This window comes from Kitasatospora sp. MMS16-BH015 (assembly GCF_002943525.1).
Classification (GTDB): Bacteria; Actinomycetota; Actinomycetes; order Streptomycetales; family Streptomycetaceae; genus Kitasatospora.
In genome coordinates, this window is record NZ_CP025394.1 from 2467946 (window position 1) to 2580459 (window position 112514).

Consider the following 112514-nt stretch of genomic DNA (forward strand, 5'->3'; position numbering starts at 1 on the left):
TACGGCGCGTTCCTGGCCCTGCTCACCGCAGCCCACGCCCCGGCCGGGCTGGTCAGCCGGTGCGCGGTGGTCGCCCCGTTCCTGTCCGGTGCCCGTCTGCTGGCCGAGGCGGCGCCCCCGGTCCGGGCCCTGACCACCCGCCTCGGCGGCGCCCAGCCGATCGAGGACGCGCTCGGCCCCCGGGACGTGCTCGGGCTGGCGCACCGGCTCACCACGCCGCTGCTGGTGGTGCACGGCGACCGGGACGAGGTGGTGCCGGTCAGCCAATCCCGCGCCCTGCGGCACGAGTTGCTGCGGCAGGGCCGGGTGGAGGGCAGCGACTTCCGCTACGTGGAGGCGGCCGGGGCCGGGCACGAGGTGCTCGCCGAGGAGGGCGCGGCCGTGCTCCACGAACTGCTGGCGGCCTTCCTGGCCACCGGCCGACCGACCTGACCTCCAGGTCACCCACAGATTTCCCCGTCCCGGTGGTGGCACTCACCGGGTCCGGGGAGCCAGACCTGCGGCGGGGAGGAAATCTGCCGCAGCCGCCACTGAGGTGGCACCCGTCGACCGCACCGTGCGGCCGGCGAACGACAAGGGGAGGACCCACCATGCAGAACTTCACCGACTTCGAGACCGACCTCGCCGCGCTCCAGGAGCTGCCGGAGACCGAGTCCGTCGAGCTGACCGGCCAGGGCGGCGGGTGCCAGTACACCTGTCTGATCCTGACCTGCCTGCTCTTCACCATCGCCTAGTCGACAGGTGTCGGATGGCCGTGCCGCCCCTCTCCCGAGGAGGGGCGGCACGGCCGCACTGTACGCAGCACCGGTCAGTTGCACCACCGGGGGCGTGGGGTACTGCGCGACCGGCCATCTACGTACCGTGGTCTCCCGCTTCGCGCAGTACCCCACGCCCCCGGTGGTTCCGTCCGTTGAAAGGAGTGCCGTGCTCGGGTGGCGAGTGGCCCTCGTGCTGAGCGTGCCGGTGGAGGCCGGGGCGACTCTGCTGCTGCCCGGACTGGTCGGCGAGGTGGTGGACGGCGGGCGCGGGGTGTGGGCGCTGGCGGCCGTCCTGCTGCTGGGGGCGGTGACCGGTGCCGTGGCCGCCGCGGCCGGGCCGGCCTGCGGGGCCGAGGTGACGGTGGCGCTGCGCGGTCGGCTGCTGCGGCACGTCCTGGCCTTGGGGCCCGCGCAGCCGTTGGCCCCCGGTGACCTCACCGCCCGACTGGTCGGGGCCGCCGCCGACGCGGGGGGCGGGTTCGCCGCGCGGCTGGGCGCCGTCGCCGCACTGGTCACCTCGGTCGGGGCCGTGATCGGCCTCGGGGTGCTCTCGCCCTGGCTGGCCCTGGCCTTCCTCGGCGGGCTGGTGCCCGGCATCCTGCTGATCCGGCTGTTCCTGAGCCGGGCCGGGGCGGTCTTCCAGCGGTACCAAGAGGTGCAGTCCACCCTCGCGGCCGGGCTCACCCAGGCCCTCGGCGGGCTCCGCAGCATCCACGCCGCCGGCGCCGAACAGCGCGAGACGAGCCGGGTGCTCAGTCCGCTGCCCGAACTCTCCGCCACCGGCCACGCGTTGTGGTCCACCCAGCGCCGTACGGTCTGGCAGGCCACGGCCCTGGTGGCCGTCGTCGAGCTCGCCGTACTGACCACCGCCGGACTCCAGGTCGCCCAAGGGGCGCTGCCCCCGGGTGCGTTGGCGGCGGCGGCCGGCTGGACGGCCCTCGGGGTGGGCTTCTTCGAACAGGTGGAGGCGCTGGCCGGCGTGGCCCACGCCCGGGCCGGGCTGCACCGGGTGACCGAGGTGCTCGACACCCCCGCACCCGCCGTCGGCACCCGTCGACTTCCGGGCGGCAACGGCGAGTTGGTCTTCGAGGAGGTGCTGGTCCGGGACGGCGGACAGGTGCTGCTCGGCCCGCTCAGCCTGACCGTGCCCGGCGGGCGGACGGTGGCCCTGGTCGGGCGGTCCGGGGCCGGCAAGTCGGTGCTCACCAGCCTGGCCGGGCGGCTGCGGGAGCCGGACGAGGGGCGGGTGCTGATCGACGGCGTCCCGGTGGCGGAGCTCGCCACCGCCGAGCTGCGCCGGGCCGTCGGCTACGCCTTCGAGCGGCCCGTGCTGGTCGGGCCGACCCTGGGCGAGGCGCTGGAAGGCGCCGAGGCCCGGCACACCGAGGCGGCCCGGGCCGACGGCTTCCTCGCCCGACTGCCCGCCGGGCGCCGCACCCCGCCGCACGAACTCAGGCTCTCCGGCGGCGAGTTGCAGCGCCTCGGGCTGGCCCGACTGCTCGCCGTCGACCCCCGGGTGATGGTGCTGGACGACGCCACCTCCAGCCTCGACCTCGCCACCGAGCACCAGATCAGCCAGGCCCTGGCCGAGGCCACCGCCGGCCGCACCCGCCTGGTCGTCGCCCACCGCGCCCGCGTCGCCGCCGAGGCCGACCTGGTCGCCTGGCTGGACGGCGGCCGCCTGCGCGCTCTGGCCCCGCACAGCACTCTGCTCGCCGACCCGGCATACCGGGCCACCCTCGCGGGCACCCATCTCGACCAGGAACTCACCCGTTGACCCCGCGCCCCTTCCTCCCCCGACCACCCACCCCGTCTCCAGGAGCCAGCCCCATGAGCAGACTGCGCCACGCCCCGGCCTGGGCCCTGCTGGGCAGCCACCTCGCCACCGTCCGTCCGGCGGCGGTCCGGGTGCTGGCCTGGTCGGGTGTCGAGGCGCTGCCCGCACTGCTCTCCGGGCTGCTGCTCTCGCACGCCGTCGACCAGGGCTTCCTCGCCGGGCGGCCGGGGGTGGGCTGCGCCTGGCTGGCCGGGCTCGGGCTGGCCTACGGGATCCGGGCGCACGCCACCCGGGCCGCCTTCCCGTACGTGGCGGCGGTGGTCGAGCCGCTGCGGGATTCGCTGGTGACCCGGGTGGTGCGCAGCGCCCTGGCCGCGCCGGAGCCGGACCCGTCGGCCGTCGCCCGGATCACCGAACAGGTTGAGTCGGTACGGCAGTTGACCGCCACCCTGCTCCGCACGCTGCGCGGGGTCGGGGTCACCCTGGTCGCCGCCCTGCTGGGCCTGGCGGTGCTGGCACCGGTCGTGCTGCCGCTGGTGCTGCCGCCCCTGCTGATCGGCGGGGTGCTCTTCGCCCGGCTGCTCCGGCCGCTGCTGGCACGGCGGCGCGCGGTGGTGATGGCGGACGAACGGGTGGCCGCCGAGACCACCCGGGCCTTCGAGGGCTTGCGGGACATCACCGCCTGCGGCTCGCAGCAGCGCGTCTGCGCCGCGCTGACGGCGGCCGTCCGGGAGCAGGGCGCCGCCGTCCGGGCGCTGGGCCGGGCCACCGCGCTGCGGACCCTGGCCGTGGCGCTGGCCGGCCGGGCGCCGGTGCTGGCCGTGGCGCTGGCCTCGCCTTGGCTGGTGGGCGACCGCTGGTTGACCACCGGGCAGGTGCTGGGCGTGGCCGCCTACCTGCTCCAGCAACTGGAGCCCGCGGTAAGGACCTTGGCGGGCATGCTGGGCGGCTGGGTGCTCGAACTGGCCGTCACCCTGGACCGCCTGGCCACCCTGCCCGTTCCCGCCCCGACCGCCGGGCCCGTGGTCGACGCCGTCACCCCGCCGCTGGTGGGCGTACGGGTGCGCGGGCTCGGCCACGCCTACGGGCCGACTGCGCAGCCCGTACTGGACGGGTTCGACCTGGTGCTGAACCCGGGTGACCACCTCGCGGTGGTCGGCCCCAGCGGCACCGGCAAGTCCACCCTCGCCGCCCTGCTGGCCGGGCTGCTGGTGCCGCTGCGCGGGGAGGTGCTGATCGGCGGGGTGCGGCCGCACGAGGTGACCGGGCCGGAGCGGGCACGGCTGCTGGCCCTGATGCCGCAGGAGGCGTACCTGTTCGACGGCACGGTGGCCGAGAATCTCTGCTGGCTCGCCCCCGACACCCCGCCGCACCGGCTCGCCGAGGCGGTCGGCCTGCTCGGCGCGGCCGAACTCGTGGACCGGCTGGGCGGGTTGGACGGAATGGTGGGCGAGGGGTTGTCGGCCGGGGAGCGGCAGCTGCTGGCCCTGGTCCGCACCTATCTCTCCCCCGCGCCGCTGGTGGTGCTGGACGAGGCCACCTCGCACCTGGACGCGGCGGCCGAGGCTCGGGTGGAGACGGCCTTCGCCGCACGCCCCGGCATCCTGGTGGTGATCGCCCACCGGCTCGGCTCCGCGCTGCGCGCCGACCGGGTGCTGCTGCTCGACGCCGGACGCGGCGTCACCGCCCGGCACGGCGACCTCCAGGTGATCTCGCCGCTCTACCGCGAGCTGGTCGGCCACTGGCGCGGGCAGGCTGCCGTGCCCTCCCGGCTCGCCGCCCGGGACGGCACGGCAGCCTGAGCGCGTGAGCCCGGCAGCCCCCCGGCTCCGGCACCGGGCCGCACGTCCGGCCGGGGGATCACCTCAGCGGGCGACCGAGCCGGGCCGCTATGGTGGCCCAGTACCACGACCCCTGCACGGAGAAGAACCACGATGTCCGAGACCCTCACCGACACCCCCGAGCACGAGACCACGGCTCCCGGCGCCGACGAGACCACGTCGGACGCCGCGCACGGCCGCCACCGCGGCTCCACCGCCGCCGACGACACGGCCGACGCCGACCCGCACGGCCGCCACCGCCGGTAACTCCGGGCCACCCGGCGGCTCCGCACCGCCGGGCCACCCGGTCGGCCCCTGCCGACAGCCGACAGCCGCCCGCCGACGCCCTACGAGCGGAACGGGAGCGCCGCAGCCGCCCTGCTGCGTACACAGAGGATGCCCTCCCCCGTACCCGGGTACGGCCGGCACCCCGCACGGGCCGCCGGCCCCACCCGCCTCAAGTCGGCCGCACCGAAAGCCGTTTCGGAAGCCGTTTCGGACAGAGTACCCACTGTGCAACCCCGGTACTGCTGTTCGGCTGACCGTTTGGCCCGATCGGCCTCATCTTTCGATCCTCCCAGGCGATTTGCGCGAACCGATGACGCGCGGAGCGGTTCTCCAGGCGCCGGGGGCGCCACCGCAGACACCTGCCCCGGGCCTCCCTCAGGAGAGACCCCAGGAGCGAGACATGAGACATCCGTCCGTCGTGACCGACGCCGCCCCCGCCGTCCCCCGACCGGTGGAGCGGCAGCCCTCCACCACCGGCGCGCGGGTGCCGGCCAGCCGGAGCCACGCCACGGTGCCGCCCGAGCAGACCGCGCGGGGGCTCCGGTTCAGGTCCGTCCGGGCTCTCCACGGTGCCCGGACGGCGTGGGCACTGGGCGCGCTCGCCTACGCGGTGGCACAGCTCAACCGCACCTCGCTGGCCGTAGCGGCCCCGCTCGCCCAACAGCGCTTCCACCTCGGCGCCACCGGGCTCGGGGTACTGACCGCCCTCCAACTGCTCTGCTACGCCTGCGCGCAGTTGCCCGCCGGGCTGGTCGCCGACCGCTACGGCCCCCGCGCCGCCCTGACCGGGGCACTCCTGTGCATGGGAGCGGGGCAGGCCGTGCTCGCCTTCGTGCCCGGCTTCACGCCGGCGATGGTGTCACGCGTCCTGGTCGGGGCCGGTGACGGCTTCGTCTACCTGGCCACGCTCCGGCTCTGCGCGTCATGGTTCCCGCAGAATCGATTCGCTGCCGTCAACAACCTGACCGGCGCGATCGGAGCGATCGGCCAACTGTGCGCGGCACTGCCGTTGGCCCAGGCGCTGCACCTGCTCGGGTGGCAGGTGTCCTTCGGGGCCGTCTCGACCGCCAGCGCCCTGCTCGCACTGGTCGTCGCGCTCCTGCTGCGGGACCGGCCCCGGTCCGCCCCGGTCCCGGCGCCGGCCCCGGTCGGCGCCGCAGTCCTCGGCGCCGCCCTGCGCAGCCGAGGTGTGCACCTGGCCGTGGCCGCCCACCTGGCGCTGATGGGACCGTTCGTCGTGTTCAACGCGCTCTGGGGCTACACCTTCCTGACCCAGTGCCACGGGCTCGCGCCGACCACCGCGCAGCTGCTTCTGACGGCGGGCGTGGGCGTCACGGCGAGCGTGTCCTGGATCACCGGCCGGGCGGCGGCCCGGGCGCCGGAGATCAGGGTGCCGCTGGTGATCGGAGTCACCGGCGCCCATCTGGCGGGGTGGCTGCTGCTGTGGACCGGCGGCCCGGTCTCCACGGTGGCCCTCTTCCTGCTGCCGCTGCTGGTCGGGGGCAGCGGAGGGGTCGCGCTGCTCTCGTTCTCCTTCGCCAAGGAGGACTGCCCGCCGCAGTCGGCGGCGACCTACTGCGGGGTGGTCAACGTGATCGGCTTCGCCACGGCCCTGCTCTCGGCCCTGGCCGTGGGCGTCCTGCGCGACCACCTGCCCGGCAGCCCCCAGACCGCGCTGGGTTGGGCCGTGCTGCCGATCCCGGCCCTCGCCCTGGCCGGGCTGCTGGCCCTGCTGCGACTCCGGCGGCCCGCACTGCGCCGGCCACGCGGCTAGCGTCGGCGGCCGGGCGGCCGGGTAGTCGGGTGGCCGGGTAGCGTCGGGGCCGTCCGAAGGACGAGAGTCCGCCGCACCGCCAGTTGGGAGCCCGGGTGTGACCGAGCGCCGCGCACCGTTCCTCTACGTCCTCGTCTGCGCCTCCGGGATCGCGCCCCGGGTCAGCGAGTTGATCGCCGCCGCCCAGGCCGAGGGGTGGCGGGTCGGGGTGGTCGCCACCCCCACCGCGCTCGGGTTCATCGACCCGGCGGCGATCGAGGCGCAGACCGGCTACCCGATCCGTTCGGCCTGGCGCACCCCCGGCGAGCCCAAGCCGCTGCCCCCGGCCGACGCGATCGCGGTCGCGCCCGCCACCTTCAACACCGTCAACAAGTGGGCCGCCGGCATCTCCGACACCCTGGCCCTCGGCATTCTCTGCGAGGCGTACGGCCTCGGCACCCCGGTCGCCGTCCAGCCCTACCTCAACGCGGCCCAGGCCGCCCACCCCGCGTACGCCCGCAGCCTGGCCGGGCTCCGGGAGATGGGCGTCCTGGTGGACGAACAGGAGCCGTTCGGCCCGGGCACCGACCCCGCCGCATACCGCTGGACCGGCGTGCTCGACCTGCTCCGACCGGTGCTGACCGGGACGGCCCCGGAGGCCGGGCTCTAGGGCCTTCGTCCCGTGGCGGTCACGACTTTGGCCTCTGCCCGGGGCCTGTGCTTTCGACGAACGTGGTGGGGTCGAGAGCTGTCATGAGAGATTCGGAGACCGAGCCATGTCCACCACCACCCAGCCCAGGGTGGAGGTGATCGCAGAGAACCGTGCCCCCAAGGGGCTGCTGCCGCTCTGTCTGAGCGAGGCGGCAGAGCGGTTCTCCTAGCGGTCCTTCTACGGAATGCGGGCCGTGCTCGCGCTCTTCCTCGTGGACACCGCCCACGGGTTGGGGATGTCGACCGCCACCGCGACGGCCCTGGTCGGGGCCTACCTCTCGGCCTGCTACTTCACCGCGTTGCCCGGCGGCTGGGTGGCCGACCGGCTGCTCGGGGCCCGGCGGGCCGCGCTGTTGGGTGGGGTGGTGATCCTGCTCGGGCACGTCTCGCTCGCGCTCGACCTCGGTGCGGGCACGGTCTACACCGGCCTGGTGCTGGTGGCGCTCGGCACCGGGCTGCAGAAGCCCAACATGACGGCGCTGGTCGGCAAGGTCTACGCGGCCCGGTCGGACCGTGAACGGGACTCCGCCTACAGCAAGTTCTACGCGAGCGTGAACCTGGGCGGGCTGCTGGCCACCCTGCTGGTCGGCTGGCTCGGGGTGCGCTTCGGCTGGGCGATCGCCTTCGGTTCGGCCGCCGTCGGGATGGCGCTCAGCCTGGTCGTCTTCGTGCTCTCCGACGGGCTGCGCGAGACCCCGGACGCTCCGGAGCGTCCGCTCACCCCGGCCGAGGGCCGCCGGATCCTCCGCCGGGTGGGTCAAGTGGCCGCCGCCGTGGTGCTCCTGGGCCTGATCACCCGGGCCACCGGCACGCTGACCCTGCCGCACTTCCTGACCGCCTTCGCGGTGCTGGCCGTGCTGGTGCCGATCGGCTACTTCCGCAAGCTGCTGCGCCGTCCGGACCTGGACGAGCGCGGGCGGGCCGGGGTGCGCGCGTACGTCTGGCTGTTCGGCGCGGCCGTGGTGTTCTTCTGCATCTTCGACCTGGCCGCCTCCAACGTGCAGCTGTTCGCGGCCGACCACGTGGACATGATGGGCATCCCGGTGACCTGGCAGTCCGCGATGAACCCGATCATGACGGTCTCCTTCGCCGGGGTGCTGGCGTACGTCTGGCGGCGGGTGAGCGTCTCCTCGCCGGCCAAGTTCTCCACCGGCCTGGTGCTCTGCGGGCTCTCCTTCCTGCTGCTGGCGCTGGCCGCCACCCAGGCCACCGGCGACACCCGGATCTCGCTGCTCTGGCTGGTCGGCCTCTACCTGCTGCAGAGTTTCGGCGAGCTCTTCCTCGGCCCCACCGGCCTGTCCATCAGCCACAAGCTCGCGCCGCCCGGCATGGGTTCGCAGCTGGCCGGCCTGTTCTTCCTGGCCGCCTCCACCGGCGACGCGATCGGCAGCCAACTGGCCACCCACCTCACCGGCGCCGCGCTCTACCTGACCCTCGGCGGCCTGGCCACCGTCGTCGGCCTGGTGCTGGCCGCCGCCACCCCGCGACTGCGCCTGCTCACCGGCGAGTAGCCACCCGCCGAGCGAGGCCACCGGGGCCGCCGGGGCCACCTCGGCCGACCGCCACACCCGACCGCCACACCCGACCGCCACAGCCGACCGGCTCAGCCAGCGGCCTCGGCGGCGGCGGTGAAGCGCCGGCCCCAGTCGGCCATCCTGGCCACCAGCTCGGGTGGGCCCGAGAGCCGGAACTCGGCGTCCAGGACGCCCAAGGCGAGCAGCGCCCAGTCCAGCGAGTCGGCGGTGAGGTCGACCCGGCAGTGGGTGGCGTCCACCGGTTCGACGGTGCACCAGCGGCCGATCCGCTCGCGGACCTGCTCGGCGGGGGCGTCCACCCGGACCTCGACCCGGTGCGGGCGGGGGCGGTTGGCCAGCCCGGCGCGGACGAACTCGGCGGCGTCCGCGGCGGGGAGTTCGCGCGGGCGGAACCGGAGCCCGGTGGTCTGCGGCGCGCTGAGCCGGTCGAGCCGGAAGGTGCGCCAGTCGTGCCGGCCGAGGTCGTACGCGACCAGGTACCAGCGCCGCTCCAGGCAGACCAGCCGCAGCGGCTCGACCTGCCGCTCGGTGCGCCGGTCGTCGGCGGCGGTGTAGCCGAAGCGCAGCTGCTCGCCGTCCCGGCAGGCCAGCGCCACCACCGTCAGCTCCACCGGATCGACCCGGGCCCGGTCCGCCCCGCCGCCCGGGCCCTCCCATCCGGCGGGCACCGTCATCGCCCGCAGCGCCTCCACCCGCCGCCGCAGCCGGGCCGGCATCACCTGCACCACCTTGGCCAGCACCCGCACCGAGGCCTCGGCGATCCCCTCCACCGCGCCCTCAGCGGCCGTCTGCAGGCCGACCGCCAGCGCCACCGCCTCCTCGTCGTCGATCACCAGCGGCGGCAGCGCGGCCCCGGCCGCCAACTGGTACCCGCCCTCGGCCCCGCGCTGCGCCTCGACCGGGTAACCCAACTCACGCAGCCGGTCCACATCCCGGCGCAGCGTGCGGACGGAGACGCCGAGGCGGTCCGCCAACTCCTCGCCGGGCCAGTGCCGGTGGGTCTGGAGCAGGGAGAGCAGCCGCAGGGTCCTGGTGCTGGTGTTCGCCATGACTCCGATTCTGCCCGGGATTCAGGACAGAAACTGACCGCTGTGCTCCGTAATGTCTTTCTCAGCAGCCGATCCACCGGACGCACCCACCACCGAACGAAGGCGGACACCATGACCGAGACCCTCACCTCCAAGGCCACCGTCACCGGCGAGCGCGCCGACCTGCTGGTGGCTCTGGCCAAGCAGCGCACCTTCCTGCGGCTCACCACCAAGGACCTCACCGACGAGCAGGCCCGGCTGCGCACCACGGTCAGCGAGCTCTGCCTGGGCGGGCTGGTCAAGCACGTCGCCCGGGTCGAGAAGCTCTGGGCCGAGTTCATCCTGGTCGGCCCGTCGGCGATGCCCGACTTCACCACCTGGACGGAGGAGGACCTCGCCCGCCGGGCCGAGGAGTTCCGCCTTCTGCCCGGCGAGACGCTCGCCGGGGTGCTCGCCGAGTACGAGGAAATCGCCCGCCGCACCGACGAGTTGGTCACCACCCTGCCGAGCCTGGACGCCACCCAGCCACTGCCCGTCGCCCCCTGGTTCGAGGCGGGCGCCGCATGGTCCGCCCGCCGGGTGCTGATGCACATCGTCGCCGAGACCGCCCAGCACGCGGGCCACGCGGACATCCTCCGCGAGGCCCTGGACGGCACCAAGAGCATGGGCTGAGCAGAGGGCACCACGGCGCCTGGCAGGCATCGAGCGATCCACTCCGCAACAGATGTACACCTGATACATTTGCTACATGAGTGAGCCTGTGATCGCTTCGATGGCCGAGGTCCGCAGCCATCTCGCCGACGTCCTCGACCGGGCCCGCCGCGAGGACACCCCGACGATCATCACGCGGCGCGGCAAGCAGGAAGCCGTCGTGATCGACATTCGCGAGTACCAGCGCCTGAGCCTGCTGGCGGAGCAGGCCGAGGAGGACTGGCTCAACAGGCTTGCGGACGAAGCCGAGTCCGAAGGCTCCGAGGGCTCGGTCTCCCTGGAGGAGATGGCCGCCATCCTCCGCGCGCAGGGCACCTGACCCATGGGCTACGCGACCCGCTTCACCCCGCACGCCCAGCGCGACCTCCTCAAGATCCCCCGCCCGGACGCCCTACGCATCCTGCGCCACCTCGCCGAGCTGCAGCAGGGATTGAGCAGCGGCGATACGACGCACCTCGACATCAAGACGCTCCAAGGCCACAGTGCGCGCTGGCGCCTCAGGGTCGGGGACTACCGAGTCGTCTACACCGTCGAGAACGGTCAACTCCTGGTGTGGGTACTGGCGGTCGGCAACAGGCGGGACGTCTACCGACAGCTGTGACCGCCCCCACCACCCGCAGCCGAGCTCAGTCGAGGGTGAGCACGGTGCGCAGGGCCTCGCCGCTGCGCATCTGGGCGATCGCCTCGTTGACCTCGGCGAGCGGGAGGCGGTGACTGATCATCCCGGCCAGGTCGAGCCGGCCGGCCCGCCAGAGGTCGATGGCGAGGGCGGCGGTGCGGCGGACGTCGCCGCCGCCGTAGAAGGAGGGCAGGATGCGCTTCTCGTTGAAGAACAACTCGCCCATGCTGAAGGAGACTTGGTCTTCCCGGGCACCGGCGCCGATCACCACCACGGCGCCGCCCCGGCGGGCCGCGTCGTAGCCGGCCCGGACGGTCGCGGAGCGGCCGACGGCCTCGAAGACGTAGTCGTAGCCGCCCGCCGACTGGCTCTTGGCCGCGCTCTTGAGCTCCTCGGGGGCGATCGCCTCGGTGGCGCCGAAGGCCAGCGCCCGCTCCCGCCGGGAGGCGACCGGGTCGACCACGGTGATCCGGCCCGCACCGCAGATCCGGGCGCCCTGGACGGCGGCGATGCCCACCCCGCCCGCGCCGATCACCGCGACGGCGGAGCCCGGCTCGACCCGGGCCGTGGTGACGGCGGCACCGAGCCCCGTGGTGACCCCGCAGCCGATCAACGCGGCCTGGTCGTAGGGGAGTTCGGCAGGCACCGGGATCACGCTGTCGGCCGTGACCACCACCTCCTCGGCGAAGGTACCGGTGCCGTAGAAGCCCGAGGCCGTCCGCCCGTCGAAGGCGAAGCCCGGCGCACCGAGCCGCCGCAGGCTGGCCACGCAGAGGTGGCTGTCGCCCCGGCGGCAGAGCGCGCAGCCGCCGCAGGGCGGCATCCAGCAGAGCACCACCCGGTCACCCACCGCGACCCCGGTCACCCCCTCGCCGACCTCGACCACGTCGCCCGCCCCCTCATGCCCCGGCACGAACGGCGCGGGCTGGGGCAGCACCCCGCTCATCGCCGAGAGGTCGGAGTGGCAGAGACTGGTGGCCCGCAGCCGCACCCGGACCCGCCCGGGCCCGAAGCCCACCGTCTCGACGTCCTCCCGGACCTCCAGCTTCTCCTGGCCGGTCTCGTACAGGATCGCTGCGCGCATGGTCACTCCCGGGTCCACTGGAACAGGTGCAGAACAGGTGTAGAACACGTTTCAGAAAGCCGACCATACCCACCGGACCACCCGCCGCGCCATGCCCCCTCGCGCAAGCGGGCGACGCCCGGCGTGGGCCCTCCTCCCCCGCCCGGAACGGGCGGAACCACCACCACGCCGGGCATTCGCCGCACTGCTCCGCAAACCCCGCCCGGCCCTTCACCGGACGGGCAGGGTCTGGCAGGATCCCCGCCCGTGCCCGATCCCGTGCTCCACGACGCCCGCCCCTGCCCCGAGTGTGCCGAGGCCCTCCCCGACTCCGGCCACCACACCTCCTGGTGCCCCGCCTGCGAGTGGAACCTCTCCCCCGCCGCCGCCCAGCCCTACCGCCCGCCGCGCGAACAGCGCCGCCAGGCCCGCGCCGAGCGCAAGGAGCAGTCCCGCCGCACGGCCGTCCGCAGCCGAGTCGAGAAGCTGTACGGGGCCTTGGCCACCGATCCCGGCGCCCGCGGCGGCGGCGCGGCCTTCGGCACCCTCCTGCTCGCCACACTGGTGCACCTGAGCACGCTGAGCCTGTTCGCCGGTTCCCTCACCGCGCTGGCACTGGGCCCCTTGCCGCTGCGGGTGCTCGGCCTGATCGGGGCCGCCCTGGTCACCATCGCGCTGCGCCCGCGCCTCGGGCGACTGGTGAAGGACAACTCCCTGCTCTCCCGGGCGGACGCCCCCGCGCTGCACGGCCTGGCCGACCGGGTGGCCGCCGCGCTGGGCACCCGACCGGTGCACGCGATCCGGGTCACCGGTGCGTTCAACGCGAGCTACGGCCGGGTCGGCCTGCGCCGCCGGTCGGTGCTCAGCATCGGTCTGCCGCTCTGGCACGTGCTCACCCCGCAGCAGCGGGTCGCACTGCTCGCGCACGAGCTCGGCCATGCCGTGAACGGCGACGCCCGCCGCGGCCTCTGGCTCGGCGCCGCGCTCGACACCCTGGGCGCCTGGATCGGCCTGCTGCGGCCCGACCACAGCCGGGCCCGCCGGTTCGGCCGTCGGCGGGCCTGGGGCCCCGAACAGGGCATCGCCCACATCGCCGAGCTGGCCACCAAGCTGATCTTCGGCCTGTTCGCCGAACTGGCCCGGCTGGTGCTCGCCCTGCTGGACCGCCTCACCACCCGCTCCGGCCAGGCCGCCGAGTACCGCGCGGACGCCTCGGCGGCCACCACCGCCTCCACCGAGGCCGCGCTCGGCATGCTGGAGACGCTGCTGCTGGACACCAGCGCCCGCACGGTGATCACCCGCTTCCGGAACACCCCCGCCAAGGCCCACCGGGCCGGCACCCACCCCCAGCAGCAGAGCGCCGACCTCTGGACGGCCCTCGCCGACCAGCTGGCCGCCGTACCGCCACTGGAGCGCGAGCGGCTGCTCCGGGTCTCGGCCCGCGAGCTCGGCGCGGTAGATGTCAGCCACCCGCCGACCTACCTGCGGATGCGGATGCTGGCCCTGCGCCCGGTCGCGGCGGCGGAGGCCACCGTGGTGCTCGGCACCGCCGAGAGCGCCCGGGTCGAGGAGGAACTCGCCCCGGCCCGCCGCCGCTTCGCGAACAGCGTGGCCGGCTGAGCGACCGCACCACGGCCGTCGAGCGGTACCGGTCGGCACCGCGCCGAGCGGCCCGCGCTACCGTCCAGTAGGGTCCTGGGCAGCCGGGCCCACCGGCGCCGTCGGCCGTCCGGCCACCAGCCCAGCAGCAGGGAGCAGCCCGCCATGACCGAGCTCCGGGAGAGCCTCCGCCCCACGTCCGAGGTGCTCGCGGCCTTCGAGGCGGCCACCGGCTTCATGCCGGTCGACGAGGGGCTGGCGCTGTACGCGGCAGCGGCCGAGGCGGCCGCGCGGACGGGGCTGCCGGTGCTGGAGATCGGCACGTACTGCGGGCGTTCGGCGATCCTGCTCGCCGATGCCGCGCGGGCCGCCGGGCAGGTGGCGCTCACCGTGGACCACCACCGGGGCTCCGAGGAGCAGCAGCCGGGTTGGGAGTACCACGACCCGGGCCTGGTCGACCCGGAGGTGGGCCTTATGGACACCCTCCCCTCCTTCCGCCGCACCCTGCACCGGGCCGGCCTGGAGGAGCACGTGATCGCCCTGGTCGGGCGTTCGCCGCAGATCGCCGCCGTCTGGGGCGGCCGGCTGGCGCTGGTCTTCATCGACGGAGGCCACACCGACGAGCACGCCACCGGCGACTACGAGAGCTGGGTGCCGCACCTCGACCCGGCGGGCCTGCTGGTCATCCACGACGTCTTCCCCGACCCGGCCGACGGCGGCCAGGCCCCCTACCGGGTCTACCTGCGCGCCCTCGCCGAGGGCTTCGAGGAGGTCTCGGTGACGGGCTCCCTCCGCGTGCTGCGGCACACCACCGCCTGAGCCGGACTCGCCCGGTTCAGCCGACCGTCGGGACGAGCGCGCCCTGCCAGCTGCGCCGGTACCCGGCCGAGAGCGGGCCGCCGACCAGGTCGAGCACCCGGCCCGCCGCCGCCCCGAGGGCGGCGGGCTCGCCGTGTTCGGCGAGCCGCAGGTGGCCGTCCAGCAGGGCCGCGCCGAGCACGGCGTCGGCCGCGAGCAGGCGGCGCGGGAACCACTTGCCGGTGCCGGTCCAGGCCCGGTGGTGGTCGCAGAGCAGCTCGGCGGCCGCCGCCAGCACCGCTCCACCGACCGCCAGCGCCTCCCGCCGGTCGGCGGCGTCCGCGAGGTCGTCCAGCAGGTCGGTGAGCCCGTACCGCCGGGCCTCGACCGCCGCCGCGCCGAGCGGGGCCGGGCCCGCCGCGAGTTCGGCCACCGCCCGGGCCCGGGCCTCGGCGGCGAGGCCGTCCGGGTCGTGCAGCACCAGCGCGTCGGCGTACATGCTCTGCATCACGCCCCGGCGGGAGGCGGTGTCGGCGGCGAACAACTCGCCGAGCCCGGCCCGGGTGTGGACGAACAGCTCGGCGAGCCGCCCCTCGTACCGGACCGTCTCCCGGTAGGTCTCCCAGCCGTCCGGGACGAGCACCGCGAGGTCGAGGTCACTGCTCGGGGTGGCCCGCCCGGCGGCGACCGAGCCGGCCAGCAGCACGGCCAGCGCCTCCGGGAAGCGCTCGGCGAGTCGGCGGGCCTGGGCGATCGGATCCGAAGTCATGGCGAGCACGTTCGCACACCGCCGCACGGTCTGTCAGCTGCATGAACGCCCGACCGCCACCGGCTCGCGGGGGCGGCCGGACGCGCCCGGGCGGACACCCCGGGTGACCGTTCGGGCACGGGGAGGTCCGAGGCGCCGAGGTGCGCGCCCCGGCGGATTGGCTGCGCCGGTGATCGCGGATGCCCTACCTTCGTCCGGGTGCCGCCGTACCGTGCACCGGCTCCGGCCGGTACGGTGTCGGCGAACAACCCGGACCGGTACGGCCGTGAGCGGCGCGAGACGACAGCGGGGGCGAGCCAGGCATGAGCGACCAGGACAGCACCGCCCCGGCGGTCTGGGACCCGACCGCGCGCGGCGGAGCGGGCGGCTGGGTCCGTCGCGGCCCCGGCCAGGCCCCGCCGCCACCGGGTGCCGAGCAGCCGCCGGGCCCGGGCGGCCCGCCGATCGCCCGCCCGTACGTCCAGGCTGCCGCGCCGGCCCCGCCCGCGGGCCCGCCGACCGCCGCCCCCGGCTTCCCGCCCCCCGCCGCAGCGGACGACTCCTTCCCGCTCGCCGCCCCGGCCCCGGCCGGTCAGCCGCCGTTCCCGCCCGCCCCCGCGGGCGGCGCGCCGTACCCGGGCCCACCGACTCCCCCGCCCCCGCCGACCGGCACGGGCTACGGCTTCCCCCCGACCGGAGCGCCCACCGGAGCACCCGGCGGAGCACCCGGCGGAGCACCCGGCGGAGCGCCTGCCGCCCCCGGCTACGCCTTCCCGCCCCCCGCCGCGCCCGGCGCGCCCGCCGCCCCGGGCTACGGCTTCCCGCCGCCCGGCTACCCGCAGCCGACGCCACCCGGCGGCTTCCCCCAGCCCACACCACCCGGCGGCGGACCGTTCGGGCAGCCGCCGGGCCCGAACGCCACGGGCGCCCAGTTCCAGCTCTTCGGGCCGCCCGGGCAGGCCGGCCAACCAGCCCAGTACGCCCAGTACGGCCAGTACGAGGAGCTGGGCGCCGCCCAGCAGAGCTCGCGCGGCAACCGGAAGGTGCTGCTGGTGACGCTGGCCGCCGTCCTGGTGCTGCTGGCCGGGACGGGTGTGGTCTGGGCCCTGCAGGGTGGCGACCCGCCGAAGCCCAAGCCGAGCGCCGCGCCGGTCGCCCCCAGCAGCGCCACCAACGCCGCCCCGCCGAGCAGCAGCGACCAGGCCACCGACCAGCCGAGCGGCAGCGCGAGCCCGAGCGCGGCCACCGTGCCGGGCATGGGCCCGGCCGCCGCCGCGCAGGGCAAGGCGCTGGACGACCTGCTCGCGCAGGACGAGGGCGCGAAAGCCCCGATCGGCAGCGCCGTCTCCCAGGTGGGCTCCTGCACCGGCGGCTCGGCGGCCTCCGCCGTGCCGGTGTTCGAGGGCGCCGCGCGCCAGCGCGAGCAGCTGACGGCCGCGCTGGACAAGCTCACCCTGACCGACCTGCCGGGCGGCGCCGACCTCGCCCAGCTGCTCAAGACCGCCTGGCAGCGCTCGGCCGACATCGACCGTGCGTATGCTGCCTGGGCACGCACCGTCCAGGCGCAGGGCTGCACCAACGGCAAGGCCCCCGCCACCGCCGACCTCCAGCGGGCGAACGACCTGAACCCGCAGGCCACCCAGGCCAAGCAGGCGTTCGTGGCCCGGTGGAACCCGGTGGCCACCGGCCTGGGCCTGACCGCACGCACCGAAGACAGGATCTGAGCCACCCCGTGAACGGCACCAACGGCAACGCACGCACCGGACGATCGACCACCTTCCGGCTGACCGTCCTGGTCTGCGCCGCGCTGCCGCTGAGCTACGCCGGGGTGCTGAGCTGGCAGGCCCTGGCCGGCAGCGACCACCACCCCGCGCCGACCGCCGCGCACGCCCCGCCGGCCAGCCAGGACGAGCTGGTGCCCACCATCCCGACCGGCACCGCAGCCCCGGGCGCCGCGGCCCCGACCGGCACCCCGCCCCAGGGCACCCCGGCCGCCCCGCCCGCACCGGGCAGCGGCTCCCCCGCCGCCCCGGACCCGAACCGGGGCCCGCTGACCGGCCGGACGGTGCTGCTCGACGCCGGCCACAACACCGGCAACGGCAAGCACACCACCGAGATCAACCGCCAGGTGGACATCGGCAACGAGCAGAAGGAGTGCGACACCACCGGCACCGAGACCAACGCCGGCTACTCCGAGGCCGAGTACACCCTGGACGTCTCCCGCCGGGCCCGGGCCATCCTCCAGACCCGCGGCGCCACCGTGGTCTTCACCCAGGACGGCGACCGCCCCTGGGGCCCCTGCATCGACGAACGGGCGAAGATCGGCAACGACGCCCACGCCGACGCCGCGATCTCCGTGCACGGCGACGGCGCCCCCGCCTCCGGCAGCGGCTTCCACGTGATCCTGCCCGCCAAGGTGGTCGCGGGCCGGGCCGACACCTCCGCGATCGTCGACCCCTCCCGCCGGCTCGGCCTGCTGCTGCGTCAGGACTTCAAGGCCGCCACCGGCGAGCCCTACGCCGACTACATCGCCCAGCAGGGCCTCGACACCCGCGCCGATCTGGGCGGGCTCAACCTGTCGAAGGTGCCGAAGGTGTTCATCGAGTGCGGCAACATGCGAAACTCGGGCGATGCCCAGCGGATGACGGACCCCCAGTGGCGTCAGCAGGCCGCCCAGGGGATCGCCGATGCCCTGACGGCCTTCCTGACCACCACCGACACCCCCGGCGGGACGGGCTGACCGAGCCCCGCCGCAGGGGCCGGGGACCGTGATCGCGGAGGGCGCTGTGCGGGGCCAAATGCCGTACCTCTAGGCTTTTGCCCCGTATGCCTCCGGCAGCCAGCCGGCGGCACCGCCGTCCAGGACCGACCGAAGACAGACCAACGAGGGGAACGTACGTGAATCTGCGCGCTCTCACCAGGGGAGACGCCGCCGTCGCAGGTGCGGCGCTCCTGCTGCTCATCGCCTCCTTCCTGCCGTACCGTTCCTTCAGCTTCTGCGTCCTGAAGACGTGCAGGACCAACTCGACCAGCGCGTGGTCGACGGACCTCTTCCCCGTACTGCCCTCGGTCTTCCTGCTCGGGATCGCCGCCGCCGTGCTGGTGCTGCTGCACCGCTCGCAGGGCGAGGCGGCCACCGGCCGCCAGATCCTCGGCCTGCGGCTCGACCAGTGGGGCACCGCGCTCTCGCTGGCCGCGCTCTGGTCCGGCCTGACCTCGCTGGCCGGCGGCGGCTCCGCCGTCAGCAACGGCTTCGGCGCCTGGCTCGCGGTGCTGGCCCTGCTGGTGCTCGCCGGTGCGGCCGCGGCCGGCCCGCTGGTGCCCGCCCTGAAGGCCCCGCTGCTCTCCGACAAGCCCGCCCCGGCCCCGCAGGGCTTCCAGGGCGCCCCGCTCGGCTACCAGGGCCCCGGCACCACCCAGCCCGGTCAGCCCGGTCAGTACGACTACGGCTTCCAGGGCGGCGCCCAGCAGCAGCCCCCGGCCTTCGGCGGCCAGCCCCAGCCCCAGGCCGGCGGCTACGGCTACCCGGCCCCCGGCCAGGCGGCCCACGACCCGGCCCCGCCGACCCAGGCCCTCCCCCCGCAGCAGCCCGCCGCCCCGGAGCCCACCCCGGCCCCGGCCGCCCCCGCCGTGGACTTCGCCCCGTTCTGGTTCGCCGTCCCGGTCCCCCGCCAGCTCGCCCCCAAGGACAACCCGGCCGGCGCACCGGTCGGCGAACTCCTCCCCGGCACCTGGTACCTGGCGGTCGAGCAGCGCGGCACCGCACTGGTCGCCCAGCTCCCCGACGGCAGCCACGGCCTGCTGGTGGACGTCTCAGGTATCCAGCGAGGCTGAACCATCCTCCCCAGGGGACGTTGCACTACATAGGGGCGCGGGGAACTGCGCGAGTCCGGAAGGCTCAGACCTTGAGTCTTAGGACCGCGTAGTTCCCCGCGCCGCTTTGATGGTGCAACTGGCTCTCAGCGGAAGCGATTCGCACCGCTTCTTCCGTACTCGCGCAGTTCCCCGCGCCCCTGATAGTGCAACTACCGGCCCGATGAAGAGTCAGCAGCAGTCGTTGACGACGAGCCCCGCCGGCAACTGCTCGCCGCCGAAGACCGCCACCGTCGCCGGGTCTCCCCCGAGCGCCGCCACGGCGAGCAGCAGTGCTCCCGCCGTCCAAGTGGTGCGCTCCTCGGGCCAGATGGCCTCGTCCTCGAAGACGTACCCGGTCCAGTACGACCCGTCGGTGTGCCGCAGGTGCTGGATCCAGCGGAGGATCTCCACGGCGCGGTCGGACTGCCCCACCGCCCAGAGGGCGAGCGCGAGTTCGGCGCTCTCACCGCCCGTCACCCACGGCCGGTCACTGACGCACCGCACGCCCAACTCCGGCACCACGAACCGCTCCCACTCGCCCGAGATCCGCGCGGCGGCCTCGGCCCCGCGCAAGGCGGTGCCCAGGACGGGGTAGTACCAGTCCATCGAGTAGCGGTCCTTGTCGAGGAACCGCTCGGGGTGGTGGGCGATCGCGTGCCGCAGGCGGCCGGCCGCCAACTCCCAGTCGGGCTGGGGCTCTTCGAGGTAGTCGGCGATGGCCAGACCACAGCGCAGCGCGTGCAGGATGCTGCACGAGCCGGTCAGCAGTGCCTCCGGCACCGCCGTCCCGTCCTCGTCCAGGCGCCAGGCGATCGGCCCGCCGGGCAGCCGCAGGCCCACGGTGAAGTCCAGCGCCCGCCGGACGGCCGGCCAGAGCAGCTCCAGGAAGGCGTCGTCCCCGGTGCTGAGGTGGTGGTGCCAGGCGCCGACCGCTATGTACGCGCAGAAGTTGGTCTCCTTGGACGCGTTGCTGACCTCGCCCTCGGTGTAGCCGGCGTACCAGGAGCCGTCGGCGTTCTGGGAGGCGATCAGCCAGCGGTAGGCGGCCTCGGCGGCGGCGTGTTCGCCGGCCGTGTCGAGGGCCATCGCGGCCTCGGTGTGGTCCCAGGGGTCGAGGTGACCGCCCCGGAACCACGGGATGGCGCCGTCGGGCTGCTGGTCGGCGAGGATGCTCCGCACGGTCGCGGCGGCCTGCTCGGCGTCCAGCACGCCGTCGAGCAGCAGCACCTCCGGGACGGCGGCGGTCACGCGCCGGGCCGGTTCGGCTTGGTGGCGTACGCGACGAAGCTCTTGCCGATCGCCGGGTTGAGCGCCTTCTCGGCAGCCCGGGTGAGCTTGCCGATCACCGGGGTGCCGACGATGTCCCAGACCAGCAGCTGGTGGTACGCGCGGACCGGCAGTGCCTTGTCGTTGTCGACGCCCACCGCGCACTTGATCCACCAGTACGGCGAGTGCAGCGCGTGCGCGTGGTGGGTGCCGTACGGGTCGAGCCCGGCCTCGCGGAGCTTGTCGAGCAGCTCGTCGCCCCGGTAGATCCGGATGTGGCCGCCCTCGTTGGCGTGGTACTCGTCGGAGAGCGCCCAGCAGATCTTCTCGGGCAGCCAGCGCGGCACCGTGACGGCCAGCACGCCGCCCGGCTTGAGCACCCGGACCATCTCGGCGAGCACGCCCTTGTCGTCCGGGATGTGCTCCATCACCTCGGAGATGATGATCTTGTCGAAGCTCTCGTCCTCGAACGGGAGCTCCAGCGCGTTGCCCTCCATCGCCACGGCCGAGGCGCCGGCCGGGGCCTCACCGGCCTGCTCCATGGCCGCGAACCACTTGCGGACCTCGGCGATCTCCTCGGCGTTCTGGTCCAGCGCCACCACATTGGCCCCGCGCCGGTAACACTCGAAGGCGTGCCTGCCGCCACCGCAGCCGAGGTCGAGCACCCGGTCGCCGGGGGCGAGCGGGAAGCGGGAGAAATCGACGGTCAGCACTGGTGTGCTCCCATTCTCAGTAGCGGTGGGGCAGTTGACGATGCGTCAGATGAAACAGAGGGTCAGGCGACGTAGCGCCAGCCGGCCCCGGATCGGGCCCGCTGCCCGACCCCGGTGGCGATGGCCGCGCGGTAGCGCTCGACGGTCAGCTCGGCGGCCCGCTCCCAGGTGAAGCCGGCCAGCACCCGCTCGCGGCCGGCCGCGCCGAGGGCGGCCCGCAGCTCGGGGTCGTCCAGCAGGCGGCCGAGGGCGGCGGCCAGCGCGCCCGCGTCGCCCGGCGGCACCGCCAGGCAGGTCTCGCCGTCCGGGCCGGCCACCTCGGGGATCGCCCCGCCGGTGGTGGCGACCAGCGGCGTGCCGGTGGCCATCGCCTCGGCGGCGGGCAGCGAGAAGCCCTCGTACAGGGAGGGCACGCAGGCCACCTCGGCCGAGCGGTAGAGGTCCACCAGCTCCTGGTCGGTCAGCCCGCTGCGGAACTCGATCGCCGACTCCAGGCCGAACCGGCGCACCGCCTCGGCCACCGGCCCGTCGGCCTTCTGCTTGCAGACCACGACCAGGTGCGCGTCCCGCTCGGTGCGGACCTTGGCGAGCGCCTCGACCAGGTGGACCAGGCCCTTGAGCGGGACGTCCGCGCTGGAGGTGGCCACGATCCGGCCCGGCACCACGGCGACCTCCTCGCTGGGCGACCAGAGCCGGGTGTCGGCGCCGATCGGCACCACCGAGATCGCGCCCGGCGCCGCGCCGAGGTGCTCGGCGATCTCGGCCTTCGAGCTGCCCGAGACGGTGATGATGTGCGCCAGCCGCCGGGCCACCCGCTGCTGCATCCGGGTGAAGCCGTACCAGCGGCGCAGGCTAAGCCGCTTGAGCTTGGTGGGCGCCGCGTCCAGCTCCAGCTGCCGGTCCACGGTGACCGGGTGGTGCACCGTGGTGACCAGCGGGAAGCCGTGCCGGGCCAGGCCGAGCAGGCCGTAGCCGAGGGTCTGGTTGTCGTGCACCACGTCGTAGCGGCCCTTGTGCGCCGCCAGGTACTGGCGGGCCCGCAGCGAGAAGGTGAGCGGCTCGGGGAAGCCGCCGGTACGCATCGTGGCGACCTCCAGCACGTCCACCAGACCCCGGTACTCGGCCAGGGCGGGGGTGCGGAACGGGTCGTCGGCGCGGTACAGGTCGAGGCTGGGCAGCTCCACCAGCCGGACCGAGCCGGGGCCCTCGACCTCGTCGAGCACCGGGAAGGGCTGGGAGCCGATCACGTCCACGTGGTGACCGAGGCGGGCCAGCTCGCGGGAGAGGTGGCGCACGTACACACCCTGCCCACCGCAGAACGGGTCACCCCGGTAGGAGAGCAGGGCGATCCGCAGCGGTGGCGGCAGCGCGGTCATCCTGGGCCCCTATTCCCTACCTCACAGCGCCCGATGCGCAGCGGTAAAGTAGATCACGTTTCAAGTGGTGGTGCGGAGAGGTCGCCGTCGGGCTGGTGAACGACGAGAGACCTCGAAGATACCGGCCCGTAGCTTCGTGTTCGGAGCCAGGGCTGGTGATTCACGCCACGCTGACCGCCTCCACGGCACCCCCGGCCCGCACCGACTGGAGCTCCCTTGACCACCGTCACCCCGCCCGGGCCCCAGCTCACCCCGCGCCAGGTCGAGCGCCGCCGCCGCATCCTGCGGGCCTCCACCGCACTGGCCGCCCGGGGCGGGTACGAGGCGGTGCAGATGCGGGAGGTCGCCGAGGGTGCCGAGGTGGCCCTCGGCACCCTCTACCGGTACTTCCCCTCCAAGGTGCACCTGCTGGTGGCCGTCATGCAGGAGCAGCTCCAACAGCTGCTCGACCAGGTCCGCCGCCACCCGCCCACCGGCGACACCCCCGCCGCCAGGGTCGCCGAGACCCTCACCCTCGCCTTCCAGGCCCTCCAGCGCGAGCCCCGCCTCGCCGAGGCGATGGTCCGCGCCCTCTCCTTCGCCGACCGCTCGGTCTCCACCGAGGTCGACCGGGTCAGCCACCTGACCGCGGCCATCGTCCTGGACGCAGCCCGCCTCGGCGGCGTCCCCGACGCCGACCAGCAGGCCGCGCTCCGCGTGATCGCTCACACCTGGCACGCGACTCTGCTGGCGTGGCTCTCGGGCCGTTCCTCACTGACCGAGGTCCGGGCCGATCTCCATACGGCGGCGAAACTTCTGATGCTTCGGTAACCACCAGGGGCGCGGGGAACGGCGCGGCCCACCCTGCACTCTGATCCCGTCTTACGCAGATGCCCACTTGCACTATCCGTTGACAGTGCAACCGGGCATCTCTGCGATCTTCAGGCGAGCTCACTGGCCGGGCGCGCAGTTCCCCGCGCCCCTGGTGGTTACCGTGGGAGCGAAATGGTCTTCGACTCGAGGTACTCGTCCAGGCCCTCCGGGCCGAACTCCCGCCCCAGTCCCGACTGCTTGTAGCCGCCGAACGGGCCGAGGTAGTCGATCGAGAAGGTGTTGACGGAGAAGGTGCCGGTGCGGACCCGGCGGGCCAGGTCGAGGCCGCGGTCCGGGTCGGCCGTCCAGACGCTGCCGGAGAGGCCGTACACCGAGTCGTTGGCCAGCCGGACGGCTTCCGCCTCCCCCTCGTAGGGGATCAGGCAGACCACCGGGCCGAAGATCTCCTCCTGGGCGATCCGCATGCCGTTGTCCACCTCCCCGAACAGCGTCGGCTCCACGTACCAGCCGGTGGCCTGCCCGGCCGGGCGTCCGCCGCCGGTGAGCAGCTTGGCGCCCTCCCGCTCACCGAGGGCGATGTAGTCGAGGCTGCGCTGCTGCTGGCGCCGCGTCACCAGCGGGCCGATCTCCGTCGCCGGGTCCAGCGGGTCGCCGACCTTGAACGCCGCGACCTCGCTGGTGAGGCGGTCGGCGATCTCCTCGTAGCGTTCGCGCGGCAGCAGCACGCGGGTCTGCGCGACGCAGGCCTGACCGTTGTTCATGAACGCCGAGGCCAGCAGGCCCTTCACCGCGGTGTCCAGGTCGGCGTCCGGCAGGACGATCGCCGCGGACTTGCCGCCGAGCTCCAGGGTGACGCGCTTGAGGGTGCGGGCGGCGGAGGCCATGATCTGCTGCCCGGCGGCGACCGAACCGGTGAAGGAGACCTTGTCCACGCCGGGGTGGGCGACCAGGTGAGCGCTCACATCGCGGTCGGCGGGCAGGATGCTGAGCACGCCCTCGGGCAGGCCGGCCTCGCGGACCACCTCGGCCAGCAGGTAGGAGTCCAGCGGGGTCTCCGGGGAGGGCTTGAGCACCACCGTGCAGCCGGCCAGCAGCGCCGGGGCGAGCTTCGCCGCGGCCACGAACTGCGGCACGTTCCACGGCGCCACGGCCGCCACCACCCCGACCGGTTCGCGCCGCACCACCAGCAGGCCGAACTGGCCCTGGCGCCGCTCCTCGAAGGGGTGCCCCTCGGCCGTCCTCAGATACGCGGTCCAGATCGCGGCGGCGCCCAGCGCCTGGGCCCGGATGCCCCAGGAGTACGGCGAACCGTTCTGCGCGCCGATCAGCCGGGCGAACTCCTCGGCGCGGGCCTTGATCCCGTCCCGGATCCGCCCCACCAACGCCGCCCGCTCGGCCAGGCTCAGCCGGGGCCAGGGGCCCTCGTCGAAGGCCCGCCGGGCGGCCGTCACCGCGCGGTCCACGTCCTCGCGGGAGGCGTGCGGCACCCGGCCGATCACCCGCTCGGTGTGCGGCGAGACCACCTCGATGGTCTCCGACCCGGCGGGGGCGGTGTACACCCCACCGATGAACAGCTCGTCGTACTCCAGCACCCCGCCACCCGGCTGCCCCACCCCGCCGCCCGGCTGCTGCCCCTCGCCCGACCCCTGGCCGCCACCCATCGCCGTTCCTCCTACTCGCACCGGTGTTACTCGGGAGTCCGAAAAACTGGTACCAGTTCTAGTGCGTCGGCGGCCCGCCGCGCCAGTGCCCCCGACGGCCGGTCGCCGGGTCGGCGGCGGTCGGCCGGATAGAGTCGTCAGCACCGTCGAGCTCTACGGAGGGCCCGCCCCCAGGCCCGCTGTACCGAGAGGCAGTACCCCACCGCCATGCGCCGCCCCACCCAGCACCCCGCCCGTCACCTCTCGCGCGGCTCCGCCCTCCTAGCCGCCCTGCTCACCCTGGCCGCCACCCCCGCCGCCGCGGCTGCCACCCCCACTGCCCTCTACGGCAAGGGCGACCCGGCCCAGGACGGCGTCTGGCGCCAGTCCCTCACCCTCACCGCCCTCGCCACCGGGCAGGTCACCCCGGCCGACTCGGCCGTCGACTGGCTGACCGGGCAGCAGTGCGCCGACGGCGGCTGGACGGCCTACCGCGCCGACCCTGGCGCCCCCTGCGAGCCCAAGGCCGAGGACAGCAACGCCACCGCCGCGGCCCTCCAGGCCCTGGCCAAGCTCGGCGGCCACCAGGAGGCCGTCGCCAAGGGCACCGACTGGCTCAAGTCCGTCCAGCGCCCGGACGGCAGCTGGGCCCGCACCCCGGGCCTCCCCGGCGACGCCACCTCCACCGCCCTCGCGATCAACGCCCTCCTCGCCACCGGCCTCGACCCCGCCACCACCACCGCCTCTGGCGGCAGGAGCGCCTACGACGGCCTGGCCGGCTTCCAACTCGGCTGCGCGGCCCCCGCCGACCAGCGCGGCGCCTTCACCCAGTCCACCGCCACCGCTGCTTCCACCCCGGCAACCCCGGCCATCCCGGCCACTCAGGCCACCGCCCAGGCAGCCCTCGCGGCGGCGGGCGGCAGGCTCCCGGTCACCAACACCAACCGGGTGGACGCCGCCCCCAAGCCCCTCGCCTGCCCCACCGCCACCGACCCGGCCGTCCCCCACGCCGACTCCGGGGAATCCGCCGCCGCCTGGCTCAACACCCAACTCGCCGCCAACGGGCAGCACTTGGTGCACAGCGCAGCCGACCCCACCCCGGACTACGCGGCCACCGCCTGGGCCGTCCTGGCCCTGATCCAGTCCGGCCACCCGCACCAGGCGGCCTCCGCCGCCGACTGGCTCGGGGGCAACTCCTACTCCTGGTACGCCAAGGGCCCGGCCGGCACCGACGTCGCCAACACCGCACTGGTGCTGCTCACCGCCGAGGCGAGCCGGCTGGACCCGTACAACTTCGGCGGCACAAACGTCCTCCAACTGCTGATCGACGCCGGGCCCAAGCCCAAGTCCGTTCCCGGCAGCGCCGCTTCGGCCCTCGCCGAGAACCCCGACGGCACCGGCGCCCCGGGCTCCGGCATCACCGAGGCCGACGACAACGGCGGCTTCTCCCCGATCTGGCTGATCGGCATCGGCCTGGTGGTCGGCATCGGCGGCGGCCTGCTGCTCAGCCTCAACCGACGCCGCAAGTCCGCCACTCCACCGCCCCCCACCGACTCCGACTCCACTCCCCCGCAGTGAACGCCGGAGGCGGGGCACCCACCCGGGCACCCCGCCTCAGCTTCCAACTACTTCAGCCCTTCGGACCGGCCGACTGCACGACCTCGAACGACCAGAGCGTCGACCCGCTCGCGGCCGGCCGCTGCGGAGCCTGGCCACCGCTCTCGCCATCGGTGCCGCCACCCTGGTGGGCCTGCTTCATCGGGCCCTCCATCCAGGCCTGGAACGAAGCCTCGTCCCGCCAGCGGGTGTAGACCAGGTACTGGTCTGTGCCCTCCACCGGCCGCAGCAGCTCGAACCACTCGAATCCGTCCGAGCCCTCGACCGACCCGGCCCGCGAAGCGAACCGCTTCTCCAGCATCTCCCGCTGCTCCGCCGGCACCGTCAGCACGTTGATCTTCACCACACTGGCCACCACGCCCACCTCTCCCTACGCTCTCGTCCCAGGCCCCCACGGACCCGGCCACCCCGCCAGCCTACGGACTCCGCTACTACCACCTGTCAAGAAATCCCGGCAAGCGCGCCTTCCAGTCGCGATGCCGGCAGCGAAGCGGGACGCCCCGAGGACCACCAGCCGCTGCAAAACTGGCTCGGCGGTCGAGCACTGGGGGGCGCCCCACCACACACGCTCACCCGTCAAACCCGTCGGGGTGGTTCCCAAGCCAGCAAAGGCTCGGGAACCACCCCGACGGAGTTCCGCCCATCTTCGACAGTCGGTCGTCAGATGGGTTTAATAACTTCCAAATGGAACCGTTTCACCATTTTCAGAGTACAGTGAAATCGAATACCCCGATCCCTGCTCGCCACTGTATCCAAAGACGTAAAATTTAGCATTCGGAAATCCGTAGCCAGCCGGGAATTTTTTTGCGCGGGAGACCTTCTTACCCATGGAGTCTGAACTCACAGCATGATCCACATCCAGAGGGGCAGGCCCGCAAGCGAAATTCGAATCCCTTCCCGGGCCAGTGCCGCAGCCCCACATCGACATATTCTTCATATCCCTCTCGAATCCGCACGAGGAGGAATATATCGGACCATCTCCACCGGAAGCTCCAGCAATGGCCAGACACAGGTGCTCATCCTGCATCCATCCCACGAGTGTCCATGGACTTCCCTCGACCACACCAGACTCGAGCACTACTGACGTAGCAACCGAATGGGCCCGGGGGCCATCAGCTCGCCCCAATCCCATCCACAAGGCCGCCAGGATCAATACGAGAGAGGCTCCACCGGCAAAGTATTTCCAGCGCTTCGCTTTCAGCATCCCTGCGCACCGACTCCACAGGGCCATGGAACAACATGGATGATATGGATTATCTGAGATCCATTTGCACTGGTGAACAACGGCTCTCGCTCCTTGAGAGATGCGTTACTCTGAAGCCCACTGTGTTGCGAATATCGAATATCGCCGTCATTGAGCCCGGTTATGACAGCAGCATGGTGCACCTGCCCTGCCGTTGCACCGTTCGCATAGGACCAGAACATCAGATCACCCGGGGCGGCCCTGGATACCGGATCCTCATAACTTCCGGTATTTTCAAGAAAGGAGTAAAGCCCACCTGCGGTTGTCCAGGAGCGCGATCGCGTGTGCGCTCGATACTCCTCGCTTATCGTATTCACTGGAGAATTTGGCGTATCATAGTAACCATTCCACCACTGATCGACTTGATCGCTCGCACCGTTGCGAAATGGCGATTTTCCATCCCATTTCATCGGCACGCCCGCAGCAAGGAGGGCATCCGAGACAAAGTTTGTGCAATTGTCGCCGGCGGTCCAATCATTTTCCTCCGTACCATACCTTGTCGCCCAGGAGACAAGAGAAGGAAAGTTGATATACTTGTTCGACAATTGACCGTTGGAATTGGCCGGGTTCACGTCGCCAAGGTTCCCACCACGGGAGAACGAAGTGCCAGGAATGTCTCCGGCTCCGGCCCCCGCATCACGTTCCGCATCCTCTACGCTGACAGCAGCGTCCGAGTCGCTGTAGCCATTGCCGGAGCGAGTCTTGTTCACGGTCTCCTGAAGCTGATGAGTCGTCCCCGCCGCGTCTCCCGTGATCGGATCGTAAGCCATCAGGCCGGTCGGGTCACTAGAGGACACTGGATTACTACCAGCGTAAGTGTAGCCACCAGCCTAACCAGGGTCACCTGGCTCATAGACCGGGTCAACGGAGATGAAGCGACCGAGTGCCGGGTCGTAGTTGCGGGCGCCGAGGATGGTGCGGGCTTTGCCCTATTTCGTAGACACTTGCCTGTTATGCGACCAAGTCCAGGTTAGTAACAGGCCTGGCGTGCTGCCGTTCGTAGTCGACGGGGCTTCGGTAGCCGAGGGCGGAGTGCCGTCGGCGATGGTTGTACCAGGCCATCCAGGCGAAGACCGCCATGCGTGCCTGGGGCCGGGTCAACCATCGGGAACCATAGAGCAGTTCGCGCTTGAGCGTGGCGAAGAACGACTCCGCCATCGCATTGTCGTAACTCGAGCCGACCCGGCCCATCGAGCGCCGTATCCCGTACGCCCGACAGACCTCGGCGAAGGCCGCCGACGTATATTGCGCCCCGCGATCGGAGTGAAACAGCACACCGCGCACATCGCCGCCCCGGGCGGCGACCGCTGACCGGACGGCGTCGACGACCAGGCCGGCACGCATGTGCTCCGCGAGCGACCAGCCCACGACCCGCCGCGAGTGCATGTCGATCACCGTCGCCAGGTACATCCACGACCCACCGACCGGCAGGTACGTGATGTCGCCGCACCAGCGCACGTCCGGTGCCGGGGCGGCGAACACCCGCCCGACCAGGTCCGGCGCCGGGGGCACGGTCCGGTCAGCGATCGTCGTGCGGACCGTGCGCCGCAGGCGCCGCCCGGCCAGGCCGCGCTCGCGCATCAGCCGGGCAACCCGCTTGTGGTTCACCGCGCCGTGCCGCTCGCGCAGCTCGCGGGTGATTCTGGGGACGCCGTAGGCGCCGTTCGACTCGCCGTGGATCTCCTCGATCCGCCCGGCCAGCACCTCGTCGGCCGCCTTGCGGGCCACACGGACAGGGGTGGCGCGTATCCACCGGTAGAAACCGGACGCCGAGACGCTCAGCACCCGGCACAGCCGCTGTACTCCGTACAGGTCACGATGGTCGGAGATGAACCGCCAGCGGCCGGTCATCGGCCCATCTCCTTGGCAAAATACTGAGCCGCCTTCCGCAGGATCTCCTTCTCCAGCTCCAACTCACGGACCTGCCTGCGCAGCCGGCGCAGTTCCTCGCGCTCGGCGGGGGTCAACGGGCCCTCACCGCCCGCACCAGAAGGCGCTTGTGCGCGTGAGCGTGCAACCCACTGGCGCAGCGACTCCGGGTTGACACCCAGCTCCCGCGCCACCGCCGAGACCCGGCGCCCGCTGGACTCCACCAAAGCAACCGCGTCCCGCTTGAACTCCCCCGAGTACCTCGCAGTACCCATGAGGACATCCTCTCCACGGACCCGAAGATCCGCTTCTCAGAAGTGTCCACAACCTGAGGTAAAGCCCAGTCTCACCAACAGCTGGAATGCGGCCAACATCATGATCCCGATGAACTGACCGTTTTCCCTCTGCAGTCCGCCCGGGTGCCTCGAAGGTGCCCGGGCGGACTGCGTCCACCTGGTGGCGGCGCGGGTGAGGGCCACCACCTACCGCCCACTCCCGGCGGGCCGACCCCTCGCCTACGATGCCACGACCACCACGACCGGCAGGGGAGCCGGCGGCACGAAGGGGACACCCGATGGACATCACCGCACTACGCCCGGCCCCGCATCTCGTGGAGCGCTACCGTGCCGCCGGAGTCTGGCGGGCCGAGGGGCCGATCAGCGACCTGTGGCGGTGGCGGGACGAGACGCCCGAGGCGGTGGCGGTGACGGCCCGGCACGACCGTGGCACCGAGACCCTGACCTACCGCCAACTAGCTGGCCGGGTCGAGGCCTTCGGCGAGGCCCTGGTGGAGCTCGGCGTCGAGCCGGGCCAGGTGGTGGTGGTCCAGCTGCCGAACCTCTGGCAGGTGGGGGCGCTGATGCTGGCCTGCGCGCGGGTCGGCGCGGTGGTCGCGCCGCTGATGATGACGCTCGGCCCACGCGAGGTGGAGCGGGTGCTGGCCCGGCTGGAGGCCGGGGTCGTCGTCACGGTGGGCGAGTGGGCCGGGGTCCGGTACGCCGAGGGCGTGGCCGAGATGGCGCCTCGGCTGCCGAAGCTGCGGCACCGGGTGGTACTGGACCCGGCGGGCGGGCCGGCGCCCGAAGGGGCCGTCGACTTCGCCGCGCACTTCGAGCGGCCCGGCCGCACCGAGCTGCTGGCCGACGCCCCCGCCGAGGACCCCGACCGGGTCAGCGTGGTGCTCTTCACCTCCGGCACCTCGGGCGAGCCCAAGGGCGTGCTGCACACCGCCAACACGCTCTACGCGGGCTCCGCCGCCCTGATCGAGGCGGAGGGCTTCGGCCCGGCCGACCGCTGGTTCGTCACCCAGGCCGTGACGCACATCTTCGGCATGCAGTGCTGTGTCTTCAACCCGGTGCTCTCCGGTGGCAGTTCGGTGCTGCTCGACCGCTTCGAGCCGGCCGCCGCGCTCGACCTGATCGCGGAGGCTGGGGTCACCATGCTCGCCGGGGCGCCGCCGTTCGTCGCCGCGGTGCTCGCCGAGTCGGAGCGGGTCGGCACCGAACTGCCCTCCCTGCGCATGGTGTTGACCGGCGCCACCACCGTGCCCGGCCCGCTGATCGCCGGGGTGCTCCGGGTCTGGGGCCAGCCGCTGCGCACCTCCTGGGCCATGACCGAGGTGCCCGGTCACACCTGGACCAGGCACGACGACCCGCCGCTCTGGGGCTCGCAGAGCGACGGCCGCCCGGGCGCGGCCCTGGAGTTGGAGTTCCGCACCGAGGACGGCGCCGCCCCCACCGCCGAGCAGCCCGGCCGGCTCTTCGTCCGGGGCGGCGGCCTCTGCCTGGCCACCTTCGGCCGCGACACCGGCGCACTCCGCGTCCTCGCCGAGCACGACGGCGGCTGGTACGACACCGGCGACCTCGCCGCCCCGGACGGCCGTGGCGGCATGCGGCTGTTCGGCCGCGCTGCGGACCGGATCGGCGGCTCCTTCATGATCCCGGTCGCCGACGTGGAGACCGAACTCCTCGCCCACCCCGGCGTCCACGACGTGGCCCTGGTCGGCTACCGCCCCCGCGAGGACGAGGAACTCGCCTGCGCGGTGGTCGTCCCGACCGCCGCGGCCCCCACCCTCGCCGAGCTCCGCGCCTTCCTCACCGCCCGCGGCATGACCGACTGGTACCAGCCCAGCCGCCTCGAACTGGTCACCGCACTCCCCCGCAACGCCATGGGCAAGGTCCGCAAGGACCTGCTCCGCACCCAACTCGCCGCCGACGCCATCGAGAACCGGGCGACCGGCTGACCGACCTCAGGCCGGCTGCGGCGCCCCGGTCAGGACGGCGCAGCGGTCGGGACGGCGCAGCGGCGGCGGTCGCCCAGGGTGTCCGGGTGGTCGACGAGTCGGGGCATGGCGCCACCATGCCCCGAAATCGCTGGACACCACCGGGCATTGCCGGTGGATGATCAAGGGATGCGCTCACACTTCGTCGGCATCCCGGCACTCCAGCAGTCGACCACCGCCCCCGAGGCCGCCGTCGTGATCGACGTGCTGCGGGCCTTCACCGCCGCCGCCTGGGCCTTCGCCCGGGGTGCCGAGCGGATCGTGCTGACCGACTCCACCCCCGAGGCGCTCGCCCTCAAGGCGGCCAACCCCGGCTGGCTGGCGGTCAAGGACGGCGCTCCGACCGAGGGTTTCGATACCGTCAACTCCCCTGCGATGATCCGGGAGTTGGACCTGACCGGTCGAACCCTGGTGCAGCGCACCACCTTCGGCACGGTCGGCGCCCAAGCCGCCCGCGAGGCAGGGCTGTTGCTCTGCGCGAGCTTCGTGGTGGCGGGCGCGACGGCCCGACTGCTGAGCGAGCGCGGGCCGGCCGAGGTCACCTACGTGGTGACCGGCGACGAGGGGCGGGCCGAGGAGGACCGCGCCTGCGCCGAGTACTTGACCCAGCTCACGGCGGGCGGCCCCGCCGACCCGGCCGAACACCTGCGCCGCGCCGCCGCCTCCCAGCACGCCGCCCACCTCGCCGAGGGCGTCCGCAAGGGCTACCCGGGCATCCACCCCGAGGACGTCTCGCTCTGCCTGACCCCGGACACCTTCGACTTCGCGATGCTCGCCACCGTGGAGCCGGACGGCCTCACGCTCCGCGCCCTGCCCTGCTGAGCACCGTCAAGGAAGCGCCGCCAAGAGAGCACCGCCAGGAAAGCACCGTCGGGGCCCGAACGGCCTACGACCTATTGCCGATGACGGCGGGGCGGCCGCCGATTACCGTGACCGCGTGACTGATTTTACGATCATCGACGACCGGTCCGAGTGGCAGCGCGGGTACGAGGAGCGGCTGCGGGCCCGCCTCGCGGCGGGCGGGCTCGGAGCGGCTGCGGTCGAGAAGTGGCTGGCCCTGGCGCAGGAGCGGCTGGCGGAGGCCACCGTGGCGGAGATCGGGCAGGCGGGCGAGGCGGTCGGGTACGTGGCCGTGGCGCTGGAGCCACAGCCGTTCGGGACACCCACCGGGCGGCTGCTGGAGATCCGGGTCCGCCCCGGGGCCGAGCGGCACCGGCTCGCCGCCCGGCAGTGGGCGGAGGGCTGGTGCGCCGAGCACGGTGCGCGGCAGATCCGGATCCGGGCCCTCGAACCGGACGAGCTGTACGCCGACTGGGCCGTCGGCGGCCAGACCCGGATCCGCCCAGCCGAGCCGGCCCGCGATGCTGAGCGGCTCACCTACCGGCCGATGACCGAGGCCGAGTACGAGATCTGGCTGGCGGAGGAGAAGGAGGCGTACGTCGGCGGGATGCTCGGCGCCGGCACCTGGACGGAGGCCGAAGCCCGCACAAAGAGCGACAAGGACTTCGCCGAGCTGCTCCCGCAGGGCCTGCACACCCCCGAGAACTCCGTACTACTGCTCCTCGACAAGGGAGTCGGGGGCACCGACGGCGCCGAGGGCGAGCCGGTCGGTACGGCGTGGCTGAAGCACGGCTACCTGCCGGGCGTCAGCTACGGCTACTCGCTGCGCGTCCACCCCGAGCACCGGGGCAAGGGCTACGGCCGGGACGCGATGGCCGTCGGCGAGCAGGCCACCCTGGCCGGCGGCGACCAGGCCCTGATGTTCAACGTGTTCGGCGGCAATGCCGTGGCCATCAACCTCTACACCACCGCCGGTTACGCGGTGCTGGAGGAGGTCCGCGCCTTCGACCTCTGACGCACCGTCAACTCGGTTGAAAGCAGGGCCAGTCCGCCGCCGACCAGCAGGGCGGCGGCGGGCCCGGCCAGGTTGAGCAGCTGCCGCACCCCGGCCGGATCGGCCAACGCGTCAACCGGCAGCCCGAGGCCGCCGAGCAGGTAGAGCGAGTCGTAGGTGGCGGCGAGGTACGCGAGGAAGGCGAAGCCCAGGGCGAAGGGCGTCCAGGCCGCGCTGCGTTCGGTGAGCGCGAGGACGAGCAGGGTCAGGGCCGAAACGACCAGCGGGGTGGCCCCGTTGAAGCGCAGCAGGTACACGGTCTCGACCACGGCACTGGTGGTGCGGATGCCGTGCCAGTCGGCGGCGGTCAGCGCCGTGGTGAGCGCGGCGAGCGCGACGGCGGTGGCCAGGGCCGGTACGGCGCGGCCGAGTCGGCCGTGCCGGCGGTACCACCAGGCCACCGCCACGGTCTGGAGCACGAGCAGCAGCACCCAGTACACCTGGAGCAGGCCCGGGCGTTCGAGGTCGTAGGCCCCGAGGATCCCCTCGGGCGACTCGATCGGCACCCCGCACTCGCTGCCGGGCAGGCACTGGTACCCCGGCCGCAGGTAGAGCGGCAGCGCGAAGGCCAGCGCCAACCCGTGCACCAGCAGGACGAATCCGTACCGGCGTGAGACCGTGCCCACCGCCATCGTGCACCCCCGTCCGGCCGGGCGCAGTGCCCAGGCCGAACGGCAGCTTAGAACGAACGGCGGCCCCGGACGAGCGGAGGGTCGGAACGAGCCGAGGATCAGAACGAGCGGCCCTCGGAGTGCGGGTGGGGCTGCTCCACCGTGCGGTCGGGCTGGTCGTGGCCGAGCGAGGCGGAGAGGCGGGTGAGCAGCACGGCCAGGTCGTCGAACTGCTTCTCGTCGTAGTCGCCGAGGAGTCGGGAGAGTTGGGTGCGGCGGGCGGCGACCAGCTGCTGGGCGGCCTCGGCGCCGGATTCGGTCAGCCGGAGCGGGAGGCCGTTGCGGACGGCCAGGCCGCGGCTCTCCACCTCGCGGGCGGCCTCCTCGATCACCTTCATCGGGACGACCCGCTTCTCGGCGAGCTCGGCGGGCTCCGCGTAACCGTGCTGGTGCATCTGGAGGATGAGCCAGCTGGAGGCGGGGTGCAGGTCGAGCCCGGCCTCGGCGGTGATCCGGCGGAACAGGTCGCGGCGGGCGCTGCGGCTGCTGAGCACGGACATCGCCCGGGCGATCTCGTCCAGCGAGGAGCGCTCGACCGGGTTGAGGCCGATCGACTCGCTGAGGTCGGGGGCGGTGACGGTGGAGCGCAGCTTCTGCTCCCGGATGAAGAGGGAGAGCACGAAGGCGACCACCGCCACCGGCACCGCGTAGAGGAAGACCTCGGTGATCGACTTGGCGTAGGCGTGGTAGATGCCGGCCTGCAGGGCCGCCGGAAGGGAGGAGATCACCCGGGGGTCCGAGGAGACGGCCTCGGGGCTGAAACCGGGCGGCAGCGGCTGGCCGGCCAGGGCGTCGGCCAGCTTGTCCTTGAGGCCGCCGGCGAAGATGGTGCCGAAGATCGAGACGCCGAAGGAGGCCCCGATCGAGCGGAAGAAGGTGGCCCCGGCGGTGGCCACGCCCAGGTCCTCGTAGCCGACCGAGTTCTGCACGATCAGCACCAGCACCTGCATGACCAGGCCGAGACCGAGGCCGAAGACCAGGAAGTAGAGGCTCATCTCGGTGGTGCCGGTGTGCTCGGTGAGCCGGGAGAGCAGCAGCAGGCCGACGGTGGTGATCGCGGTGCCCAGGATCGGGAAGATCCGGTAGTGGCCGGTGCGGGCCACGATCTGGCCGGAGCCGATCGAGGTGAGCAGCATGCCGAGCACCATCGGCAGCATGTGGATGCCGGACATGGTCGGCGAGACCTGCATGACGACCTGGAGGAAGGTCGGCAGGTAGGTGAGCGCGCCGAACATCGCGAAGCCGATGACGAAGGAGACCACCGAGACCAGGCTGAAGGTGGTGGAGCGGAACAGCCGCAGCGGCAGCACCGGCTCGGCGGCCGTCCGCTCGACCGCGACGAAGGCGACCAGCAGCACGACGCCCAGCACGCCGAGGCCGATCACCTGCCAGGAGCCCCAGGCCCAGGTGGTGCCGCCGAGCGAGGTCATCAGCACCAGGCAGGTGGCCACCGAGGCGATCAGGAAGGTACCCAGGTAGTCGATCTTGTGCCGGCGCTTGACCTCGGCGGTGTGCAGCACGGCGGCGATCACCACCAGGGCCACCGCGCCGATCGGCAGGTTGATGTAGAAGACCCAGCGCCAGCTCAGGTGGTCGACGAAGAGCCCGCCGAGCAGCGGGCCGAGCACGCTGGTGACGCCGAACACCGCGCCGAACAGGCCCTGGTACTTGCCGCGGTCCCGGGGCGAGACCAGGTCGCCGACGATGGCCTGGGAGAGCACCATCAGGCCGCCGCCGCCCAGGCCCTGGAGAGCGCGGAAGGCGATCAGCTCGCCCATGTTCTGGGCGATGCCGCAGAGCGCCGAGCCGACCAGGAAGATCACGATGGAGGCCTGGAAGAAGCGCTTGCGGCCATACATGTCGCCGAGCTTGCCCCAGAGCGGGGTGGCGGCGGTGGAAGCGAGCATGTAGGCCGTGACCACCCAGGAGAGGTGGTCGAGGCCGCCGAGGTCGCTGACGATGGTGGGCAGCGCGGTGGAGACGATGGTCTGGTCGAGCGCGGCCAGCAGCATGGCCAGCAGCAGCGCACCGATGGGCACCCAGAGCCGGTGCACCGTCACTTCGGGCGGGCCGCCCGGGGGGCCGCCCTCGGGGGTCGCCGTGCGCTCGGCCGCCGCGTCCGCCATCGCCGCTCCTCCGTGCTGTCCGCCGTGCGGGTCGCCGCACTGTCCGTCGCACTGTCCGCCCGCACCGTTCGCCGTGCGAGCTGATGATCATTCAGTCCGACGACCATCATGGCGCGGTTTGCCCGGGTTCAGGAGGTTTCGTTAGCCCGAGCGGGCAGGCGGGACGGGCCGGGTACCCGGTCGGTGCACGACCTTCGCTGTCCCGGGCTCGGGCACCTGCTGCATAATCAGGCGCGTCCGCCACCCCGACCGAGGAGGACCGGCCCATGCCGGAACAGCATCCGGCACCCCAGGAGCACCCGGGCAACCCGGACTTCGAGGACACCGCCATCCTCCCGTTCACCGAGGGCCCGCCGCTGGTCCGCCCGTACGTCGCGGGCGGCGCCGCCTCGGTGCCGGACCAGGACCCGGGCACCGCGCTGCTGCCTCCCGCCCCCTCGGCCCCGCCGCAGCCCCACCACCCGCCGGCCCGACCGACCGGCGCCGCGTACACCTATCAAGGCGGCACCCACCAGGGCGGTGCCCACCAGGGCGGGCGGGCCGAGCGCAGACAGCAGCAGCGCAGCCGCACCGGACGCAGACGCGCCGTCATCCTGGCCGCCGGCGCCGGGATAGCCGCGGTGGGTGCCGGGCTGGCCTTCGTGCTGCCCTCCTCGGACCAGGGCCGCACCACCGTCGGGGCGCCCGACTACCAGCCGGACGCGGGCGTGCCCTACCCCAGCTTCTCGCCCAAGCCGGTCGCGCAGAGCGCCAGCCCCTCGGCCACCAAGGCCACCCCGAGCCGCAAGCCCTCCCCCAGCGCCTCGCCCAGCCGCTCGGCCACCCCCACGCCGACCCCGAGCGCCACCCCGAGCCACTCGGCCGTCCCGACGCCGACGCCGACCCCGACCCCGACCCCGAGCGCCACCCCGACGCCGACGCCGACCCCCACCCCCACGCCCACCAGCGAGGGCCCGCGCTCCCTCTCGTACGGGATGTCCGGCTCGGACGTGAGCTCGATGCAGCAGCAGCTAGCCGACGTGCTGTTCTGGAAGTACGACGACTCGCTGGTCACCGGCACCTTCGACGCCGACACCCAGCGGGCCGTCAAGTACTTCCAGCGGATGGCCGCCGTCACCGGCGACCCCTCCGGGGTGTACGGCCCGTACACCCGCGCCTCGCTGGCCAACTACGCGGGCTGACCACGCAGGCTGACCCTCAGGGGCCGCCCCGGCCTCAGCCCTTGATCGCCTCGAAGATGCTGAAGGCCGCCATGGCCAGCATGATCGCGGCGGCCACCCTGACGATCACCTTCATCGGCACGTACTGCAGCAGCTTCTGCCCGCCGACGATGGCGATGCCGCCCACCGCGCACAGGGCCAGCCAGGCGCCCAGACCCACCGCGAGCGGGTCGGCGTACTTGGCTGCCAGGTTGGCGGTCATGATCTGGGTCAGGTCACCGAACTCGGCCACCGCCACCACCATGAAGCTGGCCCCGGCGACCCGCCAGAAGCTCGGCGAGGCGGGCTCCTTGGCCTCGTGGCCGTCCTCCTCCTCGTCCTCCTTGTGCCAGAGCAGCATCAGCGCGCCGAGCAGGAAGAGCACGCCGGTGACGCCCTCCACCCAGCGCTGCGGGAGCATCGAGAGCAGGCTGCCGGCCACCAGCGCGAGGCCCACCTGCAGGGCGAAGGCGGCGGCGATGCCGGCGAAGACGAAGCTCGCGCGGTAGCGGGTGCCGAGCACCAGGCTGGCCAGCGCGGTCTTGTCGGGCAGTTCGGCCAGGAAGATGATGCCGAAGGTCAGGACGGCTACGGTCAGGCTCATCGGTCGCTTGAATCCCTCAGGTCAAGGGCTGGCGAACCGGTGCTCCGTCAGGGGACGCCTCGGCCCGCCAGCACTGGTCATGGTCACAGCACTGCGGCCGAAGGTCTCGCCAACACCCCGGTGGAGCGGGATGTCCCGGGCGCCGGGCCCACGGATGGGCCAGTATGTCGACGAGCCGGTGGAGGGCTACTCCCCTTCAACGCGGGCAAGCCTACCCGACCACGTACCCGCGCCCGACCAGTTCCAGCACCACCACGATCGCCACCGACTCCACCGCGAGCAGCGCCACCAAGACGAACAGCTGCACCGCGCCCGCCTGGACGGGACTCGCCCCGCCCAGCAGCATGCCGACGAAGGCCCCCGGCAGCGTGACCAGGCCCACGGTGCGGGTCTGGTCCAGGGCCGGCACCAGCGAGGTGGCGGCGGCCGTGCGGCAGATCTCCAGCCGGGCGTCCCGCTCCTCGAAGCCGAGCGCGAGCGCCGCCTCCACCTCGCCGCGCCGCTGGCGCAGCTCGTCCAGCGCCCGGCGGCCGGCCAGCGAGGTGGCGGTGAGCCCGCCGCCGATCAGGATGCCCGCCACCGGGATGACCGACAGCCCCTGCCGGGGCAGCAGGCCGGTGCCGAGCAACAGCGCCAGTACCGGCAGCACCCCGAGCCCGATCGGGGCCGCCGCCCACCACCACTCGGGCCCGGCGGTCATCCGCCGCCCGGCCGTGCGCACCGCCACGGTGAACATCAGCAGCACGAAGAGCGCCGAGGTCCAGAGCGAGCCCACCACCCAGGCGATCACCAGCGCCACGGCGGCGAGCTGCACCACCGCGCGGACACCCGCCCGCAGCACGTCCCGCCCGTGCCCGAGCAGCCCCCAGCCGGCCGCCGCCACGGCGCCGAGCAGCAGCAGGCCGGTGAGCACCCCGAGCAGCGGGGTCACCGGCAGCAGCTGGCCGGCCGGGGCAGCCAGGCCGACGGGCGGGCGCGCGGCCACTCGGGTCAGATCCAGCTGGTGAACCACATCCGGGCCTGCCAGTCCGTCATCGGGATCACCTCCGCCGTGTACAGCGGGTAGAAGAAGAGGAAGCAGGCCATGATCGACAGCACCACGGCCCCCGCCGCCAGCGCGCCGTACTGCCGCCGCCGGGCCGAGCAGCCGGGCGGGCCCAGCACCGCGCCGAGCAGCTGCGCCACCGCCAGGCAGAGGAAGGGCACCAGCACCACCATGTAGAACGAGAAGATCGTCCGGTGCTGGTACTGGAACCAAGGCAGGTAGGTGGCCGCCACCCCGGCCAGCACCGCGCCCGAGCGCCAGTCGCGGCGCAGCGCCCAGCGCCAGAGCAGGTAGACCAGCGCCGCGCAGGCCGTCCACCAGAGCAGCGGGGTGCCGAGCGCGAGGATCTGGCTGGCGCAGCCGCCGGAGGAGTGACAGCCCTGCTGCCCGGCCGGCACCTGCTGCCAGTACATGCTGACCGGGCGGCCCTGGACCAGCCAGCTCCACGGGTTGGACTGGTAGGTGTGCGGGGTGCTCAGGCCGGTGTTGAAGTCGTACATCTGAGCCTGATAGTGCCACCAGCTGCGCAGCGACTCGGGCACCCAGCTCATCGGCAGCTGCGGCAGCGGGAGGTCGAGGACGGGCGTGCGCGGCGGGGAGAGCCCGGCCCGGCCCTCGGCCCACCGCCGGTCGTAGCCGCCCGAGCTCGCGAACCAGCCGGTCCAGGAGAGCAGGTACACCAGCGCCGCCACCCCGACCAGCGAGCCGAAGGCGGGCAGCGCGTCGCGCCGCAGCATCGACCGCAGCGGCCGGCGGGCCCCGTACCGGCGGCGGCCGCCCCAGTCCCAGACCACGGTGAGCAGCCCGAAGACGGCCAGCACCTGGGCGCCGTTCCACTTCACCGAGCAGGCCGCCCCGAGCAGCAGCCCGGCGGTCAGCCGCCAGGGGCGCGGCCCCAGCCGGACGGCCCCCGGATCCGCAGCGGCTGCCAGCCGGGCGCGGGCCTGGTCGCGGTCGACCAGCAGGCTGCCGAAGGCGCCGAGCACGAAGAACATCAGCACGCCGTCGAGCAGCCCGACCCGGCTCATCACGAACTGGAGGCCGTCCACCGCCATCAGCAGCCCGGCCAGGCAGCCGAGCAGCGTGGAGGAGAACAGCCGCCGCCCGATCCGGCAGAGCATCAGCACCGTGACGGTGCCCAGCAGCGCGACCATCACCCGCCAGCCGAGGGGGTGCAGCCCGAAGACCCACTCCCCCAGCGAGATCACCCACTTGCCGAGCGGCGGGTGCGCGATGAACTCCGGCGCGGAGGTCAGCGGGATCTGCTGCGGCACCCCGAGGATCTGCCCGTTGGCGTTCTCCGGCCAGACCCCCTCGTACCCCTGCTGGAGCAGCGACCAGGCGTCCTTCGGGTAGTACGTCTCGTCGAAGACGAAGGCGTTCGGGTGCCCCAGGTCCCAGAACCGCAGCAGCCCGGCGAACAGCGCCACCGCGACCGGCCCGGTCCAGCCGGCGTGCCGCAGCGCCCAGGCCACCGGCGGCCAGCCGAACGGCGCCCGGGCCCGCAGGGCCGCCAGGGCCGAGCCCGGGGCCGGGCCACCGGCCGTGTCCGGTCTGTCGGTGACTGCGTACGCCATGACCTCGCCGATCCGTCCGTGCTGCTGGTGCCGGCCATGCTGCCGTGCCGGCCGTGCTCTTGGTGCGGGGCGGGCCGGAGCGCTTGCTGACGGTGCGGCAACCCCCGTCGACCCTATGCGCTGCGAGTCGAACCGGGGGAACTGACACCCCGTTTCCCCTGGACGGTATATGCCGGTGAACGGTATATCTAATCGACATGACGGAACGTCCGATGCAGGAGCCCACGCTGCTCCTGCTCACCGCCCTGGCCGACGCGCCACGGCACGGCTACGCGCTGCTCCAGGAGGTCTCCGCGATCTCGGGCGGCCGGGTGAAGATGCGGACCGGCACGCTCTACGGCGCGCTCGACCGCCTGCTCGGCCAGGGCCTGATCGAGGTGGTCGGCGAGGAGATCGTGGACGGCCGGGCCCGCCGCACCTACGCGCTCACCCGGCCCGGCCGGGAGACCCTGACCGCCGAGGCCGAGCGGCTGCGCACCGTCGCGGCCGAGGCCGAACGCCGACTGTCCATGCCCAGGCTGAGGGGGGCCTACTCCACATGAACGGCAACGCCACGAACGGCAGCGCCATGACCGGCAGCGCGTTAAGGATCACCCTGCGACTGCATCCGACCGCCTACCGGCGGGAGATGGGCGCGGAGCTCAGCGCGGTGTTCGCCGACGCCACCGCCGGGGCCGGCCGCTGGGCCACCGGCCGGGAACTGCTCGACCTGGCCGCCCACGGGCTGCGGCTGCGCCTCGGGCTCGGCTCCTCCGGTGCGCCGGCCCACGCGGCGGGCCTGGCCGCGCCGTTCGCGGCGGGGGCGCTGGCGGCCGAGGTGGCCTCCCTGGTGAGTGGCTGGCGCTGGGGCTGGGAGGGCATGGACTTCGCGCTCACCCACCCCATGTCCTCGGGCGGACAGGAGCAGTACAGCGGCTTGCTCGGCCTGCTCGCCCTGCTGGCGGCCCTGTCTGGTCGGTGGACGGCGGCCCGGCTGCTGGCCCCGGTCGCCGTGCTCGCCCTGCTGTGGAACTTCGTGTTCAACGACTTCCGCGACTGGACACCCCACGGGCTCGTCTTCGTCGCCAGCAACTACGGGCCACGCCTGCTCTGGCTGCTGATCCTGCTCGCCGCCCCGCGCGACCTGCTGAGGCGTTCCTGGCGCAGTGCGCTCACCGTGCTCGCCGGAGCGGCGACCGGCAGCCTGCTGTTCTGGCAGACCAGCGGCTTCTGGCCCTTCCTGAGTCTGCGCCCGGTGCTCGACGGCCCGGCGTTCGCCTTGGTGCTATGCACCGTGGAGCTGGCCCTGCTCCTCGCCGCCCCGGCCGCCCTCCGGCAGGGCCGGTACGGCCCGGCGGGGGCCGCGCTCGCGGGTGCGCCGGTGCTGTCGCTGGTGCTCGCGCTGGCGGCCAACCAGCTCTGGAAGGACTTCCTCCCGACCGCCCTGGTGCTGCTCGCCGTGGTCGCCGCCGCCGTGCCGGCCGCGAACCGGCTGCGCAGGGCGGTCGGCGCGGGTGACCGCCTCCCGCCGACGGCGGGCTGAGCCCGGAGCCCCGGCAAGGCCCGGCGCTCCGGGCCGCCCGGGCCCGGACGTGCGTCCGGCTCCCTCCCACGGGGGTGGGGGGAGCCGGACGCCGGTGCGGGGTGGGCCGTCAGGCCGCGATCTGCAGGCCGCGGGCCGGGGCCGCCAGCGGGGCGTGCTCCTCGGCCGGGGCGGCGGCCGGAGCCTGCCCGGCCGGGGCGTTGTCCTGGGCCGGGGTGAGGTACGGGCGCAGGCGCAGGGCCATCACCACGACCAGCACGGTGCAGCCGGCCATCGCGGCCAGGTAGAGCGGCCAGGTGCCCGAGCCGACCAGCAGCACGCCCACCGCCGGGCCCACCGCGATGGCGATCTGCTTCACCATCGCGTAGCCGGAGTTGTAGGTGCCCAGCAGCCGGGCCGGAGCCAGCTCCGCCACGATCGGGCCCATGGTCGGCGCGAGCAGCGACTCGCCGACGCCGAACAGCGCGTAGACCGAGACGATCGCGACGGTGGCGAGCATCGCCTCGCCGCGCACCAGGCCGGCGACCAGCGCCATGGCCCAGGCACCCAGCCAGACCACGCCGGCCGCGGCCATCGCGGTGGTGCGGCGGCGGCGCTCGGTGATCTTCACGACGAACATCTGCAGCACCACGATGGTCAGGCCGTTCACGCCGATGGCCAGGCCGAGCACGGAGGGCGCGGTGCCCACGGTGTCGGTGGCGAAGGCCGCGACGCCGGACTCGAACTGCCCGTAGCAGGTGAAGAAGATCAGCCCGGCGAGCAGGCAGAGCCGCAGCATCGCCCTGTCGGCCACCAGCGCGCGCAGCCCCTTGGCCTCGCGGCCGGCGGCAGCGACGGGCTCGGCGACCAGCACCGGCGCGGCGGCCGGGATGCGGGCCAGGCCGGTGACGGCGGCCAGGCCGAGGAAGGTGAGCGCCTCGATGGTGAAGAGCCGGGTCATGCTGGCCGGGTCGGCCACGTCGACGATCTGGCCGCCGACCAGCGCGCCGATGCTCATGCCCAGGTTGACCAGGGTGAACTGGAGCGCGAAGGCCCGCGAGCGGGTCGCCTTGGTGGAGCAGCGGACGATCATCGTGGCCAGCGCCGGCTGGCAGGTGGTGACACCGCCGCCGAAGAGGAAGGCGGAGACCAGCAGCAGCGGTGTGCTGGTGGCGTGACCGAAGGCGAACGCACCGGTGGCGGCGAGCCCCGCCCCCGCGAGCAGCACCGGTCGCGGGCCGTACCGGTCTATCCCGCGGCCGGTGAAGGGGAGCACGGCCAGCGCCGCGAGCGCGAAGACGGTGAACACCATCCCGGCCGCGAACGAGCCCAGGCCCCGCACCTGGTCCACGTAGACGAACATGTACGGCATCGTGAACCCGCTGCCGAACGCGCTGAGCGCATTGCCGATCTGGACGCGGCGCAGCGGGCCGCCCGCCCCGTGCCGCTGCTGCCTCTGCTGCTTCACCGTGCCGGTCACCGTGCACATCCCTTCGATTCGATCTTCCACTGCATACTCTTCGACCAGACACTCTTCGATCTGGAAGATTTAAGACCTAAAGTCTTAGCTCATGAAGGTTAAGGGTTCGTAGCTTCAGAAGTCAAAGGCTTAACCTCTGCAGGTCCACATGGGACAATGGCCCCATGAGCGCACGCAGACCTGCCCCGACCGCCGAGCCGGCCACCTGCGGCGAGCTCGGCGTCGCCGAGCAGGTGGCCGTCTACCAGCGGGAATTCCCCGATGTCGACCCCCAGGTGGAGACGATCGTCTCCACCCTGTCCCGGGTCGCCCGGCGGATGAGCGTGGCCTACGGCCGGCAGCTGACTGTGCTGGGGATCACCCCGGCCGAGTGGGAGGTGCTCAAGGCCCTGGTCATCGCGGGCAGCCCCTACCAGCTCGGCCCCGGCGACCTGGCCAAGCGGCTCGGCCTCACCCCGGCCGCGATGACCCACCGGATCGACCGGATGGTCACCGAGGGCCTGGTCACCCGGGAGCGCGACGAGGCCAACCGGGTCCGGGTGATCATCGAGCTCACCGAGACCGGCCGCGACAAGTGGCTGGAGTCCATGCGGATGGCCGCCGTCTTCGAGGAGGAGCTCCTCCAGGACGTCTCCCCCGAGGAGCGCCCCGGCCTCTCCACCCTGCTCGGCCGGATGCTCCGCCGGATCGAGCAGTCCCAGCCCGACGCCCTCGGCCGCACCGACGACCTGGCCTGAGCCCAGGCGATTTCCCCCTCTCCCCCACCCGGCGCGACCGGGGCGCGGCGTGCCGGCCCCGGTGGTCTGCTGGACGGTGACAGACCGTCCGCCCCCGTCCGAGAGGGACACCGCCGTGCCCAAGCCCCTGATCGTCATCACCGGCGCCAGCTCCGGGATCGGCGCCGCCACCGCCCGCCTGCTCTCCGCCGAGGGCCACCCGCTTCTGCTGCTGGCCCGGCGGCTCGACCGACTGGAGGCCCTCGGCCTGCCGCAGGCCCTCTGTCGCAAGGTCGACGTGACCGACCGGGCGGCGGTGGAGGCCGCCGTCCGCGAGGCCGAGGAGCTGTACGGCCCGGCTGACGCGATCGTCAACAACGCGGGGGTGATGCTGCTCGGCCGACTCGCGGACCAGCCCGTGGACGAGTGGGAGCGGATGATCGACCTGAACGTGAAGGGCGTGCTGTACGGCGTCCGGGCGGTGCTCCCCGGCATGGTCGAGCGGGGTCGCGGCACCATCCTCAATGTCAGCTCGGTGGCCGGCCGCAAGACCTTCCCGAACCACGCCGCCTACGTGGGCACCAAGTTCGCCGTCCACGCGATGTCGGAGAACCTGCGCGAGGAGGTGGCCGCCCAGGGGGTCCGGGTGGTCACCATCGCCCCCGGGGCGGTGGAGACCGAGCTGCTCTCGCACACCAGCGACGAGCAGATCAAGCAGGGCTACCAGGCCTGGAAGGAGGCCGCCGGCGGCGCCCTGGCCCCGGAGGCCGTGGCCGAGGCCATCGCCTACGCCTACCGCCAGCCGCCGAACGTCTGCGTCCGCGAGATCGTGCTGGCCGCCACCGGCCAGGAGGGCTGAGGGGAGTCGGGAGGCCGACCGGGCCGGAACAGTGACCGGGCCGGAACGCCGACCGGACAGCTCCCGAGAATTCGTTTGAAACATCCCGGTGCCCTCGGGCCGTCATAGGGCGGACAACGACGAGGGGACGGGAGGGGCCAGTGGTCACAGCTCGACGGCGGGCTGCCGCCGAGGAGGAGTTCGCCGCGTTCGCGGCGGCCCGCTCCGGGCAGCTTTACCGATCGGCGTACTTCCTGACCGGGGGTGACGCGCACCTGGCCGAGGATCTGGTGCAGGACACCCTGGCGAGGATGTACGCGCAGTGGCACCGCCTCCACCGGCCGGGTTGGGCGGGCGGGATCGAGAACGCGGCCGGCTACGCGCAGACCGTCCTGGTCCGGGCCTTCCTGACCCACCAGCGCCGACGCAGCTCCACCGAGCGGCCGAGCCAGGTACTGCCGGAGCCGCCGCCGCGGGAACAGGACCAGACGCTGCGGCTCGTCCTGGTCGATGCGCTGGCCGAACTGCCGCCCCGGGACCGGGCGGTGGTGGTGCTCCGGTACTGGGAGGACCGCAGCGTCGAGGAGACCGCGGCGATCGTCAAGGACAGCTCGGCGGCCGTCCGCTCCAGGTGCACCCGGGCACTGGCCCGACTGCGTGCGCAACTCGGCTCCGAGCTGGCGGAGTTGGTGCGGTCATGAGCGGGGCCGACGAAATCGGTGACCAGGGGCGGCAATTCGGCGAGCGGAGTGGTGAAGTGACCGGTGAGGAAGATGAGTTCGAGGATCGACTGACCGCAGCGTTCGGGCGGGCCGCCGTCGGCCTCACCCCGGACGGGCCGGTCCGGCTGGTGGACGGCGCGATCGCGGCCGGGCGCCGGCGCAGGCGCGGCCGGCGGCGCGCCGTGCTGCTGGCCGGGGCGCTGACCCTGCTGGTCGCGGCGGGGGCGAGCGCACTGAGCCTGCCCGCCGGGGTGCCGGGGCGAACCTCGGAGGCCCTGGTCGGCGCCTCCAGCGGGGCACCGGCGCCGCTGGACCACGGGGTGACCGTCCTGCTGATCGGCCTGGACTCGACCACGGACACCCACGGCCGTCCGGCCCCCGACGAGCTGCGCCGCGGGGCGCTGCACGCGGGAGTACGGGCCGAGGGAGACGTGGCGGACACCCTGATGCTGGTGCACATCCCGGCAGGCGGCGGAACGGTCCGCCAACTCTCCATCCCCCGCGATGTACTGGTGGATGCCGGTGGCGGCGAGCAGGTGCGCATCGGCCAGGTGTACCTGCGGGCCGAGACGGCGGAGGCGGCACGGCTGCGCAGCCAGGGGGTCACCGGGGCGGATCTGGTCTGGCGCGGCCGGGAGGCCGGGCGGACGGCACTGATCCGGGCGGTCCAGCAGCTGGCCGGGGTACCGGTGGACCACTTCGCGGAGCTCTCGATGGCCGGGTTCTACCGGGTGGCCCAGGCGGTCGGCCCCGTCCCCGTCTGCCTGGTCCGCGCCGTGGACGACCAGTGGAGCGGGGCCCACCTGCCCGCCGGCCGCTCGGAGCTCGACCCCGCGCAGGCCCTCGCCTTCGTCCGCCAACGGCACGGGGTAGGCGACGGCTCCGACCTGGTGCGGACGCACCGGGCGCAGGCCCTGCTGGCCGGAGTGCTGCAGAAGCTGCGCGCCGGCGGGGTGTTGGCGGACGCGGCCAAGCTGGGCGCCCTCTACGGCGCACTCAAGGAGGATCTGGTGGTCGACCAGGGCTGGAGCCCGGTCGACTTCCTCCGCCAGGTGCCGGCCTTCGCCGATGGGCGCACGACGGCCACCACCCTCCCCGTCCTGGCGAAGGGCCCGGATCTGGTGGTGGACCAGACCCGGGCCGAGGGCCTGCTGACCGGCCCGGCGACCGCGCCGCCCTCGTCCCCGGTGCTGGACGAGGCGTCCTGCGTGGAGTGAGATCCGTGGGCCGCCGGTCCGCCCAGGCAAATGTCCTGATCCTGTGACAGCCGGCTCGGGTGTGTCCCCTCCCGGGCGGGACATCGCGTGGAGATGGGTGAGCCGGTAACCGGTGACCTCGGCGTCACCGGCACCCACCCCGGCTCGGACGTGCTCGCCCGGCACGTCCGGCACCGTACCGAGCCGGGAGAAGACCTGTGGACCTGATACGAATCCAGCCGAAGCGCGCGCGGTCGGCGCGGGCCGCCCACCGGGCCGGGGCCGCGCTGGCGCTGACCGGTGTGCTGGCGCTGGCCACCGCCTGCGGCGGTGCTGGAGGCGCCGGCGGCACCAGCGCCGCCGGGAGCGGTGGGAACGGCGGGGATGCCGCAACCCGCTCCGCCGCCCCGACCACGGCCAAGCCCTCGACGGCCGCCCTGGACGTACGACCGAAGGACGGCGCCCGGGACGTGGCACCCAGCGGGGCGCTGAAGGTGTCCGTGACCGGCGGCAAGCTGACCCGGGTGGCGGTGGCCGGCCCGGACGGCAAGCCGGTCGCCGGGGCGGTGGCCGCCGACGGCCTGAGCTGGCTGCCCTCGGCGCCCCTCGCCGTCGGCACCCGGTACCAGGTGAACGCCGAGGCCGTCGACGCCGCCGGCACCACCACAGGCACGGCCGGCAGCTTCACCACGCTCACCCCGACGAAGACGGCCCGTACCCAGGACAACGTGATCACCGGTCAGACCTACGGCGTCGGCATGGTCGTCCGGGTCGACTTCCACCAGGCCGTCAAGAACAAGGCCGCGGCCGAGCAGGCGATCACCGTCGAGGCCTCCGACGGCACCAAGGTCAAGGGCCACTGGTTCGACGCCGACAACTGGCTGGACCTGCGTCCGGAGACCTACTGGAAGCCCGGCACCAAGGTGACCGTCCACTTCCGCACCAGCAACGTCGAGCTCTCCCCCGGGGTCTACGGCAACTCCGACCGCGACGAGAGCTTCACCATCGGCCGCTCGAAGATCAGCACGGTGGACGCCGCCGCGCACCAGATGACCGTCGCCGAGGACGGCGCCGCGCCCCGCACCATAGCGATCACGGCGGGCGCCGACGACAACCCCTCCTACAACGGCACCATGGTGGTCTTCGAGAAGGCCCGGATGGTGCACATGGACTCCTCCACCACCACGATCAAGGGGGCGGCCTACAGCGTGGACGAGCCGCACGCCATGAAGATCACCGACTCCGGCTCGTACGTCCACGGCAACCCCAAAGCCGAGGAGGCCGCCGGCCACCGGAACATCAGCCACGGCTGCATCGGCCTGCCGGACACCGAGGAGGGCGAGGACGACTCGGTGGCGGGGAAGTTCTACGCCGACTCGATGATCGGCGACGTGGTGATCGTCAAGAACTCGGTCTGAGCCACACCCCCGACGACAGCGAGGCCCGGCGCACCGAGGTGCGTCGGGCCTCGCTGTCGCGACACAAAATCGCTGGGCGGTCCGGTCCGCGTCGGGCATGATCGGCTGGTGGACACCTATCTCGAGACCGAGCGCCTGACTCTGCGCCACTTCACCGCCGAGGACGCGGACCTGCTGATCGAACTGGACAGCGACCCGGCGGTGATGCGCTACCTGAGCGGCGGGGTCCCGACCGCACCGGAGATCGTCCGGGAGCGCTACCTGCCGAACATCCTGGCCGGCTACGAGAAATGGGGCGGCCGCCTCGGGCTGTTCGCCGCCCACGAGAAGGACGGCGGCGCCTTCATCGGCTGGTTCATCCTGCGCCCCGCAGCGCAGGGCCCGCTGGACGAGGTCGAGCTCGGCTACCGGCTGCGCCAGGCCGCCTGGGGCAAGGGCTACGCCACCGAGGGCTCGCGGGCCCTGCTGGGCAAGGCCTTCACGGACCTCGGCGTGCGCATGGTCTGGGCCGACACGATGACCGTGAACCAGGGCTCGCGGCACGTCATGGAGAAGCTCGCCATGACGCACACGGAGACCATCGCCGTACCCGAGGACATGGCGGACATCGAGGGTGCCGAGCACGGCGGCGTGCGGTACGAGATCACCAAGGACCGGTGGGAGCAGCAGTAGGCACCGCCCGTCAGGGGCGGAGCGGCGGGTACCGCGGGTCGAGCAGACCGTGCCGGGCCAGGTGTCCGTACAGCGGGGTGGTGGCCGGGTGGTGGCCCCACTGGTGATCACCGGGCACCTCCCCCTCGGCGGCCAGCGGGGCCCCGAGGAGCTGGCGCTGCACCGGCGAGAAGCCGGCAGCGGCCGGAGAGGCGAGCAGCGCCTCGTTCTGGTCCCGGTTGTGCGACCAGCGGTGCGAGTACGCGAAGAACATGCCCTTGCGGGTGTGCTCGGAGTGGTTGTCCGTCCGGGTGTGCCAGAGCCGGCGGTCGAAGAACACCGCGTCCCCGGCGTTCGCGGTGACCTCGACGGCCCCCGGCGGCTCCGGCCACCGGAGGTCGCGGCGCGGCGGCCCGTCGATCCGGTCCAGCAGGTGACTGCCCGGCACGACCTTGAAGTTGCCGCGCCCGGGCCGGGAGAGGTCGGAGAGCCAGTAGGCCATCTTCACCGAGAGGCGCGGGCGCGGCGCGGTCTCGATCTCCCGGTTCTGCCGCCCGCCGTCCTGGTGCCACTCGAACCGGTACGGCTTGGGCACCCGGATCGGCGGGTGCACGTCCAGGTGCGAGTGGTAGACGTGCACGTTCCAGCCGAGCACCGACCAGACCAGCGGAAAGGTCGCCGGGTGGTCGATCAGTCCGACCGCCGCCGGCAGTGCGGCCACCGCGCTCAGCCGGTGCATCGCCCCCTCCGGCGAGAGCCGCCCGGCGGCCCGCTCCCGCGCGTGGACCTCGTCCAGCGCCTCCGAGTAGTACGCCACCTCCCGAGCCTCGAGCACTCCGGGCAGCACCAGGTAGCCGTCGCGCTCGAAGCGTGCGCGCTGCTCCTCGGTCATCGGCGTGATGGCCTGGGTGGTCGGGGCGGTCGGGGCGGTCGGGGCGGTCGGGGCGGTCGGGGCGGTCTCCAGCAGGGTCATGAAAATCCTCCAGGGTCGTCGGTAGGTGGATCAGTCGGCCAGGGAGGCCTGGTCGCCCATGGCGATCACGGGGTGGCGGGCGGGGTCGAGGGTGGTGAGCAGCGTGCGCATCGCCCCCTTCGGCAGGGTGATGCAGGCGTGGCTGGGCCCGTTGTGGTCGACGTGGAGCCAGATGCCGCCGCCCCTCGCCGCGCCCTCGGGGTGCTGCCCGTCGAGCGGGGAGGTGCCGGGGACGCGGTTGTAGTCGACGGCGATCACGTAGTCGAACACCCCGGCCAGCGACTCACCGTTGAACCCCCGTTCCTCGTCCACGAACCGGGGCGAGCGGTGGTAGGGCAGCCGTGCGCCGGGGTCGGCCAGCCGGCCGCCGGCATCGGAGAGGGTGAACACGCCGATCGGGGAGCGCAGGTCACCCGCACGGTGGTCGGTGGTCCAGCCGTGCAACGCGTTGTGCGCGGGCCAGCGGCCGGCCTCTTGCCAACTCCCGTCGCCCGCACGCTGGTAGAGCACCACGGTGGAGTCGGAGGACTCGCGCCCGGCGCCGACCGCCAGCAGCAGCTGCCCCGTCCCGGCGGGGACCTTCGCACCCAGGGTCGGCCCGATCCCGGGCGGCAGGGCGGCGCTGGCGACGGGGGCTGCAGTGGCGGCCGGAGCAGCAGTGGCGGCCGGAGCGGTCGGGCCACCACCGGGGGCCGCCACTCGGGTCAGGCCCGCAGCGGGTTCGGCCGCGCCCGCCGAGGGCAGGCCCGCCGGCGGCAGGCCCGGCGCCGGCCGCGCCGCCCGCTCGCCGCAGGCCAGCACGCCGCCCGTACTCAGCACGGTCAGCAGGGCCACTGCCCAGACCGCTCCGGTCGGACCCCGACGGCGGCGCGGACCGCGGCCCGGACGGCCGCCGGACTTGCGATGCGAAGGTGTTGTCACGCGAATCCAGAACTCGGCGGCGCGCCGCCGGGTTGACCTCCTCCGGCGTGACGACCGTCACTCCCGGTGGAGGCAACCCGGGCGGCATCATGCCTGTTCATAAGGGGTGCGGCGGCAAGCAGGCTCCGCAGGGAACCCCGGAGGAGCAGCGTGCGGCACAGTGAGAAGGAGGCCAGGTTCGAGGAGTTCGTCCTGGCGCGGTCGAGCGCGCTGCTGCGGATGTGCCACCTGCTCACCAACGACCGGGGCCTGGCCGAGGACCTGCTGCAGACCGCGCTGGCGAAGTGCTACCGCCACTGGGACCGGGTGAGCGAGCAGGGCTACGAGGAGGGTTACGTTCGCACCGCGATCGTCAACACCCACATCAGCAGCGTCCGCAAGCGCCGGCTCAAGGAGATCCTGACCTTCCAACTGCCCGAACACGGCGGCGCGGCGCCGGACCACAGCGTCGAGGAACGCGACCTGCTGCGCCGGGCCCTGGCCGCGCTGGCCCCGCGGACCCGCTCGGCGGTGGTGCTGCGCCACTACCTGGGGCTGTCCGAGATCGAGGCGGCCCAGAACATGGGCTGCTCGGTGGGCAACGTCAAACGGCTCACCTCCCGGGGGCTGGACCAGCTGCGCCAGGCCATGGAACGCCAGCCACCACCGACCGACGCCCTTCCCACCGCACCCCGACGAGTCTGCGAGGCCGCACGATGACCCCCCGGTTCGAGGACGGGCTGTTCGAACACGAGCTGGACGCGGGGCTGGCGGCCCTGGCGGAGGAGAGCGAGGGGCCCGCCCCCGGCTTCCACCAAGGGGTGCGTGCCCGCATCCTCCGACAGCGGCGCCGCCGCCGGACCGCGCTGGGCACCGCCGCCGCAGCCTGCACGGCGGGCGTGCTGGCGGTCGCGCTCACCGCCGTGGGCGGCCCGGCCCCGGCCCAGGTGCTCACCCCCGCCGGAGCGCCGACCACCGCGCCCGACTCGGCGGCCGAGCCCTGGTGGCTCACCGACCCCGCCGCCGCGCAGGCGCCGCCGACCGCCGTCACCCGGTACTGGGACGCCCACGGCCAGGGCGGGCCCGGGGCGCACCGTGAAGTGCGGTTGCTGCACCAGGACTTCGGGCCGCAGGTGCTGTACACGCTGGCGGGCCGACGTACCGACGGCACCGCCACCGTCGCGCTGCTCAGCGGGGTGCGCGAGCCCGACGGCTCGGTCCCCGACAGCAGCCTGCGGCTGCTGCGGGAGTACCCGCACCCCGCACAGCCCCCGCAGCCCCAAGCTCCGTTCGCCCTCGCGGTCTCGGCCGCCCCCGGCCAGCCGGCCCCTCGGACGGTCGAGGTGCTGGCCCCGCCCTGCGCCGGGCAACCGCGGCTCAGCACCGCCCCGGCCGGCGCCCCGGTCTCCTGGCACCGGGATGCCTTCGGTGCACTGGTGACCGACCGGCCGGTCCCGGCCGACACCCCGCTCTCCTTCCGGTGCGACACCTCCGCCGGGCCCGGCACCGAGCACGTCCTGCTGGCACCGGGTGCGCCGGTGCGCGTCGGACCGACCGCCGTCTCGCTGCTCACCTCCTTCGCCCCGGCCTCCTCCGCCGCCATGGCCTCGGCGCAGCCGGGCTCGGCGGGCTGACCGACACCCCCGGACATGGCTCCGGACATGGCTCCGGCCCCGGACGAGGGAGCTCGTCCGGGGCCGGAGTGCTTCGGTCAGTCGGGTCCGTCAGTACCCGGGGTCAGGCGAGGGGTGGGTCAGCAGGCGCCGTTGTCGGCCCAGACGCCCCACTGGCCGCTGGCGGACGGGTCCTCGCCCTGGGTCCACCACTTGTTGGTGTAGTTGTGGCCCTTCCAGGAGACCTTGGTGCCGGCCGTCGCGTAGACGGTGGCGGAGTTCCAGCTCGGGGCGGTGCAGGCACCGGTCGAGGAGGACGGGCTGGAGGAGGGGCTGCTCGACGGGGAGGTCGACGGCGAGCTGGAGGGGGAGGAGCTCGGCGAAGAGGACGGGCTGGAGCTCGGGCTGGAGCTCGGGCTCGAACTCGGCGAGGAGGTCGGGCTGCTGGACGGGCTCGGCGAGGAGGAGGTCGGCGGGGCCGGGCAGGCGGCGGCGGAGCCGTCGGTGGCGCTGGCCATCTTGTCGAAGAGCGCGGTCTGGGTGCCCATGTCGTAGAGCGAGAAGGCGAAGGAGCCGCCGAGGCCGTTGCAGTGCGCGTAGTCGAGCTTGGCCTGGATCGACTGGGCGTTCTCACCGGTCCAGAAGGTGGTGCCGTCGTAGAAGTACGCGGCCTTCGCGGTGTCGTCCCAGTAGGTGTCGGCCGCGTTGTCGACGAAGCCGTTCAGCTCCTTGTACATCCGGATGCCGTTGACGTTCCCGGACATCGCCGCACCCGTGGCCGGGCCGGTCGCGCTCTGGAAGAGGCCGTGGTTGGCACCGGCGGGCACGCCCGTCCAGCCGCGGTAGTAGAACGGCACACCCATGTTGATCTTGTTGGCGGGGAAGCCGCCCTTGATCCCGTACTGCGAGTCGCCGACCGTCCAGGCCTTGATGGCGTTGTCGATCGAGTACTTGCCGTTGCCCGGCTTCACCGGCGTCATCGGGTCGTTCGGGCCCGAGTAGAGCGGCGCCTGGTGGTTGGTCGGGCCGGTGGCGTCCCACGCACCGTGCATGTCGTAGGTCATGACGTCCAGGAACGTGAGGTACTGGCCGAGCTTGTCGGTCTCCACGTTCTGGATCTTGTCCTGGCCCGCGCCGACCGCCGCCGAGAGGGCGTAGGTCTTGCCGTCGGTCTTGCCCTGGGCGTCGAGCTGCGAGCGCAGCTCGGCCATCAGCAGCGTGTAGTTCTGCTTGTCGGCCGTCGAGGCGTGGTTACCGGTGTGGCCGCCGCCGCCCGGGTACTCCCAGTCGATGTCGAAGCCGTCGAAGATGCCGGCCGCCGAGCCCGGGCCGCCGAAGCCGGCGTCCACCGGGAGGTTGCCCTTGATGAACATGTCGATGCAGGAGGAGACGAAGGCCTTCCGGTTGGCATCCGAGGAGGCCACGTCCGAGAAGTACTTCGAGTAGGTCCAACCGCCGATCGACATCAGGATCTTGAGCTTCGGGTTCTTCGCCTTCAGCTTCTTCAGCTGGTTGAAGTTGCCGGTGATCGGCTGGTTCCAGGTGTCGGCCACGCCGTCCACGCTGATGTCCGCGCCGAAGGACTTCTGGTAGTCCGCGAAGGCGTCTGCCGCGCCGTCACCGGCGTTCGGGTCGTCCTCGTTCTGGGAGGCGGCCTTGGTGGCCTCGAAACACTTCAGCGAAGTCGGGTTGATGTTCGCGAAGTCGTAGATGAGGTAGTCGAGTTTGCCCGCGACACCGGTGTCCTGGATGGTCTTCGGGTAGTAGGCGTTGCCGTACACCGACCACTGGTCGAAGTACGCGACCTTGATGCCGCCGCTGGTCGCGGGCGCACCGGTCGAGTTGGTGGCGGCGGCCTGGGCGGTGCCGCCGCCGGTGAGCGCGAGGCCCGCACCGAGCAGCAGCGAGGCGGCGGTGCCTGCCGCGAGCGCGGCCAGGCTCTTGGGGCGACGCCGCGTGGGCGCGCTCGCTCGGGGAGCGAAGACAGCACGATTCATGGGTGCATGACTCCTGGTTGTGGGGGAACTGCCGTACCTCGTCGGGGTGGGACACACGGGGTGGGGCCGTATGGCCAGGGGCATGACAGCTGGGAATCGAGCATGGACCGGGGTCTGACGGACACGATCTGACGCTTGGCACTGCGGCGAACAGGGCCGATTCGGCACCGGTGGACTGGACCACGGTCTGGACCACCGGTGCCGTTTCAGGGGCTCCCTGCACCTGGCATAAAAATGGACTAGACCAACTCCCCCGTCAAGAGCCACGGTTGCCCCTTGAGCCCCCGTTAAGGTTCCCCCTTCGGGCACCCCCGCCTGACCTGCACTGCCCTGACCAGCAGAACACCGGCCCGCCAGGGCGGCGGGCCGGTGCTGGAAGCGCGAAGGTCGTGTCCGGATGACTCAGAGGTGATCGATCTCCGTCAGATCGATCTCCACCTGGAACGGCAGGTCGAGCTTGAGCTGATCCCGGTACTCCCCGGTGGCCCGGTACGCCCCCGCCTCGGCGTCCAGCTCGTACGCGTACACCACCGGCCGGCGGCTCTCCTCGCTCTGCTCGACCCGCCAGAAGTACGGGATGCCGGCCTGCGCGTACTTGCGGGGCTTGAGCTCGCGATCCCGCTCGATCGAATCCGGCGAGACCACCTCGACCGCCAGCACCACGTCCTCCGGCCGGTAGCTCGTCTCCTCCGCCCGCATGGTCACCGCCTCGGCCCGAAGCACCGACACGTCCGGCTCGGGACGGTCGCGCTTGCCCAGCACCACGCTCATCTCGCGCACCACGCGGAGCTCGGGCGGGCAGTGCATGCGCAGGCCCCGCTCCAGCAGGTAGAGCGCCAGCGAGTGGAAGTACTTCTGCGGGCTCATGAAGACGAGGCTCCCGTCGAGCAGCTCGGTGTGCGGCGGGAGGCCGGGCATGTCGTCGAGATCGGCGGCGGTGAATCCGCCGACCGGCGGGATGAGCCACTCTGGAACGGCCGTCATCGTTGCTCCCATGGGCGCGATTTTCGCCGACACTGCCAGCGTACCCACCCGGTGCGGCCCGATTTCAGCCCTCCGGGTGACATTCTGTGACGGCCGCCCGAGCAGCGGGCCGGTCTCAGTAGCGGACCGCTGCGCCGAGGGTGGCCGTGACCGTGCCGTCGAGGGTGCGGTTGCTGCGGGCGGAGGCCTGGGCGACGGCGGCGGGGGCGACCTCGGGGACGGTGACCACGACGGCGTCGACCACCGAGCCGGAGCTGTCCTTGAAGGTGACCTCGATGCTGTAGCGGTATCCCTTGGTGGCGTGGTTGGTGACGGTGACCGGTGCGTCCGAGCGGCCGTCCGAGCCGGTCACCACGGGCCCCAGCGTGACGTCCGCCTTGGCGTCCACGCCGTCCTTCACTCCCGCGAGCGCGGAGGCCGCCGCCGACTGGGCCGAGGCGGCCGCCGACTCGGCGCCGCCCGCGAGCGAGGCCACCGCCGACTGGGCGCCGGCCGCCGCCGAAGCCGCGGAGGAGGCCAGGCCGTTGGCGGCCGAAGCGGCGGCGGAGGCGGCGGACTGCGCGGCGGCCGCCGCCGAGGAGACGGCCGAGCCGGCGTTGCCGCTGCTGCCGGAGGAACAGCCCGTCAGCAGCAGGGCCGCCCCGGCGAGGGCGACGGCGGCGGCGACCGTGGGGCGGCGGGAAGGACGGTGCATGGCGGGCTCCCTGGGGAGGGGTCGGGGTGAACGGGCCGCGGTGGGGGTGGCCGCAGGCCAGTGGGGCCGGGTCAGGAGAGGCCGGCGCCGTCCTGGGTGTCGGCCTCGTCGGCGGCGCGGGCCGCGCGGCGGCGGACCACCTCCTGGCGGCGGGTGACCACGCTCGCGGCGGAGACGGCGCTGGCGGCGAAGGCGAGCAGGCCGATCCAGGGGCGGTCGAGGCGGTGGCCGGCCAGGTGGTCGAGGGAGTAGCGGCCGGCGCCGGAGACGGCGAGGGCCACGCCGCAGGCGCCGAGGAAGGCCGGGTACTCGAAGCCGCCGGAGGTGGCGAAGAAGCCGCTGGGGGCGTGCACGGAGATCGCGCCCGCCATGGTGCCGGCCACGATCGCCCCGGCGGCCGGGGTGGCCAGGCCCGCGATGAGCAGGGCGCCGCCGCCCGCCTCGCCGAGGCCCGCCGCCAGCGCGCTCTCCCGGCCGGGGACGAAGCCCATGTGCTCCATCGCGGCGGCGGTGCCCTCGAGCCCGCCGCCGCCGAACCAGCCGAACAGCTTCTGGGTGCCGTGGGCGACGAGTACGCCGCCGACGGCGGCTCGGAGGGCGAACAGCCCCAGGTCCTTGCGGTTCAGACAGGTCATGTTGCTGCGCCCTCGTGTCGTGCCGGCTGGTGACGGCCCGTCGGTGCCGGGTCCTCCGCCCATCCCAACCCACCCCGGGCCGCACCGCCATCGGAGGGTCAGGAAGCCCCCACCAGCCGGGTGAGCAGCAGGTCCAGCCGCTGCTCCCGGTGGTCCGGGCGGAGCCTGCCGCCCCGGGTGAGCATGGCCAGGCCGTGCAGCGCGCTCCAGACCGTCTCGACGAAGGTCTCCGGGTCGTCCGGACCGGCCGAGGGCGCGAGCACCGCAACGAAGCCGGCGAAGGCGCGGCGCAGTTCGGCCGGGGTCTCCTCGGTGCCGAAGGAGAGCGAGGTGGCAAGGGTGAACATCGCCTCGTAGAGCGCGGGGTGGGCCTCGGCGAAGTCCAGGTAGGCCCGGGCCGCCTCCCGCACCGAGCCGGCCCCGGCCAGCACCTCGGCAAGCTCGCCGAAGCCCACCAGCGCGACCGCGTCGACGATGGCGCCCTTCCCGGCGAAGTGACTGTAGAGCACGGGCTGGCTGTACTCGATCCGGTCGGCCAGTCGACGGGTGGTGACGGCCTCCCAGCCCTCGGTCTCGGCCAGCTCCCGGGCGGCCCGCAGGATCAGCTGGTGGCGTTCGGCACGGAGGCGCTCACGGCGCTCTTGGGTGGACATGGATCGAATCCTAGCAGCGCTAGAAAATCGAGCACAGGCCATGCTAGCGTCGACACGTCATCTAGCACTGCTAGAAAACGGCGCTCGAGCGCCCGACCACCCCGGGGGGACCTGCCATGTTCCGCACGCGTCTGGCCACCGCACTGGCCGCCGTCCTGGCGGCGTTCATCATCGTCGTCGGCCTGTTCTTCATCCTCGCCCCGGCCGGGTTCGCGCCCGGCTTCGGCATACCCGTACCGCAGGGCGGCACCGGCTACTTCGACATCAAGGGCGTCCGCGACATCACCTCCGGGCTGGTGCCGCTGGCACTACTGCTCACCGGCCACCGCCGGGCCCTCGGCTGGGCCCTGCTCGCCACCGCCTTCACCCCGCTCGGGGACGCCGTCATCGTGCTGAGCCACCACGGCCCGGTCGCCACCGCCCTCGGCGTCCACGCCGCCACCGCCGCCCTGGTGCTGGCCACCAGCGCCCTGCTGCTCACCGAGCCGAAGCCGTAGCCGGGGCCGGGGCCGGGAAGTGGCGGCGGTCAGCCGAGGGCAGCGGTGAACTCCCGGGCCCGGCGGGTGATTTCGGCCCAGTCGCCGGCCGCGACCAGCGCCGGGGCGACCACCTCGCTGCCCGCGCAGACGGCGGTCGCGCCGGCCGTCAGGAAATCCGCCGCGTTGGCCGCGTTGACCCCACCGGAGGCGACCAACGGCACGGCCGGGTACGGGCCGTGGAGATCGCGCAGGTAGCCGGGACCGAAGGCCCGGGCCGGGAAGACCTTGACGGCGGCGGCCCCGAGGTCGACCGCGGCGGCCACCTCGGTGGGGGTGAGCGCGCCGAGGACCACCGGTACGGGGGCGGCGGCCACCTCGGGCCGCACCCCGGGGGTGACCAGGTACTCCGCGCCCGCCGCCACCGCCTCGGCGGCCTGCCCGCCGGTCAGCACGGTGCCCAACCCGATCCGGCAGCCCGTCCGGGCGGCGACGGCCCGGCGGAGGTGCTCGGTCGCCTCCGGCGTGGTGAAGGTGAACTCGACCCAGCGGATGCCCCCTTCGGCGAGCGCCACACAGAGCGCCGCCGCGTCGGGTATGACGGGCGCCCGGACCACGGCGATCACCCGGTCGGCGGCGAGCTCGGCGAGGAGCGGGGCGGGGGCAGGGGAAGGGGCAGGGGAAGGGGCGGAGTGAGCGCTCACAGGACGGCTCCTCGGGTGCGGCGGCGCAGGGTGCGGCCCGGGCGGGCCTCGGTGGGGTGGTGGTCGTCGATCACCGGCGTGCCGGCGACCAGGACGTACGGGATGCCCTCGGGCGGGCGGCGGGGGTGTTCGAAGGTGGCCGTGTCGCGGACGGCGGCCGGATCGAAGAGGACCAGGTCGGCGGCGTAGCCGGTGCGGATCAGGCCCCGGCCGCGCAGGCCGAGCCGGCGGGCCGGGCGACCGGTCATCCGGGCCACCGCCTCCTCCAGCGAGAGCACGCCCAACTCCCGGCTGTAATGGCCCAGGTAGCGCGGGAAGGTGCCCCAGGCGCGCGGGTGCGGCCGGGCCCCGGTGAGCAGGCCGTCGCTGCCGACGGTGTGGGCCGGGTGCCGCATGATCGCCCGGACGTTCGCCTCGTGCCCCACGTGCTGGAGGATCATGGTGCGCAGCTCGTCGGCGAGCAGCAGGTCGAGGAAGGCCGTGGTGCCGCTCACCGCCGTGGTGCCGCCCACCCCGCCGCGCTGCGCCAACTCCGCTATCGTGCAGCCGACTTCGGCAGTGGCGCTGCCGGAGAGCTGGATGGTGGTCCAGTCGGTCACCACGCCGTGGCAGCCGTCGCTGCCGGTCTCCTCGACGGCCACCCGGATCGCCTCCCGGGCGGCCGGGTCGCGCAGCCGGGCCAGCGTCTCGGCCGGGCCGCCGGCCGTGGCCCAGGAGGGCAGCAGGGCGGCCAGGGTGGTGGAGCCGGGCAGGTATGGGTAGCTGTCCAGGGTCAGGTCGACCCCGTCGGCGCGGGCGGCGTCGACCAGGGCCAGAAACTCGCCGGCCCGGCCCTCGTTGACGCCGAAGTTCATGGTGGCGTGGGTCAGGTGGAGCGCGCAGCCGGTCTCCCGGGCCAGCCCGATCACCTCGGCGTACGCCTCCAGCGCCCCGGCGCCGTAACTGCGGGTGTGCGGGCAGTGGTAGGCGCCGTGCTCGGCCAGTACCCGGCAGAGGTGGGCGAGTTCGGCCCGGTCGGCGTACATGCCCGGGGTGTAGGTGAGCCCGGTGGAGAGGCCGACCGCCCCCTCGCGCAGGCCCCGGGCCAACAGCTCGCCCATCCGGTCGAGTTCGGCCGCGCCGGCCGGACGGTCGGCCCAGCCGACCACCAGCGCGCGCAGGGTGCCGTGCGGCACCAGGTAGCAGGCGTGGGCGGCCAGCCCGTCCCGGTCGAGCCGGTCGAGGTACTGGCCGACGGTGCGCCAGCTCCAGTCGAAGCCCGCCGGATCGCCGTTCCAGCCCGCGAGTTGGCGGCGTAGCAGCGGCAGGGTGCTGTCGTCCACCGGAGCGTAGGAGAGGCCGTCCTGGCCGAGCACCTCGCAGGTGACGCCCTGGCTCACCTTGGCCGGGTGGGCCGGGTCGGTGAGCACGGCCAGGTCGGAGTGGGCGTGCATGTCGATGAAGCCGGGGGCGAGCACCAGGCCGTCGGCCTCGATCACCCGGCGGGCCCGGCCCTCGGGCGGGGTGATCACTCCGGCGGTGACGCCGAGGTCGGCTCGGCGGCGCGGGGCGCCGGTGCCGTCGACCACCCAGGCGCCCCGGATCAGCAGGTCCTGCATGAGCTCTCCCGGGGATCAGAAGTACGTTCTCACCAGGTCGACCACGCGCGGGAGTTCGGCCTCGGCCGAGTCGAGCACGGGGATCAGCGTCCAGCGGTCGAAGACGGTGCAGGGGTGCGAGAGGCCCAGCCGGACCACCTCGCCGACCCGCACCTCGGCCTGCCGCAGGAAGGCGTGCTGGTCGTTCAGCGCCGTGATCCGCCCGCCGGCCAAGCGACCACGGCCACGGACGAGTTGCGGCTCGGGGAAGCCCTCGTCGAAGGAGAAGTCGCGCTTGCCGCCGTCCAGCAGGGCCAGTCCGGGCTCGGGCCGGGAGACCACCCGGGCCCAGCCGTGCAGGGCGGAGCGGAAGGGGGTGGCGTCCGCGCCGGGGCGGGCCAGCGGGGAGATGCCCCGGTAGAAGCCGTCGTCGTGGGCGAGGTAGGCGCCGGAGCGCAGCACCACCGTGGTGCGGTGGTCGCCCAGCGGGGCGAGGCGCTCGACCACGGTGTCGAAGTAGGCGCTGCCGCCGGCCGTGAGCCAGACCTCCTCGGTCTCGAACAGCCCCTCGGCGAGGAGAAGTCGGTGCAGTTCGGCCATGGCGTCCAGGTAGCCGGCCACGGCGGCGAGCGAGGCCGGGGTGGCGTCGTGGGCGACGGCGCCCTCGTAGCCGCTGACGCCGGCCAGCCGCAGTTCGGGGGCGGCGTGCACGGCGCGGGCCACCGCCTGGGCCTCGGCCGGGGTGCGGCAGCCGGTGCGCGCGCCAGGCGCGCCGAGCTCCACGCAGACGGCCACCGGGGCCGGGGCGCCGCGCAGCGCCTCGGCCATCAGCTCGACGGAGCGGACGGAGTCGACCCAGGAGGCGAACCGCAGCTCGGGGTCGGCGGCCAGTTCGGCGGCCAGCCAGCGCAGGCCGGCCGGGTCGAGCAGGGTGTTGGCCAGGTGGATCCGGCGCAGGCCGAAGGCCCGGGCCACGTGCAGCTGCGGGAGGTTGGCGAGGGTGATCGCGAGCGCCCCGGCGTCGAGCTGGCGCTGCCAGAGGGCGGGGGCCATGGTGGTCTTGCCGTGCGGGGCCAGGCCCACGCCGGCCTTCGCGCACCAGGCGGCCATGGTGGCGAGGTTGTGCTCCAGCGCGCCGGCGTCGAGGGTGACCAGCGGGGTGCCCAGGTCGTCCAGGGTGGGCCCGGTGGCCAGGTACTCGGCCACGGTGCGGCCCCAGCCGGCGGCCGGCACGGCCTTGAACCGCCAGTCGAGCCGCTCCTCGGCGAGGGCCCTCACCTTCGCACGATCCATCAGCTGCACCGGGACCAGCCTCCTGCCGAGGGTCGCGTTGCGCTATTCGCAACGGTCGTTGCACTGCCGTCGGCGCTGATCTAACCTCAGGTCCAGACCACTGGTCAACGACCCCCGCCGCCCCCGCACTGGAGCGCCCCAGGTGACCCCTCCCGCCGCCGACCAGGCCGGCCTCGCCGCACCCGGCGAGGCCACCGCGCCCGCCGCCGTCTGCCTCGGCGAGTCGATGGCCATGCTCATCCCCGAGCCGGCCGGCCCGCTGGAGCTGGCCGAGGGCTTCCGGCACAGCTACGGCGGCGCGGAGTCCAACACCGCCTGCACGCTGGCCGCCCTCGGCGTGCCCGCCGCCTGGGTGAGCCGGGTCGGCGCGGACGGCTTCGGCCGGCGGCTGGTGGAGCGGATCGCCGCGCACGGGGTGGACACCTCCGGGGTGGTCGCCGACCCGGCCCGGCCGACCGGCCTGTACGTCAAGGAGACCGGCTCCGGCGCCGACCACCCGTACGATCTCGGCGCCGGGCGCAGCCGCCTGCACTACTACCGGCGCGGTTCGGCCGCCTCGGCGATGGGGCCCGATCTGCTCACCGACCCGGCCGCCGAACCGCTGCTCGCCGCAGCCGAGTTGGTGCACCTGACCGGGATAACTCCCGCCCTCTCGGACAGCTGCCACCGGCTGGTGCGCACCCTGCTGGCGGTGCCCGGCCGGCTGGTCAGCTTCGACCTCAACTGGCGGCCCGCGCTCTGGGCCGGGCGGGACAGGCAGGCGCTGCGGTTCCTGATGAACGCGGCCGACGTGGTGCTGTTCGGCGCCGACGAGGCGCGCGAGGTGCTGGGCACCGACGAGCCCGTGGCGCTGCGCAAGCTGCTGCCCCGGCCGGCCGTGCTGGTGCTCAAGGACGACGCCCGGCAGGCGAGTTCGATCGCACCCGACGGCACGGTGACCACCGAGCCGGCGCTACGGGTCGAGGTGGTGGAGCCCACCGGCGCCGGGGACGCCTTCGCGGCGGGCTACCTGGCCGGCACCCTGCGCGGCCTGCCCGAGCCGGCCCGGCTGCGCCTGGGCCACCTCGCGGCGGCCGCCGCCCTGACCTCCCGGGGGGATCTGGGCACCCCGCCGCCCGCCGAGCTCCGCGACCGGCTGCTCGCCGCCGGCCCGGACGCCTGGGCCGCCACCACGGTGGACGCCGAGGGCTACCACCCGGGCGCCGCGTGAGCAGCTCCACCGTGGCCCGCGCGATGCAGCTGCTGGCCGAACTCGGCCAGGGCGAGCGGACCTTGGAGCAGCTGGCCACCGCGCTCGGGGTGCACAAGTCCACCGTGCTGCGGCTGCTCCAGCCGATGGCGCAGGAGCGGATCGTCCAGCACGACGAGACCCACCGCTACCGGCTCGGCCCGCAGCTGTTCGCGCTGGCCGGGCAGGCCCTGGAACAGCGCGGCATCCGCACGGTGGCCGCCCCGCACCTGGCCGAGCTGAACGCCGCCACCGGGCAGACGGTGCACCTGGCCGCCTACGAGGGCGGCGAGGTGATCTACATCGACAAGTACGAGTCGCGGCAGCCGGTGCGGATGTACTCCCGGGTCGGCCTGCGGGCCGCGCTGCACAGCGCGGCCGTGGCCAAGGTGCTGCTCGCCGCGCTGCCGCCGACGGCGCGGCGGGAGGTCGCCGCCTCGATCGAGTACACCCCGTTCACCGCCAACACGCTCACCACGCCCGAGGCGCTGCTCGCCGAGCTGGAGACGGTGGCCGCGCAGGGCTGGGCCCAGGACCACGCCGAGCACGAGCCCTTCGTCAACTGCCTGGCCGTGCCCGTCCACGACGCCACCCGGCGGGTGGTGGCCGCCGTCTCGGTCTCGGTGCCGGACGTGCTGCTCGACCACCGCCAGGTGCTCGCCCTGCTGCCCCGGCTGCAGACCACCGCCGCGGCCGTCTCGGCCGACTGCGGCTTCCACCCAGTGAAGGAACAGCGATGAAGTTCGAGATCCGCACCGAAGGCGCCCCGGCCCCGGCCTGGGTGTTCTCCCAGGGCGTCCGCAAGGGCCCGATCCTCCAGGTCTCCGGCCAGGGCCCGCAGGATCCGGCCACCTCGGAGTACCTGTACCCCGGGGACGTGAAGGCGCAGACCCGGCGGACGCTGGAGAACGTGCTGGCCGTGCTGGAGGCCGGCGGGGCGACCGTCGAGGACGTGGTGATGTTCCGGGTCTACCTGACCAAGCGCGCGGACTTCGCGGCGATGAACGAGGTGTACGGCGAGTTCATCGACAAGCACGTGGCGGGCGGGGTCAAGCCCTGCCGCACCACCGTCTTCGTCGAGCTGCCGCACGAGGCGATGCTGGTCGAGATCGACGCCCAGGCCGTGATCGGCTGACGCCGCGCCATCCCCCGGGCGCCCACTGGGGCATGATGGGCGCTATGTCCGCTTTCAACCTCAGTAGCGCGTTCATCACCTTCTTCGCGGTGGTGGGCCCGCCCAAGGTGCTGCTCGCCTTCGCGCACACCGCCAAGACCCGCGAACCGGCCGAGCTGCGCCAGCTGACCGCCGTCTCCACCCTGGTGGCGGCGGTGGTCGGCGTGGCGATGGCCTTCGCTGCGGACCCGCTGACCTCGTTCTTCCACATCAGCGACCAGTCGCTGCAGCTGGCGGGCGGGGTCATCTTCTTCATCTACGCCGTCGCCCTGGTGCTGGGCATCCACCTCGGCGGCGGCTCCGACCCGGACGAGGAGGACGAGTCCGGCCCGCTCGCCGCCGGGCTGCGCGAGCTGCTGCTGCCCTACGTGGCCAGCCCGCTGGCGATCACCGCCGTGCTGGTCGAGTCCCTGGAGAAGGACACCTTCTCCTGGCACCTGACCATCGCCAGCGCCTACCTGGCGGTGGCCGCCATCAACTGCCTCTGCGTGCTCGCCCTCTCCCAGATCCTGCGCCGCACCCACCAGACCTCGCTCGAGGTGCTCTCCCGCCTGCTCGGCCTGCTGCTCGCGGCCGTCGGCGCCGAACTCTTCCTCACCGGCCTGGAAGGGCTCGGCGTCCACTTCGCCCAGGCCAAGTACTGACCCGCTACTCCGCCGGGGTGACCGGGCGCCAGGGCACGGGGCTGGAGAGGATCATCGAGCTGGCGGGCTGCCCGTAGGCACCGAGGCGGTCGATCAGGCGCTCGAACTCGGGCATGCCTCGGACGGCGACCAGGAGGGCGCAGCAGGCGCCGCCGGTGACGCGGTGGAGCTGGAGCACCTCGGGCCAGCCGGCCACCTCGGGATCGCGCAGCACGCAGCGGGGGCCGTAGCACTGGATCTGCACCAGGGCCGTGACGGTCAGGCCGGCCCGGGCGGGGTCGACGTGGGCGTGGTAGCCGCTGATCACGCCGTCCGACTCCAGGCGGCGGACCCGCTCGGCGACGGCGGGCGAGGAGAGGTTCACCCGGCGGGAGAGCTCGTTGTAGGAGAGCCGGGCGTCGGCCTGGAGCTCGGCGAGCAGGAGTCGGTCAACGGCGTCCACGACGGGCTCCCGGTGGCTGGTTTCGGTTCGGCAGGCCGGATCGGCCCAAGACCTTCCGATCGGAAAGCGGTGGCCCCGATCAGGTGTTCACTGCCCATTCAAGCCGCCCCGGCCACCGCCGCACAATGGAGCCCGGTCCCACGAACGTGATGGGCCGTGCACAGCGGGTGCCCCGGGAGGAATCACCATGGTCCAGGCCAGTGTCAGTACACCGAAACTGTCGTTCGGCCCGGAGGACGAGCCCGAGACCGGCACCCCGTACGCCCAGTACGTCCGCCTGGACACCCTGCACAGCCTCCAGCACCCGCGCAGCAAGGTGGACGCCGAGCTGTCCTTCATCATCACCACCCAGGTGATGGAGCTGCTCTTCGACCTGCTGCGGCACGAGTGGACCACCGCGCAGCACGCCCTGCGCGAGGACGACCTGACCGCCGCCCTCGCCGCGCTGCGCCGCGGCCAGCACGTCCAGGACGTGCTGGTCAGCTCCTGGGACCTGCTGGCCACCATGACGCCGGCCGAGTTCAACGCCTTCCGCCCGGTGCTCGGCGAGGCCTCCGGCTTCCAGTCCTCGGCCTTCCTGCGGCTGGAGTTCATGCTCGGCAACAAGGCCGAGCACCTGCTGAAGATGTACCAGGGCGTGCCGGCCGTGCTCGCCGAGCTCACCACCGCGCTGCAGGCGCCCAGCCTGTACGACGAGGCCCTCGCGATGCTCGACCGGCGCGGGGTGAGCACCCCGCACGCGGCGACCACCGCCCGGCACAAGGCGCTGCCCGAGGTCGAGGCCGCCTGGCAGCGGGTCTACACCGAGCCCGAGCTGGCCGACCTGGCCCGCCTCGGCGAGGCCCTGCTCGATACCGCCGAACGGGTCACCCGCTGGCGCCAGCGGCACTACTCTGCCGTCAAGCGCTCGATGGGCGCCAAGCCCGGCACCGGCGGCTCCAGCGGCATCAGCTGGCTCAAGCAGTCGGCCGACCAGGACGTCTTCCCCGAACTGTGGAACGTGAGGAACGAGCTGTGAGCGTTCACCCGCTGACCCGCGAGGAGTGCCTGGCGCTCGACGCCGCCGATCCGCTGGCCCACTTCCGGGCCGAGTTCACCCTCCCCGAGGGCCTGATCTACCTGGACGGCAACTCGCTGGGCGCGCTGCCCGTCCGCACCTCGGCGCGGGTCCGCGAGCTGGTCGAGGTGGAGTGGGGCCAGGAGCTGATCAAGAGCTGGAACGACGCCGGCTGGTTCCGGCTGCCGCACACCCTCGGCGCCCGGGTCGCCCCGCTGCTGGGCGCGGCACCGGGGCAGCTGGTGGTCTGCGACACCACCTCGGTCAACCTCTTCAAGGTGCTGTCCGCCGCGCTGCGGCTGCGGCCCGGCCGCGGCACGGTGCTGGCCGAGCGGGCCGCCTTCCCCACCGACCTGTACATCGTCGAGGGCGTGACCTCGCTGGCCAAGGGTTCGCGGCTCGAACTGCTCGACCACGCCGACCGGTTGGACGATCTGCTGGACGAGGGCGTGGCGGCCGTGGTGCTCAGCCACGTGGACTACCGCACCGGCGAGCTGCTCGACATGCCGGGCATCACCCGGCGGGTGCAGGCGGCCGGCGCCCTGATGATCTGGGACGTCTGCCACTCGGTCGCTGCGCTGCCGATCGAACTCGACGCCTCGGGCGTGGACTTCGCGGTCGGCTGCACCTACAAGTACCTCAACGGCGGCCCGGGCTCCCCCGCCTTCCTGTACGTGGCCGAGCGCCACCTGGCCACCGCCGCCCAGCCGTTGAGCGGCTGGTTCGGTCACGCCCGGCCGTTCGCCTTCGAGCCCGGCTACGAACCGCTGGACGGCATCGGCCGGTTCCTCACCAGCTCGCCCTCGATGCTGGGCCAGGCCGCCCTCGGCGCCAGCCTGGACGTGTGGGAGAAGGCCGACCTGGCGACGGTGCGGGCCAAGAGCCTGGCACTGACCGACCTGTTCGTCTCCCTGGTGGAGCAGCTGGACGGCATCGAGGTGGTCACCCCGCGCGAGCACGAGCGGCGCGGCAGCCAGATCGCCCTGCGGCACAGCGACGGCTACCCCGTCGTCCAGGCCCTGATCGCGCGCGGCGTGGTCGGCGACTTCCGCGCGCCGGACCTGATGCGCTTCGGCTTCACCCCCCTCTACCTCTCCTACACCGAGGTCTGGGACGCCGCCCGCCACCTCGCCGAGGTGCTGGAGAGCGGCGAGTGGCGGGACGAGCGGTTCAACCGGCGCGGCGAAGTCACCTGAGGCCGTGGCCACTTGAGGCTCAGGTCGCTTGAGGCTCAGGTCGCTTGAGGCCGACTCGCCGGATGCCTTCACCCTCCCGCGGTGAAGGCATCCGGCAGGTCGGCCCAGCCCTGCGGGGTGCCCGGCGGTATCCGGGCGTGGTGGGCCAGGTCCACGATCCGGGCGGCCAGGCGGTGCACCACGAGCTCGTACTGCGCCCGGCGGTCCGGCGAGGCCGTCAGCGCCCGTAGGCCGTCCCGGGCGTAGGACTCGGACCCGCTGTCGGTGTAGTGCAACCGGGCTGCCACCGCTGGGAGTTCCTGCGGGCGGAGCGGCTCCCAGAGCACCGGCAGGATCCCGTCGGACCAGCCGGGGCCGCGCGGGCGGCGGCTGAAGGCCGTCCACTCCCGGCCGCAGTGCGCCCGGCGGAAGTAGGCCGGGGCGTAGAGCGGCACGAAGACCCGGCAGCCGGCCAGCGCCGCCACGGCCGCCGAGTGGTCGGCGTCCACCGGCACCTGCGGCCGGCCGGCCGGGGAGTCCCACTCCGGCAGGTCCAGGAAGCCCGCCGCCTCCGGGGAGGGCAGGTAACTGGCCTCGTACACCGCCTCGCAGAGGTCCTCGAAGAGCTGCCGCACCAGCTCCCGGTCGCCGGGGGCGGCGGCGTGGCTGAGGTAGAAGTACGGGGTGCTGACCGGGGCGGGCCGGGGCGAGGCGAGCGCCGCGTTGCGCACCAGCGGGAAGGAGTCGCCCGGCGAGCGGGCCCAGATCAGGTGGTCGGGCTCGGCCTGGGCCTTGACCGCGCGGAGCAGGTGGCGGGCCGTCAACTCGGTGCGCCCGTCCGGCTCGCCCTCGCGCAGCAGTTGGTGCAGCCGGGCGGCCAGCGAGCGGCCGCCGTGCGGGCGCAGCCCGATCAGTTGGTGCACCGGGGAGCCCAGACCGGCCGGCTCGGTGGGCACCGGGCTGCCGAAGCCGAGCCAACCGTCCAGCACCAGCACCCGGTTGGCGGCCCGGCTGCCGGTGACCAGGTCGAGCAGGTCGGGCCAGCGCAGCGAGCGGCGCGGCAGCTTCAGCATCAGCCCCCCGGCCGGATCGGCGCCCACCTCGCCGCCGACGTAGACCACCAGCGTGTCGCGGACCTCCTCGGCCGCGAGCCGCAGATCGGCGAGGAAGCCCGGCAGCTTGTCGCTGCCGGTGCGCACCCGGTGCTGCTGCAGGCCGATCAGCGCCCGGTCGCCGAGCGCGGCGAGCAGCGCGTCCAGGTCGGCGCGGGCGGCCAACTCGTCCCGGTCCAGCGGGCCGTAGGGGTCGCCGGGGGCGAACAGCACCACCGCCCGGGACTGCGCCGGATCGGGCAGCCGACGGCCGGGCCCGGCCGTGCGGACGGGCTGGCGCAGCGGTGAGCGGGGGCCGTCGAGCACCCGCAGCGCGGCCGGGCTGATCAGCGCGAAGGCGTGCTGCTCGACGGCCACCGCCGCGCCGGGCTCCTCGATCGCGGCCAGCGCGGCGATCTCGCTCGGCACCCGGCCGGCCCGGGCGGCGATCTGCTCGCCGACCCGGGCCAGCAGGCCGACGGTGCGGCGGGTGGTCGACCGGGGCAGCGTGTGCAGCAGCAACTCCCGCACCCCGGGCCGGAACTCGAACTGGTCCGGGCGCCCCTCGCGTTCGGCCAGCAGCCCGCTGACCACCACCTCGGCGAGGTGCTGCGGCTGCGGGTGGGCGAAGCTGGCGGCCTGGAGCAGTCGCATCACCGGCAGTGCGGGCGTGGTCAGCGCGGTCAGCCCGGCCAGCGCGAACGCCTCCCGGGAGGCCACCGCGCGGAACCGGAGCAGCAGCTCGGCCGGATCGAGTTCGGCCGGATCGAGCGCCTCGGGCTCGCCGTCGGGCTCGCCCCCGGGCCGGGCGGGGCCTAGCAGCAGGGCCGAGCCGACCACCTGGCCACCTCCCTGACTGCCCACCAGCCGGGCCCAGTTGGCGAGCCAGCCGGCCCCGGGTTCGAGCACCGGCAGCACCAGCTCGCCCGGGCCGGGCGGGGCCTCGGCGAACGGACTGAACCCGTACGCGGCGTTGGGCACCCCGGCGTCGGGGGCGGTCAGCAGGCCGGGCAGCACCGGCGCGGCGGCGAGCCGCCAGAGCCGCTCGGGCAGCGGCTGCACCACGGCCACCGGGCAGCGCCGGGTGAGCCGGTGCAGGGTACGGCGCCAGCGCTCCCCCGCCGGGCCGGGCCGCCACTGCGGGCCCATGCAGTCACTGAGCACCAGCACCGCACCGCGCTCCGCGCCGATCTGACGGTCCGTCAGTCTGCCGTGAGCGGAGAGGGCGGAGAGCTCCACCTGCCGGAAGGCGCCGGTCTGCCGCAGCAGGGTGCGCAGTTCGAGCGCGAGCGGGCGCCAGAGCCGCATGGTGGGGCCGGTGTCGAGCACCAGCCGCAGGTCCAGCCAGCGCTCCCGGCCGGGGCGCAGCACCGGCAGCCAGGGCACCGCGCCGCCGGCCGGGGAGCCGCGCAGGGCCTCCGCCAGCCGGTGCGCGGTGGCGGCCTCGTCGAGCAGCTTCCGCCGGGGGTCGGGCACTTGGCGCTTGAGCGGGCGCAGGGCGCGCTGCAGGGCGAGCGGGCGGGCCAGCATCGGGGCGCTCGGGGTGGGCACGGGGGCGGCGGCGCCCAGGGCGTCCGCCGGATCGTCCGAGGGCAGGTGCAGGGCCGTCCGCGACTCCCGGCCACCGGCCCGCCCGCGGGCGCCGGCGGCCTCTCCCTCCGCATAGCCGCCCCGCCCGCCGGCCCGGCCGCGCCCACCCCGGGCCAGCCCGGCGCCGCCGCCGAGCCCGCCCTCCTCGTCGGGGGTCGAGCGGGCGGCCAGCCAGAGCAGCTCGGCGAGTTCGACCGGCTCCGGCCCCTCCCGGCCGAGCTCGGCCAGCAGGCCCACCAGTCGGTCCAACGCCCGGCCGGGCGACGGGTCGAACGGCGCCCCGGGCTGCCGCTCCTGGTCAGAACACATCGTCCTCCTGCCCCCGGCTGAGGTAGGGCATCACCTGGGCCGCCAGCGCCGCCCGGTCGGCCACATCGGTGAGTTCGGGGCGGGAGGTGAGGTAGATCGCGTTCAGCAGCTGGTCGGTGGCCAGCTCCCCCTCCTCCCGGCGGGCCAGGAAGACCCGCAGGATCTCGTCCACCAACTCGGCGTCGGTACCCGGCAGATGGGCCTTGACGATGGACTCCAGCTCGCTGCCCTCGGGCCGCCGCAGCTCCAGCACCACACAGCGGCGCAGGAAGGCGGCGGGGAACTCCCGCTCGGCGTTGCTGGTCAGCACGGTGAACGGGAAGGCCCGGCAGCGCACCCGCCCGCCGCGCACCGGCGCCCGCCCGCGCCCGTCGGCGGTCAACACCTGGGCCTCGGGCTGCTGCGGGGCGGCCCGCACCAGCTCGTCGATCTCGTACTGGCCGTCCTCCAGCACGTGCAGCAGGTCGTTGGGCAGGTCCAGGTCGCCCTTGTCGATCTCGTCGATCAAGAGCACCCGGGGCCGGGCGTACGGCAGCAGTGCGGTGCCCAGCGGGCCGAGCCGCAGGTGCTCGTCCAGCCCGGCCCCGGGCGAACCGGCCTGCCCGGTGGCCTGGTTGGCGGCGTACAGCCGGGAGAGCGGGTCGTACTGGTAGAGCCCGTCGCGCAGCGTGGAGCGGCTGGTGACGTTCCACCGCAGCACCGGCCCGAGGCCCAGCTCGCGGGCCACCGCGTACGGCAGGCTGGACTTGCCGCTGCCGGGCGGTCCGGTCACCAGCAGCGGGCGGCGCAGGTAGAGCGCGGCATTGACCAGCTCCACCGTCTCCGGGGTGGGGCGGAAGGTGCCCGCGCGGTGCGCCGAGGGGGCCGCGCAGCCCTCCTCGTCGACCGGGGTGCTCAGCGGCGGGCCGCCGTCGAAGCTGCGCCAGGGTGGGGGTGCCGGGAGCGCGTCCAGGCCGTGGTGGGGCTCGTCGGTGCCCCGGTAGATCCGGGTCAGGGGCATGGTGCGCACTCTCCTGATGCTGTTCGGCGGGCCTGATGCTGGTCGGCTGCTGGTCGGCGGGCCTGGTGCTGGTCGGCTGGCTGGTGCTGGTCGGCTGGGCTGGTGCTGGTCGGCTGGGCGGTGCCTGCAGCCGGGGTGGCCGGGCGGATTCCGTTGAGCGGTGGCTCCGGGTCGAGCGGTCAGAGGTCGGCCGGGTCGACGGTGGGCCAGCCGGGTGGGCCGGATTCCGGTCGGCCCGGGTGCGGGCGGCCGGGGTCCGGCCCGCCGGAGTCGGCGGCCGGGCGGCGGGCGGTGGGGACGGTCCGGTAGGGGCGGTGCGGGCTGGGCAGCACCTCCGGGTCCTCCCAGAGCAGCACGAGGCCGTCCGCCCAGTGCGGAGCCTCGCTCTCCGCCGCCTGGTGGCGCAACTCCCGGACCCTGCTGGGCAGATCGGCCGGGGCTACGTCGGCCAGCTCCTCCGCCAGTCTGGCAAGGAACCGGCCGCTGCGGCAGGTGTCGACCCGGGCGTGGTCGTCCGGACAGGGCTGTACCGGCCAGATCACCGCCGGGGCACCGGCCTTGAGCGCGGCGGCCAGCAGCTCCTCGTACGGGCTGCCCTTGGGCGGGCCGCCCAGGGCGGGCAGCGGGAGCCGCTCGGGCGGGCGCAGCTGCTGGTAGAACCGCCGGCTGTCCGGCGACTCCTCGCAGGGCACCGGGTGCAGCTCGGTGCCCTGACTGCCGCGCAGGGCGGCCCACTTGAGCTCCAGCTGGCGGCGGTCGGCCGGGGCGGCCCGGCGCTGCTGGTCGGCCACCACCACGGCGTGGTCGGCGCCGAGCGGGCCGAAATCGCCCCGGCGGCGCGACCAGTCGTGCACCGGCAGGGTGAGCCACTTGCGCGGCAGGGCGAAGATGACCAGCTCGGTGGCGTCCTGGTCGAGCCGGCCGATCTCCTGGTCGATCTGGTCCCGGACGTACCCAGGCAGCCGGGGCCTGGGCACCGTGCCCGAGTGCGGTTCGCCGAGCACGCCGTCCCGGACGGTGGCCACCGTGACGTGGCACATCCCCGGCCCGGCCCCGCTCGGCGTGATCTCCACCAGCACCGGGCGCCACCGCCCGACCGGCGGGGCGGGCCGCCGGGCCGGTTCGCCGTCCGGCCAGCGGCGCAGCGCCTCGCGCAGCGGGCCGGGCCCGCTCGCGACGGCCACCCGGGCAGCGAACTCCCGGACGGGGTGCGGGCCTTCGGGCGGGTGCGGCACCTCGGCCAACAGGTACCAGGCGGCGTCCCAGAGCGTCTCGGGCCGCTGCGGCGGATCCGGGCAGCCGAGCGCGCCGACGGCCGCCCGGTAGAGCTCCAGCGGATCGGCGGGCGGCTCGAGCCCGGTCAGCAGCCGGCGCAGCTCGGCCACCGCCTCGGGGTGCACGGCCGCGCCGGGCAGCAGATCGGCGAGCTCCGGCACGTACCGGGCCAGCGCCTCGGCGGGCAGCATGTGGCCGAGCCGGACGGCCGGACGCCCCCGGTCGCCGGGCCCGCGCCAGAGGGTGTCCTGGGCGGCGGTGACCAGGCCCACCACCTCGCCGGTGGCGGCGATCACCACCGGCCCGCCGCTGAAGCCCGGCGAGAGCGGCATGCCGGTGCCCTCGTGCTCCAACTGGACCAACTCCCCCGCGATCCTGAACCCGCCCCTGGTGGGCCGTACTTCACTACTCAGACCGACCTCGTGACCGGCCGGGAACCCGTAGGCCGCGAGCTGCGGAGCGCGCAGCCCGGCCCAGTCGTGCAGCGGCGCGAACCGCGCGGGCGCCGCCGCGTACCCGGGCAGCGGCTCGTCCAGCGCGAGCACCGCGAGGTCGCCGGTGCCGTCGCCGCGCCACGGGCCCCGGCGCAGCACGGTGGCGCCGAGCGGCGGAAACGCCGGGCGGTTGACCAGGGTCACGGTGGCCCGGGCGGTGCCGGCCACCACGTGGGCACAGGTGAGCACCCAGCGGTCGGTGACCAGCACCCCCGCGCCGGTGGTCGGGGTGGGGCCGCCGGTGGTGATCCGGGCCAGCCAGGAGACGTCCCGCATCGGCGGCCGCCGTCAGGGGCGGTCGAGGTGGGGGCTCTCCCGTGCCGGTGCCCAGGTGAGTCTCACCGTCAGGTGCGCGTCGGCGGCGGTGCGGGCGATCAACGCGCCCGCCTCGGCGGAGAGTTTGACGCCGAACTCGATCTCCACCTCGTCCGGCGCGAGCACCCCGCCCCGGAAGACGGCCAGCGCCGATTCGGCGGCGGCCCGGGCACCGTCCAGCGCCTGCTCGAAGCTCTCCGCCGCCCGGGCCACCCCGGCCGCCGCGCCCGCCGCTCCCCGGCCCACCGGCTGCATGCCCTCGTACTCCGCCGCCCCGGGCGCGGCCCCCTCCACCCGGACCACCGCACCCCGGGCGGTCACGAATTCGGCGTACTCCGGGTACTCCGGCATGACTCCACCAGCCCTTCGGACGGTCTGACGAAAGCTCAGCCGATGGTCGCACGGGAGGGCGCGCAGCGCACCGGTTCCGGCCGGTCCGTATCCGGATCGTCTCCGGGAGTCACCGTCGATCGCACCCATCGGCTCCCCCGCGCCTCCGGCTCCCCCTCCGGCTCCCCCTCGAGCGGCTGCTCGCCCCACCCTCGCGGGCAGCGGCTCCCGGCGGGTGATCGGACTGATCGAGGCCCGGGTCGCCGAACGGCTGCCCGCCCTGTCGGAGGCGCTGCGCCTGGAGCGGCTCGACCTGGCCTCACCCTGCTCGGCGCCGCCCACGCCGACCGAGCCGCCCAGCAGTACCTCGACGGCGCCACCCCCCTCACCGCCGAACCGCTCTTCCTGGCCGACCTGGCCGACCTGGCCGGGGCGGCGTGCGCGCTGCTCTGCGCGCCGGGACCGGACCTGCCCTGATCCCCGGGGCCCGCCTTACGACCCCGTGACGTGAACGCGCCCCGGGCTCTCGCGAACTGGAGCACCCCCATGAACGACCTCACCGGCAAGACCGTGCTGATCACCGGCGGCGCGCGGCCTCAGCGCCGCCGCGGCCAGCCTGGCGATCGACTCCGGCGCCTTCCTAAAGCAGGAGAGCGTCGAGCACTTCCGCACGGTGGTGGACATCAACCTGACCGGCGTCTTCATCGGCGCCCCAATGGCCCGGGTCGGCGAGGCCGAGAAGACCGCCGGCGCGGTGGTCCTCCTGCTCTCCGACGCGGCCTCCTACGTGACCGGCGCCGAACTGGCCGTGGACGGCGGCTGGACCACCGGCCCGACCGTCCGCTACGTCATGGGCCGGTAAGCGGCCCCACGTACTGCCGCCCGGCACCCGACCATCCCCCGATGGCCCGGCGCCGGGCGGCTCGTCCTTGCTCCGCCAGGTACCGGTCAGTCGTGACGACCGCGACGGCGGTGGGCGATCCGGAGCGCGACCGCGCCGGCCGCGAGCAGCCCGGTGGCCGACAGGGCGACGGGCAGGCCGAGATCACTGCCGGTGACAGGCAGCACGGCCCCACCCCCGGAAGAGCCGCCGGACGCCGTCGGCTTGGCTGCGGTGGGCTTGGGAGTCGCCACGGACTCGGTAGGAGCCGGTGTCGTCCGGGACTCGGTCGGCGTGGGAGTGGGCGTCGGGGTCGGGGTCGGCGTGGGCGTCGGCGTGGGAGTGGGCGTCGGGGTCGGGGTCGGGGTCGGCGTGGGCGTCGGCGTCGGCGTCGGCGTCGGCGTCGGCGTCGGCGTCGGCGTGGGAGTGGGCGTCGGGGTCGGGGTCGGCGTGGGAGTGGGCGTCGGGGTCGGCGTGGGCGTCGGGGTCGGCGTGGGCGTCGGGGTCGGCGTCGGGGTCGGCGTCTCGCACTCGGGCCAGTCACCGGTGAACGGATAGGCGTGCGCCTCGTAGCCGCCGCTGCCCTCGTGTACGTAGTTGCCCGCGAGGTAGAGCCGACCGTTGGTACCGGGCTCGGAGATGGTGATGGTTCCCGCCGGGTTGCCGCTCATCACTGTGCCCTGGAACTGGGCCGAGCCCCGGATGGCGCCGGCAGTGGTGGTCGGGAAGTTCCAGGCCAGCTTGGGCCGCATGTCGGTGGTCTGGTCACCGGCCAGGCCGGTGCCGGTGTAGGTGTTGATCAGGGCGTCGTCGGCCAGCATGTTGACGATGACCGTCGCCCCGGCCGGAATGTTGGCGAAGACCAGGCCGATCTGACCGCCGGTCGGACTGGCGAGGTTGCCCGGGACGTTGAAGATCTGCCGGGTACTGGTGCCGTCGCCGGTGAAGGTCGCTTCACTGTTGCTGACGGCCACCGTGCCGGTCGCGGTCTGCTTGGCCGCACAGGAGGAGAGTGTCTCGATCTGGGTGCGCAGCGGTTTGTACTGGTCCGCTGCATTCGCGTCCTTGATCGACTGACCGGTCGGATCGATGGTCACCGTGCCGCTCAGCGTGCCGCCGTAGCGGAGGTTGCCGAAGGCCGGACCCTTCGAGTCGGATCCACCGATCAGGACGCTGTTGCCGGAGCGGGCGGTGACATTGCCACCGACGGTCACCCAGTCGGTGCCGTTCGGTGGGGGCACCCGGGAGCCGACCCCGACCACGCCCATGTTGTAGATGCCGCCGCCGTCCTTGTTCAGGGTGAAGTCGCCGAGCGTCACGATCTTGCCCTCAGCCTCGGCCGCACGCCCCTGGGCCAGGTAGTTGCCACCGACGAAGATGTTGATCGAGGCGTCGCGGCCGGCGAAGTCGCCGTTGTTCGGCGGCTCATAGCTGCTCGGGCAGTTCGGGCCGGAGCAGGGGCCGAGCGGGGGTGCCAGTGGCGCGGCACTGCCGGACAGGCCCAACGCCACGGGGGCGAGAGCCAGGGCAGCGATCGCCGCGCCCCGGGCGAAGGTGGTCACCCCCCGGCGGGCGGGCGCCCGGTCGGGGGCGTGAGTGCCCTGACGGACGAGGTTGGACGGGACGGCGCGAGACAAGGAAAACCCTCCGTGGCGGATTCGGGCCGGCGGACAGGGACCGTGCTATTAGAGGCTGACCTGACCCGTCCCCGGCCGCCTCCACGCCCGACGCCCCCCGAGCACCACCCGACCGGCCGATCCGCACCGGCCGGAGGCCACCCGTACCCGGCTTTCGGGCCTGCTCGGGGCTGGTGTTAGCGTGCCGTGGGCGGGAGCCACCCGGTCGGCCCCTTCCTGCCGCCCGTTCCGCCCCCTTCGCGAAGGATCACCCATGGCCAAGCTCCTGCTGAGCCTGCACGTCCTGGCCGCCGTGCTGTTCATCGGCCCCGTCGCCGTCGCCGTCAGCATGTTCCCCGCCCGCGCCAAGGCCGCACTGGCCGGCGGCCCGGACCAGGCCTCGGCCACCGCCTCCGTGCGGCTGCTGCACCGGATCACCCAGGTCTACGCGATGCTCGGCATCGCCGTGCCGGTGATGGGCGTCGGCACCGCGCAGATCATGGGCATCATGAGCCAGACCTGGCTGATCGTGGCCACCGTGCTGACCGTGCTCGCGGCGGGCGTCCTGCTCGTCCTGGTCAACCCGGCCCAGCAGAACGTGGTAGACGCCCTCGCCGAGGAGGCGCCCGCCGCCGACCTGCTCACCCGCGCCACCGGCGGCCTCAAGCGGCTGCCGATGACGGCCGGCATCTTCAACCTGCTCTGGGCCGTGGTCACCGTGATGATGGTCGTCCGCCCCGGCTCCACCACCGGCGCCTGAGCCACCCCACACCCACGCCCCTGCCTGAACCCGGCCCGATTGCTTCAGTCCAGCCCGAACAGCCGGGCCGCGTTGTCGTGGCAGACCGCCCGCAGCCACCCCTCCCCCAGGCCGAGCCGCTCCAGTGCCTGCAGCGACTCCAGGTACGGGTAGGGGATGTTGGGGTAGTCGGAGCCGAACAGGATCCGGCTCTCCAGCTCTACCAGCCGGGGCAGTTGGTCCTTCGGGAAGGGCGACTGCTCCTCGGTGAAGCGGGTGAAGGCCATCGTGGTGTCGAGCCGCAGCTCGGGGTGGCGCTCGGCGAGGTCGAGGAAGTCGGTGTACTCGGGCAGGCCGAGGTGGGCGACCACCAGCCGCAGGCCCGGGTGGCGCTCCAGCACCGCGGCGATCGGGCCGGGCCCGGTGTGCTTGCCGGGCGCCGGGCCGGAGCCGCAGTGGGTGACCACCGGGATGCCGCGCTCGGCCAGCAGCGCCCAGACCCCGTCAAGGAGCGGGTCCGCCGGGTCGTAACCACCCACCTGGACATGGGACTTGAAGACCCGCGCACCCTGCTCCACCGCCCGGGTCACGTACGCCAAGGCGTCCGGCTCGGGGTAGAAGGTCGCGGTGTGCAGGCAGTCCGGGGTACGGGCCGCGAAGTCCGCCGCCCAGGAGTTGAGCCAGGCCGCCATCCCGGGCTTGTGCGGGTAGAGCATCGAGGTGAACGCCCGCAGGCCGAAGGCCCGCAGCCGCTCCAACCGCCGGCCCTCCTCCTCGCGGTAGGCGATCGGCCAGGGCCGCCCGATCAGCGGCCCGGCCGAGTCGAAGTACGCCCAGACCTTGGCCAGCACCCGCTCGGGCATGAAGTGGGTGTGCACGTCCACCAGCCCGGGCAGCCCCAACCCGCCCCAGAACGCCCGGACTTCCCCCACCTCGGCCGAGGTCGCGGGCGCGACCTCGGCCACCTCCGGATGACAGGCTCCGGTGTGCTGCTCAGGCATGCCGGGCCCGGGCCAGGATCGGCTCCACGTCCAGACCGGTGGGCAGCGTGCCGAAGGCCCCGCCGTGGTCGCCGCCCAGCCGGGAGGCGCAGAACGCCTCGGCCACCGCCGGGTCGCCGTACCGCACCAGCAGCGCGCCCTGGAAGCAGAGCGCCAGCTGCTCCACCACCCGGCGGGCCCGGTACTCCAGCTCGGTCAGGTCGCCGAGCTCCTTGCGCAGCCCGGCCACCGCGGCGTCCAACCGCCGGTCGGCCCCGGCCGCCGCATCCAGCTCGCCCAACAGGGCCTCCACCACGGCGGGTTGGCGGCCCATCGCGCGCAGCGCATCCAGCGCCGCGACATTGCCCGAGCCCTCCCAGATCGAGACCAGCGGCGCCTCCCGATAGAGCCGGGGCATGCCGGACTCCTCCGCGTAGCCGTTGCCCCCGAAGCACTCCAGCGCCTCGGCGGCGTGCGCCGGACCGCGCTTGCAGACCCAGTACTTGGACACCGCGAGGCCCAACCGCCGGACCAGCGCCTCCTGTTCGTCCCCGGCCTGGGACTTGTCGGTGGCGGCGGCCAGCCGGAGCGCGACGATGGTCGCGGCCTCGGACTCGACCACCAGGTCGGCCAGCACGTTGCGCATCAGCGGCTGGTCGATCAGCGCCCTGCCGAACGCGCGCCGGTGGGTGGCGTGGTGGAGCGCGAGCACGGCACCGCTGCGCATGCCGGAGGCAGCGCCCAGGGTGCAGTCGAGCCGGGTCATGTTGACCATCTCGATGATGGTCGGCACCCCGCGCCCCTCCTCGCCGACCAGCCAGCCGACGGCGCCGTCGTACTCCAGCTCGGAGGAGGCGTTCGACTTGTTGCCGAGCTTGTCCTTGAGCCGCTGGATGTGCATCCGGTTCCGGCTGCCGTCCGGCAGCACCCGGGGCAGCACGAAGCAGCTCAGGCCGCCGGGCGCCTGGGCCAGGGTGAGGAAGAGGTCCGACATCGGCGCCGAGGTGAACCACTTGTGCCCGACCAGCCGGTACGTGCCGTCCGACTGCGGGGTGGCCGTGGTGGTGTTGGTCCGGACGTCGGAGCCGCCCTGCTTCTCGGTCATCGACATGCCCGCGATCAGCCCGCGCTTGCCGCTGGGCTCGCGCAGCCCGAAGTCGTACTCGGTGGCGGTGAGCAACGGCTCGAAGCGCTCGGCGAGTTCGGGGGTGGCACGCAGGGCCGGGACGGCCGCGTAGGTCATCGAGATCGGGCAGCTGTGGCCGGCCTCGACCTGGCCCCAGAGGTAGAACTTGGCGGCTCGGGCGGTGTGCGCGCCCGGCCGGGAGTCCCGCCAGGGGGTGGCGTGCAGGCCGTGCGAGACGGCGGTGCGCATCAATTCGTGCCAGGCCGGGTGGAATTCGACCTCGTCGATCCGGTGCCCGTACCGGTCGTGGGTGTGCAGCACCGGCGGGTACTCGTTGGCCAGGCGCCCCCACTCGGCCGCCTCGGCCGTCCCGGCCCGGCGCCCGAGCTCACGCAGCTCCGGCTCCACCCACTCGGCGCCGGCCCGCCGCAGCGCGGCGAGCAGCGTCGGGTCCTCCGCCAGGTCGTGGCCCTGGCCGTGGAACTCGGGCACCTGGTTGGTGACTTCGTGCGTGGCGGGCATCAGCGGCTCCTTCGACTTCGACTTCCGGGCAGCGGGACGGGCGAGCGGAGACAGGCAGGTGGGGACACCGGCGCGGGCGGGGGTCAGGCCGCATCCGGAACGAGTGGGGTGGCGGGCGCGGCGCCCGCCGGATCGGCCTCGGTCAGCTCGGTGGGCTCGGCCGGGCCGCCGAGGGCGCGGAGCGCGAAGGAGACCATGGCCGGGATGAGGTCGTCCGGCCGGGAGCCGGTGGCGAGCGGGCCGACCAGGGCTTCGGCGGTGGCGCCGACCAGGGCGGCGGCGGTCAACTCGGCGCGCTGCTCCGGGAGTCGGCCGGTGGCGATGGCCTCGGCGATCTGGGCGGCGATGAGGTCATGGAAGGCCCGGCGGAAGACCAGCCGCTCGCTGTCCACCACGGCGTCGGCGGGCTCGGCGAGCAGCGCGTAGGCCAGCCTCGGGGCCTTGAGCGCCCGGACGGCGAAGGTCTCGATCACGGCCGCCACCTTGGCCTGCGGGCCGGCCTGCCGCTCGGCGGCCTCGGTCACGGCGGCCACCTCCCGGCCGACCACCAGCCGGAACAGCTCCACCGAGAGCTCGGCCTTGTTGGCGAAGTGCTGGTAGACGCTGCCGGTGGCGATCCCGGCCCGGTGCGCCACGGCCGCCATCGAGCAGCCGCCGTACCCGCGCTCGCCGAGCAACGCCACGGCGGCGCGCAGCACGGCCTCGCGCTGGGCGTCCAGCCGGGCTTGGACGGCGGGGGTGCGTCGATAGGCCACGAGAAGAATTGAAGCACCGATTCACTGCTTCGAACAGGGGGCGCGGCGGGCCGTACGGCCGGGAGCGGCGGGCCTTCCGGCCAGGGCCGTGGGTCGTACGACTGGGAGCGCCGAGCTGACCGGCCGCGCCGGCCTGACCGGGCGAGGCCCGGAAACCGTCGAGCCGGGGCCGCGCCGGCCCCGGCTCGACGACGCCCACGGGGTGTTACGGCTTGGGCAGGGTGCAGCCCGCCGCGGCGAGGTTCAGCTTGTTGCCGGTGCCGAAGCAGGCCGGGATGCCGTAGGTCTCCTCGGCGTAGTTGATGCCCTGGCGGATGGTCACGTTGCCGTTCGCGTCCACCTCGCACGGGTTGTTGACGGTGCAGCGCTCACCGTTCTCGTTCCCGGTGTTGTTGACCGCCACCAGCAGGCCGGTCGAGGTGTCGATCACGGGCGAGCCCGAGGTGCCGCCGATGGTGTTGCAGGCGGAGGTGTACCGGAGCGAGTCCTTCCAGACCCAGCCACCCTCGTGCAGCTGGTAGACGAACCCGTCGACGTTGCAGGAGTAGACCGTCTTCCAGTAGCCGGAGACCACCTTGATCGCGGCCCCCGCGGTCGGGTGCGCCGTCGAGATGGTCAGCGGGCTGATGCCGTACTTCGACTGGATCGAGGCGTAGGTGCTGGTCAGCTGGTAGATCGTCACGTCGGTGTCGGTCATCGTGCTGTACGCGACCTTGCTCGCGCGCAGCGTGCCGAGCCGGCCGCCGCTCGCGCTGAGCAGCGTGAAGCTGCGGCTGGAGGACTGGTTGACGATCACCTGGCCGGGGTTGGGCATGCCCGTCTCCAGGCAGTGGCCGTTGGTGAGCACCAGGGCCGGGTCGGTGGAGACCGAATTGGGCATCCGGACCACCGAACCGGAACAGTCGCTGAGCGCCACCGTGCCGGCGAAGTTGACCGTGACGGCCGGGGCGGCCTTGTCCGGCGCGGCCTGGGCGGGGGCGGCGGCCGAGGCGGGGGCGGCGCCGGCCAGAGCGGTGGCCCCGGCGAGCAGCAGCGCCGTGAGCGCGCCGATGAGCGGCTTCTTCATGAGAGTGCCTCTCGGATTGTGGGGGTCCCGTGAGGGGGTCCCCCAAAGCTGGCGTGGGCATGTCGCCCTGTCAAGAGCGCGGCGCCAAGTGCCAGTTGGACTCTGTCAATCCGAGCGGCCCTCCCCTCATGGCTCGATCCTCAGGGGGTCAGCCGGTGCGGCCCCCGGAAGAGGAACACCGCCTCCCGGATCGACTCCAAGCCGAGCAGCACCATCAACAGCCGCGCCAGCCCCGCCCCGAACCCGCCGTGCGGCGGGCAGCCGTAGCGGAACACGTCCAGGTACTCCCGCATCGGCTCGGTGCTCATCCCCTTCTCCGTCGCCTGCGCGAGCAACACCTCGGAGCGGTGCTCCCGTTGGGCCCCCGTGGTGACCTCCAGGCCCTGCCAGAGCAGGTCGAAGCTGAGCGTGAGGTCGAGCCTGCCCTCGGGGCGCTTGTGGTAGAACGGCCGGATCGCGGCCGGGTAATGGGTGACGAACACGAACTCGTGCCCGTGCTCCGCCCGCACGTGGGCCGCCAACCGCCGCTCGCCCTCCGGGTCCAGGTCCTCCTTGACGCCCTCCGGGTCCCAGCCACCGGCCCGCAGCACCTGCTGCGCCTCGGCCATCGTCATGCGGGGGAACGGGAGCTGCGGCACCACCGGCTCGACGCCGAACACCTCCCGGATCCGCTCGCCGTGCACCTCGACCACGGCGGCGATGGCGTGCGCGAGCATCCGCTCCTCGAAGGCCATCACCTCCTCCACGTCGTCGATCCACGACAACTCCACGTCCAGGCCGGTGAATTCGGTCATGTGGCGGGAGGTGTAGGAGGGCTCGGCGCGGAACACCGGGCCGATCTCGAAGACCCGGTCGATCCCGGCCGCCACCGCCATCTGCTTGTAGAACTGCGGCGACTGGGCGAGGTAGGCGGAGCGGCCGAAGTAGCCCACCTCGAACACCTCGGCCCCCGACTCCGAGGCGGTGCCCATCAGCTTGGGGGTGTGCATCTCGGTGCAGCCCTGCGCCGCGGCGTACGCGCGCAGGCCCTGCTCGAAGGTGGTCTGCACCGCGAAGACCAGCCCGGCGGCGGCCCGGCGCCGCACATCCAGGAAGCGCCAGTCGGCCCGGCGCTCGGGGCCCGTCCGGTCGTCGATCGGCAGCGAGACCTCCGCGCGGCCCAGCACCTCGACGGTCTCCGGCACGATCTCGAGACCGCCGAGCTTGACCTGCGGCGCGGCCACCACCCGTCCGGTGATCCGGACGGCGGATTCGGGGGTGAGCGAGTCGAGCAGCGCTTCGAGCGGGCCGCCGTCGCGCCGGCGGGTGAGCTGGACCGAGCCGGAGTGGTCGCGGACCACGACGAACTGCATGGCGCTCATCAGGCGCAGCGCGTGCACCCAGCCGCAGACCGTCACCCGCCGTTCGAGGTGGGCGGCCAGGTCGGCGGTCAGGACACGAGTGGTGGTGGGGTGGATCATCGCAGCCTCCGTGGGCCTCGGCATGATCCCTTGGGAGTGCGGGCGAGAAGGGGACTCGCGGTACCACCGCACTTCACCGCCGCCGGGGCGACGGTCTCGAACGGCCGCCGTGGCGAAGGCCGTTGCCTCCGCCCTGGTGACCTCGGCCCGATCACGGGGGCCGGCCGGCGGGGCATCGGACCCGGACGGGCCGTTCCTCCCCGCACTCGGGAGGGTCTTCGTCTCGGACGCGACTCCGCCTTCCCAGCTACCGGCGGCTCTCTCTGCTCGCGTGACCCTCGACTACTCGTCTCCGTCAACGTGTTGCCGTAGACCTTAGGAACCCGCCCACCTCGGCGCAAACGCATTTCGCCGGGGCGGTGGGGTCGGAGAGGAGGGCCAGGAGCACGGTCCTGGTCGGGGTCGGCTCCGGGAGTCTGCTCCCGGGTACGGTTCGTCCTGAGCGCCGACGAACGACCCCGCCTCCGAATGGTCCTCTTGATCAAGGCCGGGAAGCACCGGAACCATTCGTCGGAGGGGTCCTTTCGTGAACGAGCATGCACCGCACAACCGCCGCCCGCTCTCCCGCCGGAGCAGCCGGCACCGGGCGGCCGCGGTCGTGACCGCCCTTGCCGCCGTGGCGGTCACGGTCGGGGCGCTGGCCCCGACGGCGGCGTTCGCCGGCGGCAAGCAGGACAGCGTCCAGTCGAACCTGAACAAGCTGGTGAAGGACGACGGCGTGCCGGCCGCGCTGGCCACCGTCAAGGGCGGCGACGGCCGCACCCACAGCTACACCGCCGGCCTCGGCAACCTCACCACCGGGGCCAAGGTCCCCGTGGACGGACAGATCCGGATCGGAAGCAACACCAAGACCTTCACCGCCGTCGTCGTCCTCCAACTCGTCGCCGAAGGGAAGGTCGGCCTCGACTCCCCCGTCGAGACCTACCTCCCCGGCCTGCTGCGCGGCGACGGCATCGACGGACGCCACATCACCGTCCGCCACCTGCTCCAGCACACCAGCGGCCTCCCCGACTACGTGGACACGGGCGCGATCCTCGCCGACCCGAAGCGGTACTTCGAGCCGCGCGAACTGCTCGACGCGGCCCTCGCGCAGAAGGCCCACTTCGCCCCGGGCACTCGCTGGGAGTACAGCAACACCAACTACCTGCTGGCGGGCCTGATCATCCAGAAGGCCACCGGCCGGCCCCTCGGCGAGGAGATCACCAAGCGGGTCATCGACCGCATCGGCCTGCGCCACACCTACTTCCCCACCCCGGGGGACATGACCATCCACGAGGCCCACCCCGAGGGCTACCAGCGGGGGTCCGACGGCTCGCTCCGCAACTACACCGAGCTGGACCCGTCCTGGGGTTGGGCGGCGGGCGCCGCCGTCTCCACCAACAGCGACCTGATCCGCTTCTACACGGCGCTGCTGGGCGGCCGTCTCCTCCCGGCGACCCAACTCGCCCAGATGCGCACCACCGTGCCGGCCGAGGAGCTGGGCCCGGGCGTCCGCTACGGGCTGGGCCTCGCGAGCCGACCGCTGACCTGCGGTGGCGTGTACTGGGGCCACGGCGGGGCCATTCCGGGCTACAACACCGCCGGGGGCGCCACCGACGACGGCCGCGCCGTCAACTTCGCGGTGACCACGATCCCGGGTGACGCGGCCGGCCGGCACGTGGAGGCCGCAGTGGACTCCGCCCTGTGCCGCTGAGCCTGCCCACTCCTGCCTGAGCAGCCGCACCAGCACCACCGGCGGGCTCCGCACCAAGGCGTGCGGAGCCCGCTCACCCTGCCAATACACCACTCCAGCAGAGGAGTTGCTCCGTGAACGAGCACGTACAGCACCACCGGGCCCAGCGGCGCCACCCGAGCCGGCGCGGGCTGATGGTGGCCGTGACCGCCGTGGCCGCCGGGGTCGCGGCAGTCACGGCACTGGTCCCGACTGCGGCGTTCGCAGGCGGCCGGCCGGACAGCGTCCAATCGAGCCTGACCGCCCTGGTGAAGGACGACGGCCTGCCGGCCGCGCTGGCCACCGTCAAGGGCCGCGACGGCCGCACCCGCACCTACACGGCCGGCCTCGGCAACCTCACCACCAAGGCCAAAGTGCCCGTGGACGGACAGATCCGGGCCGGCAGCAACACCAAGACCTTCACCGCCGTCGTCGTCCTCCAACTCGTCGCCGAAGGGAAGGTCGGCCTCGACTCCCCCGTCGAGACCTACCTCCCCGGCCTGCTGCGCGGCGACGGCATCGACGGACGCCACATCACCGTCCGCCACCTGCTCCAGCACACCAGCGGCCTGCCCGACTACACGGAGACCCCCGCACTCTCGGACTTCAGCGCGATCCAGCACCGCTACTTCGAGCCGCGCGAGCTCCTGGACGGCGCCCTCGCCCAGCCGGCCCGCTTCGCCCCGGGCACGCACTGGGAGTACAGCAACACCAACTACATCGTCGCCGGGCTCCTCATCCAGAAGATCACCGGACGGCCCGTCGGCGAGGAGATCACCAGGCGCGTGATCGACCGCATCGGCCTGCGCCACACCTACTTCCCCACCCCGGGGGACATGACCATCCACGAGGCCCACCCCGCGGGCTACCACCGGGAGGCCGACGGCTCGCTCCACGACTACACCGAGATGGACTCCTCGATGGCCTGGGCGGCGGGGGCGGTCGTCTCCACCAACACCGACCTCAACTCGTTCTTCGCCGCGCTCCTCCAGGGCCGGCTCCTGCCGGCGGCGCAGCTCGCCGAGATGCGCACCACCGTGCCCGCCGAGCTCTTGGGCCCGGGCATCCGCTACGGGCTGGGCCTGGAGAGCAAGCCGCTCTCCTGCGGCGGCCTGGCCTGGGGCCACGGCGGGACCACCCCCGGCTACCGCTCCCGCAACGGCGTCACCGAGGACGGCCGCGCGGCCGGCATCACGGTCACCGCCATCCCGGACGCGGTCGGCGCGCAGCACATGGCAGCCGCCCTGGACGCGGCCCTCTGCCGCTGATCCCGGCCCACCGGCACCAGCGCCCGGCACCACCGCCCGGCACCACCGCCCGGGACGGCCCACGCGGAAGAGGCCCTAAGCCGCGCCGGCGGCCACGCCCGTCGGCGCCGGCACCTCCGCCCGCCAGTGGCGGCGGCCGACCCCGATCAGCCGCAGCTGGGTCTGCGCCGTCCCGGCGATCCGTCGGCGCTCGGCCTCGGTCGGCGCGTCGAGCAGCGCGGCGGCGGTGGCCACCATGTGGTCCACGTACAGGCCGGCGAGCATCCGGATCTCCGCCTCGCTCCAGCCCGCGGAGACCGGCTGGACGGCCATCGCCTCGCCCACCTCCCCGGCGAACCGCCGCAGTTCGCCGCCGATCGCCTCCCGGACGGCCTGCACTCCGCCGTACCGCTCGCGCGCCAGGAACCGCACGTGCGCCCGGTGGTCCCGGACGTGCCCGGCGATCACCGCCACCGTCCGGTCGATCCGGTCCTCGGCCGCCCCCTGCTGGGCGAGCGCGGCCCGGACCATCACGTGCAGGCTGGCCAGCGACTCCTCGACCAACTCCACGCCCAGCTCGGCCAGATCGCGGAAGTGCCGGTAGAACCCGGCGGGCGACATGCCCGCCTCCCGGGTCACCTCGCGGACCCCGAGCCCGCTGAGGTTCTGGTGCTCCAGCAGGCGCAGGCCCGCGTCCAGCAGCGCGCGGCGGCTCTGCTGCTTCTGGGCCTGTCTGACCCCGGGGGTGTGACTCATGTCATTCAGTAAACAACCGTTTGCCGACTTTGGCGAGCCCGGTCGGGCGTAGAGTGGTCTCCGAGAGTCAGCGAACACTTGTTAGCCGACTCGCCCCGTTCGCCACCACCGACAAGGACCGGACCATGCTGCTCCTCGTCATCGCCGCCATGGGCCTACTCATGGGCGCCGCCACCCACCTCTCCCTCCCGGTCTTCCTCGCCGCCACCGCCGCGATCGCCCTCTGGCTGCTCGCCTTCGGCACCCGCGAGGGTCTCGCCCGCGCCAAGCGGCGCTGACCCGGATCCAGTCGTTCTCCCCCCGGAGCTTCCTGCCATGAAGAGCCACCTGACTGCCCGCCAGACCGCCGAGGACGCCGACCAGATGGCCGTCGCCTCCTTCGTGCTCGGCCTGCTCGGCCTGCTCGTCTTCAACCTGGTGCTCGGCCCCTGCGCGCTCGTCCTGGGCGCCCTCGCGCTGGCCCGCCGCACCGAGCGCCGCGGCCGCGCCCTGCTCGGCCTGGCCCTCGGCACCGCCGACCTCGCCATCCTCGCCGCCACCGTGCTGGCCGGCCACCACACCATCTGGCAGCTCGGCGCCTGACCCCGTCCGCCACGGCCGCCACGCACGAGGGCCCGGCACCCCTGGTGGGGTGCCGGGCCCTCGCGGCGGACCGCCGCCTGCGGACCACTACGGCCCTCGGACCACTACCGCTCTCAGGCCGCTACCGTCTCAGACGGCTACGGTCTCAGACCGCCAGCGGACGGATCGCGGTGGGCGCGTCGGCGGGCGAAGTCGCCAGCTCCTCCCACTCGCCGATCGCGTCGATGCCGGCACCGCCCATCGAGATGTTGGTGACCCGCTCAAGGATCGCCTCGACCACGACCGGCACCCGGTACTCGGCAGCCAGCTTTTTGGCCTCCTCCAGCGCGGGCAGCAGCGCGTCCGGCTCGGTGACCCGGATCGCCTTGCAGCCCAGGCCCTCGGCCACCTTGACGTGGTCGACGCCGTAGACGCCCAGCTCGGGCGAGTTGAGGTTCTCGAACTCCAGCTTGACCTGGAAGTCGATCTCGAAGTTGCGCTGCGCCTGGCGGATCAGGCCCAGATAGGCGTTGTTCACCAGCACGTGGACGTACGGGATCTTGTGCTGGGCGCCGACGGCCAGCTCCTCGATCATGAACTGGAAGTCGTAGTCGCCGGAGAGCGCGACCACCGGGGTCTCGGGGTCGGCGGTGGCGACGCCCAGCGCGGCCGGGATGGTCCAGCCAAGCGGGCCGGCCTGGCCGCAGTTGATCCAGTGGCGCGGCTTGTAGACGTGCAGCATCTGCGCACCGGCGATCTGCGAGAGACCGATGGTGGTGACGTAGCGGGTCTCCGGACCGAAGGCCTTGTTCATCTCCTCATAGACGCGCTGCGGCTTCATCGGCACGTTGTCGAAGTGGGTCTTGCGCTGCAGCTGCGCCTTGCGCTCCTGGGTGGAGGCGGCCCAGGCGGAACGGTCCTTCAGCTGCCCGGCGGCCTTGAGCTCGCGGGCGACCTCAACGAAGAGCTCCAGCGCGGCCTTGGCGTCCGAGGCGATGCCGAAGTCCGGGGCGAAGATCTTGCCGAGCTGGGTCGGCTCGACGTCCACGTGGACGAACTTGCGGCCCGCGGTGTAGACCTCCAGGCTGCCGGTGTGGCGGTTGGCCCACCGGTTGCCGATGCCGAGCACGAAGTCCGACTCCAGGAAGTTCGCGTTGCCGTAGCGGTGCGAGGTCTGGAGGCCGACCATGCCGGCGTTGAGCTCGTGGTCGTCCGCGATGATGCCCCAGCCCATCAGGGTCGGGATGACGGGCACACCGGTCAGCTCGGCGAACTCGACCAGCAGCTCGGGGGCGTCGGCGTTGATGATGCCGCCGCCGGCGACGATCAGGGGGCGCTCCGACTCCTGCAGCAGCGCGATCGCCTTCTCGATCTGGGCACGGCTCGCGGCCGGCTTGTAGACCGGCAGCGCCTGGTAGGTCTCCGGGTCGAACTCGATCTCGGTCAGCTGGACGTCGATCGGCAGGTCGATCAGCACCGGGCCCGGACGGCCGGAGCGCATCAGGTGGAAGGCCTGCTGGAAGACGCCGGGGACCTGCGCGGCCTCCAGGACGGTGGTGGCGGCCTTGGTGACCGGCTTGGCGATCGAGGCGATGTCGACGGCCTGGAAGTCCTCCTTGTGGAGCTTGGCGACCGGCGCCTGGCCCGTGATGCAGAGGATCGGGATCGAGTCGGCGATGGCCGAGTAGAGACCGGTGATCATGTCGGTGCCGGCGGGGCCGGAGGTGCCGATGCAGACGCCGATGTTGCCGGCCTTGGCGCGGGTGTAGCCCTCGGCCATGTGGGAGGCGCCCTCGACGTGGCGGGCCAGCGTGTGGCGGATCTCCCCGGACGCCTTGAGCGCCGCGTAGAACGGGTTGATGGCAGCGCCGGGCACGCCGAACGCGACCTCAACGCCTTCGAGCTTGAGGATCTCAACTGCCGCGCGGGCGGCTGTCATACGAGGCATCGGGACACTCCTGCGGTCTGCCTGGTGGCGCTGCCCCCTACGGAGCACTTCCACTATGCGGAAAACAAGTTTTGGATTGCGGAAGCAAAGTAAGCAGAGGTCGCCATGGCCGTCAAGGGGTGTCCGCTGTACGGGCGAGCGTAGGAACGGTGCTTCGTCCACGACGACGGAGAATGCGCCAATGCGGGCACGCAGAAGCGGCGGTGGAGATGTAGCTCTCCACCGCCGCTGCGGGAATCTATAACGAGGGCATTCTTACCCTCGGGGTATTTTTACTTCGAGAGCACGCCCGCTCCGCGCGCACTCTTACGCCGAGGGCATACTTGCCTCGATGGCATGTTTACCCCCAGGGCACAGTTGCCCCCGACAGATGTTTACGTCAGGGTCAAGTACGCCAGGCTGCCCAGCCCCGCGAGGGTGCAGTAGATCGCGAACGGCGTCAGCGTCTTGGTCTCGAAGTACTTGGTCAGGAACTTCACCGCCACGTACCCCGCCACGAAGGCCGCCACGCTCCCCGCCAGCACCTGCCCCCGGATACCGTCCCCCGCCGACCCCAGCAACGCCGGCACCTTGAGCAGCGCCGCCGCCGCGATCACCGGCGTGGCGAGCATGAAGGAGAACCGGGCCGCGTCCTCGTGCGAGAGCCCCCGGAAGATGCCCGCCGAGATGGTCACGCCCGAGCGGCTGATCCCCGGCAGCAGCGCCAGGATCTCCGCCGTACCGATCTTGGCCGCCTCACCGAAGGTGAGCTTGGCGAGCCGCCGGTCCGACAGCTCCTCGTGGCTCAGGTGCTCCTCGCCCGGCGCCGGCGCGAGCCCGGCCCGCCGCCGCCCGGTGCCGCCGCGCCGCAGCCGCTCCGTGACGTACAGCACCAGTCCGTTCAGGGTCAGGAAGATCGCCGCCGGGATCGGCTTGCCGAGCGCCGAGCGGAAGAGATGGTCGAGCGCGAGCCCGGCGACGCCGACCGGCACGGTGCCGACCACCAGCAGCCAGGCGAGCTTCTGGTCCACCGTCTCTATTCGGCGCTCCCGCGCCGAGCTGACGAAGCCCCTGACCACCCGCACCCAGTCCCGGCGGAAGTAGACCACCAGCGCGAGCGCGGTGGCCAGGTGCAGCCCGATCAGCACGTTCAGGTACGGCGAGCTTTCGGCCGAGACGTCGAGGTCCTGCTTCCAGTGCCCGCCCAGCAGCGCCGGCACCAGGATGCTGTGCCCGAGGCTGGAGACGGGGAAGAGTTCGGTGACTCCCTGGAGCAGGCCGACGCCGATCGCTTCGGTGTAGGTCAGGACGGACATCGGCGGGCTTCTCCAGACTGGACACGGTCGGGGCCCCGCGAACGTACTACGCCGCTGTAGACAAAACCCCACCCCGGCAAGACTGTTCACCTCCTGGCCGCCGACGATTCACCGTCGCCTCATCCCGGCACACCCGCCACCCCACCCCGGCCCACCCCGTCCCACCCGGTTCACCTCACCCCGTCCCGCCCCGGTTCACCGTCACCTCATCCCGAGCCCGGCACCATCCCCCAAAGACGGCACCCCTCACACCCCACGACAGGGCACAGCCGGAGCACCACCCGGGCCACCCAGGCCAGCGCCACCGCCCACCTCCGGCCCGTGCGAAGATTCCACGTCGGCGGTTGCACCACCCGGCGCCCCGGTACGGCGCGCCACCTGCCACCCGTCCCCGCCCACCGTCGACGCCCCGGGAGGAAGACCAGATGCGCGGAAGCCAGCGCTCCGAGGGGCGTCGCCGCTCCGGTCAGCACCGCAACATCGAACTCGCCCTGGTGCTGTTCGCCGTGGCGATCTCGCTCGGCGGTTGGATCGTCACCGAAGAGACCATGAACGGTCACCTCCCCGGCGGCCTCGCGCGCTACGGCGGTGCGCTCGCCGCGCTCGCCGTGGCCACCCACCTGGCGATCCGCCGGTTCGCCCGCTACGCGGACCCGCTGATCCTGCCGATCGCCGTCCTGCTCAGCGGCTTCGGCCTGGTACTGCTGCACCGGCTCGACATCAGCTACGCCGCCGTGCACGCGGCCAAGGGCGACTACCAGAAGCTGCCCACCGCGCCGTCCCAGATCATGTGGATCTTCATCGCGGGGGCGGCCGCCATCACGCTGATCGTCGCGGTCAAGCACCACCGCTTCTTCCAGCGCTACGTCTACGTGCTGATGGTCGGCGCGCTCGTGCTGCTCGCCGCCCCCGCCTTCTTCCCCAGCGACAGCTTCGGCGCCAAGCGCTGGATCAAGCTGGGCGGGCTCTCCTTCGAGCCGGACGAGTTCGTCAAGCTCGCCATCACCGTCTTCTTCGCCGGCTACCTGATGGCCAGCCGGGACGCGCTCGCCCTGGTCGGCCGCAAGGTCTGGGGCCTGAGCCTGCCGCGCGGGCGCAACGCCGGCCCGGTGCTAGCGATCTGGGTGATCAGCCTCCTGGTGCTCGTCTTCGAGCGCGACCTCGGCACCTCGCTGATCTTCTTCGGCGTCTTCATCGTGATGCTCTACGTGGCCACCGAGCGCACCAGTTGGGTGGTCTTCGGTCTGCTGATGGCCGTCGGCGGCGCGGCGGTGGTCGGCTCGATCGAGCCGCACGTGCACGGCCGCGTCGAGGCCTGGCTGCACCCGCTGGACATCTACCTCCCCGTGCACGACAAGGCCCTGGTCTCCGACCAGCCCGCCCAGGCCCTGTTCAGCCTCGGCACCGGCCACCTGATGGGCACCGGTCTCGGCCTCGGCCGCCCCTGGCTGATCGGCTTCGCCGGGCGCAGCGACTTCATCTTCACCACCATCGGCGAGGAGTTGGGCCTGGCCGGGGTCACCGCCGTGCTGCTGCTCTACACCCTGCTGATCCAGCGCGGCCTGCGCACCGCCGTCGCCCTCACCGACCCCTTCGGCAAGCTGCTCGCCACCGGCCTGGCCGGCGCCGTGGCGCTCCAGGTCTTCGTGGTGGTCGGCGGCGTCACCGGCCTGATCCCGCTCACCGGCAAGGCGCTCCCGTTCCTGGCCGCCGGTGGCTCCTCACTGGTCGCCAACTGGCTGCTGACCGCCCTGCTGATCAAACTCAGCGACGCGGCCGGCCGCACCGCCCTCGAACCGGCCCCCGACGAGTCCCCGATCCTCCCGTCCCCGGCGACCGGCCCCGCCCCCACCCCGCGCCTGGCCGTCTGAACCGTCCAGCCGTCTGAGCCGTCCGCACCATCCGGCCGTCCGAGCCCCCCAGGGGGGACCCGGCTCTGCTTCAATCGCCCCATGATCGAACACGAGGTACTCCGGGTCTTCGTCGGCCCGGACGGCGCGGGCGGCAACCCGCTGGGCGTGGTCTACGACGGCGCGGCCGTCCCCGGCGAGACCGCCCGCCAGGAGTTGGCCAACCGGCTCGGCTACAGCGAGACGGTCTTCGTCGACGACCCGGACCGGGGCGTGGTGGACATCTACACCCCGGGCGTCCGGCTGCTCTTCGCGGGCCACCCGCTGATCGGCACCGCCTGGCTGCTCCGCGAACGCGGCCACCGCCCCGACACCCTCCGGCCCCCGGCCGGCCCGGTGCCGACCTGGACGGCGGACGGCCGCACCTGGCTGCGGGCCGACCCGGCCTGGGCCACCGGCCGCCGCACCGAGCAGTACGCCTCCCCGGCCGAGGTGGACGCCCTGCCCGCCCCGCCGCCCGGCGAGGGCTGGCTGTACGCCTGGGCCTGGGCCGACGAGACCGCCGGCCGGGTCCGCACCCGTGGCTTCCCGCGCCGCCCGGACGGCGTCATCACCGAGGACGAGGCCACCGGCGCCGCCGCCATCGCCCTCACTGCCGAACTCCGCCGCGGCCTCGACCTCCGCCAGGGCGCGGCCTCCCAACTCCTCACCCGCTACGAGGACTCCGGCCTGGTCGCCCTCGGCGGCCTGGTCACGCGCGTCTGAGCCCGTCCCGAAGCCGACCTGAGCCCGCCCCGAGGCCGTCCCGAAGCCGACCTGAGCCCGCCCCAAAGCCGTCCCGAGGGCGTCCTGGGGCCTCCTCCTCCCCTACTCCCCTGCCGCTCGCCCCTCTTGTCACCCGGCTCTCACAACTGATGCCGCAGTGCTCCGGGTTACCTTCGACTACCATGGGTAAGTCTGAGTGACAGTCAGACCTCCCGGGGCCTACCCTCGGGTGATGGGAGAGGGGCGAGGGAGGAGCGCGCGGCATGGCCCACTGGCGGATGCTTCTGTACGGAGCGATCGGCGGTGGGTTGATCTCCCTGCTCACCCTCTACCGGTTCATCCAGAGCAAGCGGCGCTGGCCCTGGCGGGTCAAGAACGGCCCGACCCCCGCCCTCTACCTGACCGGCGAGGCCATCCGGGTCGTGCTCGGCTCGCTGGTGGCCTGGGGGTTGGCCGCCTCCGGCCAGCTCGGTGCCCTGGGCGCCATGATCGTGGGCGCGGGCGCCCCGGCCATCCTGGACAAGTGGCAGGCCATGGCCCCCCAGCTCCACTCCTCGGAGCCGCCCGCCCCGGCCCCCCGGCCGGCCGGCGTGCCCCGGGGGCGGGAGTCACAAGAAGACCTGACGGCAGCGAAGATCCTTGAAGGCGGTGCACAGCTGTGACGAGTCGCTTTGCGGACGTACTGACCAGGAGCGGCCCCGGGTACGAGCTGTCCCCGCCCGCCGAGCTGCCGCCACGCGAGACGGTCTGGGGCCGGATCCTGGACGCCGCCACCCACCGGGGCCCGGGCTACTGCCCGGCCACCGCCGAGGAGTTGGCCGACGCCGAGGCCGCCGCCCGCCACGCGAAGGCCCGGCTGGTCGACTTCCTCCGCACCTCCTTCGGTCGCATCCTCGCGGCCCAGGAGGCGCTGGACGCCATGGATTCGGCCAGCGGCCCGCGCGCCGAGGGCTACCGGATCTCCGCGGAGTACGAACTCCGGGGCTTCCTCGACTACTTCCACGCCGAGTGGCCCCCGGCGGTCGCCGCCCTGCGCGAGGCCACCGGCCCGCTCGACTTCCGCGCCCGTCGCCTGATCGCCCGCCTCACCCGCCTCCAGAACAACTCCGTCCGCCAGATGGAACGCCTGGCCGACGAGCTCGCCCACGCCCCTGCCCCCACCGACCCACCGCACCGCTACGCCACCCACGTCACGGCGGGCGAAGTCCGCTCCCTGGCCAGCCTGTTGCACGCCACCGTGCACTGACCCGAGCCTCGAGCCCACCCGGTGGCGCGGCGCTGCGTCGGCGTACGGCCGGCTCAGTCCGCCGCCACCGGGCCCAGGTACGTGTGCACGTGCGCCGCGCTCCCGTCCTGCCGCCGCCAGTCGGCCACCCTGGTGCCCACCAGCTTCCACCCGGCCCGCTCGTACAGCGCGATGGCCGCCTCGGCCCGGGTCTCCACCTCCAGCACCGGCCGCCGGCCGAGCCGCGCCGCCTCCTCGGTGGCCCGCGCCAGCAGCAGCCGGGCCACCCCGCGACCCCGCGCCGCCACCCCCACGAACAGCCGCACCACCGACACCAACTCCGCCGCCGGCAGCCCCGCGTCCGCCGCCAGCCCCTCCCCCGCCGGACCGAGCAGCACCTGACCCACCACCACCCCGTCCAGCTCGGCCACCCACCCCCCGACCACCCCGGCCGGCGTCAACCACCCCAACGGATCCCGGGGCCACACCACCGGATACCCGTCCGTCTCCTGCACCGACCGCAAGGCCCGCAGACACGCGTCCAGATCCCCGACGCCCCGCTCCCGCACCACCACGTCCGTGCCAGCCACCGCTCACCCTCCGGCTCCTGCCCGGGCTCCCGGGTCGGAGCCACCGCCGTGGAGCCTAGGGCCTGCACGGCTCAGGGCCACCGGGGTGCCCCCGGTGGCCCTGGTGCCCCCCGTCGCGCCTACCGGAGCCCGGCCGGCTGTGCCAGGAACGGGTAGTCCGTGTAGCCGCGGTGACCGCCCGGGTAGTAGGTGGTGGGGTCAAGGGGGTTGAGCGGGGCGCCGGTGGCGAGGCGGTGGGGGAGGTCCGGGTTGGCGAGGAAGGCGCGGCCGAAGGCGACCAGGTCGGCGAGGTCTTCGGTGAGGACCTCGTCGGCGTTCTGGCGGGCGACCGGGAGGGAGAGGGCACCGGTCTGCGGGTGGACGAGCTGGCCGGCCCGGGGGCTGACGATCAGCGGGCCGAGCCATCGGGCGCGGAGCAGCCGGGTGAGCGGGCGGCCGCCGTTCTCCATGGTGTGCAGGTAGGCCAGGCCCAACGGGGCCAGGGCGGCGAGCAGTTCTCCGTACAGGGCGGTCGAGTCGCCCTCGGCGATGTCGTTGAAGACGCTGCCGGGTGAGACCCGCAGGCCGACCCGGTGCGGCCCGATCGCGGCGGCCACCGCCTCCACCACCTCGACCACCAGCCGGATCCGGCGGGTCACCGAGCCGCCGTAGGCGTCGGTGCGCCGGTTGGTGTTCTCGGCCAGGAACTGGTGCAGCAGGTAGCCGTTGGCGCCGTGCACCTCCACCCCGTCGAAGCCCGCCCGCACGGCGTTCCGCGCGGCAGCCACGAACTCCCCGACCGTCCCGGCCACTTCCGCCGTCGTCAGGGCCCGAGGGGTCGGGAAGTCCCGCCGCCCCTCGTAGTCGAGCACGGCCCGCGCCGCCCCCACCGCCGAGGGCGCCACCGGCGACTCCCCGCCGTGCAGCTCCGGATGGCTGATCCGCCCGCCGTGCATCAGCTGGACGAAGATCCGCCCGCCCGCCGCGTGCACCGCCCCGGTCACCTCGCGCCAGGCGGCGACCTGCGCCTGCGAGTGCAGCCCGGCCATGTACCGGTACGCCCGCCCGATCGCACTCGGGTACGTCCCCTCGGTGACGATCAGCCCCGCCGAGGCCCGCTGCCCGTAGTACGTGGCCACCGCCTCCCCCGGCACCCCGTCGTCATCGGCCCGCCCCCGGATCATCGGCGCCATCACCATCCGGTTGGCCAGCTCCAGCCCGCCCACCGCCACACCCTCGAACAGCGTCTTCAACGCAGCACCGCCCCCCATCGTCCGGTCCGGACATCCACGAGGCCCGGCGGCCCAGCAGGCTCCGGTGGTCCCTCGCAGCGTGCGAACACCGACTAAAGGGAGGCTGAGGGGCAACGCAGAAGGCCCAGACCTGACGCAATGCGCCTGACCTGGGCCCTCACCAGTGTTTCCGCTGGTCGGTGCGGCGGGGGCAGTCGGTCTCCCCGTGGACAACCAGCCCACGGCCCGGAGGCGCTTCATCGTCCACCCCTGAGATCAGAAGGGCACCACTCCCCGCGAGTGGGGCCAGGTGCCGGCGGCTCGTGGGAGTCGCCGGCCGAGGAACGGCCGGGGATGTCCAGCGTGGCCGCCGGGCGAGCCCGATCTCCGCGAAGGCCGGCCTCCGGCCGCTCATGTCGGATACGTCCCGCGAAGCCATGGGCAGGGTCGACCGTCTGCTGACACGGCGGCATCGCCCACGTCGCCAGCGGATCCGGATGCAGAAGGCCCCGCAGCATGATCGCTGCGGGGCCTTCGTACTGGTGGGCGCAGACGGTTTCGAACCGCCGACATCCGCTTTGTAAGAGCGGCGCTCTACCGCTGAGCTATGCACCCCTGCCGCGGCGCGACGGCGGACCGGCACGTACGGCGAAAGGTAAGAGTACCTGGTCCGGCGGGTGGTGTGGTGCAGGTTTTCCGGGCGGGCACAGGGACGGGGGTGCCGGGGGCGGGTGGTGATCGGTGAGAATGGGCGGTGACCGGTGGGTCGGTGTGCAGAGCTGAGCAGGGAGCGTGGCGTGAGAGTGGCCGGCGGCGGTGGCGGGCGGGGCAGCTGGTGGGGGCCGCGCCGGGGTGAGGGGCAGCGGGCCGATGCCAAGGCGGCCCGGGACGCGGCGCAGGAGGCGTTCTACCAGCTGGACTCGACCCAGCGGGACGTGCAGCTAGCCGTGGAGACGGTCCGCTCCGGCGGGGACGGAGCTGCGGCGCAGCGGGCGGTGAGCGAGTTCCAGGACATCTCCACCCGGATCGACCAGGTGACGGTCGCCTACCTCGCGGCGCTGGACAGCGCCGATCTGGACGCCCCCGAGCTCGACCCCGCGACGGTGGCCCGGGCCCAGCAGCAGCTGCAGCAGGCCGGCCGCGAGCTGGCCGCCAAACGGACCGAGTTGGAGCGCTTCCTGGAGCGGCTGCAGCCGCTCGTCCAGCAGGCCGAGGCCCAGCTGATCCGGGTGGTGCCCGCCGTGGAGCAGGCCAAGCGCGCCCTGCTGGGCGCGACCACCGCGCTGGAGGCCGTCCGCTCGGCCGGCCTCAAGGCCGACGACCTGGCCGCCCGCCTCGCCCAGCTGGCCCCCGAGCTGGCCCGGCTGAACGAGGGCGTGGCCCGGCACGGCGTGCCGGAGACGCTGCGGCGGGCCGAGGACGTGGCGCAGCGCGCCGAGACGATCCGCACCACGGCCGAGCAACTGCCCGAGCGGGCCCAGGAGATCGACCGGCGCCTGGCCAGCCTGCGGACCCGGGTGCAGGCCCTGGAGACCCGGGCGAGCAGCGTGGAGCCCGCGCTGAGCGAGCTGCGGCGGCGGTTCAGCGCCGACTGCTGGCAGGACCTCCAGCGGGTGCCCGCCCAGACCGTGGAGACCGCCCGGACGGCCGAGCAGAAGCTGGCCGAGGCGGCCCGCGCCCGGGACGAGCAGCGCTGGCCGGACGCCACGGCGGCGATCGCCACCGTCCGGGCGTTGCTGGAGACGGCGGACGGCGCGGTGGCCGCCGTGGGCGACCGGCTGCGGCTGCTCAACGAGGTCGAGCACGACCCGCACGGCGAGATCGAGCGCACCCGCTTCGCCCTCCGCGACGCCCAGCGCCTCGCGATGGCCGGCCGCCAGGCCCCCGACCCCCGCCACGCGGCCCCGCTGGATTCGGCGGTCGCCCGCCTGGACCGCGCGGTGGCCGCACTGGACACGGCCGGCCGCCACCCGGACTACTGGCACTTCCTGACCGAACTCGCCGCCGTCCGAGAGACCGCCGCCCAGGTCATCACCATGATCCGCGGCCACTGAGGCAGCCCGCCCCCACCCGGGCGGCGAGCCCGTACCCGCTCAGGCGAGGAATCCGTACCTACCCGGGCAGGGTTCGAGCTCCCGGTCCGGGCATGCACCCGGCACCCGAGTGGGTACGCTGCGGGCATGCCTCGCTACGACTTCCGCTGCCGCTCCTGCGGTGCGACCTTCGAACTCCGCCGCACCATGGCCCAGGCCAACGACCCGGCCGTCTGCCCCCAGGGGCACGAAGACACCGTCAAGCTGCTCTCCACCGTCGCCGTGACCGGCGCGGCCGGTGCCGCGGCGGCCCCGCAGGCCCCGTCCGGCGGTGGCGGCTGCTGCGGAGGCGGCTGCTGCGGCTGACCCGGACCGACCGAACCAGGCCCGGGACCGACCAAAGACGGCCCTGCGCCGACCGAACAAGGCCCGGGACAGACCGAACCAGGCCCGACGCCGACCGACCAGAGCCCGGCGCCGACCGAGCGCCGGGCCCCGCGCCGGGTGCCTTCAGGCCCGCACGTCGTCCAGGCCCGCCCCGGTGGGCCTGGCCGCGGGCGCGGCGGCGCGGACGCGGGCCAGCATCTGCCGCAGGATCTCCTCCCCCGCCGCCACGCCCGCCTGGGAGAGGGCCGTGACGGCGGGGGCCGTCCAGCCGGTGTCGGCGAGCTCGCCGTGGGCGGGGCGCCAGGCGTGGTCGGCGGCGAGCAGCAGGTCGGTGTCGAGCAGGGAGTCGCCGGCCGCCAGCACGGTGGCGGCGCCGGTGCGGCGCTCCACCTCGGCGAGGGCGGAGCTCTTGCTGAGCGGGTCGGGCACGGCGTAGACCTTGCGGCCCTGGAGCGAAACGTTCCAGCCGCGCTGCCCGCACCAGTCGGTCAGCTCGGCCACCCACCCCTCGGGCAGCTCGGCCCGCTCCACCACCAGGTAGGCGAAGAGCTGGTCGGCCACCCGCCGCTTGTGGGTCCACTCCGGGTCGGCGGCCAGCGCCAGGTGCTCGACCACCTCGGCCAGCGGTGCGCTGCCCTCGGCCAGCCGGGTGCGGACCTCGGCCCGCCAGTCCTCGTCCGCCACGCCGTCCACCAGCAGGTGGCCGCCGTTGGCGCAGATCGCGTACTTCGGCAGCCAACCGGGCGTCGGGCCGGGCAGGTTGACCCGCTCGTACTGCGCCTTGGTGCGGGTGGTGGCCGGGACGAACAGCACCTCCCCGGCCAGTTCGGCCAGCAGTGCGGCGGCCCGCTCGGTCATGAAGGAGAGCGCCTTGCCGTCGTGCACCTCCACCGAGAGCAGCCGGGGCGCGAGCCGGTCGGGCACGTCCAGGGCCAGCGCCCGGTTGGAGTAGATCATCGTCCGGTCGAGGTCGCTCGCGACCAGGTACTGCTGCTTCACCACGGGGTCCCCCGTACTCGTGTCAGAGCGGCTCATGCCGAAACGGCCGTGCCGTCGGCGCCGGTGGCGCCCCTGCTGTACCGCGGGTGGATCAGGCCGACGCAGGAGTACGGCAGCCCGTCCACCTCCTCGACCGGGACGCCGCGCTGGTCGGCGAGCAGCCGGACGTGGTCCAGGTCGGCGCCGGCGCCCCGCCGGGCCAGTACCCGCCACGGGACGCGGCGCAGCATCACCCGGGTGGTCTCGCCGACCCCGGGCTTGACCAGGTTGACGTCCTCGATGCCGTACTCGGCGCTGATCCGCTCCACGGCGGCCCAGCCGGCCCAGTCCGGGGTGCGATCGGTGGCGGCAAGCCGGTCGGCCGCCGCGACGGCCTCGGCCCGGACGCCCGCGAACTCGGCGGCCACCGCCCGCAGGAACTCGCCGGAGACGTCGGCCCCGGCCAGCTCGCGGTAGTACTTGGCGCCGTGGAAGTCGGCCGGGCCGATCAGGTCGGCGCGCAGCACGGTGCGCGAGATCAGGCCGGAGACGGTGGAGTTGAGGCAGGCGGAGGGGATCAGGAAGTCGTCCCGGGTGCCGTAGGTGCGCACGCAGCCGCCCGGGTCGGCGAGCACCGCGAGCGAGGGGTCGAAGGCGGTGCCGGCCAGCGCGGCGGCGAGTTCGCGGGTGATCGCTCCCTTGCCGGTCCAGCCGTCCACGAAGACCACCCGGGCCGGGTCGTGGTGCTCGGCCAGGTAGGCGGTGGCCACCTGGTCGATGCCCCGGCCCCGGACGATCGAGACGGCGTAGTGCGGGGTGTCCACCCCGTACGCGAAGTCGAACCAGCGGCGCAGCAGCACCCCGACCGGGGTGCCGGCCCGGGCCAGCGAGGCGAAGACCGGCTCGGGGCCGCGCTCGCGCCGTACCAACTCGGCCACCGTGCCGACCGCGAGCGCGATCCGGCGGGCTGAGAGGGCCAGCGCACCCCGGTACAACTCCTGGTACTCGGGGCTGGGTTGGTACTCGATGGGCAGCGATTCGGCGTAGTGGGCGCCGCCCAGCTGGACGGCCTCCTCACGCTCCTCGGTCGGCGCCTCCAGCCGGACGGCGGAGAGGTCGGTGAGCAGCCAGGCCACGTCCTCGGCGGGGTAGGAGGAGAACTCCGGCCCGTACAGCGGGCGGGCGGTGAGGGTGGCGGTCACAGGGCGGTCTCCGGGGCAGGGTGACGGACGGGAAGTACGGCGACGACCACCCGGTCCGCGCAGCGGCGCAGTTGGGCGACCAGGGCCTCGGGGCCCTCGTGCAGGGCGGGGGTGTAGGCGGGGGCGTCCACCACCAGGACGACGGTCTCGAACCGGCGCCCGGCGTCCTGCCCGGGGGCGACGTTGTAGGCGTACCGCTCGGTGCTGCCGTCGGCCGGGTCGTCGTGGGCGGGGAAGGTGAGCCGGGTGCGGAGGGCGTAGCCGGGGTGGTCCACGGCCAGGGCCGGGGAGCGGGTGGTGGTGGAGAAGAAAACCCTTTCCTCGCCCAGCAGTTCGGCCAGCGCCCCGGCGATCCGCAGCGGCGCGTACATCAGCTCCTCGAAGCCGAGCACCAGCACCCGACCGTCGCCGGCCGGCAGCCGGGCCGCCAACTCGCCTGCCAGCGTGGGCAGCAGGGCGGCCAGCCGGGCGCCGTCGGCCGGGGTGAAGCCGTGCCGGCCGCCCTCGGGCAGGTCGGCGGGCCAGGCGGGGGCGTACCGCTCGACCGCGCCGAGGGCGCCGGCCGGCGGTGCGGCGGGCTCGGCGGCGGCGAGCAGCTCCTCGGCCCGGGCCAGGATGTCGGCGGGCAGCTCGACCGAGCCCTCGGCGGCGGCCACCAGGTCGAGCCGGGCGCCGAGTTCGGCGGCGGCCTTGGCCAGCTGGTCACGGTCCGCGGGGTGCCGCAGGTCGACCAGGGCGACCACCACGTAGTGCCCGCGCGGGTGGCGGGCGTGCAGGGCGCGGATGGTGTTGAGCACCGTCCGCCCGGTGGAGAACTCGTCGTCCACCAGCACCAACGGGCCGTCGCCGGCCAGGAACTCCGGGTCGGCCGGGAGCAGCAGGTGCGAGGTGGCGTGCGAGTGCTCCTCCTCGAAGCCGCCCGCCTGGGCGACCCCGGCCACCGGCCGCCGGGTGGAGTGCAGGTACGGCGCACCGAGCCCGTCGGCCACGCTGTGCCCGAGCGCGGTGGCCGTCTCGGCGTAGCCGAGCACCACCGCACGGTCGGCTGCGGTGCCGAGCAACTCGCGGACTCTGAGGCCGAGTTCGACCCCGGCGCCGTGCACCACGGCCGGCCGCTGCGGCACGTGCTTGCCGAGCACCCGGGAGACCAGCAGGTGCGCCCGCTTCGGGTTGTCCCGCACCGCAAGCCCGATCATCCGGGTGAGTTCCGGCGAGCCGCCCAGCCGTACGCCCAGCCGCTCGCTCACCCACTCCCCCGACCAGATCGAACCGGCACCTTCTGTGGAGCTCACCGCTGCGTCCTTCCGCCGAACTCGGCCCCGAGGCAGGCCTCCAACAGGTCCACGAAGCTGACCTCCTCGCGGGCCACCCCGAAGGCCCGGGCCCGCAGCACCACCCGCTCGGCCCAGGCCCGGTGCGGCTTGGCCTCGTTCATCTTGTTGGTGTACGCCGAGCGGAGCACCCCGCCGCCGTCCTGCTGAAGGATGTCGCGGGCGTCGGAGTACTCCTCGTGAGTCACCACGGAGAGCGCGTGCACCGCCGAGACGTGGCTGGGGTGGATGCAGGTCTTGCCCAACAGGCCGTTGGCGCGGTCGAGTTCGATCTCCCGGATCAGGCCGTCCAGGTCGTGTTCGATGATCCGCTGCCGCACCGAATCGGCCGGCGGCCCGGCCTCGGCGAACGGGGTGCGGCGCAGCTGGGGCTTGAACATCCGCTCCTGCACCGGGAAGTACTCCCAGACCGGGCCGGTCACGGTGTAGCCGGTGCCGTCGGCCCGGCCGAGCACGTTGACCACGTCGCCGATCACCCCGGCCACCAGCGCCACGTCGTAGGCGGTCAGATCGGGCGAGCGGCGCAGCCCGTACGCGGAGCACAGGTCGGTCACCCCGAGCCGCACGGCCAGCACCCGCTCCCGGTACTTCTCCAACAGGCGGGCGATGCCGAAGAGTTGGTCGCGGCGGCTCTCCAGGTGCGCCAGCTCCGGGGATTCCAGCACCGGCATCACGAAGAGCCGGTGGCCGGAGCGGAGTTCGGCCTCGGCCAGGGCCTCCAGGAAGGGGGCGCCGCTCTCCTCGGTGAACTTCGGCACCACGAAGCCGGTGAGCAGCCCGGCGGCCGGGCCGAGCCGGCGGACCAGGTCGGGGATCTGCTCGGCGTGCCGGACCCGGACGAAGAGCAGCGGCGGCGCGGCGGGGGTGGGCCCGGTGTCGGCGAGCCGGAGTTGGGCGACCAGGTTGGACTCGGCCTCGGCCACCTGGTGGTCGGCTATCGCGTCCTCCAGGCAGAGCACCATGGAGACCACCCCGCGCGCGGCCTGCTTCTGGATGTCCGAGCGCAGGGTCAACCGGGTGGCCGGGCTGTAGAGGGTGGCCCCGAGCGCGGTGGAGAGCAGGGCGGGCTCACTGTGCCGGTCGAAGGCCGCAGGCTGTTCGAGGAAGAGCCGGGCGCGGACGTCGTCGGCGAGGTGGCCGAAATGGCGCAAGATGCTCTCCCCATGAGGGTCGGTCGGACGCGGGAATTACCGGGGTTTGGCCGCCCATGCTACGGATGATTCAGGAGGATCCGAGCCACGAAACATCGAATTCTCGGAAGATTACCGCCCGCTTCACAGAATCCCGCTCTCCCCCCACTCGCAACGGCACTGGCAACGACACTCCAGCGAGGTTCACAGCGCCACTCTCAGCGACGACTCGTGCACCCGCATTGAACGCGGGGCGGCGGAACGGCAGGATGGTGAACCATGACGCACGTGATGGCCAAAGGCGCCAATATCTCGCTGACGGCCGCCGCCGTGCGCGCCGCACTCTGCTGGCAGACCGGGCCGGGCACGCCGGAGGTGGACGCCTCCGCGCTGCTGCTCGGTGCGGACGGCAAGGTCCGTTCGGACGCCGACTTCGTCTTCTACAACCAGCCGGACCACCCCACCGGCCTGGTCCGCCACCGGCCGGGCCAGGAAGCCGTGGGCCGGGGGGCCGCGGGCGAGGCGGCCTGCGACGTGGTCGAGGTGGACCTCGACCGGCTGCCCGCCGAGGTGGACCGGGTGGTGCTCGCCGCCTCCGCCGAGGGCGGCGCCTTCCCCGCCGTGACGGGCCTGCGCCTGCTGCTGCACGAGTCCGGCGCGGCGCCCGGCGCCCCCGCGCTCGCGGAGTTCGCCGTGACGGACGCGGGCGAGGTCACCGCCCTGGTCGCCGCCGAGCTCTACCGCCGGGACGGCGGCTGGAAGTTGCGCGCCGTGGGCCAGGGCTACGCGAGCGGGCTCAGCGGCCTGGCCACCGACTTCGGCATCGCCGTGGACGACGAGGAGGCCGGCTGCCCGGCCGCGCCCCAGGACGGGGCGCACCACGACGCTCCTGACCACGCGTCCCAGGACGAGCCCGCGCCGACCCCGGTGGACGAGCCCACCCCGGTGGACGAGCCGACCCCGGTGGACGAGGAGCCCGAGAGCTACGCCCTGGCCGCCCCCCGGCCCGTACCGGCCCCCACCCTGCTCGCCCCGACCGCGACCCCGCCGACCCTCCCGGTCGCACCGCCCCCGCCGCCCACCTACGCCCCGCACCAGCCCACCTACGGCTACCCGCCCCAGCTGCCGCAGCCCCAGCAGCCCCAGCCCGCGTACGGGTACCCCCAGCCCACCTACGGCCACCAGCCGGGCTACGGCTACCCGCCCCAACCGCCGCACCAGCCGACCCAGCAGCCGGCCTACCAGCCCACGGTGGTCCTGCCGCCCCAGGGGCCGCAGTTCCAGCAGCAGCGCTGAGCGGGCCTCACTCCGAGGCCTTGTACCCGCGCTGCCACTGCATGCCGAAGCCGTACAACCGGTCCAGGTCCGACTGGAACCCGTGCACGTACCGCACCTCGCGACGGACCGTCAGCTGCCCGTCCCCGGTGTTCTCGATCAGCACCACGGCGCAGGAGCGCGCGGCGGCGGCCCGCTCGTCCAGGCTGATCTCCAGCCGGGGGCCGCTCTGCGGCACGATGGTGACGGTCGCGTGAGTGCGGTCGAAGGCGGGGGTGTCGTCGTAGATGTAGACGAAGATCAGCAGCCGCTTGAACTGGTCCTTCTTCTCCAGGTTGATGTACATCGTCTCGCCGGAGGGGGCGCCGTACTGGTCGTCCCCGCTGAGCTTGATGTACGGCGGGTGCTGGAGGTCGCCGAAGAGCTGGCCCAGTGGCTGCACCACGCCCCTGGTGCCGTCGGTGAGTTCGTACATGCAGGCCAGGTCGAGGTCGACGTTCACCTGCTGGCTGCCGTAGGAATCCGGCTCCATCGGGCGCAGGATGCGCGGGTCGAAGAGCTTGCGCAGCGCGTTGCCGGGGGCGCGCTCGGCGGCGCGGGCGGTCCAGTGCAGGTTGACGTAGAGGTAGCCGGTGGTGGCCGCATGGCCGGTGATCGCGTGCTGCGGCTGGGACTTGGTCAGGGTGATCTTGTGCTGACCACCGGTGTCGAAGGTGTTCCGGTCCCCCTTGAGGAACTCCCACACCGAGACCATCGTGCCTCCCCTGTCCGCCGCCGCCCCGGGCGGGGCGCGCAGCCGTTGACCTGTCCGTACGCATGCCCCGTCAGATCTCCGACAGTCACTGATGGCGGACCGAGTGTCAACTCCCGTACGATGCCGTTCCCTCGGATGCGATATGGTCCCTGCCGCACAGGTGTACCTTCCCGCCGAAAGCCGAGGCCCGACCCCCGATGAACCTCTCCTCCATACAGCTGGTCTGGGCCGTCGTCGGCGGCGCAGTCCTGCTGTTCGTCGCCGTGATGCTGGCGACCCTGCGCGTCAAGAACAACAACCGCACCGACGAGTCCGGCGACTCGTGGGAGCGCAACGAGGAGCGGCGGCGCCGCAAGGAGATGGTGTACGGCATCGCCTCCTACGTGCTGCTGTTCGTCTGCGCCGGGGTGGCGGCCGCGCTCTCCTTCCACGGCCTGGTCGGCTTCGGCACCGAGAACCTCGGGCTCTCCAACGGCTGGGAGTACCTGGTGCCGTTCGGCCTCGACGGGGCCGCGATGTTCTGCTCGGTGCTCGCGGTGCGCGAGGCCAGCCACGGTGACGCGGCGCTCGGATCCCGCCTGCTGGTCTGGCTGTTCGCGATCGCCTCGGCCTGGTTCAACTGGGTGCACGCCCCGCGCGGCGGCGGCCACGACGGCGCCCCGCAGTTCTTCTCCGGCATGTCGATCTCGGCGGCCGTGCTCTTCGACCGGGCCCTCAAGCAGACCCGCCGCGCCGCGCTGCGCGAGCAGGGCCTGATCCCGCGCCCGCTGCCGCAGATCCGGATCGTCCGCTGGCTGCGCGCCCCGCGCGAGACCTTCGCCGCCTGGTCGCTGATGCTGCTGGAGAACGTCCGCAGCCTGGACGAGGCCGTCGAGGAGGTGCGCGAGGAGCGCCAGGCCAAGCAGGACGCCAAACTGCGCGCCCGCAACGCCGACCGCCGCGAGCGCGCCGAGCTCAAGGCCATCTCCCGCCAGGGCGGCGTGCTGGCCCGGGCCCGCTCGGGCCGCCAGGTGCCCGCGCTGACCGCCGCCGGCTCGGGCGACGGCAAGCCCGCTACGGAGCCTGCCCTAGCCTCTGAGGTCAGCGCCTCCCTCCTCGAACCGGCCTACCTGGCCAAGCCCCGCAACCCCTACGAGCACCGCGGCACGATCGACCTGACGGCCGACGACGACACCCTGGCGATGCCCAAGCTCGACTCCCTGGAGCGCAAGCTGCGCGCGATCGAGCAGCAGCTCGGGTAGAGCCGGAGCAGGACAGCGAGAAGGGGCGTACGGAACCGCCGAGTTCCGTACGCCCCTTCTTACTACCTCAAGGCCTCAAGCCGAGGGTTCGAGCTCCTGCTCCCGCTTGTTGCGGACCATCGAGGAGAGCAGCGCCGCGCCGATGAAGGCGACGCCGATCAGCCCGGTGACGATCTCCGGGATGTGGTACTCGATCGAGGCCAGCAGGATCAGCGCCAGCGCGCCGATCGCGTAGTGGGCGCCGTGCTCCAGGTAGACGTAGTCGTCCAGGGTGCCCTTGCGGACCAGGAAGACGGTCAGCGAGCGGATGTACATCGCGCCGATGCCCAGGCCCAGGGTGATCTGGAAGATGTCCTGCGAGATGGCGAAGGCACCGACCACGCCGTCGAAGGAGAACGAGGCGTCCAGGACCTCCAGGTAGAGGAAGAGGAAGAAGGCGGCCTTGCCCGCGGCGAGCACCAGCGGCTTACCGCTGCGCTCGGCCTCCTCCTCCGCCTCCTCCTCGGCCTCCAGGCCGGACTCGAAGACGCCGGAGAGCCCGTTGACGGCCAGGTAGGTGGCCAGGCCCAGCAGGCCGGCCAGCAGCACCGTCTCGGCCTTGTCACCGGCGAAGAAGTTGGCCGACAGGGCCAGCACCACGAGCGCGATCACCGAGGAGAGCGCGTCCAGCTTGCCGATCTTCTCCAGCGGCTTCTCCAGCCAGGCCAGCCAGTTGAACTCCTTCTCCTCCAGGATGAAGTCGAGGAAAATCATCAGCAGGAAGATGCCGCCGAAGGCCGCGATGGCCGGGTTGGCGAGCTCCAGGTACTGGCCGTAGGTGTGGCCGTCGTGGGTCTTGCCGGAGTCCAGTGCCAGGTCGATCACGGTGGCCGGGTTGAGATGGGCCGTCAGCGCCACCACGGCGAGCGGGAAGACCAGTCGCATGCCGAATACGGCGATCAGCACGCCGACGGTGAGAAAGATCTTCTGCCAGAACGGGTTCATCCGCTTCAGGACGGTGGCGTTGACGACCGCGTTGTCGAACGACAGGGAGATCTCGAGGACCGAGAGGATCAGCACCACGCCGAATCCTTCGGCCCCCCAGATCAGGCCGGCGGCGATCAGGCCGACGATCGTGATGGCGAAGGACCATCCGAATGTGCGGAGGAACACGGAGTCAGTTACCTTTCGAATTCATGTACTTGACGGGGGCTTTACTGTACGTTCACCCCGAAGTCCAGGGCGATCCCGCGCAGGCCCGAGGCGTAGCCCTGGCCGACGGCGCGGAACTTCCACTCCCCCTGGTAGCGGTAGAGCTCGCCGAAGATCATCGCGGTCTCGCCGGCCGCGTCCTCGGAGAGGTCGTAGCGGGCGATCTCGGCTTCGGTGAGGGCGTCCATCACCCTGATGTACGCGTTGGCCACCTGGCCGAAGCTCTGCAGGCGCGCGTCGGCATCGTAGATGGAGACGGCGAAGACCACCTTGTCGGCCTGCACGGGCACCAGGTCCAGGTTGACCAGCACGACCTCGTCGTCGCCCTCGCCGTCACCGGTGAGGTTGTCACCCTGGTGCTCGACCGAGCCCTCGGGGCTCTTGAGGTTGTTGTAGAAGACGAAGTACTCGTCGCCCATGACCTTCCCGCCACTGCACAGCAGCGCACTGGCGTCGAGGTCGAAGGAGGCACCGGTGGTCGACCGCGCGTCCCACCCCAGCCCGATCCGCACCTGGGTCAGGTTCGGCGCGGCCTTGGTGAGCGAGACGTTGCCACCCTTGGCGAGCGTGACACTCATGGTTGTACGTCCTCCCGTTCCCCCGTCACCCGGGGTTGTGATTACCCAATGTGTATGCCCAGGGCCCTCAGTGGGCGTTGACCGCCCCGCTGAACTTGCTGAACTCACCCCCCGTCGGCCCAGGTCAAGGCGGGCGGGGACGTCGAAGGGCCGGGCCCGGGAAGTGATCTTCCCCGGCCCGGCCCCAAGACTAAGCGTCAGACGTGTACGACCACGCGCCGAGCGGCGGCGGGCGAGCGTCAGACGTTGACCCCGAAGTCCTGCGCGATGCCGCGCAGGCCCGAGGCGTACCCCTGACCGATCGCGCGGAACTTCCACTCCGCGCCGTTGCGGTAGAGCTCGCCGAAGACCATGGCCGTCTCGGTGGAGGCGTCCTCGGAGAGGTCGTACCGGGCGATCTCCTGGTTGTTCGCCTGGTTGACCACGCGGATGAACGCGTTCCGCACCTGGCCGAAGTTCTGGTTCCGGGCCTCGGCGTCGTAGATCGAGACCGGGAAGACGATCTTCGTCACCTCGGCCGACACGGTGGCCAGGTTGACCTTGATCGCCTCGTCGTCGCCCTCGCCCTCGCCGGTGAGGTTGTCACCGGTGTGCTCGACCGAGCCGTCCGGGCTCTTGAGGTTGTTGAAGAAGACGAAGTTCCCGTCCGAGGCGACCTTGCCCAGCTCGTTGCAGAGCAGCGCGCTCGCGTCGAGGTCGAAGTCGGTGCCGGTGGTCGTCCGCACGTCCCAGCCGAGGCCGACGAGCACGGCGGTGAGCCCGGGGGCCTCCTTGGTGAGCGAGACGTTGCCACCCTTGCTGAGGCTGACTCCCACTGGTCCTCCTGAATTCCGCTGGTGTCCTGTCAACGGCCCGATCGTAGGGCAGGGTTCCCGGTTCGGGCAGTCGCCACTCAGAGAGCCGCCACGGCGGCCAGGTACTCCTGCACGTCCCGGGCCTCCGGCAGGCCGTTGACCACCGACCAGCGGACCGTGCCGGCCTTGTCGATCACGAAGCTGCCGCGCACCGCGCAGCCCTTCGCCTCGTCGAACACCCCGTAGGCCCGGGCCGCCGCGCCGTGCGGCCAGAAGTCGGAGAGCAGCGGGAAGTCCAGGCCCTCCTGCTCGGCGAAGACCCGGAGGGTGAACGGCGAGTCGCAGGAGACAGCCAGCACCTGGACGGAGTCGTTCTGCAGCCCCACCAGCTCCTGCTGGATCGCGCCGACCTCGCCGGTGCAGACGCCGGTGAAGGCGTACGGGTAGAAGACCAGCACCACGGCCCGCTCGCCGGCCAGCTCGGAGAGCCGCACCGACTCGCCGTGCTGGTTCTTCAGCTCGAAGTCCGGGGCCCGGGTACCGACCTCGATCGCCATGGGGTGCGCCTTCCTGAGCGGGTGCCGCGGCCCGCGCCGCGCTGCTGCCACCGGCATCTTCGCATCCGTCGGGCCCCGATCCGCCGAACGGGTGAGCCCCCCGGTCACGGCACCCCGCCGGACGGGCCGCCCGCCGCCGGCTCCCGGGCACGACGGAGCCCCGCCGGACGGTGTCCGACGGGGCTCTGGTCACGGGCCGGGTGAGCGCTCAGCGCTTGCCGGACTTGGCGGCCTTCGGGGAGGCCAGACGGGTGCCGGCCCAGTCCTTGGCGACGGAGACCGAGCTGGTCTGCGAGAGACCGGCCGTCTGGGCCGCCTCGGCGATCTCGTGCGGCTCGACGTGGCCGTCGCGGCCCGTCTTCGGGGTCAGCAGCCACACCAGGCCGCCGTCGGCCAGGTAGTCCAGGGCGTCGACGAGGGCATCGGTCAGATCCCCGTCCTCCTCGCGGTGCCACAGCAGGACGCCGTCTGCGACGTCGTCGTAGTCCTCGTCGACGAGTTCGGTGCCGGTGACGTCCTCGACGCCCTCACGAAGCTCCTGGTCACAGTCTTCGTCGTACCCGAGCTCCTGAATGACCTGTCCGGCGGAGAAGCCGAGACGGTGCGCCGGGTTGGACTTGTCCGCGGGGTCCGCGGTCGCGCTCACGGGAATAACCTCCAGTATTCGGCTCGGCATCATGCCGAGGCTTGGCCGTAGTCCACACGGGAGTCGCGGTTCGCGCAAGTACCCGCTCCCCGATCCCACCCAAAGGTTGACGCCACAGCGGCGGACACGCCGAGGGATGTGCCGGGAATCACACCGATTTGCCCTTTTCTGTGCGCCTCCGTGATGCTGCGGGTGCCGACCTGACCGAGAGCCGCCGTTGGCCGGACAGCTGACCGAGATGCGAACGCCATTCGGGGGCAGCGCCCTCGCGGGCGTAGAGTCTCCTGTTGGCCCTCACCTCGACCTGTCGCCATCGGCGGATCGAGAGCCTGAAGCACTTCAGGTAAAGGTCGGACCACCTCCTTGTAGTACCCGGTTTCGCAGCACCAGGTGCGGTTACCGATCGGTAGAGATGACGGATCTCCGAGCAGCGGTAGACGATGGAGGCGGCGCGACACACCTCAGTTACGACCGACAGTGAAGGAACAGCGTGGCTTCCGGATCAGATCGCAACCCGATCATCATTGGCGGCCTTCCGAGTCAGGTCCCGGACTTCGATCCCGAGGAGACCGCGGAATGGCTGGAGTCGCTCGACGCGGCCATTGACGAGCGGGGGCGTGAGCGCGCCCGTTACCTGATGCTCCGCCTGATCGAGCGCGCCCGCGAGAAGCGCGTCGCCGTGCCCGAGATGCGCAGCACGGACTACGTCAACACGATCGCCACCAAGGACGAGCCGTTCTTCCCCGGCAACGAGGAGATCGAGCGCAAGGTCCTGAACGCGACCCGCTGGAACGCGGCCGTGATGGTCTCCCGGGCGCAGCGCCCGGGCATCGGCGTCGGCGGGCACATCGCCACCTTCGCCTCCTCCGCGTCGCTCTACGACGTGGGCTTCAACTACTTCTTCCGGGGCAAGGACGCGGACGGCGAGTCCGGCGACCAGATCTTCTTCCAGGGCCACGCCTCCCCCGGCATCTACGCGCGCGCCTTCCTCCTGGACCGACTGTCCGAGCAGCAGCTCGACGCCTTCCGCCAGGAGAAGTCGAAGGCCCCGTACGGCCTCTCCAGCTACCCGCACCCGCGGCTGATGCCGGACTTCTGGGAGTTCCCGACCGTCTCGATGGGCCTCGGCCCGCTCGGTGCGATCTACCAGGCCCGGATGAACCGGTACCTGGAGCACCGCGGCATCAAGGACACCTCGGACAGCCAGGTCTACGCCTTCCTCGGCGACGGCGAGATGGACGAGCCCGAGTCGCTCGGCCAGCTCTCGCTGGCGGCCCGCGAGGGCCTGGACAACCTGACCTTCGTGGTCAACTGCAACCTGCAGCGCCTCGACGGCCCGGTCCGCGGCAACGGCAAGATCATCCAGGAGCTGGAGTCGCAGTTCCGCGGCGCCGGCTGGAACGTCATCAAGCTGATCTGGGACCGCAGCTGGGACCCGCTGCTCGCCCAGGACCGCGACGGCGTGCTGGTGAACAAGCTCAACACCACCCCGGACGGCCAGTTCCAGACCTACGCCACCGAGACCGGCGCGTACATCCGCGAGCACTTCTTCGGCGGCGACCTGCGCCTGCGCGCCATGGTCGAGTCGATGTCCGACCAGCAGATCCAGCACCTCGGCCGCGGCGGCCACGACCACGCCAAGGTCTACGCGGCCTACAAGGCGGCCCGCGAGCACAAGGGCCAGCCGACGGTCATCCTGGCCCAGACGGTCAAGGGCTGGACGCTCGGCCCCAACTTCGAGGGCCGCAACGCGACGCACCAGATGAAGAAGCTGACGGTCGAGGACCTGAAGCGCTTCCGCGACCGCCTGCACCTGCCGATCACGGACAAGCAGCTCGACGAGGGCTACCCGCCCTACTACCACCCGGGCAAGGACTCCGAAGAGATCCAGTACATGCACGACCGCCGGCGCGAGCTGGGCGGTTACGTGCCCACCCGCAAGGTGCGGCCGCGCCAGCTGGAGCTGCCGGGC

The 112514-nt window shown here is 73.2% G+C and carries 103 protein-coding genes, 1 tRNA gene and 2 pseudogenes (2 of these 106 running past the window's edge); 54 read left to right on the top strand and 52 right to left on the bottom strand.

Annotated features, from left to right (window positions below; genetic code table 11):
- The 8 genes from CFP65_RS10645 to CFP65_RS10670 form a co-directional block, all read left to right on the top strand.
- On the top strand, positions 1-432 hold the final stretch of the coding sequence (locus tag CFP65_RS10645) for an alpha/beta fold hydrolase (RefSeq protein WP_104815877.1). 1620 nt of this gene lie to the left of the window's left edge; 432 of the gene's 2052 nt are visible here — the last part of the coding sequence; its start codon lies off the left edge, out of view; it ends in the stop codon at positions 430-432.
- 158 nt (positions 433-590) lie between these two features.
- Complete coding sequence (locus CFP65_RS38840) at positions 591-734, top strand: VenA family class IV lanthipeptide (RefSeq protein ID WP_158702126.1); 144 nt, start codon at positions 591-593, stop codon at positions 732-734.
- A 190-nt stretch (positions 735-924) separates the two neighbouring features.
- Entirely contained in the window at positions 925-2535 is a 1611-nt protein-coding gene (locus CFP65_RS10650; protein ID WP_158702127.1) for an ABC transporter ATP-binding protein, read from the top strand.
- Positions 2536-2588: 53 nt separating this feature from the next.
- Positions 2589-4337: an ABC transporter ATP-binding protein gene (locus CFP65_RS10655; protein WP_104815879.1), complete on the top strand. Its 1749-nt coding sequence runs from the start codon at positions 2589-2591 to the stop codon at positions 4335-4337.
- A gap of 132 nt (positions 4338-4469) precedes the next feature.
- On the top strand, positions 4470-4622 hold the full coding sequence (locus CFP65_RS39685; protein ID WP_168219587.1) for a hypothetical protein: 153 nt from the start codon (positions 4470-4472) through the stop codon (positions 4620-4622).
- 421 nt (positions 4623-5043) lie between these two features.
- On the top strand, positions 5044-6417 hold the full coding sequence (locus tag CFP65_RS10660; protein ID WP_158702128.1) for an MFS transporter: 1374 nt from the start codon (positions 5044-5046) through the stop codon (positions 6415-6417).
- 97 nt (positions 6418-6514) lie between these two features.
- Positions 6515-7066: a flavoprotein gene (locus CFP65_RS10665; RefSeq protein ID WP_104815881.1), complete on the top strand. Its 552-nt coding sequence runs from the start codon at positions 6515-6517 to the stop codon at positions 7064-7066.
- A 226-nt stretch (positions 7067-7292) separates the two neighbouring features.
- A complete protein-coding gene (locus CFP65_RS10670) occupies positions 7293-8618 on the top strand; it encodes a peptide MFS transporter (RefSeq protein ID WP_104815882.1) in 1326 nt (441 codons plus the stop codon).
- A 92-nt stretch (positions 8619-8710) separates the two neighbouring features.
- Here CFP65_RS10670 and CFP65_RS10675 read toward each other — a convergent pair whose 3' ends face one another.
- Positions 8711-9691, bottom strand: coding sequence for a YafY family protein (locus CFP65_RS10675; protein WP_104815883.1), 981 nt, complete (start codon positions 9689-9691; stop codon positions 8711-8713).
- Positions 9692-9802: 111 nt separating this feature from the next.
- Between CFP65_RS10675 and CFP65_RS10680 the strand changes: the two genes are divergently transcribed.
- From CFP65_RS10680 to CFP65_RS10690, 3 genes are all read left to right on the top strand, one after another.
- Positions 9803-10342: a DinB family protein gene (locus CFP65_RS10680; protein ID WP_104815884.1), complete on the top strand. Its 540-nt coding sequence runs from the start codon at positions 9803-9805 to the stop codon at positions 10340-10342.
- Positions 10343-10418: 76 nt separating this feature from the next.
- Positions 10419-10700 carry a type II toxin-antitoxin system Phd/YefM family antitoxin gene (locus tag CFP65_RS10685; RefSeq protein WP_254552327.1) on the top strand — a complete coding sequence of 94 codons (282 nt, stop codon included), beginning with the start codon at positions 10419-10421 and terminating at the stop codon, positions 10698-10700.
- A 3-nt stretch (positions 10701-10703) separates the two neighbouring features.
- Positions 10704-10982: a type II toxin-antitoxin system RelE/ParE family toxin gene (locus CFP65_RS10690; RefSeq protein ID WP_104815886.1), complete on the top strand. Its 279-nt coding sequence runs from the start codon at positions 10704-10706 to the stop codon at positions 10980-10982.
- Between the two features lie 25 nt (positions 10983-11007).
- On the opposite strand, the gene CFP65_RS10695 is transcribed toward CFP65_RS10690, so the two are convergent.
- Entirely contained in the window at positions 11008-12084 is a 1077-nt protein-coding gene (locus tag CFP65_RS10695) for a Zn-dependent alcohol dehydrogenase (RefSeq protein ID WP_104815887.1), read from the bottom strand.
- A 246-nt stretch (positions 12085-12330) separates the two neighbouring features.
- Here CFP65_RS10695 and CFP65_RS42060 point away from each other — a divergent pair, with 246 nt between their 5' ends.
- Together CFP65_RS42060 and CFP65_RS10705 are read left to right on the top strand one after the other, a co-directional pair.
- The gene (locus CFP65_RS42060; protein WP_104815888.1) at positions 12331-13683 is read left to right on the top strand and encodes a M48 family metallopeptidase; all 1353 of its coding nucleotides are present in this window, start codon (positions 12331-12333) and stop codon (positions 13681-13683) included.
- Positions 13684-13827: 144 nt separating this feature from the next.
- Entirely contained in the window at positions 13828-14481 is a 654-nt protein-coding gene (locus CFP65_RS10705; protein WP_104815889.1) for a class I SAM-dependent methyltransferase, read from the top strand.
- A 16-nt stretch (positions 14482-14497) separates the two neighbouring features.
- Here CFP65_RS10705 and CFP65_RS10710 read toward each other — a convergent pair whose 3' ends face one another.
- Positions 14498-15229 (bottom strand): nucleotidyltransferase domain-containing protein, encoded by a 732-nt coding sequence (locus tag CFP65_RS10710; protein WP_104820773.1) that lies wholly within the window; start codon positions 15227-15229, stop codon positions 14498-14500.
- Between the two features lie 302 nt (positions 15230-15531).
- On the opposite strand from CFP65_RS10710, the gene CFP65_RS38845 reads away from it, so the two are divergent.
- The 3 genes from CFP65_RS38845 (at position 15532) to CFP65_RS10730 (ending at position 19042) form a co-directional block, all read left to right on the top strand.
- Positions 15532-16932, top strand: a complete 1401-nt coding sequence (locus tag CFP65_RS38845; protein WP_158702130.1) for a hypothetical protein — start codon at positions 15532-15534, stop codon at positions 16930-16932.
- Positions 16933-16940: 8 nt separating this feature from the next.
- Complete coding sequence (locus tag CFP65_RS10725) at positions 16941-17948, top strand: N-acetylmuramoyl-L-alanine amidase (protein WP_254552328.1); 1008 nt, start codon at positions 16941-16943, stop codon at positions 17946-17948.
- 158 nt (positions 17949-18106) lie between these two features.
- Positions 18107-19042: a hypothetical protein gene (locus CFP65_RS10730; RefSeq protein WP_104815890.1), complete on the top strand. Its 936-nt coding sequence runs from the start codon at positions 18107-18109 to the stop codon at positions 19040-19042.
- Between the two features lie 210 nt (positions 19043-19252).
- On the opposite strand, the gene CFP65_RS10735 is transcribed toward CFP65_RS10730, so the two are convergent.
- The 3 genes from CFP65_RS10735 to CFP65_RS10745 all read right to left on the bottom strand — a co-directional run bounded on the left by CFP65_RS10735 (position 19253) and on the right by CFP65_RS10745 (position 22418).
- Positions 19253-20311 (bottom strand): prenyltransferase, encoded by a 1059-nt coding sequence (locus CFP65_RS10735; protein WP_254552329.1) that lies wholly within the window; start codon positions 20309-20311, stop codon positions 19253-19255.
- Positions 20308-21042: a class I SAM-dependent methyltransferase gene (locus tag CFP65_RS10740; protein WP_104815891.1), complete on the bottom strand. Its 735-nt coding sequence runs from the start codon at positions 21040-21042 to the stop codon at positions 20308-20310. The genes CFP65_RS10735 and CFP65_RS10740 overlap by 4 nt, the downstream gene beginning before the upstream one ends.
- Before the next feature lie 62 nt (positions 21043-21104).
- Positions 21105-22418: a glycosyltransferase family 4 protein gene (locus CFP65_RS10745; protein WP_104815892.1), complete on the bottom strand. Its 1314-nt coding sequence runs from the start codon at positions 22416-22418 to the stop codon at positions 21105-21107.
- 216 nt (positions 22419-22634) lie between these two features.
- On the opposite strand from CFP65_RS10745, the gene CFP65_RS10750 reads away from it, so the two are divergent.
- Positions 22635-23228, top strand: coding sequence for a TetR family transcriptional regulator (locus CFP65_RS10750; RefSeq protein ID WP_104815893.1), 594 nt, complete (start codon positions 22635-22637; stop codon positions 23226-23228).
- A gap of 158 nt (positions 23229-23386) precedes the next feature.
- On the opposite strand, the gene CFP65_RS10755 is transcribed toward CFP65_RS10750, so the two are convergent.
- Positions 23387-24892, bottom strand: a complete 1506-nt coding sequence (locus tag CFP65_RS10755) for an aldehyde dehydrogenase (protein ID WP_104815894.1) — start codon at positions 24890-24892, stop codon at positions 23387-23389.
- Positions 24893-25099: 207 nt separating this feature from the next.
- Here CFP65_RS10755 and CFP65_RS42065 point away from each other — a divergent pair, with 207 nt between their 5' ends.
- A complete protein-coding gene (locus CFP65_RS42065; protein WP_104815895.1) occupies positions 25100-26449 on the top strand; it encodes a prenyltransferase/squalene oxidase repeat-containing protein in 1350 nt (449 codons plus the stop codon).
- A gap of 52 nt (positions 26450-26501) precedes the next feature.
- Here CFP65_RS42065 and CFP65_RS10765 read toward each other — a convergent pair whose 3' ends face one another.
- The 3 genes from CFP65_RS10765 to CFP65_RS10775 form a co-directional block, all read right to left on the bottom strand.
- A complete protein-coding gene (locus CFP65_RS10765; RefSeq protein ID WP_104820776.1) occupies positions 26502-26843 on the bottom strand; it encodes an antibiotic biosynthesis monooxygenase in 342 nt (113 codons plus the stop codon).
- An 842-nt stretch (positions 26844-27685) separates the two neighbouring features.
- Entirely contained in the window at positions 27686-28441 is a 756-nt protein-coding gene (locus tag CFP65_RS10770) for an amidase domain-containing protein (protein ID WP_158702131.1), read from the bottom strand.
- A gap of 241 nt (positions 28442-28682) precedes the next feature.
- Positions 28683-29875, bottom strand: a protein-coding gene (locus CFP65_RS10775; RefSeq protein ID WP_371682399.1) for an IS3 family transposase whose coding sequence is annotated in 2 segments (ribosomal slippage) — positions 28683-29647 and positions 29647-29875 — 1194 coding nt in all. Because the reading frame shifts where the segments join, the coding sequence is not laid out codon by codon here.
- A gap of 299 nt (positions 29876-30174) precedes the next feature.
- On the opposite strand from CFP65_RS10775, the gene CFP65_RS10780 reads away from it, so the two are divergent.
- The 3 genes from CFP65_RS10780 (at position 30175) to CFP65_RS10790 (ending at position 33736) form a co-directional block, all read left to right on the top strand.
- A complete protein-coding gene (locus CFP65_RS10780) occupies positions 30175-31842 on the top strand; it encodes an AMP-binding protein (RefSeq protein WP_158702132.1) in 1668 nt (555 codons plus the stop codon).
- A 168-nt stretch (positions 31843-32010) separates the two neighbouring features.
- The gene (locus tag CFP65_RS10785; protein ID WP_104815898.1) at positions 32011-32703 is read left to right on the top strand and encodes a 2-phosphosulfolactate phosphatase; all 693 of its coding nucleotides are present in this window, start codon (positions 32011-32013) and stop codon (positions 32701-32703) included.
- 115 nt (positions 32704-32818) lie between these two features.
- Positions 32819-33736 carry a GNAT family N-acetyltransferase gene (locus CFP65_RS10790; RefSeq protein WP_104815899.1) on the top strand — a complete coding sequence of 306 codons (918 nt, stop codon included), beginning with the start codon at positions 32819-32821 and terminating at the stop codon, positions 33734-33736.
- Here CFP65_RS10790 and CFP65_RS10795 read toward each other — a convergent pair.
- Both CFP65_RS10795 and CFP65_RS10800 read right to left on the bottom strand, forming a co-directional pair.
- Entirely contained in the window at positions 33697-34407 is a 711-nt protein-coding gene (locus CFP65_RS10795; RefSeq protein ID WP_104815900.1) for a hypothetical protein, read from the bottom strand. The two genes, CFP65_RS10790 and CFP65_RS10795, sit on opposite strands and share 40 nt — an antisense overlap.
- A gap of 98 nt (positions 34408-34505) precedes the next feature.
- Complete coding sequence (locus CFP65_RS10800) at positions 34506-36572, bottom strand: MFS transporter (RefSeq protein WP_104815901.1); 2067 nt, start codon at positions 36570-36572, stop codon at positions 34506-34508.
- A 266-nt stretch (positions 36573-36838) separates the two neighbouring features.
- On the opposite strand from CFP65_RS10800, the gene CFP65_RS10805 reads away from it, so the two are divergent.
- Positions 36839-37753: a peptidoglycan-binding protein gene (locus CFP65_RS10805; RefSeq protein ID WP_104815902.1), complete on the top strand. Its 915-nt coding sequence runs from the start codon at positions 36839-36841 to the stop codon at positions 37751-37753.
- A gap of 34 nt (positions 37754-37787) precedes the next feature.
- Here CFP65_RS10805 and CFP65_RS10810 read toward each other — a convergent pair whose 3' ends face one another.
- The 3 genes from CFP65_RS10810 to CFP65_RS10820 form a co-directional block, all read right to left on the bottom strand.
- Positions 37788-38375, bottom strand: a complete 588-nt coding sequence (locus CFP65_RS10810) for a TMEM165/GDT1 family protein (protein WP_104815903.1) — start codon at positions 38373-38375, stop codon at positions 37788-37790.
- A 211-nt stretch (positions 38376-38586) separates the two neighbouring features.
- Entirely contained in the window at positions 38587-39360 is a 774-nt protein-coding gene (locus CFP65_RS10815) for an ABC transporter permease (RefSeq protein ID WP_254552331.1), read from the bottom strand.
- Between the two features lie 5 nt (positions 39361-39365).
- Entirely contained in the window at positions 39366-40997 is a 1632-nt protein-coding gene (locus CFP65_RS10820) for a dolichyl-phosphate-mannose--protein mannosyltransferase (RefSeq protein ID WP_104815904.1), read from the bottom strand.
- Positions 40998-41194: 197 nt separating this feature from the next.
- On the opposite strand from CFP65_RS10820, the gene CFP65_RS10825 reads away from it, so the two are divergent.
- Entirely contained in the window at positions 41195-41539 is a 345-nt protein-coding gene (locus tag CFP65_RS10825) for a PadR family transcriptional regulator (RefSeq protein WP_104815905.1), read from the top strand.
- The gene (locus CFP65_RS10830; protein ID WP_104815906.1) at positions 41536-42519 is read left to right on the top strand and encodes a hypothetical protein; all 984 of its coding nucleotides are present in this window, start codon (positions 41536-41538) and stop codon (positions 42517-42519) included. Before CFP65_RS10825 ends, CFP65_RS10830 begins: the two co-directional genes overlap by 4 nt.
- Before the next feature lie 109 nt (positions 42520-42628).
- On the opposite strand, the gene CFP65_RS10835 is transcribed toward CFP65_RS10830, so the two are convergent.
- Complete coding sequence (locus tag CFP65_RS10835) at positions 42629-43987, bottom strand: MFS transporter (RefSeq protein WP_104815907.1); 1359 nt, start codon at positions 43985-43987, stop codon at positions 42629-42631.
- A gap of 155 nt (positions 43988-44142) precedes the next feature.
- Here CFP65_RS10835 and CFP65_RS10840 point away from each other — a divergent pair, with 155 nt between their 5' ends.
- The 6 genes from CFP65_RS10840 to CFP65_RS10865 all read left to right on the top strand — a co-directional run bounded on the left by CFP65_RS10840 (position 44143) and on the right by CFP65_RS10865 (position 49540).
- Positions 44143-44715 carry a MarR family winged helix-turn-helix transcriptional regulator gene (locus CFP65_RS10840; protein WP_104815908.1) on the top strand — a complete coding sequence of 191 codons (573 nt, stop codon included), beginning with the start codon at positions 44143-44145 and terminating at the stop codon, positions 44713-44715.
- 115 nt (positions 44716-44830) lie between these two features.
- A complete protein-coding gene (locus CFP65_RS10845; RefSeq protein WP_104815909.1) occupies positions 44831-45553 on the top strand; it encodes an SDR family oxidoreductase in 723 nt (240 codons plus the stop codon).
- 140 nt (positions 45554-45693) lie between these two features.
- Entirely contained in the window at positions 45694-46233 is a 540-nt protein-coding gene (locus CFP65_RS10850) for a SigE family RNA polymerase sigma factor (RefSeq protein WP_104815910.1), read from the top strand.
- 56 nt (positions 46234-46289) lie between these two features.
- Positions 46290-47471 (top strand): LCP family protein, encoded by a 1182-nt coding sequence (locus tag CFP65_RS10855; protein WP_158702133.1) that lies wholly within the window; start codon positions 46290-46292, stop codon positions 47469-47471.
- A 197-nt stretch (positions 47472-47668) separates the two neighbouring features.
- Entirely contained in the window at positions 47669-48868 is a 1200-nt protein-coding gene (locus CFP65_RS10860) for an Ig-like domain-containing protein (RefSeq protein ID WP_104815912.1), read from the top strand.
- A gap of 108 nt (positions 48869-48976) precedes the next feature.
- Positions 48977-49540 carry a GNAT family N-acetyltransferase gene (locus CFP65_RS10865; protein ID WP_104815913.1) on the top strand — a complete coding sequence of 188 codons (564 nt, stop codon included), beginning with the start codon at positions 48977-48979 and terminating at the stop codon, positions 49538-49540.
- Positions 49541-49550: 10 nt separating this feature from the next.
- On the opposite strand, the gene CFP65_RS10870 is transcribed toward CFP65_RS10865, so the two are convergent.
- Entirely contained in the window at positions 49551-50492 is a 942-nt protein-coding gene (locus CFP65_RS10870; protein ID WP_168219588.1) for a phytanoyl-CoA dioxygenase family protein, read from the bottom strand.
- A 30-nt stretch (positions 50493-50522) separates the two neighbouring features.
- Positions 50523-51326 carry a hypothetical protein gene (locus CFP65_RS10875; protein ID WP_254552332.1) on the bottom strand — a complete coding sequence of 268 codons (804 nt, stop codon included), beginning with the start codon at positions 51324-51326 and terminating at the stop codon, positions 50523-50525.
- A 237-nt stretch (positions 51327-51563) separates the two neighbouring features.
- On the opposite strand from CFP65_RS10875, the gene CFP65_RS10880 reads away from it, so the two are divergent.
- Together CFP65_RS10880 and CFP65_RS10885 are read left to right on the top strand one after the other, a co-directional pair.
- Complete coding sequence (locus CFP65_RS10880; RefSeq protein WP_104815914.1) at positions 51564-52112, top strand: SigE family RNA polymerase sigma factor; 549 nt, start codon at positions 51564-51566, stop codon at positions 52110-52112.
- Positions 52109-53026, top strand: coding sequence for a hypothetical protein (locus tag CFP65_RS10885; protein ID WP_104815915.1), 918 nt, complete (start codon positions 52109-52111; stop codon positions 53024-53026). The genes CFP65_RS10880 and CFP65_RS10885 overlap by 4 nt, the downstream gene beginning before the upstream one ends.
- A 119-nt stretch (positions 53027-53145) precedes the next feature.
- On the opposite strand, the gene CFP65_RS10890 is transcribed toward CFP65_RS10885, so the two are convergent.
- From CFP65_RS10890 to CFP65_RS10910, 5 genes are all read right to left on the bottom strand, one after another.
- Positions 53146-55002, bottom strand: coding sequence for a glycosyl hydrolase family 18 protein (locus tag CFP65_RS10890; protein WP_104815916.1), 1857 nt, complete (start codon positions 55000-55002; stop codon positions 53146-53148).
- A gap of 402 nt (positions 55003-55404) precedes the next feature.
- On the bottom strand, positions 55405-55986 hold the full coding sequence (locus CFP65_RS10895) for a Uma2 family endonuclease (RefSeq protein WP_104815917.1): 582 nt from the start codon (positions 55984-55986) through the stop codon (positions 55405-55407).
- Positions 55987-56101: 115 nt separating this feature from the next.
- A complete protein-coding gene (locus CFP65_RS10900; protein ID WP_104815918.1) occupies positions 56102-56680 on the bottom strand; it encodes a hypothetical protein in 579 nt (192 codons plus the stop codon).
- A gap of 71 nt (positions 56681-56751) precedes the next feature.
- Positions 56752-57315 carry a DoxX family protein gene (locus CFP65_RS10905; protein WP_104815919.1) on the bottom strand — a complete coding sequence of 188 codons (564 nt, stop codon included), beginning with the start codon at positions 57313-57315 and terminating at the stop codon, positions 56752-56754.
- 98 nt (positions 57316-57413) lie between these two features.
- The gene (locus CFP65_RS10910) at positions 57414-57968 is read right to left on the bottom strand and encodes a TetR/AcrR family transcriptional regulator (protein ID WP_104815920.1); all 555 of its coding nucleotides are present in this window, start codon (positions 57966-57968) and stop codon (positions 57414-57416) included.
- Positions 57969-58084: 116 nt separating this feature from the next.
- Between CFP65_RS10910 and CFP65_RS10915 the strand changes: the two genes are divergently transcribed.
- On the top strand, positions 58085-58465 hold the full coding sequence (locus CFP65_RS10915) for a DUF4267 domain-containing protein (RefSeq protein WP_104815921.1): 381 nt from the start codon (positions 58085-58087) through the stop codon (positions 58463-58465).
- 29 nt (positions 58466-58494) lie between these two features.
- Here the strand turns inward: CFP65_RS10915 and CFP65_RS10920 are convergent, their stop codons facing one another.
- Genes CFP65_RS10920 through CFP65_RS10930 form a run of 3 tightly spaced genes read right to left on the bottom strand, consistent with a single transcriptional unit; the run spans position 58495 to position 62018 of the window.
- The gene (locus CFP65_RS10920; RefSeq protein WP_104815922.1) at positions 58495-59148 is read right to left on the bottom strand and encodes a bifunctional 4-hydroxy-2-oxoglutarate aldolase/2-dehydro-3-deoxy-phosphogluconate aldolase; all 654 of its coding nucleotides are present in this window, start codon (positions 59146-59148) and stop codon (positions 58495-58497) included.
- Positions 59145-60746 carry an amidohydrolase family protein gene (locus CFP65_RS10925; RefSeq protein WP_104815923.1) on the bottom strand — a complete coding sequence of 534 codons (1602 nt, stop codon included), beginning with the start codon at positions 60744-60746 and terminating at the stop codon, positions 59145-59147. The genes CFP65_RS10920 and CFP65_RS10925 overlap by 4 nt, the downstream gene beginning before the upstream one ends.
- 15 nt (positions 60747-60761) lie before the next feature.
- Entirely contained in the window at positions 60762-62018 is a 1257-nt protein-coding gene (locus tag CFP65_RS10930; RefSeq protein ID WP_104820780.1) for an alanine racemase, read from the bottom strand.
- Positions 62019-62160: 142 nt separating this feature from the next.
- Between CFP65_RS10930 and CFP65_RS10935 the strand changes: the two genes are divergently transcribed.
- The 4 genes from CFP65_RS10935 to CFP65_RS10950 are packed head-to-tail and all read left to right on the top strand — an operon-like array spanning position 62161 to position 65064.
- Positions 62161-63228, top strand: a complete 1068-nt coding sequence (locus CFP65_RS10935) for a sugar kinase (RefSeq protein ID WP_254552333.1) — start codon at positions 62161-62163, stop codon at positions 63226-63228.
- The gene (locus CFP65_RS10940) at positions 63225-63986 is read left to right on the top strand and encodes an IclR family transcriptional regulator (protein ID WP_254552334.1); all 762 of its coding nucleotides are present in this window, start codon (positions 63225-63227) and stop codon (positions 63984-63986) included. The genes CFP65_RS10935 and CFP65_RS10940 overlap by 4 nt, the downstream gene beginning before the upstream one ends.
- Entirely contained in the window at positions 63983-64381 is a 399-nt protein-coding gene (locus CFP65_RS10945; protein WP_104815924.1) for a RidA family protein, read from the top strand. Before CFP65_RS10940 ends, CFP65_RS10945 begins: the two co-directional genes overlap by 4 nt.
- A gap of 44 nt (positions 64382-64425) precedes the next feature.
- Positions 64426-65064, top strand: a complete 639-nt coding sequence (locus tag CFP65_RS10950; RefSeq protein WP_104815925.1) for a MarC family protein — start codon at positions 64426-64428, stop codon at positions 65062-65064.
- 4 nt (positions 65065-65068) lie between these two features.
- Here the strand turns inward: CFP65_RS10950 and CFP65_RS10955 are convergent, their stop codons facing one another.
- Positions 65069-65506 (bottom strand): Lrp/AsnC family transcriptional regulator, encoded by a 438-nt coding sequence (locus tag CFP65_RS10955; protein ID WP_104815926.1) that lies wholly within the window; start codon positions 65504-65506, stop codon positions 65069-65071.
- A gap of 187 nt (positions 65507-65693) precedes the next feature.
- On the opposite strand from CFP65_RS10955, the gene CFP65_RS10960 reads away from it, so the two are divergent.
- The gene (locus tag CFP65_RS10960; protein WP_104815927.1) at positions 65694-66524 is read left to right on the top strand and encodes a tryptophan 2,3-dioxygenase; all 831 of its coding nucleotides are present in this window, start codon (positions 65694-65696) and stop codon (positions 66522-66524) included.
- Positions 66521-67759 (top strand): kynureninase, encoded by a 1239-nt coding sequence (gene kynU, locus CFP65_RS10965; protein ID WP_104815928.1) that lies wholly within the window; start codon positions 66521-66523, stop codon positions 67757-67759. The genes CFP65_RS10960 and kynU overlap by 4 nt, the downstream gene beginning before the upstream one ends.
- 68 nt (positions 67760-67827) lie before the next feature.
- Here kynU and CFP65_RS10970 read toward each other — a convergent pair whose 3' ends face one another.
- The 4 genes from CFP65_RS10970 to CFP65_RS10985 form a co-directional block, all read right to left on the bottom strand.
- Positions 67828-70728 carry a TIR-like protein FxsC gene (locus CFP65_RS10970; protein ID WP_104815929.1) on the bottom strand — a complete coding sequence of 967 codons (2901 nt, stop codon included), beginning with the start codon at positions 70726-70728 and terminating at the stop codon, positions 67828-67830.
- Positions 70718-71728: a MoxR family ATPase gene (locus CFP65_RS10975; protein WP_104815930.1), complete on the bottom strand. Its 1011-nt coding sequence runs from the start codon at positions 71726-71728 to the stop codon at positions 70718-70720. The genes CFP65_RS10970 and CFP65_RS10975 overlap by 11 nt, the downstream gene beginning before the upstream one ends.
- Positions 71729-71907: 179 nt before the next feature.
- Complete coding sequence (locus CFP65_RS10980; protein WP_104815931.1) at positions 71908-73773, bottom strand: trypsin-like peptidase domain-containing protein; 1866 nt, start codon at positions 73771-73773, stop codon at positions 71908-71910.
- A gap of 12 nt (positions 73774-73785) precedes the next feature.
- Entirely contained in the window at positions 73786-74163 is a 378-nt protein-coding gene (locus CFP65_RS10985) for a CU044_2847 family protein (RefSeq protein WP_371682400.1), read from the bottom strand.
- Between the two features lie 691 nt (positions 74164-74854).
- On the opposite strand from CFP65_RS10985, the pseudogene CFP65_RS40745 reads away from it, so the two are divergent.
- A pseudogene (locus CFP65_RS40745) lies at positions 74855-75004 on the top strand (SDR family oxidoreductase); the annotation flags it as partial.
- 86 nt (positions 75005-75090) lie between these two features.
- On the opposite strand, the gene CFP65_RS10995 reads toward CFP65_RS40745, so the two are convergent.
- Complete coding sequence (locus CFP65_RS10995) at positions 75091-76659, bottom strand: choice-of-anchor A family protein (protein WP_158702134.1); 1569 nt, start codon at positions 76657-76659, stop codon at positions 75091-75093.
- A 253-nt stretch (positions 76660-76912) separates the two neighbouring features.
- Here CFP65_RS10995 and CFP65_RS11000 point away from each other — a divergent pair, with 253 nt between their 5' ends.
- Entirely contained in the window at positions 76913-77398 is a 486-nt protein-coding gene (locus CFP65_RS11000; protein WP_104815933.1) for a DUF2269 family protein, read from the top strand.
- Between the two features lie 44 nt (positions 77399-77442).
- On the opposite strand, the gene CFP65_RS11005 is transcribed toward CFP65_RS11000, so the two are convergent.
- From CFP65_RS11005 to aspS, 5 genes are all read right to left on the bottom strand, one after another.
- The gene (locus CFP65_RS11005) at positions 77443-78378 is read right to left on the bottom strand and encodes an amidohydrolase family protein (RefSeq protein WP_104815934.1); all 936 of its coding nucleotides are present in this window, start codon (positions 78376-78378) and stop codon (positions 77443-77445) included.
- Positions 78371-80005 (bottom strand): isovaleryl-CoA dehydrogenase, encoded by a 1635-nt coding sequence (locus CFP65_RS11010; RefSeq protein WP_104815935.1) that lies wholly within the window; start codon positions 80003-80005, stop codon positions 78371-78373. Before CFP65_RS11010 ends, CFP65_RS11005 begins: the two co-directional genes overlap by 8 nt.
- Before the next feature lie 83 nt (positions 80006-80088).
- On the bottom strand, positions 80089-80760 hold the full coding sequence (locus CFP65_RS11015) for a TetR/AcrR family transcriptional regulator (protein WP_104815936.1): 672 nt from the start codon (positions 80758-80760) through the stop codon (positions 80089-80091).
- 205 nt (positions 80761-80965) lie between these two features.
- Positions 80966-81826, bottom strand: coding sequence for a serine protease (locus tag CFP65_RS11020; RefSeq protein ID WP_104815937.1), 861 nt, complete (start codon positions 81824-81826; stop codon positions 80966-80968).
- A gap of 140 nt (positions 81827-81966) precedes the next feature.
- Entirely contained in the window at positions 81967-83286 is a 1320-nt protein-coding gene (gene aspS / locus CFP65_RS11025) for an aspartate--tRNA(Asn) ligase (RefSeq protein ID WP_104815938.1), read from the bottom strand.
- Between the two features lie 526 nt (positions 83287-83812).
- Here aspS and CFP65_RS11030 point away from each other — a divergent pair.
- Both CFP65_RS11030 and CFP65_RS11035 read left to right on the top strand, forming a co-directional pair.
- A complete protein-coding gene (locus CFP65_RS11030; protein WP_371682401.1) occupies positions 83813-84979 on the top strand; it encodes a serine hydrolase domain-containing protein in 1167 nt (388 codons plus the stop codon).
- 173 nt (positions 84980-85152) lie between these two features.
- Positions 85153-86265: a serine hydrolase gene (locus CFP65_RS11035; RefSeq protein ID WP_104820785.1), complete on the top strand. Its 1113-nt coding sequence runs from the start codon at positions 85153-85155 to the stop codon at positions 86263-86265.
- 75 nt (positions 86266-86340) lie between these two features.
- On the opposite strand, the gene CFP65_RS11040 is transcribed toward CFP65_RS11035, so the two are convergent.
- Positions 86341-87000 (bottom strand): TetR family transcriptional regulator, encoded by a 660-nt coding sequence (locus CFP65_RS11040; protein WP_104815939.1) that lies wholly within the window; start codon positions 86998-87000, stop codon positions 86341-86343.
- Positions 87001-87125: 125 nt separating this feature from the next.
- On the opposite strand from CFP65_RS11040, the gene CFP65_RS39690 reads away from it, so the two are divergent.
- Positions 87126-87278, top strand: a complete 153-nt coding sequence (locus CFP65_RS39690) for a hypothetical protein (RefSeq protein ID WP_168219589.1) — start codon at positions 87126-87128, stop codon at positions 87276-87278.
- Positions 87279-87315: 37 nt separating this feature from the next.
- Positions 87316-87582: a DUF4190 domain-containing protein gene (locus tag CFP65_RS11045; RefSeq protein WP_104815940.1), complete on the top strand. Its 267-nt coding sequence runs from the start codon at positions 87316-87318 to the stop codon at positions 87580-87582.
- A gap of 145 nt (positions 87583-87727) precedes the next feature.
- Here CFP65_RS11045 and gcl read toward each other — a convergent pair whose 3' ends face one another.
- A complete protein-coding gene (gene gcl, locus CFP65_RS11050; RefSeq protein ID WP_104815941.1) occupies positions 87728-89509 on the bottom strand; it encodes a glyoxylate carboligase in 1782 nt (593 codons plus the stop codon).
- A 374-nt stretch (positions 89510-89883) separates the two neighbouring features.
- The gene (locus CFP65_RS11055; RefSeq protein WP_104815942.1) at positions 89884-90804 is read right to left on the bottom strand and encodes an undecaprenyl-diphosphate phosphatase; all 921 of its coding nucleotides are present in this window, start codon (positions 90802-90804) and stop codon (positions 89884-89886) included.
- A gap of 425 nt (positions 90805-91229) precedes the next feature.
- Here CFP65_RS11055 and CFP65_RS11060 point away from each other — a divergent pair, with 425 nt between their 5' ends.
- The 4 genes from CFP65_RS11060 to CFP65_RS11075 all read left to right on the top strand — a co-directional run bounded on the left by CFP65_RS11060 (position 91230) and on the right by CFP65_RS11075 (position 94665).
- The gene (locus CFP65_RS11060) at positions 91230-92675 is read left to right on the top strand and encodes an FtsW/RodA/SpoVE family cell cycle protein (RefSeq protein ID WP_104815943.1); all 1446 of its coding nucleotides are present in this window, start codon (positions 91230-91232) and stop codon (positions 92673-92675) included.
- An 81-nt stretch (positions 92676-92756) separates the two neighbouring features.
- Complete coding sequence (locus CFP65_RS11065; RefSeq protein ID WP_104815944.1) at positions 92757-93419, top strand: PhzF family phenazine biosynthesis protein; 663 nt, start codon at positions 92757-92759, stop codon at positions 93417-93419.
- A gap of 263 nt (positions 93420-93682) precedes the next feature.
- The gene (locus CFP65_RS11070; RefSeq protein WP_104815945.1) at positions 93683-94081 is read left to right on the top strand and encodes a hypothetical protein; all 399 of its coding nucleotides are present in this window, start codon (positions 93683-93685) and stop codon (positions 94079-94081) included.
- Entirely contained in the window at positions 94078-94665 is a 588-nt protein-coding gene (locus CFP65_RS11075; RefSeq protein ID WP_104815946.1) for a hypothetical protein, read from the top strand. The genes CFP65_RS11070 and CFP65_RS11075 overlap by 4 nt, the downstream gene beginning before the upstream one ends.
- Before the next feature lie 53 nt (positions 94666-94718).
- On the opposite strand, the gene CFP65_RS11080 is transcribed toward CFP65_RS11075, so the two are convergent.
- The 3 genes from CFP65_RS11080 to CFP65_RS11090 all read right to left on the bottom strand — a co-directional run bounded on the left by CFP65_RS11080 (position 94719) and on the right by CFP65_RS11090 (position 97060).
- Positions 94719-95234: a GNAT family N-acetyltransferase gene (locus CFP65_RS11080; RefSeq protein WP_254552336.1), complete on the bottom strand. Its 516-nt coding sequence runs from the start codon at positions 95232-95234 to the stop codon at positions 94719-94721.
- A gap of 119 nt (positions 95235-95353) precedes the next feature.
- Complete coding sequence (locus CFP65_RS11085) at positions 95354-96466, bottom strand: alkene reductase (protein WP_371682402.1); 1113 nt, start codon at positions 96464-96466, stop codon at positions 95354-95356.
- A 519-nt stretch (positions 96467-96985) separates the two neighbouring features.
- Positions 96986-97060: transfer RNA gene (locus CFP65_RS11090), tRNA-Val, on the bottom strand.
- A gap of 182 nt (positions 97061-97242) precedes the next feature.
- Between CFP65_RS11090 and CFP65_RS11095 the strand changes: the two genes are divergently transcribed.
- A complete protein-coding gene (locus CFP65_RS11095; RefSeq protein ID WP_168219590.1) occupies positions 97243-98499 on the top strand; it encodes a hypothetical protein in 1257 nt (418 codons plus the stop codon).
- 126 nt (positions 98500-98625) lie between these two features.
- Complete coding sequence (locus tag CFP65_RS11100) at positions 98626-98844, top strand: zinc ribbon domain-containing protein (protein ID WP_104815949.1); 219 nt, start codon at positions 98626-98628, stop codon at positions 98842-98844.
- A 144-nt stretch (positions 98845-98988) separates the two neighbouring features.
- Here the strand turns inward: CFP65_RS11100 and CFP65_RS11105 are convergent, their stop codons facing one another.
- The 3 genes and pseudogenes from CFP65_RS11105 to CFP65_RS11115 form a co-directional block, all read right to left on the bottom strand.
- On the bottom strand, positions 98989-99822 hold the full coding sequence (locus CFP65_RS11105) for an HAD family hydrolase (RefSeq protein ID WP_254552881.1): 834 nt from the start codon (positions 99820-99822) through the stop codon (positions 98989-98991).
- A gap of 74 nt (positions 99823-99896) precedes the next feature.
- Positions 99897-102337: pseudogene (locus CFP65_RS11110) on the bottom strand (phosphoribosyltransferase).
- A complete protein-coding gene (locus tag CFP65_RS11115) occupies positions 102334-103527 on the bottom strand; it encodes an HpcH/HpaI aldolase/citrate lyase family protein (protein ID WP_104815951.1) in 1194 nt (397 codons plus the stop codon). The pseudogene CFP65_RS11110 and the gene CFP65_RS11115 overlap by 4 nt, the downstream one beginning before the upstream one ends.
- Before the next feature lie 258 nt (positions 103528-103785).
- Here CFP65_RS11115 and CFP65_RS11120 point away from each other — a divergent pair, with 258 nt between their 5' ends.
- The gene (locus CFP65_RS11120) at positions 103786-104802 is read left to right on the top strand and encodes a TerD family protein (RefSeq protein ID WP_104815952.1); all 1017 of its coding nucleotides are present in this window, start codon (positions 103786-103788) and stop codon (positions 104800-104802) included.
- Positions 104803-104809: 7 nt separating this feature from the next.
- Here CFP65_RS11120 and CFP65_RS11125 read toward each other — a convergent pair whose 3' ends face one another.
- Complete coding sequence (locus CFP65_RS11125) at positions 104810-105535, bottom strand: Tellurium resistance (protein ID WP_104815953.1); 726 nt, start codon at positions 105533-105535, stop codon at positions 104810-104812.
- Between the two features lie 197 nt (positions 105536-105732).
- Here CFP65_RS11125 and CFP65_RS11130 point away from each other — a divergent pair, with 197 nt between their 5' ends.
- Positions 105733-106776 (top strand): DUF2637 domain-containing protein, encoded by a 1044-nt coding sequence (locus tag CFP65_RS11130; RefSeq protein WP_104815954.1) that lies wholly within the window; start codon positions 105733-105735, stop codon positions 106774-106776.
- Between the two features lie 75 nt (positions 106777-106851).
- On the opposite strand, the gene CFP65_RS11135 is transcribed toward CFP65_RS11130, so the two are convergent.
- The 5 genes from CFP65_RS11135 to CFP65_RS11155 all read right to left on the bottom strand — a co-directional run bounded on the left by CFP65_RS11135 (position 106852) and on the right by CFP65_RS11155 (position 110542).
- Complete coding sequence (locus CFP65_RS11135) at positions 106852-107928, bottom strand: DUF475 domain-containing protein (RefSeq protein ID WP_104815955.1); 1077 nt, start codon at positions 107926-107928, stop codon at positions 106852-106854.
- A gap of 41 nt (positions 107929-107969) precedes the next feature.
- Positions 107970-108545 carry a TerD family protein gene (locus tag CFP65_RS11140; RefSeq protein WP_104815956.1) on the bottom strand — a complete coding sequence of 192 codons (576 nt, stop codon included), beginning with the start codon at positions 108543-108545 and terminating at the stop codon, positions 107970-107972.
- Between the two features lie 239 nt (positions 108546-108784).
- The gene (locus CFP65_RS11145; protein WP_104815957.1) at positions 108785-109360 is read right to left on the bottom strand and encodes a TerD family protein; all 576 of its coding nucleotides are present in this window, start codon (positions 109358-109360) and stop codon (positions 108785-108787) included.
- Positions 109361-109437: 77 nt separating this feature from the next.
- Complete coding sequence (locus CFP65_RS11150) at positions 109438-109896, bottom strand: peroxiredoxin (protein WP_104815958.1); 459 nt, start codon at positions 109894-109896, stop codon at positions 109438-109440.
- Positions 109897-110104: 208 nt separating this feature from the next.
- Positions 110105-110542 carry a DUF3052 domain-containing protein gene (locus CFP65_RS11155; RefSeq protein ID WP_104815959.1) on the bottom strand — a complete coding sequence of 146 codons (438 nt, stop codon included), beginning with the start codon at positions 110540-110542 and terminating at the stop codon, positions 110105-110107.
- 490 nt (positions 110543-111032) lie between these two features.
- Between CFP65_RS11155 and aceE the strand changes: the two genes are divergently transcribed.
- Positions 111033-112514: the 5' portion of a pyruvate dehydrogenase (acetyl-transferring), homodimeric type gene (aceE, locus tag CFP65_RS11160; RefSeq protein WP_104815960.1), read on the top strand. It continues 1269 nt past the right edge of the window; the window shows 1482 of its 2751 coding nt (coding positions 1-1482); the start codon lies at positions 111033-111035; the stop codon falls past the right edge of the window.

What these genes read in the sequence shown, in the direction of transcription:
- CFP65_RS38840 (WP_158702126.1), top strand. Translation starts at nt 591, where the DNA reads ATGCAGAACTTCACCGACTTCGAGACCGACCTCGCCGCGCTCCAGGAG.
- CFP65_RS10655 (WP_104815879.1), top strand. Translation starts at nt 2,589, where the DNA reads ATGAGCAGACTGCGCCACGCCCCGGCCTGGGCCCTGCTGGGCAGCCAC.
- CFP65_RS39685 (WP_168219587.1), top strand. Translation starts at nt 4,470, where the DNA reads ATGTCCGAGACCCTCACCGACACCCCCGAGCACGAGACCACGGCTCCC.
- CFP65_RS10660 (WP_158702128.1), top strand. Translation starts at nt 5,044, where the DNA reads ATGAGACATCCGTCCGTCGTGACCGACGCCGCCCCCGCCGTCCCCCGA.
- CFP65_RS10670 (WP_104815882.1), top strand. Translation starts at nt 7,293, where the DNA reads ATGCGGGCCGTGCTCGCGCTCTTCCTCGTGGACACCGCCCACGGGTTG.
- CFP65_RS10675 (WP_104815883.1), bottom strand. Translation starts at nt 9,691, where the DNA reads ATGGCGAACACCAGCACCAGGACCCTGCGGCTGCTCTCCCTGCTCCAG.
- CFP65_RS10680 (WP_104815884.1), top strand. Translation starts at nt 9,803, where the DNA reads ATGACCGAGACCCTCACCTCCAAGGCCACCGTCACCGGCGAGCGCGCC.
- CFP65_RS10685 (WP_254552327.1), top strand. Translation starts at nt 10,419, where the DNA reads ATGAGTGAGCCTGTGATCGCTTCGATGGCCGAGGTCCGCAGCCATCTC.
- CFP65_RS10690 (WP_104815886.1), top strand. Translation starts at nt 10,704, where the DNA reads ATGGGCTACGCGACCCGCTTCACCCCGCACGCCCAGCGCGACCTCCTC.
- CFP65_RS10695 (WP_104815887.1), bottom strand. Translation starts at nt 12,084, where the DNA reads ATGCGCGCAGCGATCCTGTACGAGACCGGCCAGGAGAAGCTGGAGGTC.
- CFP65_RS10705 (WP_104815889.1), top strand. Translation starts at nt 13,828, where the DNA reads ATGACCGAGCTCCGGGAGAGCCTCCGCCCCACGTCCGAGGTGCTCGCG.
- CFP65_RS10710 (WP_104820773.1), bottom strand. Translation starts at nt 15,229, where the DNA reads ATGACTTCGGATCCGATCGCCCAGGCCCGCCGACTCGCCGAGCGCTTC.
- CFP65_RS38845 (WP_158702130.1), top strand. Translation starts at nt 15,532, where the DNA reads ATGAGCGACCAGGACAGCACCGCCCCGGCGGTCTGGGACCCGACCGCG.
- CFP65_RS10745 (WP_104815892.1), bottom strand. Translation starts at nt 22,418, where the DNA reads ATGACCGCGCTGCCGCCACCGCTGCGGATCGCCCTGCTCTCCTACCGG.
- CFP65_RS10755 (WP_104815894.1), bottom strand. Translation starts at nt 24,892, where the DNA reads ATGGGTGGCGGCCAGGGGTCGGGCGAGGGGCAGCAGCCGGGCGGCGGG.
- CFP65_RS42065 (WP_104815895.1), top strand. Translation starts at nt 25,100, where the DNA reads ATGCGCCGCCCCACCCAGCACCCCGCCCGTCACCTCTCGCGCGGCTCC.
- CFP65_RS10780 (WP_158702132.1), top strand. Translation starts at nt 30,175, where the DNA reads ATGGACATCACCGCACTACGCCCGGCCCCGCATCTCGTGGAGCGCTAC.
- CFP65_RS10785 (WP_104815898.1), top strand. Translation starts at nt 32,011, where the DNA reads ATGCGCTCACACTTCGTCGGCATCCCGGCACTCCAGCAGTCGACCACC.
- CFP65_RS10795 (WP_104815900.1), bottom strand. Translation starts at nt 34,407, where the DNA reads ATGGCGGTGGGCACGGTCTCACGCCGGTACGGATTCGTCCTGCTGGTG.
- CFP65_RS10800 (WP_104815901.1), bottom strand. Translation starts at nt 36,572, where the DNA reads ATGGCGGACGCGGCGGCCGAGCGCACGGCGACCCCCGAGGGCGGCCCC.
- CFP65_RS10805 (WP_104815902.1), top strand. Translation starts at nt 36,839, where the DNA reads ATGCCGGAACAGCATCCGGCACCCCAGGAGCACCCGGGCAACCCGGAC.
- CFP65_RS10810 (WP_104815903.1), bottom strand. Translation starts at nt 38,375, where the DNA reads ATGAGCCTGACCGTAGCCGTCCTGACCTTCGGCATCATCTTCCTGGCC.
- CFP65_RS10820 (WP_104815904.1), bottom strand. Translation starts at nt 40,997, where the DNA reads ATGGCGTACGCAGTCACCGACAGACCGGACACGGCCGGTGGCCCGGCC.
- CFP65_RS10825 (WP_104815905.1), top strand. Translation starts at nt 41,195, where the DNA reads ATGACGGAACGTCCGATGCAGGAGCCCACGCTGCTCCTGCTCACCGCC.
- CFP65_RS10830 (WP_104815906.1), top strand. Translation starts at nt 41,536, where the DNA reads ATGAACGGCAACGCCACGAACGGCAGCGCCATGACCGGCAGCGCGTTA.
- CFP65_RS10835 (WP_104815907.1), bottom strand. Translation starts at nt 43,987, where the DNA reads ATGTGCACGGTGACCGGCACGGTGAAGCAGCAGAGGCAGCAGCGGCAC.
- CFP65_RS10840 (WP_104815908.1), top strand. Translation starts at nt 44,143, where the DNA reads ATGAGCGCACGCAGACCTGCCCCGACCGCCGAGCCGGCCACCTGCGGC.
- CFP65_RS10870 (WP_168219588.1), bottom strand. Translation starts at nt 50,492, where the DNA reads ATGACCCTGCTGGAGACCGCCCCGACCGCCCCGACCGCCCCGACCGCC.
- CFP65_RS10885 (WP_104815915.1), top strand. Translation starts at nt 52,109, where the DNA reads ATGACCCCCCGGTTCGAGGACGGGCTGTTCGAACACGAGCTGGACGCG.
- CFP65_RS10890 (WP_104815916.1), bottom strand. Translation starts at nt 55,002, where the DNA reads ATGAATCGTGCTGTCTTCGCTCCCCGAGCGAGCGCGCCCACGCGGCGT.
- CFP65_RS10895 (WP_104815917.1), bottom strand. Translation starts at nt 55,986, where the DNA reads ATGACGGCCGTTCCAGAGTGGCTCATCCCGCCGGTCGGCGGATTCACC.
- CFP65_RS10900 (WP_104815918.1), bottom strand. Translation starts at nt 56,680, where the DNA reads ATGCACCGTCCTTCCCGCCGCCCCACGGTCGCCGCCGCCGTCGCCCTC.
- CFP65_RS10905 (WP_104815919.1), bottom strand. Translation starts at nt 57,315, where the DNA reads ATGACCTGTCTGAACCGCAAGGACCTGGGGCTGTTCGCCCTCCGAGCC.
- CFP65_RS10910 (WP_104815920.1), bottom strand. Translation starts at nt 57,968, where the DNA reads ATGTCCACCCAAGAGCGCCGTGAGCGCCTCCGTGCCGAACGCCACCAG.
- CFP65_RS10915 (WP_104815921.1), top strand. Translation starts at nt 58,085, where the DNA reads ATGTTCCGCACGCGTCTGGCCACCGCACTGGCCGCCGTCCTGGCGGCG.
- CFP65_RS10925 (WP_104815923.1), bottom strand. Translation starts at nt 60,746, where the DNA reads ATGCAGGACCTGCTGATCCGGGGCGCCTGGGTGGTCGACGGCACCGGC.
- CFP65_RS10930 (WP_104820780.1), bottom strand. Translation starts at nt 62,018, where the DNA reads ATGGATCGTGCGAAGGTGAGGGCCCTCGCCGAGGAGCGGCTCGACTGG.
- CFP65_RS10945 (WP_104815924.1), top strand. Translation starts at nt 63,983, where the DNA reads ATGAAGTTCGAGATCCGCACCGAAGGCGCCCCGGCCCCGGCCTGGGTG.
- CFP65_RS10950 (WP_104815925.1), top strand. Translation starts at nt 64,426, where the DNA reads ATGTCCGCTTTCAACCTCAGTAGCGCGTTCATCACCTTCTTCGCGGTG.
- CFP65_RS10960 (WP_104815927.1), top strand. Translation starts at nt 65,694, where the DNA reads ATGGTCCAGGCCAGTGTCAGTACACCGAAACTGTCGTTCGGCCCGGAG.
- CFP65_RS10970 (WP_104815929.1), bottom strand. Translation starts at nt 70,728, where the DNA reads ATGTGTTCTGACCAGGAGCGGCAGCCCGGGGCGCCGTTCGACCCGTCG.
- CFP65_RS10975 (WP_104815930.1), bottom strand. Translation starts at nt 71,728, where the DNA reads ATGCCCCTGACCCGGATCTACCGGGGCACCGACGAGCCCCACCACGGC.
- CFP65_RS10980 (WP_104815931.1), bottom strand. Translation starts at nt 73,773, where the DNA reads ATGCGGGACGTCTCCTGGCTGGCCCGGATCACCACCGGCGGCCCCACC.
- CFP65_RS10985 (WP_371682400.1), bottom strand. Translation starts at nt 74,163, where the DNA reads ATGCCGGAGTACCCGGAGTACGCCGAATTCGTGACCGCCCGGGGTGCG.
- CFP65_RS11000 (WP_104815933.1), top strand. Translation starts at nt 76,913, where the DNA reads ATGGCCAAGCTCCTGCTGAGCCTGCACGTCCTGGCCGCCGTGCTGTTC.
- CFP65_RS11005 (WP_104815934.1), bottom strand. Translation starts at nt 78,378, where the DNA reads ATGCCTGAGCAGCACACCGGAGCCTGTCATCCGGAGGTGGCCGAGGTC.
- CFP65_RS11010 (WP_104815935.1), bottom strand. Translation starts at nt 80,005, where the DNA reads ATGCCCGCCACGCACGAAGTCACCAACCAGGTGCCCGAGTTCCACGGC.
- CFP65_RS11020 (WP_104815937.1), bottom strand. Translation starts at nt 81,826, where the DNA reads ATGAAGAAGCCGCTCATCGGCGCGCTCACGGCGCTGCTGCTCGCCGGG.
- aspS (WP_104815938.1), bottom strand. Translation starts at nt 83,286, where the DNA reads ATGATCCACCCCACCACCACTCGTGTCCTGACCGCCGACCTGGCCGCC.
- CFP65_RS11035 (WP_104820785.1), top strand. Translation starts at nt 85,153, where the DNA reads ATGGTGGCCGTGACCGCCGTGGCCGCCGGGGTCGCGGCAGTCACGGCA.
- CFP65_RS11040 (WP_104815939.1), bottom strand. Translation starts at nt 87,000, where the DNA reads ATGAGTCACACCCCCGGGGTCAGACAGGCCCAGAAGCAGCAGAGCCGC.
- CFP65_RS39690 (WP_168219589.1), top strand. Translation starts at nt 87,126, where the DNA reads ATGCTGCTCCTCGTCATCGCCGCCATGGGCCTACTCATGGGCGCCGCC.
- CFP65_RS11045 (WP_104815940.1), top strand. Translation starts at nt 87,316, where the DNA reads ATGAAGAGCCACCTGACTGCCCGCCAGACCGCCGAGGACGCCGACCAG.
- gcl (WP_104815941.1), bottom strand. Translation starts at nt 89,509, where the DNA reads ATGCCTCGTATGACAGCCGCCCGCGCGGCAGTTGAGATCCTCAAGCTC.
- CFP65_RS11055 (WP_104815942.1), bottom strand. Translation starts at nt 90,804, where the DNA reads ATGTCCGTCCTGACCTACACCGAAGCGATCGGCGTCGGCCTGCTCCAG.
- CFP65_RS11060 (WP_104815943.1), top strand. Translation starts at nt 91,230, where the DNA reads ATGCGCGGAAGCCAGCGCTCCGAGGGGCGTCGCCGCTCCGGTCAGCAC.
- CFP65_RS11065 (WP_104815944.1), top strand. Translation starts at nt 92,757, where the DNA reads ATGATCGAACACGAGGTACTCCGGGTCTTCGTCGGCCCGGACGGCGCG.
- CFP65_RS11070 (WP_104815945.1), top strand. Translation starts at nt 93,683, where the DNA reads ATGGCCCACTGGCGGATGCTTCTGTACGGAGCGATCGGCGGTGGGTTG.
- CFP65_RS11100 (WP_104815949.1), top strand. Translation starts at nt 98,626, where the DNA reads ATGCCTCGCTACGACTTCCGCTGCCGCTCCTGCGGTGCGACCTTCGAA.
- CFP65_RS11105 (WP_254552881.1), bottom strand. Translation starts at nt 99,822, where the DNA reads ATGATCTACTCCAACCGGGCGCTGGCCCTGGACGTGCCCGACCGGCTC.
- CFP65_RS11120 (WP_104815952.1), top strand. Translation starts at nt 103,786, where the DNA reads ATGACGCACGTGATGGCCAAAGGCGCCAATATCTCGCTGACGGCCGCC.
- CFP65_RS11125 (WP_104815953.1), bottom strand. Translation starts at nt 105,535, where the DNA reads ATGGTCTCGGTGTGGGAGTTCCTCAAGGGGGACCGGAACACCTTCGAC.
- CFP65_RS11130 (WP_104815954.1), top strand. Translation starts at nt 105,733, where the DNA reads ATGAACCTCTCCTCCATACAGCTGGTCTGGGCCGTCGTCGGCGGCGCA.
- CFP65_RS11140 (WP_104815956.1), bottom strand. Translation starts at nt 108,545, where the DNA reads ATGAGTGTCACGCTCGCCAAGGGTGGCAACGTCTCGCTCACCAAGGCC.
- CFP65_RS11150 (WP_104815958.1), bottom strand. Translation starts at nt 109,896, where the DNA reads ATGGCGATCGAGGTCGGTACCCGGGCCCCGGACTTCGAGCTGAAGAAC.